The sequence below is a fragment of the Streptomyces sp. NPDC051109 genome (assembly GCF_044455885.1).
Lineage (GTDB): Bacteria > Actinomycetota > Actinomycetes > Streptomycetales > Streptomycetaceae > Streptomyces.
Genome location: NZ_JBITFF010000010.1, coordinates 170595 through 272155 on the forward strand (window position 1 = coordinate 170595; position 101561 = coordinate 272155).

Annotated in this window: 89 protein-coding genes, 1 tRNA gene, 4 pseudogenes and 1 riboswitch; of the genes and pseudogenes, 40 read left to right on the plus strand and 54 right to left on the minus strand. The window is 73.0% G+C overall.

The annotated features are described in order from the left end of the window. Positions 1-14 precede the first annotated feature (14 nt). Both ACIBAD_RS20340 and ACIBAD_RS20345 read left to right on the plus strand, forming a co-directional pair. Positions 15-515 (plus strand): NUDIX domain-containing protein, encoded by a 501-nt coding sequence (locus tag ACIBAD_RS20340; RefSeq protein WP_398907947.1) that lies wholly within the window; start codon positions 15-17, stop codon positions 513-515. A 35-nt stretch (positions 516-550) separates the two neighbouring features. Continuing rightward, entirely contained in the window at positions 551-979 is a 429-nt protein-coding gene (locus tag ACIBAD_RS20345; RefSeq protein ID WP_134069983.1) for a hypothetical protein, read from the plus strand. 1 nt (position 980) lies between these two features. On the opposite strand, the gene ACIBAD_RS20350 is transcribed toward ACIBAD_RS20345, so the two are convergent. From ACIBAD_RS20350 to ACIBAD_RS20400, 11 genes are all read right to left on the minus strand, one after another. Then, positions 981-1478, minus strand: a complete 498-nt coding sequence (locus ACIBAD_RS20350; RefSeq protein ID WP_134069981.1) for a methylated-DNA--[protein]-cysteine S-methyltransferase — start codon at positions 1476-1478, stop codon at positions 981-983. Between the two features lie 14 nt (positions 1479-1492). Beyond that, a complete protein-coding gene (locus ACIBAD_RS20355; protein WP_134069979.1) occupies positions 1493-2974 on the minus strand; it encodes an AlkA N-terminal domain-containing protein in 1482 nt (493 codons plus the stop codon). A 131-nt stretch (positions 2975-3105) separates the two neighbouring features. After that, a complete protein-coding gene (gene pssA, locus ACIBAD_RS20360) occupies positions 3106-3930 on the minus strand; it encodes a CDP-diacylglycerol--serine O-phosphatidyltransferase (RefSeq protein WP_134074301.1) in 825 nt (274 codons plus the stop codon). A 34-nt stretch (positions 3931-3964) separates the two neighbouring features. After that, the gene (locus tag ACIBAD_RS20365) at positions 3965-4621 is read right to left on the minus strand and encodes a phosphatidylserine decarboxylase (RefSeq protein ID WP_134069977.1); all 657 of its coding nucleotides are present in this window, start codon (positions 4619-4621) and stop codon (positions 3965-3967) included. 186 nt (positions 4622-4807) lie between these two features. Further along, positions 4808-6013, minus strand: coding sequence for an acyl-CoA dehydrogenase family protein (locus tag ACIBAD_RS20370; RefSeq protein WP_030868030.1), 1206 nt, complete (start codon positions 6011-6013; stop codon positions 4808-4810). A 2-nt stretch (positions 6014-6015) separates the two neighbouring features. Continuing rightward, the gene (locus tag ACIBAD_RS20375; protein WP_030155134.1) at positions 6016-6528 is read right to left on the minus strand and encodes a MaoC family dehydratase; all 513 of its coding nucleotides are present in this window, start codon (positions 6526-6528) and stop codon (positions 6016-6018) included. A 4-nt stretch (positions 6529-6532) separates the two neighbouring features. After that, positions 6533-7507 carry a CoA ester lyase gene (locus tag ACIBAD_RS20380; protein ID WP_134069973.1) on the minus strand — a complete coding sequence of 325 codons (975 nt, stop codon included), beginning with the start codon at positions 7505-7507 and terminating at the stop codon, positions 6533-6535. Then, positions 7504-9555 (minus strand): protein meaA, encoded by a 2052-nt coding sequence (locus ACIBAD_RS20385; protein WP_134069971.1) that lies wholly within the window; start codon positions 9553-9555, stop codon positions 7504-7506. Before ACIBAD_RS20385 ends, ACIBAD_RS20380 begins: the two co-directional genes overlap by 4 nt. Positions 9556-9603: 48 nt before the next feature. After that, on the minus strand, positions 9604-10941 hold the full coding sequence (ccrA, locus tag ACIBAD_RS20390; RefSeq protein WP_099888798.1) for a crotonyl-CoA carboxylase/reductase: 1338 nt from the start codon (positions 10939-10941) through the stop codon (positions 9604-9606). A 454-nt stretch (positions 10942-11395) separates the two neighbouring features. Then, on the minus strand, positions 11396-12220 hold the full coding sequence (locus ACIBAD_RS20395; protein WP_208328957.1) for a TetR family transcriptional regulator: 825 nt from the start codon (positions 12218-12220) through the stop codon (positions 11396-11398). A 187-nt stretch (positions 12221-12407) separates the two neighbouring features. Further along, a complete protein-coding gene (locus tag ACIBAD_RS20400; RefSeq protein WP_398907995.1) occupies positions 12408-14144 on the minus strand; it encodes a 3-hydroxyacyl-CoA dehydrogenase family protein in 1737 nt (578 codons plus the stop codon). A gap of 460 nt (positions 14145-14604) precedes the next feature. On the opposite strand from ACIBAD_RS20400, the gene ACIBAD_RS20405 reads away from it, so the two are divergent. Both ACIBAD_RS20405 and ACIBAD_RS20410 read left to right on the plus strand, forming a co-directional pair. Continuing rightward, positions 14605-15210, plus strand: coding sequence for an adenylosuccinate lyase (locus ACIBAD_RS20405; protein ID WP_398907948.1), 606 nt, complete (start codon positions 14605-14607; stop codon positions 15208-15210). Positions 15211-15241: 31 nt separating this feature from the next. After that, the gene (locus tag ACIBAD_RS20410; RefSeq protein WP_398907949.1) at positions 15242-15709 is read left to right on the plus strand and encodes a RidA family protein; all 468 of its coding nucleotides are present in this window, start codon (positions 15242-15244) and stop codon (positions 15707-15709) included. Here ACIBAD_RS20410 and ACIBAD_RS20415 read toward each other — a convergent pair. From ACIBAD_RS20415 to ACIBAD_RS20425, 3 genes are all read right to left on the minus strand, one after another. After that, on the minus strand, positions 15692-17074 hold the full coding sequence (locus ACIBAD_RS20415) for an acyltransferase family protein (RefSeq protein WP_398907951.1): 1383 nt from the start codon (positions 17072-17074) through the stop codon (positions 15692-15694). The two genes, ACIBAD_RS20410 and ACIBAD_RS20415, sit on opposite strands and share 18 nt — an antisense overlap. Before the next feature lie 103 nt (positions 17075-17177). Continuing rightward, the gene (locus tag ACIBAD_RS20420) at positions 17178-18770 is read right to left on the minus strand and encodes an alpha/beta hydrolase (RefSeq protein ID WP_398907952.1); all 1593 of its coding nucleotides are present in this window, start codon (positions 18768-18770) and stop codon (positions 17178-17180) included. Between the two features lie 112 nt (positions 18771-18882). Then, positions 18883-19923 (minus strand): Rv2578c family radical SAM protein, encoded by a 1041-nt coding sequence (locus ACIBAD_RS20425; protein ID WP_398907953.1) that lies wholly within the window; start codon positions 19921-19923, stop codon positions 18883-18885. Between the two features lie 333 nt (positions 19924-20256). Between ACIBAD_RS20425 and ACIBAD_RS20430 the strand changes: the two genes are divergently transcribed. The 4 genes from ACIBAD_RS20430 (at position 20257) to ACIBAD_RS20445 (ending at position 25138) form a co-directional block, all read left to right on the plus strand. Beyond that, the gene (locus ACIBAD_RS20430; protein WP_134069957.1) at positions 20257-20700 is read left to right on the plus strand and encodes an SRPBCC family protein; all 444 of its coding nucleotides are present in this window, start codon (positions 20257-20259) and stop codon (positions 20698-20700) included. Positions 20701-20936: 236 nt separating this feature from the next. Continuing rightward, positions 20937-21770 carry a M55 family metallopeptidase gene (locus ACIBAD_RS20435; RefSeq protein ID WP_134069955.1) on the plus strand — a complete coding sequence of 278 codons (834 nt, stop codon included), beginning with the start codon at positions 20937-20939 and terminating at the stop codon, positions 21768-21770. After that, on the plus strand, positions 21763-23112 hold the full coding sequence (locus tag ACIBAD_RS20440) for a M20/M25/M40 family metallo-hydrolase (RefSeq protein ID WP_398907954.1): 1350 nt from the start codon (positions 21763-21765) through the stop codon (positions 23110-23112). The genes ACIBAD_RS20435 and ACIBAD_RS20440 overlap by 8 nt, the downstream gene beginning before the upstream one ends. A gap of 13 nt (positions 23113-23125) precedes the next feature. Beyond that, complete coding sequence (locus tag ACIBAD_RS20445; RefSeq protein ID WP_398907955.1) at positions 23126-25138, plus strand: prolyl oligopeptidase family serine peptidase; 2013 nt, start codon at positions 23126-23128, stop codon at positions 25136-25138. Here ACIBAD_RS20445 and ACIBAD_RS20450 read toward each other — a convergent pair. Then, positions 25135-26448: a serine hydrolase domain-containing protein gene (locus ACIBAD_RS20450; RefSeq protein WP_398907956.1), complete on the minus strand. Its 1314-nt coding sequence runs from the start codon at positions 26446-26448 to the stop codon at positions 25135-25137. The two genes, ACIBAD_RS20445 and ACIBAD_RS20450, sit on opposite strands and share 4 nt — an antisense overlap. A gap of 29 nt (positions 26449-26477) precedes the next feature. Next, positions 26478-27338, minus strand: a complete 861-nt coding sequence (locus ACIBAD_RS20455) for a hypothetical protein (protein ID WP_398907957.1) — start codon at positions 27336-27338, stop codon at positions 26478-26480. A gap of 11 nt (positions 27339-27349) precedes the next feature. Here ACIBAD_RS20455 and ACIBAD_RS20460 point away from each other — a divergent pair, with 11 nt between their 5' ends. The 3 genes from ACIBAD_RS20460 (at position 27350) to ACIBAD_RS20470 (ending at position 30916) form a co-directional block, all read left to right on the plus strand. Then, positions 27350-27928, plus strand: a complete 579-nt coding sequence (locus ACIBAD_RS20460; protein ID WP_398907958.1) for a GNAT family N-acetyltransferase — start codon at positions 27350-27352, stop codon at positions 27926-27928. 4 nt (positions 27929-27932) lie between these two features. Further along, positions 27933-28832 carry an arginase family protein gene (locus ACIBAD_RS20465; protein ID WP_398907959.1) on the plus strand — a complete coding sequence of 300 codons (900 nt, stop codon included), beginning with the start codon at positions 27933-27935 and terminating at the stop codon, positions 28830-28832. Positions 28833-28921: 89 nt separating this feature from the next. Further along, positions 28922-30916 carry a DUF5107 domain-containing protein gene (locus ACIBAD_RS20470; RefSeq protein WP_398907960.1) on the plus strand — a complete coding sequence of 665 codons (1995 nt, stop codon included), beginning with the start codon at positions 28922-28924 and terminating at the stop codon, positions 30914-30916. Positions 30917-31070: 154 nt separating this feature from the next. On the opposite strand, the gene ACIBAD_RS20475 is transcribed toward ACIBAD_RS20470, so the two are convergent. Next, positions 31071-31898 (minus strand): methyltransferase domain-containing protein, encoded by an 828-nt coding sequence (locus tag ACIBAD_RS20475; RefSeq protein ID WP_134069939.1) that lies wholly within the window; start codon positions 31896-31898, stop codon positions 31071-31073. A 194-nt stretch (positions 31899-32092) separates the two neighbouring features. Between ACIBAD_RS20475 and ACIBAD_RS20480 the strand changes: the two genes are divergently transcribed. From ACIBAD_RS20480 to ACIBAD_RS20490, 3 genes are all read left to right on the plus strand, one after another. Then, positions 32093-32665, plus strand: coding sequence for a TIGR03086 family metal-binding protein (locus ACIBAD_RS20480; protein ID WP_398907961.1), 573 nt, complete (start codon positions 32093-32095; stop codon positions 32663-32665). A 123-nt stretch (positions 32666-32788) separates the two neighbouring features. Further along, positions 32789-34006 carry an aminotransferase class I/II-fold pyridoxal phosphate-dependent enzyme gene (locus tag ACIBAD_RS20485; RefSeq protein ID WP_398907962.1) on the plus strand — a complete coding sequence of 406 codons (1218 nt, stop codon included), beginning with the start codon at positions 32789-32791 and terminating at the stop codon, positions 34004-34006. 144 nt (positions 34007-34150) lie between these two features. Next, complete coding sequence (locus ACIBAD_RS20490) at positions 34151-35269, plus strand: MBL fold metallo-hydrolase (protein WP_134069933.1); 1119 nt, start codon at positions 34151-34153, stop codon at positions 35267-35269. A 31-nt stretch (positions 35270-35300) separates the two neighbouring features. On the opposite strand, the pseudogene ACIBAD_RS20495 reads toward ACIBAD_RS20490, so the two are convergent. Beyond that, a pseudogene (locus ACIBAD_RS20495) lies at positions 35301-35547 on the minus strand (chlorophyllase); the annotation flags it as partial. Between the two features lie 11 nt (positions 35548-35558). Between ACIBAD_RS20495 and ACIBAD_RS20500 the strand changes: the two are divergent. Beyond that, positions 35559-36149 carry a TetR/AcrR family transcriptional regulator gene (locus ACIBAD_RS20500; protein ID WP_398907964.1) on the plus strand — a complete coding sequence of 197 codons (591 nt, stop codon included), beginning with the start codon at positions 35559-35561 and terminating at the stop codon, positions 36147-36149. Between the two features lie 27 nt (positions 36150-36176). On the opposite strand, the gene ACIBAD_RS20505 is transcribed toward ACIBAD_RS20500, so the two are convergent. Further along, the gene (locus ACIBAD_RS20505; RefSeq protein WP_398907996.1) at positions 36177-36794 is read right to left on the minus strand and encodes a DedA family protein; all 618 of its coding nucleotides are present in this window, start codon (positions 36792-36794) and stop codon (positions 36177-36179) included. A gap of 29 nt (positions 36795-36823) precedes the next feature. Beyond that, complete coding sequence (locus ACIBAD_RS20510; protein WP_398907965.1) at positions 36824-37600, minus strand: MBL fold metallo-hydrolase; 777 nt, start codon at positions 37598-37600, stop codon at positions 36824-36826. A 212-nt stretch (positions 37601-37812) separates the two neighbouring features. Between ACIBAD_RS20510 and ACIBAD_RS20515 the strand changes: the two genes are divergently transcribed. From ACIBAD_RS20515 to ACIBAD_RS20530, 4 genes are all read left to right on the plus strand, one after another. After that, a complete protein-coding gene (locus tag ACIBAD_RS20515; protein WP_134069929.1) occupies positions 37813-38217 on the plus strand; it encodes a hypothetical protein in 405 nt (134 codons plus the stop codon). Between the two features lie 193 nt (positions 38218-38410). After that, the gene (locus ACIBAD_RS20520; RefSeq protein ID WP_398907966.1) at positions 38411-40552 is read left to right on the plus strand and encodes a phage holin family protein; all 2142 of its coding nucleotides are present in this window, start codon (positions 38411-38413) and stop codon (positions 40550-40552) included. A gap of 77 nt (positions 40553-40629) precedes the next feature. Then, positions 40630-42003: an amino acid permease gene (locus ACIBAD_RS20525; RefSeq protein ID WP_134069925.1), complete on the plus strand. Its 1374-nt coding sequence runs from the start codon at positions 40630-40632 to the stop codon at positions 42001-42003. 53 nt (positions 42004-42056) lie between these two features. Beyond that, positions 42057-42497, plus strand: a complete 441-nt coding sequence (locus ACIBAD_RS20530) for an SRPBCC family protein (RefSeq protein WP_134069923.1) — start codon at positions 42057-42059, stop codon at positions 42495-42497. A gap of 65 nt (positions 42498-42562) precedes the next feature. Here the strand turns inward: ACIBAD_RS20530 and ACIBAD_RS20535 are convergent, their stop codons facing one another. Next, a complete protein-coding gene (locus tag ACIBAD_RS20535; RefSeq protein ID WP_134069921.1) occupies positions 42563-44152 on the minus strand; it encodes an RNA polymerase sigma factor in 1590 nt (529 codons plus the stop codon). A 228-nt stretch (positions 44153-44380) separates the two neighbouring features. Continuing rightward, entirely contained in the window at positions 44381-45142 is a 762-nt protein-coding gene (locus ACIBAD_RS20540; protein ID WP_134069919.1) for a methyltransferase domain-containing protein, read from the minus strand. A gap of 108 nt (positions 45143-45250) precedes the next feature. Next, a riboswitch (ZMP/ZTP riboswitch) is annotated at positions 45251-45348 on the plus strand. 93 nt (positions 45349-45441) lie between these two features. Here ACIBAD_RS20540 and ACIBAD_RS20545 point away from each other — a divergent pair. Next, positions 45442-46287: a bifunctional 5,10-methylenetetrahydrofolate dehydrogenase/5,10-methenyltetrahydrofolate cyclohydrolase gene (locus ACIBAD_RS20545; RefSeq protein WP_053689711.1), complete on the plus strand. Its 846-nt coding sequence runs from the start codon at positions 45442-45444 to the stop codon at positions 46285-46287. A 217-nt stretch (positions 46288-46504) separates the two neighbouring features. Beyond that, positions 46505-47758 carry an NADH:flavin oxidoreductase/NADH oxidase family protein gene (locus tag ACIBAD_RS20550; protein WP_398907967.1) on the plus strand — a complete coding sequence of 418 codons (1254 nt, stop codon included), beginning with the start codon at positions 46505-46507 and terminating at the stop codon, positions 47756-47758. 90 nt (positions 47759-47848) lie between these two features. Here the strand turns inward: ACIBAD_RS20550 and ACIBAD_RS20555 are convergent, their stop codons facing one another. The 4 genes from ACIBAD_RS20555 to ACIBAD_RS20570 form a co-directional block, all read right to left on the minus strand. Beyond that, complete coding sequence (locus ACIBAD_RS20555; RefSeq protein WP_134069917.1) at positions 47849-49054, minus strand: MAB_1171c family putative transporter; 1206 nt, start codon at positions 49052-49054, stop codon at positions 47849-47851. After that, positions 49051-50493, minus strand: a complete 1443-nt coding sequence (locus ACIBAD_RS20560) for an FAD-dependent monooxygenase (protein ID WP_134069915.1) — start codon at positions 50491-50493, stop codon at positions 49051-49053. Before ACIBAD_RS20560 ends, ACIBAD_RS20555 begins: the two co-directional genes overlap by 4 nt. A gap of 108 nt (positions 50494-50601) precedes the next feature. Beyond that, a complete protein-coding gene (locus ACIBAD_RS20565) occupies positions 50602-51165 on the minus strand; it encodes a toxin-antitoxin system, toxin component (RefSeq protein WP_234318138.1) in 564 nt (187 codons plus the stop codon). Further along, positions 51162-52181, minus strand: a complete 1020-nt coding sequence (locus ACIBAD_RS20570) for a hypothetical protein (RefSeq protein WP_398907968.1) — start codon at positions 52179-52181, stop codon at positions 51162-51164. The genes ACIBAD_RS20565 and ACIBAD_RS20570 overlap by 4 nt, the downstream gene beginning before the upstream one ends. A 312-nt stretch (positions 52182-52493) precedes the next feature. Here ACIBAD_RS20570 and ACIBAD_RS20575 point away from each other — a divergent pair, with 312 nt between their 5' ends. Beyond that, positions 52494-52919, plus strand: coding sequence for a hypothetical protein (locus ACIBAD_RS20575; RefSeq protein WP_134069911.1), 426 nt, complete (start codon positions 52494-52496; stop codon positions 52917-52919). On the opposite strand, the gene ACIBAD_RS20580 is transcribed toward ACIBAD_RS20575, so the two are convergent. Both ACIBAD_RS20580 and ACIBAD_RS20585 read right to left on the minus strand, forming a co-directional pair. Next, positions 52905-53714 carry a helix-turn-helix domain-containing protein gene (locus ACIBAD_RS20580; RefSeq protein ID WP_398907969.1) on the minus strand — a complete coding sequence of 270 codons (810 nt, stop codon included), beginning with the start codon at positions 53712-53714 and terminating at the stop codon, positions 52905-52907. The genes ACIBAD_RS20575 and ACIBAD_RS20580 overlap by 15 nt on opposite strands. A 36-nt stretch (positions 53715-53750) precedes the next feature. After that, positions 53751-55562: an FAD-dependent oxidoreductase gene (locus ACIBAD_RS20585; RefSeq protein ID WP_398907970.1), complete on the minus strand. Its 1812-nt coding sequence runs from the start codon at positions 55560-55562 to the stop codon at positions 53751-53753. A 213-nt stretch (positions 55563-55775) separates the two neighbouring features. On the opposite strand from ACIBAD_RS20585, the gene ACIBAD_RS20590 reads away from it, so the two are divergent. After that, the gene (locus tag ACIBAD_RS20590; protein WP_053689636.1) at positions 55776-56081 is read left to right on the plus strand and encodes a 4a-hydroxytetrahydrobiopterin dehydratase; all 306 of its coding nucleotides are present in this window, start codon (positions 55776-55778) and stop codon (positions 56079-56081) included. A gap of 31 nt (positions 56082-56112) precedes the next feature. On the opposite strand, the gene ACIBAD_RS20595 is transcribed toward ACIBAD_RS20590, so the two are convergent. The 7 genes from ACIBAD_RS20595 to ACIBAD_RS20625 form a co-directional block, all read right to left on the minus strand. Next, positions 56113-56538, minus strand: coding sequence for an RICIN domain-containing protein (locus ACIBAD_RS20595; protein ID WP_134069907.1), 426 nt, complete (start codon positions 56536-56538; stop codon positions 56113-56115). Between the two features lie 7 nt (positions 56539-56545). Next, positions 56546-57394 (minus strand): aldo/keto reductase, encoded by an 849-nt coding sequence (locus tag ACIBAD_RS20600; RefSeq protein WP_134069904.1) that lies wholly within the window; start codon positions 57392-57394, stop codon positions 56546-56548. Positions 57395-57525: 131 nt separating this feature from the next. After that, on the minus strand, positions 57526-58302 hold the full coding sequence (locus tag ACIBAD_RS20605; protein WP_134069902.1) for an ATP-binding cassette domain-containing protein: 777 nt from the start codon (positions 58300-58302) through the stop codon (positions 57526-57528). Further along, entirely contained in the window at positions 58299-61118 is a 2820-nt protein-coding gene (locus ACIBAD_RS20610) for an ATP-binding cassette domain-containing protein (RefSeq protein ID WP_398907972.1), read from the minus strand. Before ACIBAD_RS20610 ends, ACIBAD_RS20605 begins: the two co-directional genes overlap by 4 nt. 10 nt (positions 61119-61128) lie before the next feature. Beyond that, entirely contained in the window at positions 61129-62391 is a 1263-nt protein-coding gene (locus ACIBAD_RS20615) for an ABC transporter substrate-binding protein (protein WP_208328956.1), read from the minus strand. 112 nt (positions 62392-62503) lie between these two features. Next, entirely contained in the window at positions 62504-64327 is a 1824-nt protein-coding gene (locus ACIBAD_RS20620; RefSeq protein ID WP_398907973.1) for an AMP-dependent synthetase/ligase, read from the minus strand. A gap of 224 nt (positions 64328-64551) precedes the next feature. Continuing rightward, on the minus strand, positions 64552-66234 hold the full coding sequence (locus tag ACIBAD_RS20625) for a serine/threonine-protein kinase (RefSeq protein WP_398907974.1): 1683 nt from the start codon (positions 66232-66234) through the stop codon (positions 64552-64554). Positions 66235-66760: 526 nt separating this feature from the next. Here ACIBAD_RS20625 and ACIBAD_RS20630 point away from each other — a divergent pair. After that, positions 66761-67771 carry a hypothetical protein gene (locus ACIBAD_RS20630; protein WP_134069893.1) on the plus strand — a complete coding sequence of 337 codons (1011 nt, stop codon included), beginning with the start codon at positions 66761-66763 and terminating at the stop codon, positions 67769-67771. 215 nt (positions 67772-67986) lie between these two features. Here the strand turns inward: ACIBAD_RS20630 and ACIBAD_RS20635 are convergent. Together ACIBAD_RS20635 and ACIBAD_RS20640 are read right to left on the minus strand one after the other, a co-directional pair. Next, a tRNA-Leu gene (locus ACIBAD_RS20635) sits at positions 67987-68074 on the minus strand. Between the two features lie 144 nt (positions 68075-68218). After that, positions 68219-68680 (minus strand): hypothetical protein, encoded by a 462-nt coding sequence (locus tag ACIBAD_RS20640; RefSeq protein ID WP_398907975.1) that lies wholly within the window; start codon positions 68678-68680, stop codon positions 68219-68221. A gap of 152 nt (positions 68681-68832) precedes the next feature. Here ACIBAD_RS20640 and ACIBAD_RS20645 point away from each other — a divergent pair, with 152 nt between their 5' ends. Next, positions 68833-69222, plus strand: coding sequence for a low temperature requirement protein A (locus tag ACIBAD_RS20645; protein ID WP_398907976.1), 390 nt, complete (start codon positions 68833-68835; stop codon positions 69220-69222). Then, a complete protein-coding gene (locus ACIBAD_RS20650) occupies positions 69158-69652 on the plus strand; it encodes a hypothetical protein (RefSeq protein ID WP_398907977.1) in 495 nt (164 codons plus the stop codon). The genes ACIBAD_RS20645 and ACIBAD_RS20650 overlap by 65 nt, the downstream gene beginning before the upstream one ends. Here ACIBAD_RS20650 and ACIBAD_RS20655 read toward each other — a convergent pair. Next, on the minus strand, positions 69636-70577 hold the full coding sequence (locus ACIBAD_RS20655) for a beta-ketoacyl-ACP synthase III (protein ID WP_134069885.1): 942 nt from the start codon (positions 70575-70577) through the stop codon (positions 69636-69638). The two genes, ACIBAD_RS20650 and ACIBAD_RS20655, sit on opposite strands and share 17 nt — an antisense overlap. A 217-nt stretch (positions 70578-70794) precedes the next feature. On the opposite strand from ACIBAD_RS20655, the gene fdhD reads away from it, so the two are divergent. Further along, positions 70795-71631 carry a formate dehydrogenase accessory sulfurtransferase FdhD gene (fdhD, locus tag ACIBAD_RS20660; RefSeq protein WP_398907997.1) on the plus strand — a complete coding sequence of 279 codons (837 nt, stop codon included), beginning with the start codon at positions 70795-70797 and terminating at the stop codon, positions 71629-71631. Positions 71632-71690: 59 nt separating this feature from the next. Here the strand turns inward: fdhD and ACIBAD_RS20665 are convergent, their stop codons facing one another. Further along, complete coding sequence (locus ACIBAD_RS20665; RefSeq protein WP_208328955.1) at positions 71691-72137, minus strand: (2Fe-2S) ferredoxin domain-containing protein; 447 nt, start codon at positions 72135-72137, stop codon at positions 71691-71693. Between the two features lie 9 nt (positions 72138-72146). Continuing rightward, positions 72147-73196, minus strand: a complete 1050-nt coding sequence (locus ACIBAD_RS20670; protein ID WP_134069883.1) for a bile acid:sodium symporter family protein — start codon at positions 73194-73196, stop codon at positions 72147-72149. Between the two features lie 137 nt (positions 73197-73333). On the opposite strand from ACIBAD_RS20670, the gene ACIBAD_RS20675 reads away from it, so the two are divergent. After that, positions 73334-74185, plus strand: coding sequence for a LysR substrate-binding domain-containing protein (locus tag ACIBAD_RS20675; RefSeq protein ID WP_134074295.1), 852 nt, complete (start codon positions 73334-73336; stop codon positions 74183-74185). 410 nt (positions 74186-74595) lie between these two features. Here ACIBAD_RS20675 and ACIBAD_RS20680 read toward each other — a convergent pair. Both ACIBAD_RS20680 and ACIBAD_RS20685 read right to left on the minus strand, forming a co-directional pair. Further along, a pseudogene (locus ACIBAD_RS20680) lies at positions 74596-75315 on the minus strand (IclR family transcriptional regulator C-terminal domain-containing protein); the annotation flags it as partial. A gap of 773 nt (positions 75316-76088) precedes the next feature. Then, the gene (locus ACIBAD_RS20685; RefSeq protein WP_398907978.1) at positions 76089-76727 is read right to left on the minus strand and encodes an RNA polymerase sigma factor; all 639 of its coding nucleotides are present in this window, start codon (positions 76725-76727) and stop codon (positions 76089-76091) included. A 542-nt stretch (positions 76728-77269) separates the two neighbouring features. Between ACIBAD_RS20685 and metG the strand changes: the two genes are divergently transcribed. From metG to ACIBAD_RS20700, 3 genes are all read left to right on the plus strand, one after another. Beyond that, complete coding sequence (gene metG / locus ACIBAD_RS20690) at positions 77270-78985, plus strand: methionine--tRNA ligase (RefSeq protein WP_398907979.1); 1716 nt, start codon at positions 77270-77272, stop codon at positions 78983-78985. 250 nt (positions 78986-79235) lie between these two features. Continuing rightward, a complete protein-coding gene (locus ACIBAD_RS20695) occupies positions 79236-79835 on the plus strand; it encodes a hypothetical protein (protein ID WP_398907980.1) in 600 nt (199 codons plus the stop codon). A gap of 70 nt (positions 79836-79905) precedes the next feature. After that, positions 79906-80688: a DUF4239 domain-containing protein gene (locus ACIBAD_RS20700; RefSeq protein WP_134069875.1), complete on the plus strand. Its 783-nt coding sequence runs from the start codon at positions 79906-79908 to the stop codon at positions 80686-80688. A gap of 40 nt (positions 80689-80728) precedes the next feature. On the opposite strand, the gene ACIBAD_RS20705 is transcribed toward ACIBAD_RS20700, so the two are convergent. From ACIBAD_RS20705 to ACIBAD_RS20715, 3 genes are all read right to left on the minus strand, one after another. Then, the gene (locus tag ACIBAD_RS20705; RefSeq protein WP_398907981.1) at positions 80729-81916 is read right to left on the minus strand and encodes an MAB_1171c family putative transporter; all 1188 of its coding nucleotides are present in this window, start codon (positions 81914-81916) and stop codon (positions 80729-80731) included. Continuing rightward, positions 81913-82470: a toxin-antitoxin system, toxin component gene (locus ACIBAD_RS20710; protein ID WP_119094920.1), complete on the minus strand. Its 558-nt coding sequence runs from the start codon at positions 82468-82470 to the stop codon at positions 81913-81915. Before ACIBAD_RS20710 ends, ACIBAD_RS20705 begins: the two co-directional genes overlap by 4 nt. Positions 82471-82537: 67 nt before the next feature. Further along, a complete protein-coding gene (locus ACIBAD_RS20715) occupies positions 82538-83203 on the minus strand; it encodes a helix-turn-helix transcriptional regulator (protein ID WP_030162198.1) in 666 nt (221 codons plus the stop codon). A gap of 336 nt (positions 83204-83539) precedes the next feature. Between ACIBAD_RS20715 and ACIBAD_RS20720 the strand changes: the two genes are divergently transcribed. The 3 genes from ACIBAD_RS20720 to ACIBAD_RS20730 all read left to right on the plus strand — a co-directional run bounded on the left by ACIBAD_RS20720 (position 83540) and on the right by ACIBAD_RS20730 (position 88017). After that, positions 83540-84412, plus strand: coding sequence for a helix-turn-helix domain-containing protein (locus ACIBAD_RS20720; RefSeq protein WP_134069871.1), 873 nt, complete (start codon positions 83540-83542; stop codon positions 84410-84412). A 105-nt stretch (positions 84413-84517) separates the two neighbouring features. Then, complete coding sequence (locus tag ACIBAD_RS20725) at positions 84518-85873, plus strand: 6-phospho-beta-glucosidase (protein ID WP_398907982.1); 1356 nt, start codon at positions 84518-84520, stop codon at positions 85871-85873. Positions 85874-85920: 47 nt separating this feature from the next. Continuing rightward, complete coding sequence (locus tag ACIBAD_RS20730) at positions 85921-88017, plus strand: MDR family MFS transporter (protein ID WP_398907983.1); 2097 nt, start codon at positions 85921-85923, stop codon at positions 88015-88017. Positions 88018-88030: 13 nt separating this feature from the next. Here the strand turns inward: ACIBAD_RS20730 and ACIBAD_RS20735 are convergent, their stop codons facing one another. From ACIBAD_RS20735 to ACIBAD_RS20745, 3 genes are all read right to left on the minus strand, one after another. Then, a complete protein-coding gene (locus ACIBAD_RS20735; RefSeq protein ID WP_398907984.1) occupies positions 88031-88291 on the minus strand; it encodes a hypothetical protein in 261 nt (86 codons plus the stop codon). Next, a complete protein-coding gene (locus tag ACIBAD_RS20740) occupies positions 88278-88550 on the minus strand; it encodes a DUF6400 family protein (protein ID WP_134069864.1) in 273 nt (90 codons plus the stop codon). Before ACIBAD_RS20740 ends, ACIBAD_RS20735 begins: the two co-directional genes overlap by 14 nt. A 93-nt stretch (positions 88551-88643) precedes the next feature. Further along, positions 88644-89129, minus strand: coding sequence for an NUDIX domain-containing protein (locus ACIBAD_RS20745; protein WP_134069862.1), 486 nt, complete (start codon positions 89127-89129; stop codon positions 88644-88646). A 65-nt stretch (positions 89130-89194) separates the two neighbouring features. Here ACIBAD_RS20745 and ACIBAD_RS20750 point away from each other — a divergent pair, with 65 nt between their 5' ends. Then, on the plus strand, positions 89195-90205 hold the full coding sequence (locus ACIBAD_RS20750) for an NAD(P)/FAD-dependent oxidoreductase (RefSeq protein WP_398907985.1): 1011 nt from the start codon (positions 89195-89197) through the stop codon (positions 90203-90205). Positions 90206-90309: 104 nt separating this feature from the next. Then, positions 90310-91737 (plus strand): NAD(P)/FAD-dependent oxidoreductase, encoded by a 1428-nt coding sequence (locus tag ACIBAD_RS20755; protein WP_398907986.1) that lies wholly within the window; start codon positions 90310-90312, stop codon positions 91735-91737. On the opposite strand, the gene ACIBAD_RS20760 is transcribed toward ACIBAD_RS20755, so the two are convergent. Further along, positions 91695-92768, minus strand: coding sequence for an ATP-dependent DNA ligase (locus ACIBAD_RS20760; protein ID WP_134069856.1), 1074 nt, complete (start codon positions 92766-92768; stop codon positions 91695-91697). The genes ACIBAD_RS20755 and ACIBAD_RS20760 overlap by 43 nt on opposite strands. Positions 92769-92843: 75 nt before the next feature. Between ACIBAD_RS20760 and ligD the strand changes: the two genes are divergently transcribed. The 3 genes from ligD (at position 92844) to ACIBAD_RS20775 (ending at position 95036) form a co-directional block, all read left to right on the plus strand. Continuing rightward, positions 92844-93863, plus strand: a complete 1020-nt coding sequence (ligD, locus tag ACIBAD_RS20765) for a non-homologous end-joining DNA ligase (protein WP_398907987.1) — start codon at positions 92844-92846, stop codon at positions 93861-93863. Positions 93864-93919: 56 nt separating this feature from the next. Then, positions 93920-94714 carry a VOC family protein gene (locus ACIBAD_RS20770; protein WP_398907988.1) on the plus strand — a complete coding sequence of 265 codons (795 nt, stop codon included), beginning with the start codon at positions 93920-93922 and terminating at the stop codon, positions 94712-94714. 76 nt (positions 94715-94790) lie between these two features. After that, positions 94791-95036 (plus strand): WhiB family transcriptional regulator, encoded by a 246-nt coding sequence (locus ACIBAD_RS20775; RefSeq protein WP_398907989.1) that lies wholly within the window; start codon positions 94791-94793, stop codon positions 95034-95036. Positions 95037-95135: 99 nt separating this feature from the next. On the opposite strand, the gene ACIBAD_RS20780 is transcribed toward ACIBAD_RS20775, so the two are convergent. The 5 genes and pseudogenes from ACIBAD_RS20780 to ACIBAD_RS20800 all read right to left on the minus strand — a co-directional run bounded on the left by ACIBAD_RS20780 (position 95136) and on the right by ACIBAD_RS20800 (position 99203). Further along, positions 95136-96107 carry an acyl-ACP desaturase gene (locus ACIBAD_RS20780; protein ID WP_134069850.1) on the minus strand — a complete coding sequence of 324 codons (972 nt, stop codon included), beginning with the start codon at positions 96105-96107 and terminating at the stop codon, positions 95136-95138. Positions 96108-96331: 224 nt separating this feature from the next. After that, positions 96332-96931, minus strand: a pseudogene (locus ACIBAD_RS20785) (ATP-binding cassette domain-containing protein); the annotation flags it as partial. A 441-nt stretch (positions 96932-97372) separates the two neighbouring features. Beyond that, positions 97373-97972 (minus strand): annotated as a pseudogene (locus tag ACIBAD_RS20790) (ATP-binding cassette domain-containing protein); the annotation flags it as partial. A 219-nt stretch (positions 97973-98191) separates the two neighbouring features. Further along, positions 98192-98608, minus strand: coding sequence for an SsgA family sporulation/cell division regulator (locus ACIBAD_RS20795; protein WP_398907990.1), 417 nt, complete (start codon positions 98606-98608; stop codon positions 98192-98194). A 178-nt stretch (positions 98609-98786) separates the two neighbouring features. After that, positions 98787-99203: a (4Fe-4S)-binding protein gene (locus ACIBAD_RS20800; RefSeq protein ID WP_398907991.1), complete on the minus strand. Its 417-nt coding sequence runs from the start codon at positions 99201-99203 to the stop codon at positions 98787-98789. Between the two features lie 74 nt (positions 99204-99277). Between ACIBAD_RS20800 and ACIBAD_RS20805 the strand changes: the two genes are divergently transcribed. Then, entirely contained in the window at positions 99278-100366 is a 1089-nt protein-coding gene (locus tag ACIBAD_RS20805; RefSeq protein WP_398907992.1) for a WD40/YVTN/BNR-like repeat-containing protein, read from the plus strand. Positions 100367-101561 lie beyond the last annotated feature (1195 nt).

Sequence of the window (101561 nt, forward strand, 5' to 3'; positions counted from 1 at the left end):
GGTAGGGTGGCGGCGTGACCACCACCGATGACTACGCCACCTACATCGCGAGCCTGCCCCGGGTGCTGGCCGGCGCCGCCGCGCTCTACCGGGACGCCGACGGGCGGGTGCTGCTCGTCGAGCCCAACTACCGCGAGGGCTGGGCCCTGCCGGGCGGCACCGTCGAATCGGACCTCGGCGAGTCCCCGCGGACGGCCGCCCGCCGCGAGAGCGCGGAGGAGATCGGCCTCGACCTGCCGCTCGGCCGGCTGCTCGCCGTCGACTGGACGCTGGGCGTGGGCCGTCCGCCGCTGGTCGCCTACCTCTACGACGGCGGCGTCCTCGACGCGGCGCAGCTCGCCTCGATCAAGCTCCAGGAGGCGGAACTGCTCTCCTGGCGGCTGGTCGAGCCCGCCGAACTCACCGCCTACCTCCCCGGATCGCTGGGCCGCCGCACCCAAGAGGCCTACCGGGTCCTGGAGTCCGGCGAGGGCGCCGCGGAGCTGGAGAACGGCAGCCGCCCGGTCTCCTCGTGACACCGGGCTTACTTCGAGCAGGACAGAATCATCTGATGATCACGATGTACGCCTGGCCCAGCACCGCCGACGGGCCCGACGCCCTGCCCATGGTCCACTTCACCACCGAGCAGCAGGAGGGCGGCGAGGTCACCCCCGAGGGGACGCCGGTGTGGCTGTTCGACACCGCGATACGCGAGGGCGGCTGGGCCTCGTTCACCGACTTCGAGGGCTGGTCCGCCCCCGCCGCCGGCTGGCAGGCCTTCTACCGCCGGGAGGACGACCTCCTCGCCGTCACCGGCCCGGGCGCCTGCGAGGGCTGGTACCAGGGCAACCTCGGCGCCGACGCGGACTGGGTGGCGGCGGCCACCGCCCAGCAGAGCGTGGTCCTGCTCGCCGCCCCCGTCCCGCACCCCTCCCTGTACGCCTACGCGGTGGAGGCCGGCGCCGCGTTCGCCCTGCTCGTCCCCCTCGCGCTGGTCTGATCTACAGCGTCGCCGCGCCGGCCTCGAAGGCCAGCAGCCGCACCTTCCGCTCCACGCCGCCGCCGTAGCCGGTCATGCTCCCCGAGGCACCGATCACCCGGTGGCACGGAACGATGATGCTGACCGGGTTCCTCCCGTTGGCCAGGCCCACCGCGCGCGAGGCGTTCGGCTTGCCGAGCTTGGCCGCGAGCTCCCCGTACGACCAGGTCTCCCCGTAGGGGATCCGTGCCAGCTGGTCCCACACGCTGCGCTGGAACGCGGTGCCCTCCAGTCGGACGGGCACGTCGAACTCGGTGAGCTCCCCGGCGAAGTACGCGGCCAGCTGCCGCACGATCTCGGGGAAGGGCTCCTCGGTCGCGGCGACCCGTTCCCCGAAGGACTCCTCGGCCGGCCGGTGCCGCTGCCCGGTCATGTACAGGCCGCTCAGGACGCCGTCCGAGGCGACCAGGGTGAGCGGGCCGTACGGGCTCTCGACGACGGTGTGCTGCTTGGTGCTCATGACGCAATGACTCCTCAGACGGGCAGGTGGTTGATGGGGTGGGCATCGGTGGCCCACAGGTACTGCACGGCGTACGCGCGCCAGGGACGCCAGCCGGCCGCCCGGGCGGTGAGCGCCGCGGGCGTGGACGGCAGCCCGAGCTCCCTCGCGGCCCGCCGGACCCCGAGGTCGGACGGCAGGAAGGCGTCGGGATCCCCCAGCGCCCGCATCGCGATCACCTCGGTGGTCCACGGGCCGAACCCGGGCAGCGCGTTCAGCCGCGCGCGGGCCGCGTCCCAGTCGCTGTCGACGCCGAGCGGCAGCGAGCCGTCGGCCAGGGCGCCGACGAGGGTGGTGAGGGTGGTGCGCCGGCTCGCCGGGAGGGCCAGGGACTCCGGGTCCAGGGCGGCCAGCGCCTGCGGCGAGGGGAACAGGTGGGTCAGCCCGCCCTCGGGGTCGGGGTCGGCCACCGCCTCCCCGTACGAGGTGACCAGCCGGGCGGCGTGCGTACGGGCAGCCGCCGTGGACACCTGCTGGCCGAGCACCGCCCGTACGGCGAACTCCGCCGCGTCGACCGTACGCGGCACCCGGCGCCCCGGGGCCTTGTCCACGAGCGGGGTCAGGAGCGGATCGGCGCGCAGCTGCGCGTCGACGGCCTCCGGGTCGGCGTCGAGGTCGAGCATCCAGCGGCAGCGGCTGATGGCGATGGTGAGGTCGCGCAGGTCGGTGAGGGCCAGTCGGCAGCCGATGTGGTCGGGCCCCGGGGTGAGCGCGACGACCCCGGTGCCGTACGGGAGCCGCAGCGTCCGGCGGTAGGCGCCGGCCCGCCACTCCTCGACGCCCGGCACGGCGGTCGCGGCGAGGTGGCCGAAGAGGTTGTCGGGGTTGAGCGGGGCCCGGTACGGCAGGCGCAGGCTGATCGTCCCGGGCACCTCGGGGACGTGCCGGTTCGCCTTCTCGGCCCGCAGGCGCAGCTCGCCGGGGGCGAGGGCGAAGACCTCGCGGACGGTCTCGTTGAAGGTCCGGATGGAGGAGAACCCGGCGGCGAAGGCGACGTCGCCCATCGGCAGCGCGGAGGTCTCGATCAGCAGCCGGGCCGTCTGGGCGCGCTGGGCCCGGGCGAGGGCGAGGGGCCCGGCGCCGAGCTCGGCGTTCAGCTGCCGCTCCACCTGGCGGGTGGAGTAACCCAGCCGCGCCGCCAGCCCCGGCACTCCCTCGCGGTCCACGACGCCGTCCTGGATGAGCCGCATGGCCCGGGCGACGGCGTCGGCGCGGGCGTTCCACTCGGGGGAGCCGGGGGAGGTGTCGGGCCGGCACCGCTTGCAGGCCCGGAACCCGGCCTGCTGGCAGGCGGCGGCGCTGGGCAGGAAGGTCATGTTCTCGACCTTGGGCGGCACCGCGGGGCAGCTGGGCCGGCAGTAGATGCCGGTGGTCCGCACGGCGGTGAAGAACCATCCGTCGAAGCGGGCGTCCTTCGACTGCACGGCCCTCACGCAGCGGTCGGTGTCGGTGTACATGGCTCCAGCATCCCGGCCCGGACCCCGCCGGGCTGGCGGTTTTCCGACATCAAGCGTAGCCGCCCCCGCATGCGGAAGCCCCCGGCGCCTGTCGGCGGCCGGGGGCCTCGTACGGACTGCAGCGCCCCGTGCTACGGGAGCTGCGACGCCGCTCGCGCCTCGCGGCGGTTGTGGCGGAAGGTGTTCGCGCGACGGGTCGTCGCGAACAGCGGGATGGTCGCCGCCAGAGCGATCTGCAGCGCGCAGCCCGCCTGGAGCAGCAGCTGGCCGCCCGGGGCGTCGAACGCCCAGGCCGCCAGCAGGCCCATGGCCCCGATGATCCAGCTCAGCATGGCCACCGCGAGGACACCCCGCGGCTTCGGGTACTCGACCCGGCTCACCATCAGCCAGGCCACCCCGATGATCGCCAGCAGCGTCGGGACGAACGGCAGCTCCAGCAGCACGATCGAGACGACCGTGAGCGCGCCGAAGGGGCTCGGCATGCCCTGGAACATGCCGTCCTTCATGGTCACGCAGCTGAATCTCGCGAGTCTGAGCACCACGGCCAGCAGCACCACGATCGCGGCCAGCGCGGACATCTTCTGCACCGCGTCGTCGGCGACCATGCCGTACACGAGCACGAAGTACGCGGGAGCCAGGCCGAAGCTGATCAGGTCGGACAGGTTGTCCAGCTCTGCGCCCATCGGCGAGCTGCGCAGCTTGCGGGCCACGATGCCGTCGAAGAGGTCGAAGACCGCCGCGAGCAGCATCAGTATCACCGCCGTCGCGGCGCTGTTGCGGGCCATGCCCGACTCGCCACTGCCGGTGAGGTGCGGGATGAGGATCCCGGTGGTGGTGAAGTACACCGCCATGAATCCGCACGTCGCGTTGCCGAGGGTGAGGGTGTCCGCTATCGACAGCCGCAGCGAGAGCGGCATGTCGTCCTCTGCGGAGTCCTCCTCGGCGGCCTCGGGCACCCAGCCGCCCGCCGGTGTGGTGGGAGTCTCAGGGTCAGTCACGGTCAATTCGGGTCACCCCCGCGGTGGTGGCCTGTCCGACCTCGACCGCGACCTCGACACCCTCGGGGAGGTAGATGTCGACGCGGGAGCCGAAGCGGATCAGACCGATGCGTTCGCCCTGCTCCACCTTGGTACCGGCCGGCAGGTACGGGACGATGCGGCGTGCGACGGCGCCGGCGATCTGCACCATCTCGATGTCGCCGAGCTCGGTGTCGAAGTGCCAGACAACGCGCTCGTTGTTCTCGCTCTCCTTGTTGAACGCCGGGACGAACCCGCCGGGGACGTGCTCCACGGACGTCACCGTGCCCGCGAGGGGCGCGCGGTTGACGTGGACGTTCAGCGGGCTCATGAAGATCGCGACCCGGGTCCGCCCGTCCTTCCACGGCATGATGCTCTGCACCACACCGTCGGCGGGCGAGATGACACGGCCCTGCGTGATCTCACGCTCGGGGTCGCGGAAGAACCACAGCATGCCCGCCGCGAGAGCGGTGGTGGGCACGGCCACCGCGGCCCAGCGGCCGGACTTGCGGGCCCGGGTGAGGCTGAGCGCAGCGGTGGCGACGGTCGGCAGGAGCCACGGCGATGCTCCGCGTGCGAGACGTCCGTTCAGGAAGCCGACGCGAGGTGCAGAGGTTTGGCTGTGGGGCATGGATGACCTTCGTAGCGGGTGATTGCCGCGCCGCAAACAGGGGGACGGGACGGCGGCTTTACTGGAATGCTATCGGTTGCACGCAACAACTGGGCAAGCCAGAAGCCGAGTCGATGGCCGCCAGCCAGTGACTGCCAGTGATTCTTTTGCGACGGACCCCTGGAGGATCCGCCGCAAAAGGGACTTTCAGCCCTGGAGTCGGTACTCCTCAAGCAGGCGTCGACCGATGATCATTTTCTGGATCTCGGCCGTACCTTCACCGATGAGCAGCATCGGCGCCTCGCGGTAGAGGCGCTCGATCTCGTACTCCTTGGAGAATCCGTAGCCGCCATGGATACGGAAGGCGTCCTCGACTACCTCCTTGCAGTACTCGGAGGCGAGGTACTTCGCCATCCCTGCCTCAAGGTCGTTTCGTTCCCCGGAGTCCTTTTTGCGTGCTGCGTTCACCATCATCGCATGGGCGGCCTCGACCTTGGTAGCCATCTCGGCCAGCTTGAACTGGATGGCCTGGTGCTCGGCGATCGCCTTGCCGAAAGTGTGACGTTGCTGGGCATAAGAGACACCCAGTTCGAATGCACGCTGAGCGACGCCGCAGCCACGCGCCGCCACGTTGACGCGGCCGACCTCGACCCCGTCCATCATTTGGTAAAACCCTCGGCCCGTCTGGCCTCCGAGGACCCGATTGGCCGGAATGCGCAGTCCGTCCATGATCAGCTCGGTGGTGTCGACGCCCTTGTAGCCCATCTTGTCGATCTTGCCCGGGATGGTCAGGCCCGGACGGACCTCACCGAAGCCCGGCTCCTTCTCGACGAGGAAGGTCGTCATCGACTTGTGCGGGGCCGTGCCCTCGGGGTGTCCTTCGTCACTGCGGACCAGGACGGCCACCAGGGTCGAGGAGCCGCCGTTCGTCAGCCACATCTTCTGGCCGTTCAGGACGTACTCGTCGCCGTCCTTCACCGCCTTGGACGTGATGGCCGACACATCGGAGCCCAGCCCCGGCTCGGACATCGAGAACGCGCCGCGCACCTCGCCCAGCGCCATGCGGGGCAGGAAGTGGTCCTTCTGCTCCTGGGTGCCGTGCTGCTTGAGCATGTACGCCACGATGAAGTGGGTGTTGATGATGCCCGAAACGGACATCCAGCCCCGCGCTATCTCCTCCACGCACAGCGCGTAGGTGAGCAGCGACTCACCCAGGCCGCCGTACTCCTCCGGAATCATCAGGCCGAAGAGGCCGAGCTCCTTGAGGCCGTCGACGATCTGCTGCGGGTACTCGTCACGGTGTTCGAGTTCGGTCGCGACCGGGATGATCTCCTTGTCGACGAACTCCCGGACGGTCTTGAGGATCTCCCGCTGGACGTCGGTCAGCCCGGCGGTCTGGGCGAGTCGGGCCATGGCTACTTCCCCTGTTCCTTCAGCTGCGGGCGGCCGGGCTGCTCGCCGCCGCGCTCCTTGATGTACGTCTCCGTCGGGACCATCACCTTGCGCCGGAAGACGCAGACGAGGGTGCCGTCCTGCTTGTAGCCCTTGGTCTCCACGTAGACGATCCCGCGGTCGTTCTTCGACTTCGACGGGGTCTTGTCGAGGACCGTGGTCTCGCCGTAGATGGTGTCGCCGTGGAAGGTCGGCGCCACGTGCCGCAGCGACTCGATCTCCAGGTTGGCGATGGCCTTCCCGGAGACGTCCGGCACGGACATGCCGAGCAGCAGCGAGTAGATGTAGTTGCCCACGACCACGTTCTTGCCGAAGTCGGTCGTGTTCTCGGCGTAATTGCTGTCCATGTGCAGAGGGTGGTGATTCATGGTCAGCAGACAGAAGAGGTGGTCGTCGTACTCCGTGACCGTCTTCCCCGGCCAGTGCTTGTAGACCGCGCCGACCTCGAACTCCTCGTACGTGCGTCCGAACTGCATGGCCCTACGCCTCCGGGATCTCGAACTTGGTGGTGCGCTGCATGCCGGCGGCGCGGCCCTTGCCCGCGATGACCAGGGCCATCTTGCGGCTGGCCTCGTCGATCATCTCGTCGCCGAGCATGGCCGAGCCCTTCTTGCCGCCGGCCTCGGAGGTGCACCAGTCGTACGCGTCGAGGATCAGCTCGGAGTGGTCGTAGTCCTCCTGGGAGGGGGAGAAGACCTCGTTGGCCGCGTCGACCTGGCCCGGGTGCAGGACCCACTTGCCGTCGAAGCCGAGGGCCGCGGCGCGCCCGGCGACCTCGCGGTACCCGTCCACGTTCTTGATCTGGAGGTAGGGGCCGTCGATCGCCTGCAGGTTGTTGGCCCGGGCGGCCATCAGGATCTTCATCAGGATGTAGTGGTAGGCGTCCGCCGGGTAGCCGGGCGGCTGCTCGCCCACGACCAGCGACTTCATGTTGATGGAGGCCATGAAGTCGGCCGGCCCGAAGATGATCGTCTCCACGCGCTGGGAGGCCTGCGCGATCGCGTTGACGTTGTTGAGGCCCTGCGCGTTCTCGATCTGCGCCTCGATGCCGATCTTGCCGACCTCGAAGCCCATCGTCTTCTCGATCTGCGTCAGCAGCAGGTCCAGCGCCACGACCTGCTGAGCGTCCTGGACCTTCGGCAGCATGATGCAGTCGAGGTTCTGGCCCGCGCCCTCCACCACCGTGATGACGTCGCGGTACGTCCAGTGCGTGGTCCAGTCGTTGACGCGCACCACCCGGGTCTTGCCGGTCCAGTCGCCGTTGTTCAGCGCGTCCACGATCGTGTGGCGGGCGCCTTCCTTGGCGAGCGGGGCGCAGGCGTCCTCCAGGTCGAGGAAGACCTGGTCGGCCGGCAGGCCCTGGGCCTTCTCCAGGAAGCGCGGGTTCGAGCCCGGCACCGCGAGGCAGGAGCGGCGCGGACGCAGCCGGTTCACGGGAGACGTGGGCGTGGTCATGCGGGGACCTCCAGAGGGTCGAGCTTGTTCGCTTTCCGGATCTCGTCGACGATACGGCCGATGATCTCCGTGATACCGAAGTCCTTGGGTGTGAAGACGGCGGCCACTCCGGCCGCCTTGAGGGCGATGGCATCGGCGTTCGGAATGATGCCGCCGAGGACCACGGGGATGTCACCCGCCCCCGCCGTACGGAGGCGTTCCAGCACGTCCGGCACGAGCGCGCTGTGCGAGCCGGACAGGATGGACAGTCCCACGCAGTGCACGTCCTCGGCCAGCGCCGCCGACGAGATCTCCTCGGGCGTCAGCCGGATGCCCTGGTAGACCACCTCGAACCCGGCGTCGCGGGCCCGTACGGCGATCTGCTCGGCGCCGTTGGAGTGCCCGTCCAGGCCGGGCTTGCCGACCAGCAGGCGCAGCCGGCCGGAGCCCAGGTCCTCGGCGGTCCGGGCGACCTTCTCGCGGACGAGGGCCATCGGCGTGCCCTCCTCGGCGGTGACCGCCACCGGGGCCGAGGAGACCCCGGTCGGGGCGCGGAACTCGCCGAACACCTCGCGCAGGGCGTTCGCCCACTCGCCGGTGGTGACACCCGCCCGGGCGCACTCCAGGGTGGCCTCCATCAGGTTCTCGGTCCCGGCGGCGGCCTCCTTGAGCCGGTCCAGGGCCTGCATCACCGTCGGGAAGACGAAGGGGTCGCCGTTCCCCTGCCGCTCCGAGGACTCCTGCCGCTCGGCCCGCCAGCGGACGATCCGCTCCACGGTCAGCGCCTCGGTGGCCGGGTCGACCGTCATGATGGCGCCGTCCAGGTCGGCCGTCAGCGGGTTCTCCTCGGTCTGCTCGAAGCAGTTGACGCCGACGATCTTGTCCTGGCCGGCCTCGATCCGGGCGCGCCGCTCGGCGTGCGAGGCGACCAGCTCGCCCTTCAGGTAACCGGACTCGACGGCGGCCATCGCGCCGCCCATCTCCTGGATCCGGTCGATCTCGGCCAGGCAGTCGGCGACCAGGGAGTCGACTTTGGCCTCGATGACGTGGGATCCGGCGAAGATGTCCTCGTACTCCAGCAGGTCGCTCTCGTGCGCCAGGACCTGCTGGATGCGCAGCGACCACTGCTGGTCCCAGGGCCGGGGCAGACCCAGCGCCTCGTTCCAGGCGGGCAGCTGCACGGCGCGGGCCCGGGCGTCCTTGGAGAGGGTGACCGCGAGCATCTCCAGCACGATGCGCTGGACGTTGTTCTCCGGCTGCGCTTCGGTCAGCCCGAGGGAGTTGACCTGGACGCCGTACCGGAAGCGGCGCTGCTTGGCGTTCTCGATGCCGTAGCGCTCGCGGGTGACCTGGTCCCAGATGCGGCCGAAGGCACGCATCTTGCACATCTCCTCGATGAAGCGGACGCCCGCGTTCACGAAGAACGAGATGCGGGCGACCACTTCGCCGAAACGATCCTCCGGGACCTGGCCCGAGTCGCGCACCGAGTCCAGCACGGCGATGGCCGTCGACATCGCGTACGAGATCTCCTGGACCGGGGTGGCCCCCGCCTCCTGGAGGTGGTACGAGCAGATGTTGATCGGGTTCCACTTCGGGATGTGGTTGACCGTGTACGCGATCATGTCCGTCGTCAGGCGGAGCGAGGGCCCGGGCGGGAAGACGTGCGTCCCGCGCGAGAGGTACTCCTTGACGATGTCGTTCTGGGTGGTGCCCTGGAGTTGGGCGATGTCCGCGCCCTGCTCCTCGGCGGCCACCTGGTAGAGCGCCAGCAGCCACATGGCGGTGGCGTTGATCGTCATCGAGGTGTTCATCTGCTCCAGGGGGATGTCCTGGAACAGCCGCCGCATGTCGCCCAGATGGGAGACCGGGACCCCGACCCGGCCCACCTCGCCGCGGGCGAGGATGTGGTCGGGGTCGTAGCCGGTCTGCGTCGGGAGGTCGAAAGCGACCGACAGGCCGGTCTGGCCCTTGGCGAGGTTGCGGCGGTACAGCTCGTTGGACGCCTCGGCCGTGGAATGGCCGGCGTACGTCCGCATGAGCCACGGACGGTCTTTCTGGCGCTCTGTCATCTCAGGCTGTCCCTTTGGCCCTTGAACGGTCTCGGACGGTCGGGCGGATCAGATGTCGCGGAAGCGGTTGATGGCTTCCAGGTGCGTCGCCCGCATCTCGTGGTCGCGCACGCCCAGGCCCTCCTCGGGGGCCAGCGCGAGGACGCCGACCTTGCCCTGGTGGAGGTTGCGGTGGACGTCGTAGGCCGCCTGGCCGGTCTCCTCCAGGGAGTAGACCTTCGACAGCGTGGGGTGGATCTTGCCCTTCGCGATGAGGCGGTTGGCTTCCCACGCCTCGCGGTAGTTGGCGAAGTGCGAGCCGATGATCCGCTTCAGCGACATCCACAGGTAGCGGTTGTCGTACTCGTGCATGTAGCCCGAGGTCGAGGCGCAGGTGGTGATGGTGCCGCCCTTGCGGGTGACGTAGACGCTCGCGCCGAAGGTCTCCCGGCCGGGGTGCTCGAAGACGATGTCGATGTCCTCGCCGCCGGTCAGCTCGCGGATGCGCTTGCCGAAGCGCTTCCACTCCTTCGGGTCCTGCGTGTGCTCGTCCTTCCAGAACTTGTAGCCCTCGGCGCTGCGGTCGATGATCGCGGTCGCGCCCATGGAGCGGCAGATGTCCGCCTTCTGCGGGCTGGAGACCACGCAGATCGGGTTGGCGCCGCCGGCCAGGGCGAACTGGGTGGCGTACGAGCCGAGTCCGCCGCTGGCGCCCCAGATCAGGACGTTGTCGCCCTGCTTCATGCCGGCGCCGTTGCGGGAGACGAGCTGGCGGTAGGCGGTGGAGTTGACCAGGCCGGGGGAGGCGGCCTCCTCCCAGCTCAGGTGGCCGGGCTTCGGCATCAGCTGGTTGGACTTGACCAGTGCGATCTCGGCGAGGCCGCCGAAGTTCGTCTCGAAGCCCCAGATGCGCTGCTCGGGGTCGAGCATCGTGTCGTTGTGGCCGTCGGAGGACTCCAGCTCGACCGAGAGGCAGTGCGCGACGACCTCGTCGCCCGGCTTCCAGGAGTTGACGCCGGGGCCGGTGCGCAGCACGACGCCCGCGAGGTCGGAGCCGATGACGTGGTACGGGAGGTCGTGGCGCTTGCTGAGGTCGCTCAGCTTGCCGTAACGCTCCAGGAAGCTGAAGGTCGACACCGGCTCGAAGATCGACGTCCAGACCGAGTTGTAGTTGACCGACGAGGCCATGACGGCCACCAGGGCCTCGCCCGGGCCGAGCTCCGGCACCGGGACCTGGTCGAGGTGCAGGGACTTGCGCGGGTCCTTCTCACGGGTGGTGAGCCCCGCGAACATCTCCGCCTCGTCCTTGTGCACGGTGATCGCGCGGTAGGAGTCGGGGAGCGGCAGGGCCGCGAAGTCGGCGGCCGTAGCGGCCTGCGACTGGATCGCGTCGAGGATGTCCTTCACGGTGTTGCCTCCGGCGAAGCGCTGATGAGGGTGCGCTGGGGGATCCGCGGGTGCGCGGTACGGGTGTGGTGGGGTTGGTGCTGTACTGCGGTGCCGTCGGTCCGGCGGGGGTCCCCCCGGCCGGAGGCCAAGGGGAGAGCTGTGGTGCTGGCGCGACGCCCGTGGTGGGGCGTGCGCGCGGCCTGGTGACGCAGGCATCCGGGGCGCGGTTCGTGCCGAGTGGGCGTGGACCGCGGGGACATCCGGACAGATTCAACGTATGGCACCCCGTGTCACTCAGCAAGGCACCGCGTGCCAAAACTTTCTCTCATTTGGCTATTGACCTGCGCGAATGAGCGATGATCGATCAGGGTTACCCGTGAGTAGGGGCAAGCCGGACAAACGGAAGCGGCCGCTCCCGGAACGGGAGCGGCCGCTGTGACGTGAATCGCTTACTGAGCGCCCAAGGGGGTGCCTACCGGTTCTTGAGTGCCTCTTCGATGGTCCGCATGACCTCGTCGAGCGGGGCGTCCGTACGGGCCACCGCCACCAGTACCTCGCCCTGCGTACGGACCTCCGCCGGCGCGGCCGGGGCCGGGGCGGGCGCGGTGCCCAGCGTGCGGCCCGCGCCGATGCCCGTGCCGAAGGTCTTCCGCACGATCGAGAAGGCGTGGTCCAGCTGCGCCTCCACGTCCCCCTGGCCGCCCGCCCGCAGCCAGCGCCGCAGCACGTGGTTGTGGGCCGTCACCACCGCCGAGGCCGCCACCTCCGCCAGCAGCGGGTCGTCATTGCCGTCGTGGTGGTCGGTCTCGTCGAAATGGGCCAGCAGATAGCGGGTGAACAGCCGCTCGTACCGGGCCACCGAGGCGATCTCCCGCTCCCGCAGCGCCGGCACCTCGCGGGTCAGCCGGTAGCGCTCCACCGACACCGCAGGCGACGCGGCGTACATCTTCATGACTTCCTTGATCCCGCGGCACACCGTGTCGAGCGGGTGCTCGTGCGCCGGGGCCACGTCCAGCACCGCCTCGGCCCTGGTCAGGGTGTCGTCGTGGTCCGGGAAGATCGCCTCTTCCTTGGACCGGAAGTGCCGGAAGAACGTCCTGCGCGCCACCCCCGCCGTCGCGGCGATCTCGTCGACCGTCGTCGCCTCGTACCCCTTGGTCGCGAACAGCTCCATGGCGGCGGCGGCGAGCTCGCGGCGCATCTTCAGACGCTGGGCGGCCGCCTTGGTGCCGGCCGCGCTCTCCGTGCTGTCGGAGGCCGTGGCGGCGCGGGACGAGGTCTTGGCGGGCTGGGACATAGAGCGAAAGTACTTCATTTGCGCGGGGGAGCGCGCCTGAGGGGGGTGGGGCGGAGGTGGATGCGGGGGAGGGCCGGCACTGGGCACACAGTGCTCGTCGGGAGGGTTCGCCTGCCGTGAGGGTGCGGCAGGCCCGAGCAACCCTCCCCACGCATCCGGCTCTGGGGGCACCTGGCCGGGGCGCTGCTTACCGGCGGGCGTACTCACGGAATCCGCGGCCGGTCTTGCGGCCCAGGCAGCCCGCCGCCACCAGGTGCTCCAGCAGCGGGGAGGGGGCCAGGCCGGGGTCGCGGAACTCCTTGTGGAGCACCTTCTCGATCGCCAGCGAAACGTCCAGGCCGACGACGTCGAGGAGCTCGAAGGGCCCCATCGGGTAGCCGCCGCCCAGCTTCATCGCCGCGTCGATGTCGTCGAGGCTCGCGTAGTGCTGCTCGACCATCTTCACGGCGTTGTTCAAGTACGGGAACAGCAGCGCGTTCACGATGAAGCCGGCCCGGTCCCCGCAGTCGACCGGGTGCTTGCGCACCTTGACGCAGATCTCGCGGACCGTGGCGTGCACGTCGTCGGAGGTCAGGACCGTCCGGACCACCTCGACCAGCTTCATCGCCGGAGCCGGGTTGAAGAAGTGCATGCCGATCACGTCCTGCGGACGCGAGGTCGCGCGGGCGATCGCGATCACCGGCAGGGAGGAGGTCGTGGTGGCCAGCACCGCACCCGGCCGGCAGACCTTGTCGAGGGCCGCGAACAGCTCCTGCTTGACCGCCAGGTCCTCGGCGACGGCCTCCACGGCCAGGTCCACGTCGGCGAAGGCGTCCAGGGAGCCGGCCGCGGTGATCCGGCCCAGCGTCTGCGCCGCGTTCTCCTCGGTCAGCTTGCCCTTGGACACCGCACGGCCCAAGGACTTGCCGATCGCGGCCTTCGCGGCGTCCGCCTTCTCCTGGCTGCGGGCGGCGAGCACCACCGCGAAGCCCGCCTGCGCGAAGACCTGCGCGATGCCGCTCGCCATGGTGCCGGAGCCGGCCACGCCGACCTTCGCGACCGGGCGGCCCTCGACGAGCCGGGCCCCGTCCAGCGGGGTCTGCGCGTCGCGGACGATCGTGGATCCGCCCGGCTCCCCGTACGTGTAGAAGCCGCGCCCGGACTTCTGCCCGGTCAGGCCGGCCTCGGCGAGGTGGCCCAGGATCGGGGCCGGGGCGTGCAGCCGGTCGCCGGAGGAGGCGTACATGGCCTCCAGGACGGTCCGGGCGGTGTCCACGCCGATCAGGTCGAGCAGGGCGAGCGGGCCCATGGGCAGACCGCAGCCGAGCCGCATCGCCGCGTCGATGTCCTCGCGGGAGGCGTACTTCGACTCGTACATCGCGGCGGCCTGGTTGAGGTACCCGAAGAGCAGGCCGTCCGCGACGAAGCCGGGGCGGTCGCCGACGGAGACGGGCTCCTTGCCGAGCTCGCGGGCCAGCAACGTGACCGCCTCGACGGCCGGCGGGGCGGTGAGGACGCTGGAGACCACCTCGACCAGCTTCATCGCCGGGGCCGGGTTGAAGAAGTGCAGGCCGAGGACGCGCTCGGGGCGCTGCGACTCGGCGGCGAGCCGGGTCACCGAGAGGGCGTTGGTGCCGGTGGCCAGGACCGTGTCGGGGCGGACGATCGCGTCGAGCTCGCGGAAGAGGCGCTGCTTGAGCTCGTAGCTCTCCGGGACGACCTCGATGACGAGGTCGGCGTCGGCCGCGGCGGTCAGCTCGGTGAAGGTGCGGAAGCGGGCGAGAACGCCCTCCCGCTCCTGCTCGGTGAGGCGCCCACGGGCCACGGAGCGGGCCGTGGCGGCCGCGAGGGCGGCGGTGGCCCGGCGGGTGGCGGCTTCGCTGATGTCGATGCCGATGACCTCGCGGCCGGCCTGGGCGAGGACCTCGGCGATGCCGGTGCCCATGGTGCCGAGGCCGACGACGGCGATGGTCTGGAAGGCGGACTGACCGGTCGACTGGCCGGCGGACTGACTGGACGTGGACGGAAGGTCCATCGCGGGACTCCAGTGGAAGAGGGTGACGACTGAGGGCGCCGCACGGCGCACGACGCGCGGCGGGAGATCCGGCCCGTGCGAGAGCGCGGGGCGGAGAACGGCGGACCCTGTCCCGGGGCCACGCCGTACACGAAGGGCAGCAGAGGTAGCTGATGCACATGAGTCGTGGAAGCTACCGAACCGACTGATACGGGGCGGCTGCGTCACCAGGCCGGCCTCGTACGTTGAAAGGAGCGTAACCCGCCGGTAACTGCCGCGCCAGAGCGCGGAGATGTGACCTGTACCGCCCAAATGTACCGATCATCGATCATCGATCAGTCATCTGCGGAAACCCGGCGTGGCGGCGGCCGCGCCGCCCTAGGGTGGCCGGGTGAACGACGTGCTGGAGCGCCTGCGAACGGAAGCCGGGCAGTCGGGGGAGTCCGGCGGGTCCGCGGAGTCCGGGGGGCCCGGGGGGTCCCCTCGCTACGAGGAACTGCTCGCGGCGGACCCCGACGCGCTGGCCGCCTCCCTGACCTCCGCGGGCCTGCCGCTGTGGGCCCGCGAACTGGCCGCGTACCGCCTCGGCCTGGCCGGCGACCGGCGCGCCTTCGAGCCCTTGGTGCTGCTCCTCAACCACCGGGACCCGCCGCGCTGCGCGGCCGCCGCCGAGGCGCTCGCCGCCCTGGGAGACCCGCGCACCGCCCGCGCGGCGGCGGCCCTGACCACCAACACCCTGCGCACGGCCTACGCCCTCCAGCCCGTACGGCTCCTCACGACCCTGCGCGCCCCCGAATCGGCGCCGGTCCTGATGGCCACGCTCGCCCGGCTGCTGTCCCCGCAGGAGCCCTATTGGCGGGTGGCCCTGGCCTGCGTCGAGGGCCTCGGCACCCTCGCCGACCCGCGCGCCCGCGAGGTCCTCACCCGGGCCCAGTCCCATCCCCGCCTCGCGGTGGCGGCGACGGCCGCCCTGCGCAAACTGCGCAGACCTCGCTGACCTCGCTGACCGCGCTGAGATGATCAGCCGCATGAGCGACCTCACGAGCAGGCCCGACGACCACCGCGACCACCCCCGCGACCACCACCACGTCACGCGCATATCCGCGCCGGAAGGCGTCCACCCCGGTACGGGCTACAGCCACGTCGCCTGGGGCACCGGGCGGTTCGTCGCGATCTCCGGCCAGTGCGCCTTCGACGAACAGGGCCGGGTCGTCGGCGCGGGCGACGCCGCCGCGCAGGCCCGCCAGGTGTTCGAGAACCTTCGGCGCTGCCTGGCCGCAGCCGGGGCGACCTTCGACGACGTGGTGAAGCTGACGTACTTCGTCACGGACATCGCCCACCTCCCGGCCGTCCGGGAGGCGCGCGACGCCGTCATCCCCGCCGACCGGCTGCCGGCGTCCTCGGCCGTCCAGGTCGCCGCCCTGGCCCGCCCCGAACTCCTGCTGGAGGTGGAGGCCTTCGCCGTCCTGCCGAGCGGGTCAGCCGCGGGACACTGAAGCCGCCTCGTCCGGCGCGCGGACGGCGGCGGCCGGGAGGCCCCCGCCCTCCGCACGCAGCGGCGGGCCCCCCTCGGGCGCGGCGGCGGGTCGGCGGCGGTCCGCCGCCTGCTGGACCCGCTTGCCCAGGCGCTGCGCCGGCAGCTCGACCAGGCGGTACGTCAAGTGGCTCGCAGCCATCAGCACCGTCAGGAAGATCGCTGTCCAGGCGATCTTCCCGAGCGTCGACTCGGGCATCGGCGGGACTCCCAGCGGCGGACCGATCGTGCGCAGCAGCGGGAAGTGCAGCAGGTACATCGAGAAGCTGATCGCGCCGAGCCAGGTCAGCGGCTTCGGGAAGCGCCGCCCCCGCAGCAGGAAGAAGAGGCCGAACAGGATCCAGGCCGCGAGGTACGAGAGCGACCAGGCCTTCCAGCCCGAGGTCCAGGTGCTCTCCTGGACCCCGTTCCGGTTGTAGAGCCATCCGACGAGCACGCCCGCGAGGACCACGGACCCACAGGTGAGCAGCGCCGGAACCCGGCGGACCGTGCCGTGCTGCGCCCGGTACACGACGGTGCCGGCGAACATCGTCGCGAAGATCATCAAAGTCTCGAAGGCGACGGCCCGGCTGTTGAGCGTGGCGAGGACCAGGCCGAGTCCGCCGAGCATCAGCGCCCCCGCCGCGGTCGCCTTCCGGTGGCCGCTGAGCACGCCCCAGAAGCCCACGAGGACGATCGGGGTGGCGATCAGCAGGAGCAGCCGGACCGAGCCGAGCTGCGTCAGCAGGATCTGGGGGGCCAGGGCGGTACCGATCGCCAGCGCGGCACCGGCGAAGCCGACGGCGATCGGGGCGCTGTGCCGGTGCAGGCCCCGGGTGAACAGGGCGGTGACGAAGAAGTAGAAGACCATCTCGTAGCAGAGCGTCCAGGTGACGTTCATGCCGTTGATGACGCCCAGCATGTCCTGGAGCATCAGGCCGTTCGCGACGAGCGAGGCGAGGTCGTCGCCGGTGCGCAGCAGCTTGACCGAACCGTCCCCGGCCGGGAGCATCAACATCGCGGCGACGAAGGCGACGATGACGGCCGGGTAGATCCGGAAGAGGCGGCCGATCCAGAAGCCCCGGACGTCACCCCGGCGCTCCAGTGAGGCCGGGATGATGTAACCGCTCACGATGAAGAAGAGCATGACCCCGAACACGCCGAGGTCGAAGTTCCGCCAGACCATCCCCCCGAAGGGCAGCATCCGCAGAACGTCGAAGTGGTGCAGGACCACGACGAGGGCGGCGATGCCGCGCAGTGCGTCCAGCCATCCGAGCCGGGCACCGGCGGCGGAGCGCGGGGCTGCGGCGGCCTTCCGCCGGGCGAGCGGGGATGTCAGCTTCTTCACCGCAGGGACCCTAGCCCATGTCCGCTCGTCCCGTCCCCGTTCACCGAGGTGTCAGGGACGAGACGGTCAAACCTGACGAACCAGTACATATAGCAGCGTCTGCCTACCCGCGGAAGCCCAGGAGGCCGTGGAGGGCCGTGCCGCCGGCGGTCGGAGGAACCGCGCGCGTGGACGTGGTCGGCTTAGGGGCCGGCTGGGCGGGGCAGGCGGCGTCCGAGGCCTGGCCCGCCCGCAGGTACGCCGCCACCTTCTCGTCCAGGCACTTGTTGCCGCTGAGCGCGACCCCGTGGTTGCCGCCGCCCTCCTCGACCACCAGCGCCGAGCCCTTCAGCTTCCCCTTCATGCTCAGCGCCCCCTCGAACGGGGTCGCCGCGTCCTCCGTCGCCTGGAGCAGCAGGGCCGGCGGCAGGGAGGCGTTGCTCACGTCGGGCGCCGCCAGCGGCTCCGTCTTCCAGAACGCGCACGGGGCGTTGTACCAGGCGTTGTTCCAGGTCATGAACGGTGCCTTCGCGTGGGTGCGCCACATGTCCGCACGCCACTGGTTCCAGTCCTTCGGCCAGGCCGAGTCGCGGCACTGGACCGCCGTGTACACGCTGTAGCTGTTGCCCGCGGACGGCTCCACCGCCCCGAACCGCTCGTACGCCGCCACCAGCGGCTTCGGGTCCTTCGCCACCTCGTACGCCGAGAAGGCCTCGGCGAGGACCGGCCAGTAGCCGTTGTAGTAGCCGCCCGGCATGTAGGTGTCCTCCAGCTCCGCCGGGCCCACCTTGCCGCCCGCGGGGTTCGCGTGCAGGGCGTCCCGCATCGCGTACCAGCGCTCCTCGACCCCCGCCGGGTCGGTGCCCAGCCCGTACTTCTCGTCGTACCGGGCCACCCAGGCCAGGAAGGACTTGTGGCGGGCGTCGAAGGCCCGGTCCTGCGCGAGGTTGTCCTCGTACCAGACCCCGCCCGGGTCGACCACGGAATCGAGGACCAGGCGGTGTACCCGGTCCGGGTGGAGCTTGGCGTACACCGCGCCCAGGTACGTCCCGTACGAGTAGCCGAAGTAGCTGAGCTTCGCCGCGCCCAGGGCCCCGCGCAGCACCTCCATGTCGCGGGCGGCCGAGACGGTGCCGATGTAGGGGAGCACGTCGGCGTGCTTGGTCTGGCAGGACTCGGCGAAGGACTTCACCCGGTCCAGGTTGGCCCGCTCGGTCTGCGCGTCGAGCGGTACGGAGTCCGGACGCACGGGGGTGAAGTGGCCGGGCCCGCAGTCCAGGGCGGGCTCGCTTTTGCCGACGCCCCGGGGATCGAAGCCGATCACGTCGTACTGGGCGGCCACGTCCTTCGGCAGCGCGGACGCGATGAACCCGGCCAGGGTCCGGCCACTGCCGCCGGGCCCGCCGGGGTTGACCAGGAGCGGCCCCTGCGAGGTGGCGGCGGTGTGCGGGACCCGGGTCAGGGCCAGGGAGATCTGCCGGCCGGCCGGGTGGTCGTGGTCGAGCGGGACCTTGAGGGAGGCGCACTGCAGCGTCGGATAGCGCGGGCTCGCACAGCCGGTCCAGCGCAGCGCCGCGGGCGCGGCGCCCGGCGCGGCGGCCGTCGGCGCGGCACCCGCCGGGCTCGTGACGACGGCGGCCACGCTCGCGGTGGCGACCGACAGCAGGACGGCGGCGCGCTTCGTCAGCGGACCGCGCTTCTTCGCAGGGTGCAGCATGGGGCCTCCCAGCCGAGGGTTCTGGGCGGAATCGTCCCGGAAACCACGCCGGGAAGGCGGGATTGGGCCGCTGATTGGCCCGATGTGATGAGCCTTCAGCGGCCGTACGAGGTCACAGGAGGCTGAGCTGGACCGGATCGGCGGCCGCGGGGCCGGTGGGACGTTCGGGGAGGGGGATCCTGCGGGCCGCGCCCCGCCGGGAGGGTCCGATGCCGAATTCGGCGGCGAGTTCGTGCACTTGCCGGGTGATCTGCCGCTGGTACCAGGTGGGTGCGTACGAGCCGCCCGCGTACATCCGCTCGTACCGTTCGACGAGGCGGGGGTGGTGGGCCCCCAGCCACGCCGTGAACCATTCGCGGGCGCCCGGCCGCAGATGGAGTACCAGGGGTGTCACGGAGGTCGCCCCGGACTCGGCGACGGCCCGGACGGTGGCCCGCAGCTGCTCGGGGGAGTCCCCGAGGAAGGGGATCACCGGAGCCATCAGCACCCCGCACTCGATCCCGGCCTCGGTGAGGGCCCGTACGGCTCCCAGCCGGGCGGCGGGGGACGGCGTACCCGGTTCGACGGTCCGCCACAGGGCGGCGTCGGTGAAGCCGACGGAGACGGAGATGCCGACGTCGGCGACCTCGGCGGCCTGGCGCAGGAGCGGGAGGTCGCGCAGGATCAGCGTCCCCTTGGTCAGGATGGAGAAGGGGTTGGCCCGGTCGCGCAGGGCCTCGATGATCCCGGGCATCAGCCGGTAGCGGCCCTCGGCGCGCTGGTAGCAGTCGACATTGGTGCCCATGGCGATGTGTGCGCCGCTCCACCGGCTCGAAGCGAGTTCGCGGCGCAGCAGCTCGGGGGCGTTGGTCTTGACGACGATCTGCGAGTCGAAGCCGATGCCGGTGTCGAGGTCGAGGTAGCTGTGGGTCTTGCGGGCGAAGCAGTACACGCAGGCGTGGCTGCACCCGCGGTAGGGGTTGACCGTCCACTCGAACGGCATGCGCGAGGCGCCGGGCACCCGGTTGAGGACCGAGCGGGCGCGGACCTCGTGGAAGGTGATCCCGCGGAACTCGGGGGTGTCGAAGGTCCGCGTGACGACGGAGGCGGCCCCGAAGAGCGCCCCCGCGCCATCGGGCGTCCCGGGCCCGTCCGTCAGATTGTCCCAGCGCATGAGCGCCTCCCTCGGTGTCTCGGCCCCGAGAATAGAACAAACGTTCCCATGATCGTGCGGCACGGCAATGCCCTTGATCACCACGGCGGTGCCGAGGCGGCTCCCGCCATGGGAAAACACGGATCGTGGTCCGTCTGCCGGGCACGGCGGGCAACCGGCTGGAGGAGGCGATAGCCGGGGCCGCGGCCCCGTTCGAGTCCCTGGACGGGCGGCGGTGCGAGAACGGCGAGAGCCCGTCCACGGGGCCGGCCGCCGCTGACCCGGATTTGGGTGCTTGCCCCGGAGGTGGTTGGCTTGCCGCGACGAGCGGACACAACTGCTGGAGGAACAGCTATGGCGCAGGTCGAGGCCACCACGGAGCGGATCATCGCGGCCGACGCGGAGACCGTGTTCGACGCGCTGGCGGACTACACCGGGACCCGGGGGAAGCTGCTGCCCGAGCACTTCAGCGAGTACGAGGTGCGCGAGGGCGGCGACGGCGAGGGCACCCTCGTCCACTGGAAGCTCCAGGCCACCAGCAAGCGCGTGCGCGACTGCCTGCTGGAGGTCACCGAGCCGACCGACGGCCAGCTCGTGGAGAAGGACCGCAACTCCACCATGGTCACCACGTGGATCGTCACCCCGGCCGGCGAGGGCAAGTCCAAGGCCGCGGTCACCACCGTCTGGAACGGCGCCGGCGGCATCGGCGGCTTCTTCGAGCGCACCTTCGCCCCCAAGGGCCTCGGCCGGATCTACGACACCCTGCTGGCCAACCTGGCCGCCGAAGTCGAGGGCTGAGCAAGGCGGTTGCCGTGCCGCGGCAGTGCCGCCGGCGCCGGGCGGCTCACCGGATCGGGTGGAATTCCCGGCCGATGTGAGCCCCCGGCCCGGGCGTGCCCCCGGGCCGGAGCGGGCCCGCGCGGCTAGGCTGGAACCCTGCGCGCACACAGCGTGGAGGCCTGCCCGGACGGCTCCGTCCGCGACGGCCGCCCTGCGACGACGCGCCGTGCGCAGCCGACCGCCCGGGGGGCCCGATGAAGATCCTCGTCTCCGCCGACATGGAAGGCGCCACGGGCGTCACCTGGCCCGCCGACGTCCTGCCCGGCACCCCCCAGTGGGAGCGCTGCCGCCCCATGTTCACCTCCGACGTGAACGCGGCCGTCCGCGGCTTCCTCGACGGCGGCGCCGACCAGGTCCTCGTCAACGAGGCGCACTGGACCATGCGGAACCTGCTGCTCGAACAGCTCGACGAGCGGGCCGAGATGCTCACCGGCCGCCACAAGTCCCTCTCCATGGTCGAGGGCGTCCAGCACGGCGACGTCGACGGCGTCGCGTTCGTCGGCTACCACACCGGCGCCGGCTCCGAGGGGGTCCTCGCCCACACCTACCTCGCCAACTCCATCACCGGCGTCTGGCTGAACGGGACCCGCGCGAGCGAGGGGCTGCTCAACGCGCACGTCGTCGCCGAGTACGGAGTGCCCGTCATCCTCGTCACAGGCGACGACCTGACCTGCGCCGATGCGGACGGCTACGCGCCGGACGCCCTGAAGGTCGCCGTCAAGGACCACGTCTCCCGCTACGCCGCGGTGTGCCGTACCCCGGCCCGTACCGCCGCCGACATCCGGGCCGCCGCCAAGGAGGCCGCGGCCCTCGCCGTACGCCGGGACCCCGTGCACGGCGGCCCGTACACCGTGGAGCTGGAGTTCGACGCCGCGCACCTGGCGATGGCCGCCACCGTCGTGCCGGGCGCCGAACGCTTCGGGGAGCGCAGGGTCGCGTACACCAGCGAGACGATGTACGAGGGGATCCGGACCTTCAAGGCGGTCACGACGGTCGTCTCGGCAGCCGTGGAGGAGCAGTATGGCTGACATGCCCGCAGTCACCCAGGAGTCCCCCGTCGACCAGGTCGCGCTCGACGAGGCCGTCGCGTTCACCTCCGGCCTGATCCGCATCGACACCACCAACCGGGGCGGCGGCGACTGCCGCGAGCGCCCCGCCGCCGAGTACGTCGCCGAGCGGCTGGCCGCGGCCGGTCCGGAGCCGGTCCTGCTGGAGCGCACGCCCGGCCGCACCAACGTGGTGGCCCGGATCGAGGGCACCGACCCCGGCGCCGAGGCCCTCCTCGTCCACGGCCACCTCGACGTGGTCCCCGCCGAGGCCGCCGACTGGAGGGTGGACCCCTTCTCCGGGGAGATCCGCGACGGGGTGGTCTGGGGCCGCGGCGCCGTCGACATGAAGAACATGGACGCGATGGTGCTGGCCGTCGCACGGGCCTGGGCGCGGGCCGGGGTCAAGCCGCGCCGGGACATCGTGATCGCCTACACCGCCGACGAGGAGGACAGCGCGGTCGACGGCTCGGGATTCCTCGCCGACCAGTACGCGCACCTCTTCGAGGGCTGTACGGAGGGCCTGAGCGAATCAGGCGCCTTCACCGTGCACAACGGCCCCGGCCAGGCCCTCTACCCGATCGCGGCCGGTGAACGCGGCACCGCCTGGCTGAAGTTGACCGCCCACGGCACGGCGGGCCACGGCTCCAAGCCCAACCGGGCCAATGCCGTCAGCCGACTCGCCGGCGCCGTGGCCCGGATCGGCGAGTACCGCTGGCCCGTCCGGCTCACCGGCACGGTCGCCGCCTGTATCACGCAACTCGCGGCACTCCAGGGCCTGTCGGTCGATCCCGGCGCCCGCGGCTTCGACCTCGACGCCGTCCTCGGCAAGCTCGGGCCGGCCGGCCTCCTCGTCGAGGCGACCGTGCGCAACAGCGCCAACCCGACCATGCTCAGCGCCGGTTACAAGCTCAACGTCATCCCGGGCACGGCCACCGCGTACGTGGACGGCCGGATGCTGCCCGGCACCGAGGCGGAGTTCATCGCCACCCTCGACGAACTCACCGGCCCCGAGGTCACCTGGGAGTTCCACCACCGGGAAGTGGCCCTCGAAGCCCCCGTGGACGGGCGGACGTTCGCGATCCTGCGCGAGTCCGTGGAGCGCTTCGACCCCGACGGGCACGTGGTGCCGTTCTGCATGGCGGGCGGCACCGACGCCAAGCAGTTCTCCCGGCTCGGGATCACCGGATACGGCTTCTCCCCGCTGAAGCTGCCGCCCGGATTCGACTACTGGTCCCTCTTCCACGGCGTGGACGAGCGGGTCCCCGTCGACGCCCTGCACTTCGGCGTACGCGTCCTCGACCACGCCCTGCGGACCCTGTGATGGTGAGCCGGTGATGGCGGTGCCGACCGGGCCCTACGGCAGCTGGCCCTCGCCCCTCGACGCGGCCGCCGCCGCCTCGCTCGACGGGCGTCCCGAGTACGTGGGTACCGTCGGCCCCGAGGTGTGGTGGACCGAGCCCCGCCCGGCCGAGGGCGGCCGCCGCACCCTGGTGCGCCGGCCCGCCGACGGCAGCCCCGAGGTCTCGGTGCTGCCGGCCCCGTGGAACGTCCGCAGCCGGGTCACCGAGTACGGTGGCCGGCCCTGGGCGGGCGCCGAACGGCCTTCGGGCGGGCCCCTGTTGGTGTTCGTCCACTTCGCCGACCAGCGGATGTACGCGTACGAGCCCGACGCGCCCGGCGGCCGCGCCCCGCGGCCCCTCACCCCCGTCTCCCCGGTCGGAGGCGGACTGCGCTGGGCGGATCCCGTCCTGCGCGACGGCGAGGTCTGGTGCGTGCTGGAGGAGTTCACCGGGCCGGCGCCGACCGACGTACGCCGGGTGCTGGCCGGCGTACCGCTGGACGGCTCGGCCGCCGAGGACCGGTCGCTCGTACGCGAACTCACCGACGACCGGCACCGGTTCACCACCGGACCCCGGCTCTCCCCCGACGGGCGGCAGGCGGCCTGGCTGGTGTGGGACCACCCCCGGATGCCGTGGGACGGCACCGAGGTACGGCTCGCCGAGGTCACGCCCGAGGGGGCGCTGGCCGGAGCCCGCACCGTACTCGGCGGCCCCGAGGAGTCCGTGGCCCAGGTGGAGTGGACCTCCGGCGGGGCCCTCCTCGCCGTGAGCGACCGCAGCGGCTGGTGGAACCCGTACCGGGTGGATCCGGCGACCGGCGAGGCCGTCAACCTGTGCCCGCGCGAAGAGGAGTTCGGCGGCCCCTTGTGGAAGCCCGGGCTGAGCTGGCTGGCCCCGCTCCCCGGAGGGCTCGTCGCCGTCCTGCACGGCCAGGGCTCCTCCGTGCTCGGCGTCCTCGACCCGGAGAGCGGCGACCTGGTGGACGCCGCCGGACCGTGGACGGCCTGGCAGCCGACGCTCGCCGCGTACGGCAACCGCGTCTACGGGGTCGCGGCCAGCCCGCGCAGCGCCTACGAGGTCGTCGAGCTCGACGTCGAGGACGGGCACGCGCGGGTGGTCGGCGCGGCCGGGGTGGACCCGGTGGACCCCTCCTACTACCCCGAACCGCAGAGCCGGACCTTCCTCGGCCCGGGCGGGCGGGAGATCCACGCCCACATCTACCCGCCGCACCACCCCGCGCGCCGGGCCCCCGCCGACGAACTGCCCCCGTACGTCGTGTGGGCGCACGGCGGCCCCACCGACCACGTGCCGCCCGTACTCGACCTGCACATCGCGTACTTCACCTCGCGCGGCATCGGCGTGGCCGAGGTGAACTACGGCGGCTCCAGCGGCTACGGGCGCGCCTACCGGGAGCGGTTGCGCGAGCAGTGGGGCGTCGTCGACGTGGAGGACTGCGCGGCCGTGGCCCGCGCCCTGGCCGCCGAGGGCACCGCGGACCGGGCCCGCCTCGCCATCCGCGGCGGCAGCGCGGGCGGCTGGACGGCGGCGGCCTCGCTGGCGGCCACCGACCTGTACGCCTGCGGGACGGTCATCTACCCCGTGCTGGACCTGCTGGGTTTCGCCGAGGAGACTCACGACCTGGAGTCCCACTACATCGACGGCCTGGCCGGGCCCCCGCAGACCCTGGCCGTACGGTGCCGCGAGCGCTCGCCGCTGGCCCGGGCCGGGCGGATCACCGCGCCCTTCGTCCTGCTGCAGGGCCTGGAGGACCCGGTCTGCCCGCCGGCCCAGGCGGAGCGGTTCCTGGCCGCGCTGCGGGGACGGCCCGTGCCGCACGCGTACGTCGCCTTCGAGGGCGAGGGCCACGGATTCCGGCGGGCGGAGACCATGGTCCGCGCGCTGGAGGCGGAACTCTCCCTGTACGCCCAGGTGTTCGGCATCGAGCGGACGGACGTCCCGCGCCTGGCCCTGGAGCCGAGTCCGGCCGCCGGCGCCGACACGGTTTAGCCGGTGGGCAGGTCGAGCCCGGTGTAGATCTGGTTGAGCACGGTGGGCAGCAGGGCCTGGGCGGTGGTGCGGCCGTCCGGGGACAGGGTCAGGTTCGTCCAGATGACGAGCGTGACGTCGTTGGCCGGGTCGTGGCCGATGAAGGAGTTGAAGCCCGGGAGTTCACCGCCGTGGTAGTACATCGCGGAGTGCGGGCCGAAGCGCTGGTAGGCGATGCCGTAGCCGTACTTCTGGCCGTCGGGCGCGGCCGGGTCCTCTGCCTGCGGGCTGCGGAGCCACTGCTGTTGGGACGCCGGGTCCAGAACCCGGCCCCTCACCAGGGAGCGGATCCAGGTGGCCAGGTCGTCGGCGGTGGAGACGGCCCCGCCGGCGGCGGTGGCGTAGGAGGGGTTCTGCCGGGTGTAGTCGAGGGGGCGGAGCTTGCCCGACCGCGCCGCCTCGCGCATCGCGGGGGAGTACGGGTCGTCGGCCAGGGCGTAGACCGAACCGCCGTACATGTAGCCGTGCGCGGAGGGCTCGGGCAGCGACCGGTCGCCGGCGGCCGGCAGAAGTGTCCCCCTCATCCCCAGCGGGATGAACAGCCGGTCCCGGAACTGCCGGGCCAGGGGCCGGCCGCCGGCCTTCTCGGCGACCAGGCCCAGCAGGGCGTAGTTGGTGTTGGAGTACTCGTAGGACGCGTCGGGCGCGAAGTTCGGCGGGTGCCGGAAGGCGATGGCCAGGACCTGCTGCGGGGTCCAGGCCTTCCCGGGGTCGGCGTCCAGCGCCGACGAGATTTCCGGTGCGTTGGTGTAGTTGTAGAGCCCGCTGCGCATCTTCAGCAGGTCGGCCAGGGTGATGTGCGCCCCGTTCGGCACTCCCGGGACGTAGGCGGACACCGGGTCGTTCAGCCGGAGCTTGCCGTCCCGGGCGAGGAGCAAGACCAGCGCTGCCGTCATGGTCTTGGTGTTGGACGCGATCCGGAAGTGGTCGTTCGTCCCGGGCGGTGCGGCCTTGCCCAGCTCCGACGTGCCGACGACGGCCCGGTATGTGCCCTGCGGGGTGCGCAGCAGCACCACCGCGCCCGGCACCATCAGCTTCTTCGCCGCGCGTTCGACGGTGGCCTGGAAGGCGGCCGGCTCGATCGGCTTCAGGGGAGGCGGGATACGGGTGGGGGCGGGGGCGGTCATCGTCGCCACGGGAGCGGGCGTGGGCGACGGGGCGGCGCGCGCCACGGCGACGGCCGCGCCGAGCGGAGTGCCGCCCCCCGCGATCAGGAGGGCGACGCAGGGGGCCAGCAAGACCGTACGCCGACGTGCGCGGGAGGTCCTCATGCACTCACCCCAACCCGATTTGGGCAGAATCACCCAATTTTAGCAGCGCGACCGGACGTCGGCCGCGCTGCGGACCCCTCCGCCGTGTGCAGCCAGACGCGGAGCGGGCCCAGCGGGGTGAAACCGTGGCGCAGGGCCGTGTCCAGGTCGTCACCGGACTCGTAGCCGACGACCGGGAGCCCGGGCCAGAGGCCCGCGACCGCCGCGAGGGCGCCCGCCCAGGCCTCGTCGCCGGGGGTGCCGTCCGCCGTGAAGACGTTGGAGAGGCCGACGACCGCGCCCGTACGGTTGGCGGCGGCCCCGGCGGCGATGCGCCCGTCGGCCGCCCGGCCGGCGAGGAAGGCGACCTCCGGGGTGAGCAGGCCGGGGTGGAACAGGCCGCTGCCCTCCCCGCCGCCCCACGCCGCCTCCCAGGCGGCCAGCTCCCCGACGTCGGAGACGCGGGCCCAGGCCAGGGCGGTGGAGGGCGCGGCCCGGGACGGCGCCGCAGGATCCGGCGCCGCAGGATCCGGCGCGGCAGGATCCGGCGCGGCAGGATCCGGCGCGGCAGGATCCGGCGCGCGCCACGGCCGGTGGATCCACTCTGCGTCGAACAGCACTTCGAACCCGGCCGGAGCCAGGTCCAGGGCGGCGAAGCTGTCCTTGACCGAGCAGCCGGGGGACGCGGTGTCCATCCCGGCCAGCAGTGCGTCCGCCGAGGCCTCCCGGGCCAGGGTCACGCCGTCGGGGTAGTACGGCGGCGTGCGGCGCGCGCTGGTCCACGCCTCGGCCGCGAAGGTGCCTCCGCCGCTGACCGCCGCGCACCACTCGGCGTTGTTGCGTACCGCCGCGCGCAGCAGTTCTTCGGTGTCCAGGTCGATGATCACCGGGCGAAGCCTGCCACAGCTCATAGCCTGGGCGGATGGCATTTCCCACGTACCTCCGCGAGGGGGAGCGCGTCGGGCTGCGGCCCTTCCGGCTCGCCGACGGCCCCGAGTTCACCACCCACGTCCAGGAGAGCCGCCACCTCCACCGCCCCTGGCTCGCCCCGCCGGCGACGATCGAGGAGTACGAGGAGTACGCGACCCCGCTCATCGAGGGCGCCGGCCGGGTGGGATTCCTGGTCTGCGAACGCGAAACCGGGGCCATCGCGGGCTTCGTCAACATCAACAACATCGTCTACGGCGCCTTCGACTGCGGAGCGCTCGGCTACGGCGCCTTCGCGCACGCCGCCGGACGGGGGCTGTTCCGGGAGGCCCTGGGCCTCGTCGTGACGCACGCCTTCACCCCCGGGGACGAAGGCGGTCTGGGGCTGCACCGGCTGGAGGCCAACGTCCAGCCGGGCAACGCGGCCTCCCTCGCGCTGGTCCGCGGGGCCGGATTCCGACGGGAGGGGTTCTCGCCGGACTTCCTCTTCGTCGACGGCGCCTGGCGCGACCACGAGCGCTGGGCGATCACGGCCGAAATGTCTGGTCCTGCGGCCGCGGATCGCACAGGATGAGGAGATGCGAAACCTGGTGCTCCTCGACGCCCCGTCCAACCTGGGCCTGCGCCCGCCCGCACCCGCCACCGTCCCCGGCGTCTACAAACTGGCGGGCGCCCTGCGCGAGCAGGGCCTGCTGAACCGGCTCGGCGCCCGTGAGGGCGGAGTGGTCGTGCCGCCGCGCTACGACCGTGGCGACTGGCGGGAGGGCGACGGGGTCTTCCACGCCGGCCCCCTCGCCGCCTACACCCTCGCCCTCGCCGACCGGATCGAAAGACACCTGCGCGCCGGGGAGTTCCCCGTCGTCCTCGGCGGTGACTGCTCGATCCAGCTCGGCGCCAGTCTCGCCATGCGCCGCGTCGGGCGGTACGGACTGGCCGCGATCGACGGCTCCGCCGACTTCCGCCACCCCGGCAACGAAGCCGTCAACGGCCCCGTCGGAGCGGCCGCCGGGGAGGAGCTCGCCCTCGCCACCGGCCGCGGCCAGGCCGACCTCGCCGACCTCGAAGGGCGCGGACCCTACCTCCGGGACGAGGACGTACGGCTCTTCGGACTGCGCGACGGCGACGGGGACCTGCCCGAGCTGCGCGCCGCGGGGATCTCCACGGCCACCGTCGGGGACATCCGGGCCCGCGGCGCCACCGCCGTGGCCCGCGCCGCGCTCGACGGCCTCCATCCGCCGGACACCGACGGGTTCTGGGTCCACCTCGACGCCGACGTGCTGGACCCCGAGGTGATGCCCGCCGTCGACAGCCCCGACCCCGGCGGCCTGCTCCCCGGCGAACTCGCCGGACTGCTCTCCGTCCTGCTGGGCTCCCCGCGCTGCGTCGGCCTCGACGTCACCGTCTACGACCCGGACCTCGACCCGCAGGGGCGGTCCGCGGCGCTGCTCGCGGACCTGGTCGCCGGTGCGTTCGCGTAGCGCTCCGGCCAGGGCTTTGCGCAATCCTGACCGGTGGTGATCCGCGGAACCCCTGTGCACCGGCCGTCCCGGCGTGTTCCATTTCCTGCATGGCCACCACCGTCCGCCGCGCCGTACTGAACCTGCCCGCAGCCCCGTTGGGCCCCGAGAACCCGCTGCCCGCACTGCGCGCGCCCGCCGACGCGCACACGCTGGACGAGCCCGCCCGGCCGCCGCTGGGAGGCACCCCCGGGCGCGAGGGGCTCCCGCGCGACATGGCCCGGCAGATCGGGTACGAGCCGCTGCGCTCGCTGCTGCCCGTACGACTGCGGGACGGCTACCAACGGCGCAGGCAGGAACGCGAGTTCGAAGTCCTCGTCATCGAGAACGCGCACCTGCGGGTCACCGTGCTGCCCGGACTCGGCGGCCGCGTCCACTCACTCGTGCACGTGCCCACCGGGCGTGAACTCCTCTACCGCAACCCGGTGTTCCAGCCCGCCAACTTCGCCCTCAACGGCGCCTGGTTCTCGGGCGGCATCGAGTGGAACATCGGCGCCACGGGCCACACCACCCTCTCCTGCGCCCCGCTGCACGCCGCGCTCGTACCGGCGCCCGACGGGGGCGTGATGGTGCGCCTCTGGGAGTGGGAGCGGCTGCGCGACCTCCCGTTCCAGGTGGACCTGTGGCTGCCGGAGGACTCCGAGTTCCTGTACGTCGGCGTCCGCGTCCGCAATCCGCACGAACGCGCCGTCCCCGTGTACTGGTGGTCCAACATCGCCGTCCCGGAGGACCCCGGCACACGGGTGCTCGCCCCCGCCGACGAGGCCTGGCACTTCGGGTACGAGCGCGCGCTGCGGCGGATCCCCGTGCCGCGCTGGGAGGACGAGGACCGTACGTACCCGCTGCGCAGCGAGTACCCGGCCGATTTCTTCTACGAGGTCCCGGACGGGGCCCGGCCGTGGATCGCCTCGCTGGACGCCGAGGGGCGCGGGCTCGTCCAGACCTCCACGGCCCGGCTGCGCGGGCGCAAACTGTTCGTCTGGGGCTCGGGGGAGGGGGGTCGGCGCTGGCAGGAGTGGCTGACCGAGCCCGGCACCGGAGGCTACGCCGAGATCCAGGCCGGCCTCGCCCGGACCCAGCTGGAGCACGTACGACTGGAGGCCGGGGCCGAGTTCAGCTGGCTGGAGGCGTACGGACCGCTGGCCGCGGACCCGGGGCCGGTGCACGGCCCCGACTGGGCGTCGGCCCGGTCCGCCGCGGAGACGGCCCTGGCGGCCGCCCTGCCCCCGGAACGGGTCGAGGAGGCGTACGGGGCGTGGCGCGGGTGCGCCGACACCGAACCCGGGGAGCGGCTGGCGGCGGGCTCGGGGTGGGGCGCGCTGGAGGTGCTGTGCGGCGGGCACAAGCTGCCCGGTACCCCCTTCGCGGAGTCGGAGCTCGGCGAGGCCCAGGCGCCCTGGCTGGAACTGTGGCGCACCGGAGTCTTCCCCGCCCCGCGGCGGGTGGCGCCGCCGGGGCCCAGCCTGGTCGCCCCGCACTGGCGGGACATGCTGGAGACGGCCCCGGCGGATCCGCTGACCGAGTACCACCTCGGCGTGGCCCAGTGGCACGCGGGCGATGTGGCGCAGGCGGTGCGCAGCTGGGAGCGCGGGCTGGCGCTGGCGCCCTCGCGGTGGCCGCTGCTGCGCTGCCTGGCGGTGGCGGACGCGCTGGCCGGCGACCAGGCGCGGGCGGCGCAGCGCTACGCCGAGGCCTTCGAGGACCTGGCCGAGGAGAGCCGGGGCGGCGAGCCGTGGACGGCCGCGGAGTCCGCGCTGGGGCGGGAGGCGATGACGGCGCTGCTGGCGGCCGGCCGTCTGCCGGCGGCGCGGGCGGTGTGGGACCGGCTGCGGCCGGCGCTCCGCGAGGAGGGCCGGTTCCGCCTGCTGGCCGCGCGCCTGCTGGCCGCGGAGGGCCACGTGGGTGCGGCCCGACGGGTGTTCGAGGACGGCTTCGAACTCCCGGACCTGCGCGAGGGCGACGAGGTCCTGTCGGAGGTCTGGTCCCGCATAACGCACCGGCCGCTCCCCGCGTCGTACAACTTCCGCATGCGCCCGCCGACCTAGGAGGTGACGGCAAAGTCCTGCCCGGCCCGGCGGACTGCCCGACCGGGCCGCCCTGGTACGGCTCATGCCCCGGGTACGGCTCATGCCCCGGCCCCGCCTCATGGCCGCGGCCCGGCCTCATGGCCCCGGCCCGGTCTGATGCCCCGGCCCGGTCTCAGGCCCGGGCCAGGATTTCGCCGTTCAGGACCGAGAACCAGGCGTCCGGGGACGCCGCCCAGCGGTGCCAGGCCTCGGCGATGGCGGTCAGGCCGGCCGGTGTGGCGTGCCCGGCGCCCGTCGCGAGGGACGCGTACGCCGAGGCCGTCGTGCGGTCCGCCCACAAGGAGGACCACCACGCGGCCTCCTCGGCGGTGGCGTAGCACCAGGCCGTCGCCGACGAGGCCACCTCCGTGAACCCCGCCGCCCTCGCCCAGGACAGCAGGCGGCGTCCGGCGTCCGGTTCGCCGCCGTTCGCGCGGGCCACCCGGCGGTACAGGTCCTGCCACGCGTCCAGGCCCGGTTCGGCCGGGTACCAGGTCATCGCCGCGTAGTCGGCGTCCCGGGCGGCCACGATCCCGCCCGGCCGGCACACCCGCCGCATCTCCCGCAGGGCCTGGACCGGGTCGCCGACGTGCTGGAGCACCTGGTGGGCGTGGACCACGTCGAAGGAGCCGTCCGGGAAGTCCAGCGCGTGCACGTCCGCGGTGGCGAACGTGACCGCGCCGGCCAGGCCGCGCTCCTGCACGTACTCCGCGGCCTGCTCCAGGACGTCCCGCGCCGCGTCGACCGCCGTGACCCGGCCGCCCGGCGCGACCAGTTCCGCCAGGTCGGCGGTGATGGTCCCCGGACCACAGCCCACGTCCAGGACCGACATCCCCGGCCGCAGCTCGCCGATCAGGTACGCCGCCGAGTTCGCGGCGGTGCGCCAGCGGTGCGAGCGCAGTACGGATTCGTGGTGCCCGTGCGTGTAGACGGCGGTTTCCTTCGTCTCCCCGGTGCCCATGAGCCGACTCCTCCTCGTCGTTGAAGCGTTGTGATCACCGTAGGGGATCAGTTCGATGGATGAGATATGCGTTTTGACATGTGGACACGAGCCTTGTGCGGCACGGCGGATCCGAGGGCCGGTGGCAGGGAGGGGGAGGCGCGAGGACAGTGGGCTCCAGAGATCCGGCCCGCTGGCAGAGGATGGTGAGAGCCATGCCGGACACGCTGCTCGAACAGCACGCCGGGGCCCTGCGGCTCTTCGGAGAGCGGGTGCGCGCCGTCCAGGAGGGCCAATGGGGAGCCCCGACCCCCTGCACGGAATGGAGCGTGCGCGACCTGGTCAACCACGTCACCGGCGAGCAGCTCTGGATCCCGCCGATGGTCACCGACGGGCGCACCATCGAGGAGATCGGCGACGCGTTCTCCGGCGACGTGCTCGGCCCGGACCCGGTCGGCGCCTGGGAGCGGGCGTCGAGCGCGGCGCACGCCGCGTTCACCGCGCCCGGGGCGCTGGACCGCACGGTCAGGCTCTCGTACGGGCCCGCGCTGGCCCGGGCGTACTGCGCGGAGCTCACCGCCGACTGCATCGTGCACGCCTGGGACCTCTCGCGGGGCATCGGCGCCGACGACCGGCTCCCGGACGGGCTGGTCGAGTTCGCCCTCAAGGAGGTCATGCCGTACGCCGACGGGCTCGCGGCCAGCGGCTTGTTCGCCGCGCCGCTGGACGTGCCCGCGGGCGCGAACGCCCAGACCCGGCTGCTGGCCCTGGTGGGCAGGCAGGGCTGAGCCCTCCGCCGCCCGCCGGGTGACGACAACAGGCGTACCCCTTCGAATCGCCGTATAAAGGGCATGGCCGATCGGGTCGGCGGTACGCGTACGGAACGGGGAAGGCAGGGCGAGGTGTCGGGGATGCAGCGCACGGCGGAGGGCCGCGGTCCGGTCCGCTACGGACCGCCCGCGCCCCAGCCCGGCCTGCCCGTGCTCCCCGAGCTCACCGCCGTCACCGCCGCGGCCGCCGAGCGGTCCGCCCCCGAACCCCCGGGCGGCGGGGAGCCCGTACGCGAGGCCGCCTGCCGGCACTGGGGGCGGCGCGGGCTGCCCACCGCGCCGGAGAACGTGGCCGCCGGGCCCGGCGCCCCGGCCCTGCTGCTGGCACTGCTCGGCGCGTACGGGGGCGACGTGATGCTGCCCCGGCCCTGTCCCGCATGGTGGACCCCCCAGGTCCGGCTGCTGGGGCGGCGGGCTTATCACGTGCCGACCCCGGCCGAGTGCGGCGGCATCCCGGACCCGTACGCCCTGCTGGAGACCGTACGGAGGGTGCGCGCCGAGGGCGGCGACCCGCGCGTGCTGCTGCTGTCGGTAGCCGACGACCCGACGGCGACCGTGCCCCCGCCCGAGATGCTGCGCGAGGCCTGCGAGGCCGCCGGGGACGCAGGGCTGTTCGTCGTCAGCGACGAGAGCTGGCGCGACACCGTCCACCGGCCGCACGACACCCTGGTCCTGAGCCCGGCCGAGATGCTGCCCGACCAGGCCGCCGTCCTCCTCGACCTGTCCGGAGCGCTGCTGCCCGCCGGGTGGCCGGCGGCCGTGGTCCGCTTCCCCGGCACCCCGCGCGGCACCTGGCTGCGGGCCCGCACCCTCGACATCCTCACCGCGACCGGGGCCATGGTCGCGGGGCCGGTCGCCGGGGCCGCGGCCTACGCGCTCGACGAACCCGACGCCGTCGCCGGGCGTGCCTACGCCGCGGCGGCGCTGCACGGGGTGGTCGCCGCCGCGGCCCACCGGGAGCTGCTTTCCGTCGGCGCGCTCGCCCGGCCGCCGCAGGCCGGGCGCCACCTGTACGCCGACCTGACCCCGCTGCGCGCCGGGCTGGCCCGGCAGGGGGTCCGCGACGCGATGGAGCTGGAGGACTACCTGGGCGGCCGGCTCGGCGCGCCCACCCCCGGCGGGCAGCGCTTCGCCGACGAGCTGGGCGCACTGCGGGTCCGGCTGTCGACGGGCCCGCTGCTCGGCGCCACCCCGGAGGAGCGGCTCGCCGCGCTCACCGCGCGCGACCCCCTCGGCCTCCCGCACGTACGGAGCTCCCTGGACCTCCTCGGATCGGTCCTGGCCGGACTGGGCTCCTGACCTCCCGGCTCCCGGGTTCCCAGCCCCCGGCCTCCCGGCTTGCCGGATCCCCCGCTTCCCGACTTCCCGACCGCCTGCCCCGCCCCGCCCCGCCCCTTCCGCCCGACGCGACGAGCCCGCTGTGCGGTGAACGGAGAGCTCTTGATGAGGGATCAGACGGAAACCCCCGCACCGCCGGGCCCCGCGCCCACCGCCCTCGCGGACGCGGCCCTGCCCGCTGACGTCCGCCCGGGCACCGGCCGGCGCCGAGCGGCGCCGCGGCCGTTGGGGGAGGTACGGAGCTGGCCGCGCTCCTTCGCCGATCGGCTGACCACGCCGCTGCCCGGGGTACGGGCCTTTGCCCGGCTCGCGCGCGAGGGCGCGTTCCGCCCCGGCCCCGACGGGCTGCGCGGCATCCCCGACCTGCCGTACGCCCCCGCCCCGCTGCCCGCGGCCGGCCCCGGGACGCTCTGCGCGACCTGGGCGGGCCACGCCAGCTGGGTACTGCGGATCGGCGGGCTGACCGTACTGACCGACCCCGTCTGGTCGCGGCGCATCCTGGGCACCCCGGCGCGGATGACCCCGGTCGGCGTGTGCTGGGAGGAACTGCCGCCGGTGGACGCGGTGGTGATCAGCCACAACCACTACGACCACCTCGACGCCCCCACCCTCAAGCGGCTGCCCCGGCACACCCCGCTCTTCGTCCCGGCCGGCCTGGCCCGCTGGTGCCGGCGCCGCGGCTTCACCCGGGTCACCGAGCTCGACTGGTGGGAGTGCGCGGAACTGGGCGGCGTACGGTTCGACTTCGTCCCGGCGCACCACTGGTCGAAGCGGTCGCTGCTCGACACGTGCCGCACGCTGTGGGGCGGATGGGTGCTGAGCGACCTGCGGTCCGCCGAGACGCCGAGGAAGGTGTACTTCGCGGGGGACAGCGGGTACGGGCACTGGTTCGGGGAGATCGGGCGGCGCCATCCGGGGATCGACCTGGCGCTGCTGCCGATCGGGGCGTACGCGCCGCGGTGGTGGCTCAGAGATGTCCACGCCGATCCGGAGGAGGCCGTCCGGGCCTGTCGGGACGTGGGGGCGAGGCGCATGGCGCCGATGCACTGGGGCACCTTCGTGCTGTCGGCGGAGCCGGTGACGGAGCCGCTGGAGCGGGTCCGGGCGGCATGGGCCCGGGCCGGGCTGTCCCGGGAGGACCTCTGGGACCTGCCGATCGGCGGCTCGCGCACGCTCCGACCCGGCGGGGCCGGCGCAACCGGGTCCGGTGCCACCGGGCGATGAGCGCCGTCGGCGAAGTCCGCGCGGGCGGGCGCTACTTGCTCTGCAGTCTGCCGAGCGCAGCCGGGTCGTTCTCCAGGGCGGTGGCCGCCGTCTGCCAGCCGGTGTCCCCGGGGGAGAGGGCGCTGCGCAGGAAGGCCGTGGTGAGCCGCTAAATCAGGGCGACGCGCGCGGGGCTCTCGTCGGTGGTCTCGGCGACCTCGTATCCGGGGAAGCCGCCGAGCGAGTGGCTCGGCCCCGAACAGGGTGAGCAGGCTCCTGGCGGCCGGGCTGCGGGTGAAGGAGCGCCGCGGTGGACGACAGCTGCCCGACCGCGAACGGGGCACCCGCGTCCAAGCGCACGGACGCCCTGCGCAACCAGCAGACCCTGCTGGACGCGGCGGCGGCGGTCTTCGTCACCTCGGGCGTCGAGGCGCCCGTACGGGACATCGCGGCCGAGGTCGGCGTCGGTTTGGGCACGGTCTACCGGCACTTCCCCACCCGGGCGGACCTCGTCATCGCCGTCTACCGCCACCAGGTCGAGGCCTGCGCCGAGGCCGGACCGGCCCTGCTGGCCGCCGGCCCGACCCCGCACACCGACCTCGGGCAACGGGTGCTGCTCTTCGTCGACTTCCTGGTCACCAAGCACGGGCTCGCGGCCGCGATGCAGGCGGACAACGCCGGCTTCGAGGCCCTGCACTCCTCCTTCCTCGACCGCCTCCTGCCGGTCTGCACCGAGCTCCCCGACGCCGCGGTCGCCGCGGGCGAGGTCCGTTCCGACCTCACCGCGTACCAACTCATGCGCGGCATCGGAAACCTCTGCATCGGCGCCGAGACCGATCCCCGCTACGACGCGCGCCGGCTGGTCGGGGTCCCCGTCGAGGGGCTGCGCCGACAGCCTTGACCCGGACGGCCGCGGGTACCGGGTACGTCACCGGCTCCGCAGCCGGCGCCACGCCGACGGCGCCCCGCTGATCAGCAGGGTCACGGCCACTGCCACCGCCACGCCCTTCCACGGCTCCGAGAACAGGGAGCCGCCCAGGATCCCGATCAGGCAGTACGTCGCCGCCCAGGCGAGGCAGGCCGGGGCGTCGCCGCGGGCGAAGCGGGGCAGCGGGAGCCGGGCCAGCAGGCAGGCCAGCATCACCGGGATCCGGCCCGCCGGGACCAGCCGGGAGACCACCAGGACCAGTACCCCGTGCTCGTCCAGCTTCCGCTGCGCCTGGGCCAGCCGCTCGGGCGTCGCCCGCCCCCGCAGCGCCTCCAGCCACCGCGAGCCGTTGCGCGACCGCACCCCGCGCTGCCCCAGCCAGTACAGGGCCAGGTCCCCGGCGAACGCGGCCACCGCCGCAACCCCGAACACCGGCAACACACCGAACGGCACCGACTGCTGATGGAACGCCACCACCGCCGCCGTGCTCACCAGCGCCCCCGTCGGGATCACCGGCACCAGAGCGCCCAGCGCCACCAGCAGGAACAGCGCCGGGTACCCCACCGCCTGCCGGGTCGTCTCCGGAGGCACCTGGCCGACCGCCGCCACCACCGCCACCCCGAGCCCGTGGTCGAGCCCGTGCCCCGTCACGGCAGCCGCACCCGCTCGCCGTGGCCGGGCACCCGTACCGTCACCTTCGGCGCCAGCTGCCGGGCCCGCCGCACGAACTCCTCGCCCGGCGAGTGGAATTCGTGCGGCCGTACCGCGTCCAGCCCCATCGGCCAGAACGTCCCGTAGTGCACCGGTACCGCAGCCGCCGGCGCCAGTTCGGCCAGCGCCCGCGCCGCCCCGCCCGGATCCAGATGCCCCGGCCCCAGGTACGGGCCCCAGCCGCCGACCGGCAGCAGGGCCACGTCCACCGGCCCGACCTCCTCGGCCATCGCCGCGAACAGCCCGGTGTCCCCGGCGAAGTACGTCCGCGCCGAGCCCTGGACCACGTACCCGAGCGCCGGCGCGAGACGCGGCCCGAACGGCAGCCGTCGCCCGTCGTGCCGGGCGCTGACCGCCCTGACCCGTACGCCCGCCCGTACGCCGACCTCGTCGCCCGCAACCACCTCCGTGACGGGCAGCCCGCGCGCCGCCGCGACCCGCGCGAGCCCCGGCACGGCCCGGCGCGCCCCGCGGGGCACCAGCAGGCGGGTCCCGGGCGCCAGCCGGGCCAGCGACGGCAGGTGCAGATGATCGGCGTGGAGGTGTGAGACCAGCACCACGTCCGCCTCGGCCGCCTCCGGCGGGGGCGGTGCCCCGCGCCGCCGCCGCAGATGCGCGAGCCGCCGGGCGAACAGCGGGTCCGTCAGCAGCCGCACCCCGGAGTCCTCGACCGTGCACGTGGCATGGCCCCACCAGGTGATCTCCACCGGCACCCGGCCTCCCCGTCGCTCGTGCGTCCCCCGGCCCTCCTGAGCCTAGGGGGTTCTTGTCGATCAGGCCGGATCAGGGAGCGGCGGCGCCCGCCGCCGCGAGCCCGGCGTGATCGGCGAGACACACCCCCAGAGCTTGCCCCGCCCGTACGCGTCGAACCGAAGCCTGCCGCCCCCTCCCTCCCGGGCGGCGGATCGGAGTAGGGTCGGGCGGCATGGATGAGCTGCGCGTGGCCGCTATCGCCAGCCTGGCCCCGCTCGAAGACCTGGACACCGACCCCTTCGCCGTCGACACCCGCAGCCAGCAGGCCATGTGCGCCCGCTGGGCGGCCGACCGGGGCTACGTCGTGACGAGGACGCTGCTCTTCTACGGGCTGCGTGCCGACCACTGCGGGCTCTGGTGCGACGTGGACGCAGGGCAGGTCGACCTGTTCGTCGCCCCCAACCGCCGGGTCCTGGCCCGCGCGCTGCGCTCCGTCGACGAGTTCGCCGCCGAGTGCGAGCGGCGCGGCGTACGGCTGGAGACCGCGGGGCTCGCCGAGCCGCAGTACACCTCCGCCATGAAGGCCGAGGTGCACCGCCGCCTGTCCATGCCGACCGCCGGCTACGACGGCACGTAGGGCGACGGGGGCACGCGGGCACGCAGGGCACGCAGGGCACGCGGCTCCGTCCCGAGCTCCCGGTCATCGCGGTTCGCACCTCCGTGCGCCACCCCCGCCACCCGGCCGCGTCCGCCGCCCTGTGCGACGCTGGGTGGTGCGGCCGGGACCGCGGGCGGGGCGCGGATCCGGGGGAGACACGAGGCGGTACGGCGTGTGGCGAGGACGGTGGCGGACCCTGGGCGGCGCCCTGGTGCGGGTGATCCTCGTCTGGGCGGTGTCCACCCTCACGATGCTCGCGCTGGCCGGCGTCCTCCCCGACTTCCGGCTCCAGTCCGGCGACGGGGACAGCGTCACCGAGATCGGGCTGACCGCCGCCTGGGGCGCCGGGGCCTTCGGCCTGCTGAGCGCGCTGGTGTGGCCGGTGCTGGTCCGGGCGCTGCTGCTGGTGCCCGCCCTGGTGCTCGGCCTGCTCGTCTTCTTCCTCAACGGTTCGCTGCTGCTGCTCGCCCTCAGCCTGATCCCGTCCGGGCGCGGCGAAGTCGCCCCGGAGACAGCCGTGGTGGTGGCCGCCGTCATGTCCGCCGTCGCCTCCGCGACCTCGACGGCGCTCGCCGTGCGCGACGACGAGGCGTACCGGCGCCGGCTCTACCGGCTCGCCGACCGGCGCCGCCGGCGTACCCGGCGCCGGGGCGCGTCCGGCGCCGGCCCGGCCGCCCCCGGCCTGCTCCTCCTCCAGCTCGACGGCGTCGGGTACGGGACGCTGCGCCGCGCGGCGGGCAGCGGCCTGATGCCCACGGTGGCCGCCCGGCTGGAAGGCAGCCACCGCATCGCGGCCTGGCGCACCGACTGGTCCAGCCAGACCGGCGCCAGCCAGCTCGGCATCCTGCACGGGTCCACCTTCGACGTGCCCGCCTTCCGCTGGTACGAGAAGGACACCGGCGAGGTGGTGGTCTGCAACCGGCCGACCAGCGCCGCCGAGCTCCAGCGCCGGGCCATCGCGCGCACCGGGGACGGCGGGCTGCTCACCCTCGACGGGGCGAGCCGGGGCAACCTGTTCAGCGGCGGCGCCGACCAACTGGCGCTCGTGCTGTCGGTCTCGGCGCGGCGGGGCAGGGCGAACCGTTCCCGCGCGGGCTACTTCGCGTACTTCTGCGACCCGGCCAACGCCGTCCGCACCGCGCTGTCCTTCGTCGCCGAGGTCGTCCGGGAGATCGGCCAGTCGTTGCGGGCCCGGCTGCGCGGGGACCGGCCGCGGGTGGCCCGCGGCGGGCTGTACCCGCTGATCCGCGCCTTCGCGACGGTCGTCGAGCGGGACGTCGTCGTGGCGGCGGTGATCGGCGACATGCTCGCGGGACGCGCCGCGATCTACGCGGACCTGGTCGCCTACGACGAGGTCGCCCACCACTCGGGGCCGCACGGCCGGGACACCGACCGGGTGCTGGCCCGGCTCGACCGGAGCCTCGCGCTGATCGCCCGCGTCGCCGAGCACGCGCCCCGGGAGTACCGCATCGTGCTGCTCTCGGACCACGGCCAGAGCCCGGGGGAGACCTTCCTGAGCCGGTACGGGCTCACCCTGAAGGACCTGGTCCGCGCGGGCTGCGGACTGCCGGTCTCCCGCCGGGCCGGCCGCACCCGCAGCGGGGCCGAAGCCCGCGCGGCGGTGCTCGCGGCCCTGCACCGGCCGGTGGAGGAGGGCGTGGAGGCCCACCCTGAGCGGGGTCCGGACCCGGTGGTGCTGGCCTCGGGCAACCTCGGGCTGATCTCCTTCCCGGACCTGCCGGGGCGGGCCTCGCGGGAGCGGATCGAGCGGGCGCACCCGGCCCTGCTGGAGACCCTGGCCGACCATCCGGGCATCGGGTTCCTGCTGGTGGACGGAGAGGTACTGGGCCCGGGCGGGAAGGCGGCCCGGCTCGACGAGCCCGGCGCGGCGGAGGAACTGCTGGCCCGGTTCGGACCGGGTGCGGCGCAGGCGGTCCGGCGGACCGACGCCTTCCCGCACGCGGCCGACGTCATGGTGAACTCGGCGTACGACCCGCTCACGGGCTCGGTGCACGCCTTCGAGGAGCAGATCGGCTCGCACGGCGGCCTGGGCGGGGAGCAGGGGCACCCGTTCCTGATGTGGCCGACGGAGCTGTCGGAGCCGGAGCCGGAGCTGGTGGGCGCGGAGGCGGTGCACGAGGTGCTGCGGCGCTGGCTGCGGGAGGCGGACGGGCCCCAGGTGCCGGTGGCCCCGCCGATGGGCGGGTCGGCGGCGGACCCCGCGGGCCGGCCGGTGGAGGAACCCCGGCCCCCGGGCGGAAATAGCGGAAGCCTTCCTTCCGCAGGGGTGCCCGCGCGGGACGAAATCCGCTGATTTTGCGACGCCCGCACGCTGGTCAACCATGTGTTGACCCTGCCCAGCATGTGAGACATCCCAGAGGCGCACCACCGATGACCAGCACCGCAACCCTGCCCGCCGAGGCCGCCGCACCCCCCGGGCAGGACCGCGACCCCCACGCCCGGCGCTTCGGCCTCCCGATCGCGACCTGCCTGGTCATGGGCAACATCATCGGCGGCGGGATCTTCCTGCTGCCCGCCTCGGTGGCGCCCTTCGGCACGATCAGCCTGGTCGCCTTCGGCGTGCTCACCGCCGGCGCGATCGCCCTCGCCCTGGTCTTCGGCCGGCTCGCGCAGCGGCTCCCCCAGACGGGTGGCCCGTACGTCTACGCCCGCGCCGCGTTCGGCGACTTCGCCGGGTTCCTCGCGGCCTGGAGCTACTGGATCACGGCCTGGGTCTCGAACGCGGCCCTCGCGGTGGCGGCCGTCGGCTACCTCACCGTCCTCTTCCCGGCCATCGGGGAGCACAAGGCGGCGATGTGCCTGGCCGCCCTCACCGTGCAGTGGCTCCCGGCGCTCGCCAACCTCGCCGGCACCCGCTACGTCGGCGCCGTCCAACTGGTCGCCACGGTACTGAAGTTCGTCCCGCTGCTGCTGGTCGCCGTCGGCGGGCTGTTCTTCTTCGACCCGGCGAACCTCGGTCCCTTCCAGGCCACCGGCCAGAGCCCCGTCGGCGCGGTCTCCGCCGCCGCGGCGATCCTGCTCTTCAGCTACCTCGGCGTGGAGTCGGCCGCCGTCAGCGCGGGCGAGGTCCGCGACCCCGCCCGCAACGTCGGCCGGGCCACGATCCTGGGCACCGCCGGCGCAGCCGCCGTCTACCTGCTGGGCACCCTCTCCGTCTTCGGCCTGGTCGCCCACGACAAGCTGGTCGCCTCCCAGGCCCCGTTCACCGACGCCGTCAACGCCATGTTCGGAGGCACCTGGGGCGGCACCCTCGTCGCCTGCGCGGCCGTGATCTCGATGCTCGGCGCCCTCAACGGCTGGACCCTGCTCAGCGCGCAGACCCCGTACGCCGCCGCCCGCGACGGGCTCTTCCCCAAGGTCTTCGAGACGAGGAAGCGGGGCGTCCCGGTGGCCGGCGTGCTCGTCACCGTCGCCCTGGCCTCCGGCCTGACGATCTACAACTACACGGCGGGCTCGGACGGGGTGTTCGAGGTCCTCGTCCTGGTGACCACCTTCACGGCGACCGTCCCGTACCTGCTCTCCACCGCCGCGCAGATCTACTTCCTGCTCTCCGGGCAGTCCGAGCGCGTCCACCGCGGCCTCCTGGTCCGCGACGGCATCCTCGCCGGCCTGGCCTTCGGCTTCTCGATGTGGCTGGTCGCCGGCTCCGGCTACGCGGCCGTCTACCAGGGCGTCCTGTTCCTCTTCGCCGGTGTCCTCGTCCACGCCGCGATGTCCGCCCGAAAGCACCGGGTCACCGCCTGACCTGCGCGGTAGTTTGGAACGAGAGGACAAGCAGGGGGCACTAAGGGGTCGCCATGTCCGCGATCAGAGAAAGCATCGACATCTCCCGCAGTCCCGAAGACGTCTTCGACTACGTGACGGACCCCACGCACCTGCCGGAGTGGCAGGACAGCGCCGTCTCCGCCCGCCCGCTCGACGGCAGACCCCTCCACGTCGGTTCGCAGGTCGTGATCACCCGGCGCATGGGCGGGCGGGAGTTCCCGATGGCCATGGAGGTCACGGAGCTCGACAAGCCGCGGAGCTGGCACATCCAAGGGATCCGCGGACCCGTCCGCGGAGACGTGCGCGGCACGATCGAGCCCCTCGACGGGGGAAAGCGCTCGCGCGTGACCCTCGACCTCGACTTCCAGGGGCACGGCATCGGCCGGGTGATCGCCCCGCTCGTGGTCAAGCCGTACGCCCGCAAGGAGATGCCGCGCAACGAGGAGAAGCTGAAGCACCTCCTGGAGAACTGAGGTGCTCCGGGTACGCGGCGCGCCCACACCGGGCGCGCCGCGTACCCACGGGCTGACCTCGCGTTTTAGTCGAGGTAGTCGCGCAGCACCTGCGAACGCGACGGGTGGCGCAGCTTCGACATGGTCTTGGACTCGATCTGGCGGATGCGCTCACGGGTGACCCCGTACACGCGGCCGATCTCGTCCAGGGTCTTCGGCTGGCCGTCGTTCAGGCCGTAGCGCATCGAGACGACGCCCGCCTCGCGCTCCGAGAGCGTGCCCAGGATCGACTGGAGCTGCTCCTGGAGGAACGTGAACGACACCGCGTCGGCCGGCACGACCGCCTCGGAGTCCTCGATGAGGTCACCGAACTCGCTGTCGCCCTCCTCACCCAGCGGGGTGTGCAGGGAGATCGGCTCGCGGCCGTACTTCTGGACCTCGATGACCTTCTCGGGGGTCATGTCGAGTTCCTTGCCCAGCTCCTCCGGAGTGGGCTCCCGGCCGAGGTCCTGGAGCATCTGGCGCTGGACGCGCGCCAGCTTGTTGATGATCTCGACCATGTGCACCGGGATGCGGATGGTGCGCGACTGGTCGGCCATGGCACGCGTGATCGCCTGCCGGATCCACCAGGTCGCGTACGTGGAGAACTTGAAGCCCTTGGTGTAGTCGAACTTCTCCACGGCGCGGATCAGACCGACGTTGCCCTCCTGGATCAGGTCCAGGAAGAGCATGCCGCGGCCCGTGTAGCGCTTGGCCAGCGAGACCACGAGGCGGAGGTTGGCCTCCAGCAGGTGGTTCTTGGCCCGGCGGCCGTCCTCGACGAGGATCTCCAGCTCGCGCTTGAACGCGGGCTTGTGGTCCTCCTCCTCTTCGAGCTTGTACTCGGAGAAGAGACCCGCCTCGATGCGCTTGGCGAGCTCGACCTCCTGCTCGGCGTTGAGCAGCGGCACCTTGCCGATCAGCTTCAGGTAGTCCTTGACGGGGTCGGCGGTGGCGCCGGCCACCATGACCGTCTGCGCCGGGGCATCGTCCTCGTCGTCGTCGGACAGGACGAAGCCCTGGGTGCCGCCGGCCTTCGGGGCCTCCTCCTCGACGTCGTCGACGAGGTCCTCGGCGGCCCAGTCCTCTCCCTCGGCGGCCGGGGTCTCGCCCTCGTCGGCGTCCTTGGCGCTGGTCTTCTTGGCCGCGGCGGCGGTCTTCTTCACCGCGGTCTTCTTCGCGGCGGTCTTCTTGACCGTCCGCTTCTTCGGCTCGGCGACGGCGTCGGCCGCCACCTCGTCCTCGGCCGCCGCGGCCGGCGAAGCGGATATCGCCGCCGCGGTGGCGGGGGCCGCGCTGGCCGAGGCCTTGCGCGCGCCGATGGGGCGCGGCGCGGCGGCCGCCTTCTTGGTCACGGTGCGGGCAGGCGCGGCGGCCGCCTTGCGGGGCTTCTTCGCGGCGGCCTTCGTGGCGGGGGCGGCGCTGACGTGCAGCGCGACGCCCTCCTCGTCCAGGACCTGGTTCAGGCTGCGCAGGACCCGCTTCCACTGGTCCACCGGGATGCGTCCGGCCTCGAAGGCCTGGCGCACGTCGTCACCGTTGATGTGACCCTGCTCGCGGCCGCGCTCGACGAGCGCGACGAGGGCCTCCGATTCGGCGATCTCCGGAGGGAACGTACGGGACGGGCTGAGCGACACAAGGAGCCTCTCGTTGCGAACAGATAGGGAGTGGGCGGGACATCATCGCGCGGACTCGGGAAACAGACCCGAGGGGGGTCTGTATTCCGGGGCCGCGCGAGGACACCTGTCGGTTCATCGCATGCCCGAGTCGATTCGTTACGCGCTGAATTGAGTGACCTGCGCCACGCTGTGGGCGCGCAACCGTTCGGCCGTGGATCCGTCCGCGCCCGCGCCGCCCTTTTCCCGTCAGCCCTTTTTGCGAGCCTCGATGAGGAAACGGGCGGTGTGCGCCACGAACGGGCCGTCACGCTCGATCCGTTCATGGAGCTCGCGCAAGCGGTCCCGGTACTGCCCGACCGTGAAGCCGGGCACCATCCAGATCACCTTCCTCAGAAAGTAGATCACGGCTCCGATGTCGTGGAACTCCGTACGCAGTCTCTCGGAGCGGAGATCCACCACTTCGAGGCCCGCCCCGGCGGCGTCGGCGGCCGCGTCGTCGGGGTGCCGGGAGCGGCGGACCTCCTCCGGCTGGGGGCCGAGGAAGTACTCGACGAGCTCGAAGACGCTCGCCGGCCCGACCTGCTGCGAGAGGTACGTACCCCCCGGGCGCAGGACCCGTGCGACCTCCTCCCACCAGATGGTCACCGGATGCCGGCTCGCGACCAGCTCGAAGGCCTCGTCGCCGAACGGCAGCGGCGGCTCGTCCGCGTCCGCGACCACGACCGCGCCCAGCGGGTGCAGCAGCCGGGTCGCCTTGTCGATGTTCGGCGGCCAGGACTCGGTGGCCGCCGTCAGCGGGGGCAGCGGCCCGGCCCCGGCGAGCACCTCTCCGCCGCCGGTCTGGATGTCGAGGGCGGAGCGGACCCGGGCGAGGCGCTCGGCGAGCAGCCGCTGGTAGCCCCAGGAGGGGCGCTGCTCGGTGGCCCGGCCGTCGAGCCAGGAGAAGTCCCAGCCGTCGACCGAAACGGACTCGGCTTCCGCGACCAGGTGATCGAAAGTGCGCGTCATGTCTCGATCGTCCCAGGCATGGCGCCGGTGATCCACCGGTTTGACCGGATCCCGTGCATGGACTCCGCCCGCGGGCCACCGCACCCGCGGGCGGGGTCCATTAGAGTGGAGGCGGGCCGTGACTGGCGTTCGGGTGGATCACCACCGGGGAGCGGCCCGGCGTACGACCGCACGTACGTCTCCTGCCGCGCGCCTGGGCGAACCGCGAACCCGCGATCCGCGATCCGCAGCGACGCTCAGGAGACCCCGTGACGACTGCCCAGACTGCCCCTGTCACTGCCGCCGGCCTCGCCCGGCAGATGGACGGCACCGCCCTCGCCCGCCGCATCTCGGAGCAGACCGCCGCCCTCGCGGCGAAGATCACCGAGCGCACCGGCACCGCTCCCTGCCTCGCGACCGTGCTGGTCGGCGAGGACCCGGCGTCCGTGACGTACGTGAAGATGAAGCAGAACCGCTGCGCCAAGGCCGGGATCACCTCCCGCCACGTGGAGCTCCCGGCCGAGACCACCACCGAGGAGCTCGTCGCCGCCCTCACCGCCCTCTCCGAGGACCCGGAGATCAGCGGCATCCTGCTCCAGCACCCGGTTCCGCACCACATCGACGAGCGCGCCGCATTCGAGGCCATCGCCCCGGGCAAGGACGTCGACGGCGTGACCATGCACTCCTTCGCCGCCATGGGCTTCGGGCTGCCGGGCTTCGTGTCCTGCACCCCGGGCGGCATCATGCGGCTCCTCGCCGAGTACGACGTGGACCTGACCGGCAAGCACGCCGTGGTCGTCGGGCGCAGCGCGATCCTGGGCAAGCCGGCCGGCATGCTGCTGCTGGAGCAGAACGCCACCGTCACCTACTGCCACTCCCGCACCGTGGACCTGCCGTCGATCGTCCGCCAGGCCGACGTGCTGGTCGCCGCCGTCGGCAAGGCCGAGTTCATCCGCGGCGAGGACATCAAGCCGGGCGCCGTGGTCCTGGACGCCGGCTACAACGAGGGCAACGTGGGCGACGTCCACTTCGAGTCGGCCGCCGCCCGCGCCTCGCTGATCACCCCGGTCCCCGGCGGCGTCGGCCCCATGACCATCGCGGTCCTGCTGGAGCAGACCGTCCGGGCGGCCGCCGCCCAGGCCGGGCTGGAGCTCGCGGACCTCTGACCGCCGTCGCACCCCGCGTGGGGACCCCGTACGGGAACGCTCCGTACGCGCACGCACCGTACGGGTGACGCCCCGGGCCCTCGGGCCCGGGGCGTTCCGCGTTCCGCGGTGTCCGGAATGCTGCGGCCGCAGCCTGCCCGGCGGCGGGGAGCGGGCGGTATCTTTTGCCCCGGGGCGCGCGATGACACGTGCAACACGTTTCCTGGGGAGACTGCTGATGGACCTGTTCACGCCACTGGAGCTGCCCAACGGCACCACCCTGCCGAATCGCCTGGCGAAGGCGGCCATGGAGGAGAGCCTCGCCGGGGCCGGCCAGCTGCCGGACGAGCGCATCGAGCGCCTCTACCGCCGCTGGGCGCGGGGCGGCGCCGGACTCCTGATCACCGGGAACGTGATGGTCGACCGCCGGGCGCTGACCGCGCCCGGCACCATCGTCCTCGACGCCCGCTCCCCGCTCGCCCCCTTCCGCCGCTGGGCCGAGGCCGCGTCCGGGGGCGGCGGCCGGGTCTGGATGCAGATCAACCACCCGGGCCGGCAGGTCGGCTCCGAGATGCCCGGCACGGCATGGGCGCCCTCCGACGTAGGGGTGAGCCTCGGCAAGCACACCAAGCGCTTCGCCCGCCCCACCGCGATGACCGAGGCCGACATCGAGGCCACCGTCGCCCGGTTCGCCGTCACGGCCCGGCGGGCCGAGGAGGCCGGCTTCGACGGGGTGCAGATCCACGCCGCCCACGGCTACCTGCTCAGCCAGTTCCTCTCCCCGCTGGTCAACCGGCGCACCGACCGCTGGGGCGGCAGCCTGGAGAACCGGGTCCGGCTGCTCACCGAGGTCGTCCGGGCGGTCCGCGCGCAGGTCGGCCCCGGCTTCGCGGTCGGCGTCAAGCTCAACACCGCCGACTTCCAGCGCGGCGGCTTCGACACCGAGGACGCGGCGCAGGTCCTCACGGCCCTCGGCGGCCTAGGCGTCGACCTCGTCGAACTGTCCGGCGGCAGCGTCGAGAGCCCCGCGACCCTGGGCCGTACCGCCGATCTGCGCACCCTGGAGCGGGAGGCCTACTTCCTGTCCTTCGCCGAGCAGTTCCTGGACGCGGCCACGATGCCGCTGATGCTGACCGGCGGTATAGGCCGGCAGGAGACCGCGAGGAAGGTCCTGGCACGCGGGGTGTCCGTCGTCGGGCTCGCCTCGGCGCTGGCGTTCCGGCCCGACCTGCCCGCCCGCTGGCGCGCCGGGGAGGACGTGAGGGTGCTCGTGGATCGGCTGCGGTGGAAGGACCGGGACCTGGCCGGCGCCGCGCTGCTGGCCTTCGTACGCTTCCAGCTGCACCGGCTGGCGCGCGGGCTGGAGCCGCGCCCGGAGGCCTCCCCGCGGGCCACGTTCGCCCTCGACCAGCTCCAGCACTGGCGCCGGGTGCGGGCGTACGGGGCCTGGCTCGCCCGCAATCCCGAGCCCGAGGACGTCCTGGTCGGCTGAGTCCGGCCGGTGAGTCCGGCCGGCGCCCCCACCGGGTGCTGCGCTGCCCGCGCTGCCCGCACCGGCCTCCCGGTCAGGCCGCCCGGGGGTTCAGAGCGCGGCCGGGTCCGGGTCCCGCCGTACGGCCGCCACGATGGGGGAGGTGCGGAACTCCCGCGCCAGTGCGGTCAGCGGCCGGGAGTCCAGCCGGTAGGGCTCGGGCAGCCCCTGGTCGGCCGCGGCCGCCCGGTCGGCGGCTTCCGCGGCTTCGGCGGCCGCGGCCGCCTCCCGGCGCCGGCAGGCCGCGGCGAGCATGGCCGCATCGGCCACGACCGAGGCCTTCGACTCGCACATGCCCTGGCCGAGGGCGGCCTCGTACGCGGCGCCCCGTACGGCCGGGTCGAACCAGCAGGCCAGGGCCAGGATGCCGTCGTCGATCACCGATTCGCGGTGGATCAGCCGGATGCCGATCGGCGACCACCAGGTCAGCGGCACCGTCGTCACACTGGACGCGGCGAAGCCCCGCAGCGCCTTCCACAGCGGGTGGAGCCGCCGGTACCGGCTGAAGTCCCGCCAGGCCGCCGAGCCGCCGACCAGCGGGACGATGAACCCCGAGCCCACCATCAGCGCGGCGGCGGAGGCGAACGGCGGGGCGACGTAGGTGGACAGGCCGTCCCAGTCGCGGCCCGCCCAGCGGGCGCCCACCGCCGCCCACTTCGTGACCAGGTATCCCAGGTCCAGCACCCCGCCGAGCACGATCAGGGCCAGTCCGGTGCGCAGCGGGCGCAGCGAGGGGCGCACGCGCAGCAGCCACTTCCAGCACAGCAGGGTCAGCGTCGAACTGCCGACGGTGTGCGCGAGCAGGTAGCAGACGATCATCTCGCGCAGCCAGGGCGTGTTGGCGTAGTACGTGTCCAGGTCGCGCAGGCGCTCCACGGGCGCGTCGCCGATCGTGAACAGGACGACGATGAGCAGCGTGACGGCGCTGAACACGGCCACCGTCAGCCGGGTGGCCCGGCGTACGACGGCGGGAGGGCCGCCGCCCCACTGCAGGACCAGGACGATGCACGAGCCCGAGAACGCGGTCAGCGCGCTGTACACCAGCGGGGCCGAGAAGTTGACGATCCCGGTGAGCCGGTTGACCGCGGAGATCGTCGGCGGCGCCGCCAGGAACATGACGAGGCAGCCGACGACGAGCAGGGTGCACACGGCCCGCATGAGCGGCTGGTCCCAGCCCCGGCGCAGGGTCGGCGCCTTGATCAGCAGCGCCAGGATCATCACCGACCCGGGAACGTAGAGGATGAGACCGTCGTTCATCGCGCCTGACCGACGGGGCCCACGGGATCGACCGGTCCGGCGCCCTGGTCGAGCCCCGCGACGGCCCGCTCCGCCGCGGTCAGCGGCGGCGCCTTCAGCGCGCCCCGGTCCGAGGCGCGCAGCACCCGCCAGACCACCGACGGGCGCAGCCAGTACGCGGGCGTGCTGCTCATGGTGATGACCTGGAGGAACGCGGCGGTCAGCGCCTCCCGCGTGGTGGCCCCGGTCATCAGCCGGTTGACGTACGCGTTGAGCAGCCCGACACCGGCCCGCGGCTTCATGCCGGTGGCCCCCGGGTACAGGATGTCCTGCGAGGTGGCGAGCTCCCAGGCGGTGGACACCTGCGGGACGAGGGCGCGCTGCGCCTCGCGGCCGAAAGAGGGATGGGCGAGGCCCTGCGTGCGCAGCAGGGTCCGTACGGCCAGCAGTCCCTGCGCGGCGACGGTCATGCCCTGCCCGTACAGCGGGTTGAAGGTGGCGACGGAGTCGCCGACGGCGAAGAAGCCGTCGGGCAGGTCCGCCTTCTCGAAGTAGACCCGGCGGTTGGCGGTGCCCTGGGTCACGGCTATGTCGGTCAGGGGCTTCCTGCCGTCGAGGAGCTCGCCGACGATCGGATCGCGCAGGCCCTTGGCGAACGGGATGAACCGGTCGGGGTCGCCGGTGGGCTGGCCCCCGCGGGTGCCGGAGAGGGTGGCCTGCCACTGGCCGTTCTCGATGGGGACGATCGTCGCGGTCTGGCCGGGGACGTACACCCGCGGATCGGACTGCACGTTGACGATGGGGAAGCCCATCTCGTGGGCCCCTGCGGGTGCTTCGAATATCCGGGTCGCGTACACCAGGCCGGAGTCGACCTGGGCCTGTCTGATCCCGCCGACCCCCAGCTCCTGGAGCCAGGCCCGGGCCCGGGAGCCGCGCCCGCTCGCGTCGACCACGAGGTCGGCGGCCAGCAGCCGGTTCTGCTCGCCGGGGGTGTCGACGCGGACGCCGGTGACCCGGGCCGCCGTGCCCTCCAGGGCCCGTACGCGGCTCTGCTGGAGCGTGGTGACACCGCGCAGGCCGGTCACCCGGGCGCGGACCACCGCGTCGAGGAGGTCGCGGCTGCACGAGATGTTGAACTGCTTCTCCCCGCAGCGCGGGATCCAGCCCTGGGCGGTCATGGTGACCAGATCGGTGGGCAGGCTGCGGCGGATCGCTCCGGCCGCCGTCCACGCGTCGGTGATGCCCGGGAGTATCTTCTCGATGGCGCGCGCCCCGCCCGACCACATGACGTGGACGTGGCGGGCCTGCGGGAGTCCGCGCCGCGGCGCCGGGCTGTCGGGCAGCGTGTCGGCGTCGATGATCGTGACCGTCGCGTGCTCGGCGAGCACGGCCGCCGCGAGCAGGCCGGCCATGCTGCCGCCGATGACGACGGCGTGGCGGGGCGGGGAGGACTGGGTCATCGTGGTGCTCTCTGTCGGGGCCGTGCGGGGGCAGCGGCGCGCGTGAGGTGCGTCGGGAGGGGGAGGCGCGTCACCGGGGCGTCATCGGTACGCCGCGGGGGCGTGCACTCAACGGCCCCAGCCGAGCGAGGTCTTGATGCGCTCGATCGCCTCGGGGAACCGCTCCTCGCGGGGCCCCGGCAGGTACGCCTTGAGGACTTGGCCGAGGTACAGGCCGAAGGTCTCGGCCCGGATCTCCGCCGGATCCTCCCGGTCGGCGCGAGCGGCCGCCTGCCGGACCACGCTGCCCAGTCCGGTCTCCGAGTGGAGCAGCTCCGCGAGGTCGCCCCGGTCTCCGGTGAGACGGGCCGCCACGGCCATGCCCGGGCCGTGGCTGTCGCAGGTGCCTTCCTCCAGGTGCCATAACTCGTGGCAGGCGATCACGAGTTGGTGCTCGGGGCGGGTGCGCTCCTCGATGACGAGCAGGTCGCGCTCTTCCATCTCCAGCCACAGCCCGCTGGCCGTGTCGGGCGGGAACCCGGCGAACCGGAACTCCACCGGCCGGCCGCCGCGCCTGCGGCCGTACGCGGCGCACAGGCTCCCGATGATCTCGGCGGCATCGGCCGGCCGCGCCAGGCGCGCTTCCGCCAGCAGATCTCCGCCGAGTTTCCGCATGGTCCGTGTCGTCCTCATGGCGCTTCCCCCTCGGCAGCCTTCCGGTCGTCCGGCACCGCCGTGCGGCCCGGGCTCTCGTGCGTCAGCTGTCCCTCGCGTGCCAGCAGGTCGTCGAGGTGGTCGGCCAGCGACTTCCAGCCCGCCGGGGAGAGCCGCCCGGCGCGCGTGACGATGCTCCGTACATCGTGCGCCCGCAGGACGGCCAGCATCGGGTTTTCCGTGCTGCGCTCGGCGGTTTCCAGCTCGTGCTCGATCCCGGCGAGGGCCGTGGCGAGCGCCTCGGTGTCGTCGGCCAGCAGGAAGCCGCCGTCGACCCCGTAGAAGCGCTGGATCCCGGCGGCCGCCGCGAGGTTGGGCAGGCCCTCGCCGCGCGCGAGGCGGGTGAGCGACTGCCCCGACGCGTGGAAGGAGTGGGCGATGGCGGCGAGGGAGTGGGCCTGGCCGTCCGCGCGCAGCCGGGTGCGCCGCAGGTGCTCGAACCGCCGGCGGACCTGCTCCTTCAGCGACAGCCGGGGCGGTCTGCCGTCGAGGGTGAGCCGGATGTCCTGCGGGTCCATGCCCGTCAGGTACGAGAGGTGTCCGAGGTCCGCCGCGGCGTCGGGGCCCGCGGTGGCGAGGGCGTGCTCCACCGCGCACTGGCTGTCCGCGAGGAGGAAGCCGGCGTAGACCCCGAAGAACCGCTGGACGCCCGCCGCGTGGCCCAGCCGCGGCAGTCCGGTGCCCGCGTTGAGGGGGCCGAGGGAGGCGCCGGGTGCCTGGAAGTCCTCCGCGATGGCGGCCAGCGACCACTCCCGGCCGTGCTTGTCGCGGCGGGTGGCCCGCAGCCGCAGGAAGCGCTGGTGCACCCGCAGGCACAGGGGTACTTCGGGTGCGGTCCCGGCCACGACCTGCGGAATGAGCGCGGGTTCGACCCCGCACAGCCGGCTCAGCCGCTCCGGGCACAGCACCTCGGCCGGGTCCCGGCCGCTCCGCTCGGCCAACGCCGCGACGCGGGCCCAGGTGGAGGCCAGGTCGGGTCGGTCGGCGGCTGGCACCGTGAGGTTCTCCGTATGTCGAGAGGACGTTCGAGGGCTTCGGCTGGGTGCAGCGTAGCCCTCCGCCCCTCGCCGAAACAGGAGAATCCCAACGTTTCTTGCGATGTGAGTCAAAGAAGGTTGGCACGCCGCGCGCGCCGCCACACCCACCGGAACCGGCATGACCTCGGAGGTAATCGACCGCGGCGGAGGCAGGCCGCACAGTGGGATCAGCGGGTTCCGGGGCCGCGCACTCGGCCCCGGAACCCGGCTCCCGAACTCCCGCGCATCCCGACTCCCCTGAAACCCGACTCCGACGGAGGATGATCCGCCATGTCCGCGACCCTGCTCGGCAGCATCGCCCGCACCACCGTCCCGCAGACCGCGCTGCGCCGGTTCCTCGCCCTCGACAGCGTGGTCACCACCGGGAACGGCCTCGCGTACGCCGCCTTCTGCGCCCCGCTCGGCCGGCTGCTCGGCGTCGGGCAGGGCGCCCTGCTCGAACTCGGCCTGTTCCTGACCCTCTACGGGGCCGGCGTCGGCTGGCTGGCCTCCCGCCGCCGGCCGCCGGTCCCCGCGGTGAAGTTCGTCATCGAGGCCAACTGGGCCTGGGCCGCCCTCAGCCTCGTATCGCTCTTCCTCTGGGACGCCCCCACCACCGCCGGCCTGGTGTGGATCCCGGCGCAGGCCCTCGTGGTCGGCGCCTTCGCCCTCGTCCAGCAGTTGGCGCTGCGGGCGGGGGCCTCAGGGCCCCAGTGAGCGCAGGTACTTCGCCGTCGCCGGGTCGGCCGGGAGCAGCGTCTCGATGGCGAGCTCGGCGACGGTCACGTCCATCGGCGTGTTGAACGTCGCGATCGAGGACACGAACGACAGCAGCTGTCCGTCGTGCTCGATCAGCAGCGGCAGCGCGATGTACGCGGCGCCCTCGCCGGGCCCGGTCCCGGGCCCGGCCCCGGCGAGCTGCGCCCCGGTGTCCACCGGATACCCGGACACCTCCTCGTGCAGCGCGCGCAGCGGCGCCGAGCGGGACAGCGCGATCTGCCGCTCCATCTGGGCCAGCAGGTGCCCGCGCCACTCCCCGAGGTTGCGGATCCGCGGGGCCAGGCCCTGCGGGTGCAGGGTGATCCGCATGGCGTTCAGCGGCGGGACCAGCAGGTGTTCGGGCAGCCCGTCGAGCAGCATCGCGATGCCGCGGTTGGCTGCGACGACGTCGTACACGGCGTCCACGATCAGCGCCGGATACGGCTCGTAGCCGGTCAGCAGCCGCTCCAGGCCCTCGCGCAGCGTCCCCATCGACGGGTCGTCCAGCGGGGTCTGCGCGTAGTGCGGGGCGTAACCCGCCGCGAGCAGCAGCGCGTTGCGCTCGCGGACCGGAACGTCCAGGTGGTCCGCGAGCCGCAGGACCATCTCCTTGCTCGGCCGGGACCGGCCGGTCTCGATGAAGCTGATGTGCCGGGACGAGGAGTCGGCGCGGCCCGCCAGCTCCAGCTGGCTGATGCCGCGCCGCTCCCGCCAGGTGCGCAGCAGGGCTCCGAGGGACGGGGTCGAGGTCATGCGCACGACGTTAGCCGAGCGGAGGTACGCGGCGGCTCAGCCCAGGTCGAAGACGTTGCGCAGGCCGAGCCGGTACCGCCACAGGTCCTGGCGCTTGAAGGACTCCACCTCAGGGGCCCGGTACATCGGCAGGACCGCGCACCGCGGCGCCGTCGAACCGTCCCGCTCCAGCAGGGCGTTGACGGCGGCCCGGGCCGAGGCGTTGGCGCCCTCCATCGTCGCGAGGTCGATGTCGACGGCCACGTAGTCCCCGCTGAGGAAGAAGTTGGGGATGCGGGTGTCCGCGCTCGGCCGGTTGTGGAAGGTGCCGGTGGGGTGGATCAGCAGCTGGTCCTGGTTGGTCGGGTTCGGGGTGCCCAGCCCGTCCACCCCCGGGTCCAGGAACCAGGAGTGCAGGGTGCGGTCCGTCAGCAGTGTCTTCCCGGTGTCGTTGAGGGAGGCCTTCAGCTGCGCCCACACCTCGCGCGCCACCTCGTCGCGGGTGCACTGCTTGGCCGTTTTCCCGTACAGGATGCCCGGCTTGTCCCAGTCCGAGATGTCCACCGACAGGCAGTCCACCGCCGTCCCGTCCCCGTAGTCGGCCGGGAAGTCGCGGGCCGGCCAGTGCTCGGCCTGCTGGATCGCCGTCAGCGACCAGGGCGAGTCGATGCAGTTGAGGTGTCCGTGGACGAGGGGTGCGCGCTCGGTGAGGTAGAACTGGATTCCGGTCATCCAGTCGGTCTCCAGCCGGTCGCAGCGGCCCAGCATCGGGTCCGCGGCCCGCAGTCCGGCGCTCCAGGTGCGCCGGGCGTGCTCGACCGGCAGCGCGCTGACGTAATGGTCGGCGGTGACGGTCTGCCGGGCCCCGGCCGGGTCCAGGACGGCGACCCCGCTCACCCGGCCGTTCCCGTACTGCACCTCCTGCACCGTCCAGCCGATTTCGAACTCCACTCCGAGGGTGCGCAGATGAGCTTCCCAGGGGTCGATCCAGGCCTCGTTCGTCGGCAGGTTGAGGATCCGGTCCGGCGGGCCGTCCGCACCGCGGCCGAGGGCGTTGAAGACGAAGGCCTCGCCCAGGGTGCCGACGGTGCGGGTGGAGGCCTCCTCGGCCTTGGTCGCGACGATGTTGCGGGTGATGCCGACGGCGAGGATGCGCTGGTACTCGTTCGACATCTGCGCGGCCCGCACGAACTCCCACCAGGGGGTGTTCTCCCAGACCTGCTCGCGGCGCTCGTCGCAGCTGGTGAGGAAGACCAGCACGCGGTCGACGAAGTACGCGGTCTCGTGCGGCGGCAGCCGGACCAGCGACTGGAGGATGCCGGTCAGGGCGCGGCGGATCTCGTCGGGCGTCAGCGCGGCGGCGGAGTGGCCGGGCCAGGGGATGGGGGCGCGCAGGTCTTCGCGGCCGGCGGCCCGGGCGAACATCATCTCGGGCGGGGCGACGAGGTTGTCCCACACGCCGTTGGCGTTGCCGGGGAACGGGATGCGCCGCATGGTGTCGGGCAGGTTGTGGTAGATGCCCGGGATGAAGCGGAAGCCGTGCTCGGCGGGCAGCGGCCGGCGGCCGCCGCGGGCGCTGCCGGGGACGTCCATGCTGCGGGCCTTGCCGCCGAGCGCGCGGCGCTCGTACACGGTGACGGCGTAGCCGCGCTCGGTGAGTTCGTGTGCGGCGGTGAGTCCGGCGACCCCGCCGCCGAGGACCGCGACCCGGCGGCCGGGGGTTCCCGGGGACCCGGTCAAGGCCTGCGCGGAGGTGGTCTGGGCCCGGGCGGGGGCGGCCAGGGCCCCGGTGGCTGCCAGCGCCCCCGCGGTGGCCGCCGCCCCCGCGCCCGCGATGAACGTACGTCTCGAACTGCCCGTGCGCGCCATGGGGAAGCCCTCCGTCCGGGACGTGTTCGTCCAGCTGTGCGTTACCGGTGGTAACAGTCACGTCCGGCGCAGGAGCATAGGGGTGGCGCCCCCGACCCGGAAGGCGCGGAAGTACCCGCACGCACTATGGCGCGAAACCTTCCCCCCGGCGCGCGCTGTGGGAACCTTGACTCCACGTCAGAAGTCGGGTCCGAACGGTGAGGGAGCATGCCGATGGCAGACGAGCCGCTTTCGCAGAAGGAGATCGAGGACCGGTTGCGGGAACTCCCCGGCTGGGCCTTCGAGGACGACCGGATCATCCGCACGTACCGGGTGGGCACCCACTTCGCGGCGAGCGCCCTCGTCGCCCACATCGCCTCGGTGCAGGACGAGTTGAACCACCACTCCGACCTCACCCTCGGCTACAACACGGTCCGGGTGTCCGTGAACACGCACAGCGCGGGCGACGCCGTCACCGGCGCCGACTTCGCACTCGCCGAACGCGTCGAGGCCCTCGCCCCCGCCCACGGCGCGAGCTGACACGTACGCGCGGGCGCGGCCCGCCACCTCCTCAGACGGGGTCCAGCCGCCACCACTGGGCGGGCGAGTCCGTGTCCTCGCACTGGCGGGCCCGGCCCTGCTCGTCCGCCTCCAGCGGCAGGCCGCTGATGCAGGCGATCAGGGACACCACCCCGGGATCGTCGAGGTGCTCCTCGACGATCCACTCCTGCGCCCCGAACGCGTTCGCCCGCCACACCTGGACCCGGGTGCCGCTCTCCGTCGACGCGTTCGCGACGTCCAGCCGCTTGTCGTTGTGCACGCTGACGATGTGCACGATCCCGCCGCCGCTGTGGACCGGCGAGATCCGCCACTGCCGGGCAGCCGGCGGCGCGGGCGGGCCGTCCGGCCCCACCCCCACCCTGCTGCTGCCCTCCAGCTGCAGCAGCAGGCCGCTGGCGACGTTCCGGATCCGGTAGACCCCGTCGGGCGGGCTCATCCGCGGCTCAGACGTCGAAGACGGCCGGGTCCGGCCCGATCCGCCCGGCCGAGGGACCCCGGCCCAGCGCGTCCAGCGCGGCGAGATCGTCGGCGTCCAGCTCGAAGCCGAACACGTCCAGGTTCTCCCGGATCCGGGACGGGGTCACCGACTTCGGGATCACGACGTTCCCGAGCTGCAGGTGCCAGCGCAGCACCACCTGGGCGGGGGAGCGCCCGTGCCGGGCGGCGGTCTCGACCACGGCCGGGAGCGCCAGCAGCTCCTTGCCCTGGCCGAGCGGGGACCAGGCCTCGGTGGCGATGCCGAGCTCCGAGTGCAGGGCGCGCAGCTCGGCCTGCGGGAAGAGCGGGTGCAGCTCGATCTGGTTCACGGCCGGGACCAGCGCGCTCTCGGCGCCGAGCCGCTCCAGGTCGGCGGGACGGAAGTTGGACACGCCGACGGAGCGGGAGCGGCCGCTCTCCGCGATCTCCTCGAACGTCTTCCAGATGGTGAGGAAGTCGTCGCGCATCGGGCGCGGCCAGTGGATCAGGTACAGGTCGAGGTGGTCGAGGCCCAGCTTGGCGAGGGAGTCGTCGAGCGCGCGCAGCACGTCGTCGCGCCGCCAGGTCCGGGAGCGGTCGTTCCACAGCTTGGTGGTGACGAACAGCTCCTCGCGCGGCACTCCGGAGGCGGCGATCGCCCGGCCGGTGCCCGACTCGTTGCGGTAGGCGGCCGCCGTGTCGATGCTCCGGTACCCCGCCTCCAGCGCGGCCCCGACCGCCTGCGCGGCCTCGGAGTCCGGGACCTGGAAGACGCCGTACCCGAGCTGGGGCATGAGCGTGCCGTTGTTGAGCCGGATGGCGGGGACGTCGTTCACGTCTGGCTGTTCCCTCGGTTCGACGGGCTGGGGCGTGCGGGTGTCCGCGCGTGGGGGCGTACGAGGGCGACAACCGGCCGCCCCGGCGAGGGTATTCCGGCCGACGCGGCGCACACCGACCGGACACACCGTCACGACGCCCCCAGATAGGCCTCCCGGACCAGCGGATCGGCCCGGACCCCGGCGGGCGAGCCCTCGGCGAGGACGGTGCCGAGGTCCAGGACCACCACCCGGGTACAGAGCTCCATGACGAACGCCACGTCGTGCTCCACCAGCAGCACCGCGCAGCCCTCCTCCTCGGCCAGCCGGCGGACGACCCCCGCGAGCTGCTCCCGCTCGGGCGCCGACAGCCCGGACGCCGGCTCGTCCAGCAGCAGCACGCGCGGCGGATCGGCCACCGCGCGGGCCAGCTCCACCATGCGGGCCTGACCGACCGGCAGCCCGCCCGCGTACGCCGCCCCCAGCGCGCCGATCCCGCAGGACGCCAGCACCCGCTCGCCGCGCTCGCGCCGTTCCCGCTCCCGACGGCGCCGCGCCGGCGCTCCGAGGAGGTCGGCGGCGAGCCCGCCCCCGCCGCCGCGCCACTCCTGCGCGACCAGCAGGTTCTCGGCCACGCTGAGCTGCCCGAACAACTGCTGCCGCTGGAACGTCCGGCGCATCCCGTGCCGGGCCCGCCAGACCGGGGAGCGGCGGGTGATGTCCGCCCCGTCGAGCAGCATCCGCCCCCGGTCGGGGCGCCGGATCCCGGACAGGACGTCGAACAGGGTGGTCTTGCCGGCCCCGTTTGGACCGATCAGCCCGCACACCTCCCCGGCCCGGACCCCGAGGTCCACCCCGGCCAGCGCCTTCACGCCGCCGAACCGGACGCTGATGCCGGTGCCCTCCAGTACGTACGGCGCCGCCGTCATGTGGCCCTCCCCAGGTAGGCCGCGGTGAGCCGGTCGGCCTCCACCTCGGCGCGCGGCCCGCACCAGGTGACCCGGCCCCGGGAGAGGTAGGCGACGGTGTCGGCGACCCCGAGGATCCCGGCGGCCTTCTCCTCGACCAGCAGCAGCGCGGTCCCGGCGTCCCGGAGCTCGGTGAGCAGCGCGTACACCTCCTCCACCACCCTCGGGGCCAGCCCCATCGACGGCTCGTCGGCGATCAGCACCTCGGGCGGCCGCTGCAGCAGCGGAGCGAGGGCCAGCATCTGCTGCTCGCCGCCGGACAGGGCCCCGGCGGCCACCCCGCGCCGCTCGGCGAGCCGGGGGAAGCGCTCGTAGACGCAGGCCCGCGCGTCCGCCTCGCGCAGGTACAGCGCGAGGTTCTCCTCGACGGTCAGCGCCGGGAAGATCCCGCGCCCCTCGGGGGCCAGCAGCACCCCGCGACGGGCCCGCCGCACGGGCCCGTCGCGGGTCGCGTCGCGCCCCCGTACGAGGACCGCTCCGCCCTCGGCGGGCAGCAGGCCGGCGGCCACCCGGCAGGCGGTGCTCTTCCCGGCCCCGTTCGGCCCGAGCACGACGAGGATCTCCCCCTTGCGGACGGCGAGATCGACCCCGTGCAGTACGAGCCCGCCGTCGTACCCGGCGGTGACGCCGCGCAACTCCAGGGCGGAGCCCGGCCCGCCCGGCGTCCGGGGCCCGGGGGTACGGGCGCGGAGCTCCCGCACGGGTTCCGGGCGCGGCCCGGTTTCGGGAAGGGGCGGGGCGGGGGAGAGCCCCGCAGACCCGGACCCGGACCCGGACCCGGACCCGGACCCGGACCCCGCCCCCGGTCCCGCCCCCGCCCCCGGCCCGGCAGGCCCCGTACTCCCGCCGGAGGCCCCGGCCCGCCGTCTCGCCCACCGCACCGGGAGCGCGGCGCAATACCCGTCCGGATCGTTGGCCAAGGCCAACCCCGCCAGCCCGAACAGGATCACCGGCAGGTGCGCGGACTCCGTCACGTAGTCCGCCAGGACCCGCGGGGCCACCACGAAGACCACCCCCGCCACCACCGCGTACTGCGGCCGCCGGACCCCCGCCGCCACCACCACCGCCAGCCACACCAGCCCCGTCATGGCCGTGAAATCCGTCGCCGTGATCCGGGTGTTGTACGAAGCGACCAGCACGCCCCCGAACCCCGCCAGCCCCGCCGACACCGTGAACAGCAGCAGCTTCGTCCGCAGGACGGAAACCCCCGAGGCCGTCGCCGCCGCCGGCGCCGACCGCACGGCCAGCATCGCCCGCCCCGAGGGCGAGTTCCGCAGCGTGCTCAGCCCGGCCCCGCACACCGCGACCACCACCAGCAGCGCCACCCCCAGCGCCCGGTCGTCGCCGAGGTCCACCGGCCCGAACACCGGCCGCGGGACGGGCCACCCCGAGTCCCCGTTCCGCAGCCACCGCATCTGGAACAGCACCTGGTCCGCGAGGAACGCCAGCGCCAGCGTCGCCAGGGCCAGCGTCCGCCCGCCCAGCCGCAGCGCCGGCAGCGCGACCAGCGCCCCGAGCGCCGCCGCCACGCACGTGCCCACCGCCAGGGCCGCCACGAACGGCCAGCCCCGGCTCATCAGGAGCCCCGCCACCAGCGCGGCCCCGGTCACGAACGTGCCCTGCGCGAGCGAGACCATCGCCCCGAGCCCGGTCACCACGGTGAAGGACATGAACACCAGCCCGAGGGCCAGCCCTTGTGCGAGCAGCCCGCTCCAGAACGGCGTGGTGACGGTGTAGAAGGCCACGCCCAACGCCCCGGCGGCCACCGCCCACGCCCCCCACCGGCGCCCCCACGAGGCACCCGCCAGATGGTCCGCGGGTGCCGCGTCCGGGCCGCCCGCGTCCCCCGCCGCGGTCCCCGCCGTCCGCCCCCGCCTGGCCAGCACCAGCAGGCCCCCGAACAGGATCAGGAACGGGACCGCCGTACGGAACCCGGTGATCCCCTCGGCGAACGAGGCGTACCCGGCCACCAGGTTCTGCAGCACCCCCAGCCCCAGCCCGCCCGCGAACGCGAGCGGCACGGACGCGAACCGCCCGATCACCGCCGCCGTGGCCGAGACGAACAGGAACAGGGTGAAGTCGTGCGCCGACAGGCCCAGCAGCGGCGTCGCCAGCACCCCGGCCAGCCCCGCCAGCGCGGACGAGATCATCCAGGCCACCGAAGACAGCCGGTCGGCGCTGATCCCGCGCAGCTCGGTCAGCGAGCGGTTGTCGACGGCCGCCCGCAGCTGCAGCCCCAGCCGCGTGTGCCGCATCAGCACCCACAGGCCCACCGCCACCACCGCCGTCACCACCCACGTGATCAGCTGGTCGGAGTCGACGCCCACCCCGTCGAGCAGCTGCCAGCTCCGGGCAGGGCTCGGCCCCACCCCCGGCAGCCCGAACTGGTTCTCCGCCGGCTTCACCGGCGCGCCCGCGTCCCCCAGCAGCTCAACGGCCCACAGCCCGGCCGCCGGCAGGGCCACCAGCAGTCCGATCGTGGCCACGATCTGCGCCGTCTCGCCGACCCGCGCGAGCCGCCGGAACATCAGCCGGTCCAGTCCCCATCCGAGCCCGGGGGCCAGTACGCACACGACCAGCAGGGCCGCCCAGGGCGCAGGCCGGCCCAGCCCGGAGTGGATCTCGTAGAAGGCCAGCGCGCACAAGTAGGCGGTGGCCCCGTGCGCGAAGTTGAACAGTCCGGACGCCGAGTACGACAGCACCAGCCCGGTGGCCAGCAGCGCGTACAGGGCGCCGGAGACCAGGCCGCTCAGCACGAAGACGAGCAGATCTCCCATACCGGCGGCCCTACTTGAAGGGGATCGGCGGGCGGCACGAGAAGGGTACGGAGACCTCGTACGCCCCGCCGCGCAGCTGGACGAGCGCCCCGCAGCCGAAGCTGTCCTTCTGCCCCTTGGGCTCCGAGCGGTCGCCGACGAGCGTGCCGGTGTCGGAGAAGCCCTGCGCGGCGGCCTGGAAGGACTCGACGGTCAGCTCCTTGCCCGCCTTCTGCGCGATGGAGACGAACAGGTCGGCCGACATGTACCCGGTCAACATGTGCATGCTCAAGGGGACTTCCCGCCCGCCCGAGGCCGCCTTGACGTCGGCCTTGAACTGCGCCATCTGCGGGTCCGCCGACTCGAACGGCTGGAACTGCAGCAGGACGTGCACCCCGTCGAGGGCCTGCTTGGTCGCGTCCTTGGCGAGCAGCCCGGGGTCGTAGTCGGTCGGGTCGGAGAGCAGTCCCTGGTAGCCGCTGCGCTTGAGTGCGGTGAACAGGCCGATGTTGTTCGGGGTCTGCATGACCGAGACGACGGCGTCGGGGGCCCTGCCGCCGTTGCTCTCCAGGATCTCCTTCACGTACGCCGACCAGTCGCTGGGCACCGCCGTGGCGGGTACGGAGGCCTTGGCGTAGGCGACTTCGAACCCGGCAGCGGCGAAGCCCTGCTGGAAGGTGCGGATGCCGAACTTCCCGGCGTCGCTGTCGTTCGCGATGACCGCGACGGACTTGCCCTGCGCGCCGCCGAGGAGCTGACCGATGCCCTCGGGCCACGTCTGGTTGAGGGTGCCGCCGGGCGAGGGGACCAGGCAGCCGTTGAACCCGTAGATGTACTTGGGCCCGCAGAAGGAGGGCAGGGTGCCCCAGCCGAAGGTGGGGACCTTCTCCTGTTCCAGGAAGTCGGCGCCGGAGAAGGTGACCGAGCTCATCGGGGCGACCGCGAAGACCTTGTCCTGCTGGACGAGTTTGCGGGCGGCGGCCATGTTCTTGCCGGGGTCCTGCCCGTCGTCCTCCGCGCCCAGGTAGTCGATCTTGCGGCCGTTGATCCCGCCCTCGGCGTTGGCCCTCAGGTAGCGGGCCTTCGCGCCGAGGTCGGTGTCCTTCTTGCTGTATCCGCTGGCGGAGGTCATGGAGACGATCCCGCCGACCTTGATCGAGCCGGCGCTCACGCCGCGGGAGTTGCCGGCCGCCCCGGGCTTGCCGGGGGAGGAGCCGCTGGAGGCGGAGTTGCAGGCGGAGACGAGCGCGAGCGCCGCCGCCGCGGCGGCCAGGGTGCGGATCGGTCGCAGCACGGGTGGGACCCCCTCCGGTCGGAATCCCCGCATTCTGTGCGTGACCTGACGACTCGTCAATATCGCTGACGAGAAGAAATGACGGATCGTCAGTTGACGGGGGGAGGGTGCGTCAAGGCTGGTAGAGGGCCGCCACCTCCTGCGCGTACGCCTTCTCGATCGCCCGCCGCTTCAGCTTCAACGAGGGCGTCAGCAGGCCCCGTTCCTCCGTGAACTGCTCCGCCAGCACCCGGAACGTGCGGATCGCCTCGGCCTGCGAGACCAGCGTGTTCGCGGCCACCACCGCCCGCCGCACCTCCGCCGTCAGATCCGGGTCGTGGACCAGCTGCGCCGCCGGCAGCTGCGGGCGCCCGCGCATCGAAAGCCAGTGCGCGATCCCCTCCATGTCCAGCGTGAGCAGGGCCGCCACGTACGGCCGGTCGTTGCCGACCAGGACGCACTGCGCGACCAGCGGATGCGAACGCACCCGCTCCTCCAGGGCGGTCGGGGAGACGCTCTTGCCGTTGGACGTCACCAGGATCTCCTTCTTGCGCCCGGTGATCGTGAGGTAACCGTCCTCGTCGAGGCGCCCCAGGTCCCCGGTCGCCAGCCAGCCGTCCCGCAGCACCGCCTCCGTGGAGCGCGGGTCGTTCAGGTACCCGGCGAACACGTGGCTCCCGTGCAGCCACACCTCCCCGTCCTCGGCGATGTGCACCGTACTGCCCGGGATCGGCCGGCCCACCGTGCCGTACTTCGTCGCGCCCGGCGGGTTCGCGGTGGCCGCCGCGCAGGACTCGGTCAGGCCGTAGCCCTCGAAGACCGTGATCCCGGCCCCGTCGAAGAACAGCCCGAGGCGGCGCGACATCGCGGACCCGCCCGACATGGCGTGCCGTACCCGGCCGCCCATCGCCTCGCGCACCTTCCCGTACACCAGCTTTTCGAAGAGCTGGTGTTCCATGCGCAGCCCCGCCGAGGGGCCCGGCCCGGTCCCGAACGCCTTCTGCTCGCGCGCCTCCGCGTACCGTACGGCCGTCTCGACCGCCCGGTCGAAGGGGCCCGTACGCCCTTCCGCCTCCGCCTTGCGGCGGGCCGCCGCGAAGACCTTCTCGAAGACGTACGGGACCCCCAGCACGAACGTCGGCCGGAACGCGGCGAGGTCCGGCAGCAACTCGGCCGCCGCCAGTACCGGCTGGTGCCCCAGCTTCACCCGCGCCCGGACGGCCGCCACCTCCACCATCCGCCCGAAGACGTGGGCGAGCGGCAGGAACAGCAGGGTGGAGGGCTGCTCCCCGGGCCCCGCCTGGAAGACGGACTCCCAGCGCGCCACCATCGTGTCGGCCTCGTACATGAAGTTGCTGTGCGTGAGCACGCAGCCCTTGGGGCGCCCGGTGGTCCCCGAGGTGTAGATGACGGTGGCGACGGCGTCGGGGGTGACCGCGGCGCGATGCCGGTGCACCAGGTCCTCAGCGACCCCGCGGCCGTCCGCGACGAGCGCGTCGACCGCACCGGCGTCGAGCTGCCACAGCCGCCGCAGGTGCGGCAGCTGCTCGATGACGGACCCGACGGTCATGGCCTGGTCCTCGTCCTCGACGACGCAGGCGGTGCAGTCGGAATCCTGGAGGATCCAGTGCACCTGCTCGACGGACGAGGTCGGGTAGACGGGTACGGGCTGGGCGCCGATCGCCCACAGGGCGAAGTCGAACAGGGTCCACTCGTACCTGGTCCGGGACATGACGGCGACCCGCTCCCCGAACCGGACCCCCTGGGCCAGCAGTCCCTTCGCCAGCGCGAGCACCTCGGCGGCGAGCTCCCCCGAGCTCACGTCCTGCCAGACCCCGTCGACCTTGCGCCCGAGCACCACCCGGCCGGGATCCTCCTGGGCATGGCGGAACACGGCGTCGGCGAGCCCGCCGACGGGCGCCGCAACAACGACTGGTGGGACGGTGATCTCGCGCATGCCCCGCTCCTCTCCGCGCAGCGCGGCGACGCTACCCCACACCTCACCAGGGTTGATCACCGAGCGAAGACCTCCACAAGACCTCCCCAGGGAGGTGTGCAGGCCCGGGAATAGGGAAACTCCCCGCAACGCCACCCCGGAAACACCGAACGCCGCCCCGATCCCGTGCCGTACGGGACGCGGGGCCCCGCGCCCGGGGGCGCGGGGCGGTTCGGGGTCTCTCCCTAACCTCCCGGAACGAAGGAGTCCAGTGCCGCGTCGAAGTGGCTGCGCGCCTCCGGGAGGCGCCCGACGGGCGCGGACACCCAGACGTCGTACATGCGCCCGTTCTCCTCCCAGCAGACGTCGAAGGTGTGCCGGGCGCCTTCGGCAGCGGTGAAGCCGTTCCAGGTGAACTCCCAGAGGGCGGCGGGCAGTCCGTTGTGCGTGGTGGGTACGACCGTGCCGTCGCGGTAGCCCGGGTTGGTGGTCGGGCCGCTCGCGTGCGAGAGCCGCATGACGGTGACCGGCCCCTCGGAGGCCGCGGGGCTCGTCTTGACGCCGATCCGGAAGGCCCCGTCCGGGGACACGTAGAAGACCCGCTGGTCGTCGGTGCTGCGCTGGAAGCCGTTCGGTACGGCGAGGCTGAAGCCCTCGGCGTCGGACACCGTCCGGTACCCGGCGGGCGCGGGCCTGGGCACGGGAGCTGACGCCGTACGGGCCGGCTTCGCGTCGGCGGCGGCTGAAGCGGGGGCGGGGGCGGGGGAGGACGAGGCCCGGCCGGAGGCGGACGCGGTGGCGGGTGCCGCCCCCCGGGCGCCGTCCGCCGACCGCTCGCCGAACTGCGAGGTGAGGGCCACGGCCCCGGCGACCGCGACGGCGAACAGCGCGGCGATCAGCCCCGCCCGGAGAGCGGGCCGGGTCCGCCGCGACGCCGGTGCGGACGGCTGTACGACGTGCTCGGTAGGCGAGTAGCCGACCACGGCGTCCGGTCCGTCCGGTCCGTCCGCGCCGGACGCGGCCCCGGTCGCCGAGGCGGCCTCCGCACCCGGGCCGGGCGCCCGGTCGGCCGCGGCGGGGACCGCTCCGGTGCGCAGGTAGGCCGACAGCAGCCGCTCGGCCTCCGCCGCCTCCATCCGCCGCTGCGGAAGGCGCTCCAGCAGACCGCGGATGACCGGGGCCAGCGGCCCGGCCTGCGCCGGCGGCCGGATCTCGGCGGACACGACGGCATGCAGGACCCCGCCGAGCGAATCGCGGTGGAACGGCGACTTCCCGGTCAGGGCCGTGCAGAGCAGGACCCCGAGCGACCACAGGTCGGATTCGGGTCCCGCGGCCGCTCCCTGCATCCGCTCGGGCGAGGTGTACTCGGGCGAACCGACGAACGCGCCGGTCTCGCTGATGGTGGTGGACCCGGCGAGCCGGGCGATGCCGAAGTCGGTGAGCACGACCCGCCCGGTGCCCGCCTCCAGGAGCACGTTGGCCGGCTTGACGTCCCGGTGGAGCACCCCGCGGGCGTGCGCCGCGCGCAGGGCTCCGAGCAGGTCGAGACCCATCCTCGCGGTCTCGACGGGACCCAGCGGCCCGTCGCCGGCGAGCCGGTCGGCCAGCGAGCCGCCCTCGACGAGTTCCATGACGATGTGGGGCCGTCCGTCGTGCTCCACCACGTCGTGCACCACCACCACGTGCGAATGCCTGACCTGCGCGACGGTCCGGGCCTCCCGCAGGGCGCCCTTGCTCTCCGTGCCTCCGTCGACATGGAGCTCCTTGACGGCGACGAGCCGCCCGAGGAGCTCGTCGGAGGCCTGCCAGACGGTACCCATGCCGCCGCGGCCCAACCGCCTCTCCAGGCGGTACCGTCCGGCGATCACGATGCTGCTGTCCGGCCCGTCGTGCGACACGTTGTTTCCCCTCCGACCCCGTGCGCCCATGATGCCGCACCACCGGATCGGTCCCGCCGTACAAGCCCCGCGAACGAGACGCCCTCCGGCGTCACCGACGCCAGAACCTCGGACCCTCCGGCTGCCCGCCCCGACCCTGCAGCCACCCCGGCACCGGCAGCAGCGGCCGGACCCGGGCCCACTCGCCTTCCGACATGTCCGTCCGGGCACCGGCCACGATCACCCGAATGAGACTCCCGTTCGATCGACAGGCTCCTCGGTCGGCGCGACAACGGCTTCTTACCTGGCCGGGCACCGCACCGTGATCCTCCGGCCGGACTGACGCTCACGATCCGGCCTCCCCCGGGTGAGGGAGGCGGATGATCCATGGGGTGGACGTGATCGGCGCGGGTGACGGGGAGTCTTGGAGCGTCGGCAATCGGGCTATACGGAGGTCATGGTGGCTCTTCCCGCGAACTCGGAGGTAGGCGGCGTTCCTAGGACACCGACCGCAAGCCAGGGGCGGATTTGGCGGCGGTGGCCCGTGTGGGCGCCCGTGGCCGCCGCATTGTGGGGTGTGTTGTACGCCGCTGTCGAGGTCACGTGGGCGTCAGCGGGCACCACCGTGCCATGGAAGGAGCACGCCTCGTACGCGCCGGCAGTCCAGCTTCTCCTGGCGGCCCTCGCCCTCCTGGCCGGCGGGGCCTGCCTGGCCAGTACCCGGACACTTGCCAGGCCCGGCCGGGCTGCGGTGGCGACGGCGTTGATCGTGACGCTCCCGGTGTTCGTCGTGGGAACGAATGGACTGCCGATCTACTTCGTGACGCTGGTGACGCTCTCGGGGATCGAGAGCGCCACCGGTCTGGCCCAGGTGCTGCTGAACACGGCCGGCGCCGTACTTCTGCTCCTCGTCGGCCTCTCGTACCGCCGACGGCTGCGCGGCGACTGTCCGCGATGCGGGCGGCCGCACGCCGGCCCCAGCGACGGCCCGTTCGTCCACCCGACCGTCTCCCTCGCCCCGAAGCGGACCCGCAGGGTGGTCTACCTGCTCATGTGCGGAGTCCTACCGTGGGCAGGAGTCAAGACCATTTGGACGCTGGGCGGCGACGCACTCGGCGTCTCGGCCGGCGCCTGGCAGCGGACAACGAGCCTCGGCGCGTCGGGACCGTCGAAGGCGGCCGCTTCAGTGGGGATCGACGTGACGGTACTGGCCGCGATGGTCGGGGGCTTCCTACTGCTGGGGCTGCTGCACGCGTGGGGGCAGGTGTTCCCCCACTGGACACTGATCCTGTCCGGACGACGGGTCCCGCGTCTGCTGCCATTGACCCCGGCCTGGCTGACTGGCATCCCCCTGGCAATGTACGGAGCCGTCCTCATCGTCATGGCCCCGCTCATGGCCGTCGGCGTGCTGCCTGAGATCAAGCCGTCCGCGCCGTTCACCACCAGTTCGGGGGTCACCTGGATGGTCGAGTTCGGCGGCCTGGCATTCGCAGGCCTGGGCATCGGCCTCGTCGTGGCCGCTCGCTCCTATGCCGCCCGCACCCACCCCGTCTGTGCCGTCGCCACGGCGACGAACCGGTCCGATTAGCCGGGTACCCACCGCGATCACCCGGACGAGACCCCCGTGCGATCGACAAGCTCCTTGATCGGTACGACAACGACTTCTAAGGGGAGGGGAACGGCCGACCTCGGTCGGCCGTCAGGCGAACCTGTCATCACTGGTCTGACCTGGGGATTCGCTGGGCCGCTGGTCGTGCCGCAGCCCGGAAACGCAAAGGAACCCCACCGGAGTGGGGTTCCTGCTGGTGTCCGAGGGGGGACTTGAACCCCCACGCCCGATAAAGGGCACTAGCACCTCAAGCTAGCGCGTCTGCCATTCCGCCACCCGGACTAGGTGGTCGGCCCCGGTTTCCCGCGGCGACAAGGACAACAATAGCAAAGGATCGGCGTGCCTCCGACCAGGTATTCGGGCCGGGCCGCTCGCTGACCTGCACGCATGTCCCCGGCGGGTCGGCGAGACCCCGCGTCTCGCCGGTCAGCGGGCCGGTTCGGCGCGCTCGGCCCGCAGCCAGTCGTCGTTGTGCTGCCACGCGTAGAGGGTGGTGCCGTCCATGTACGCGTAGTAGAGCCCGCAGCGCGCAGTGGCCTTCGACCGGGCGTCCCGCGGGAACCAGTCCTCCTTCAGCGGGACCTCCTGCGCCTTCGGCCGCGGCTCGGCCGTGCACCCCGCCGGGAGCCGGTCGTCCGGCAGGGTCGCCTTCAGGAGGCGGTCGCCCCCCGTCGTCCGCATCGCGTACCGCACCGACTCCGCCTCGTCCGCCAGCCAGCGCGGGACCGAGGCCCGGGCCGACTTCGCCTCGGCTCCCGTCGCGTACGCGTTCGTCTCCTGGTGGCGGTCCCCGTACCAGTCCGCCGCGGCCGGGAGGGCGACGACGACCGCGAGCCCCACGGCCGAGACGACTGCGGCGGTGGTCAGGATGACGGACCTGCGGATCATGGGGCTTTCGCTTCCCTCGGCGGCTGGCTGACGGCGTTCCCCCCATCCTCCGCCCGCGCCGGGGAGCGGCGCGTCCTTCCACCGGGCGGGATCCGCGTACTCCTCAGGTCGGACGACCCCGACGGACACCCGGATGCTGGTATGAGTCGCGCATGGAAGCCCAGCACCGTGTCAGCACGTTGGAGCTCTTCTTCGACCTGGTCTTCGTCTTCACCATCACCCAGTTGACGGTGCTGCTCGCGGACGACGTCAGCTTCCGCGGCGCCGGCCAGGTACTGGTGATCTTCACCGTGCTGTTCTGGATGTACGGGGGCTACGCGCACCTGACCAACCAGGTGCCGCCCGGCCGGACCGTGCGCCGGCTGCTGCTGATCCCGGCCATGGGGGCGTTCCTGGTGTGCGCCCTGGCGGTGCCCACGGCCTTCGGCGCGGGCGGGGCGGCCTTCGGGCCGGCTCGCGCTGCTGATCCGGTTCGTCGTGCCGCAGCTGGTGCAGCGGGCCGCGGCGAGCGGGGAGCCGGCGCCGGCCGGGTCCGCCGATGACGTCACCACCGTCGGCGAGCAGCTCGGCGGGATGAGCGCCGAGCACCTCGTGGAGCGGCGCGGACTGCTGCTGATCATCGTCTTCGGCGAGTCCGTGATCGCGATCGGCATCGGGGCCGGCCCGCTGCCGCGGACCATCGGGCACCTGGGCGAGCAGGTGGCCACCGGCCCGGCGCTCGTCCTCGCCGGCGGGGTCGCCGTCTACCTGGCCGGGGACCTGGCCTTCCGGTCTGTGCTCGGGATCGGCCCGGCCCGCTTCCGGGCGGCGGCGACGGTCCTCGTACTGGCCACGGTCCCGCTCGGCGCGACCACCGCCGGGCTCTGGCAGCTGCTCGCGCTGGTCGTCGTGCTCCTGTGCGCACTGGGGGCCGAGACCCGCTGGGCCCCGACCGCCGCGGTCCGCCCGACACCCCCTAGGGGCAGCGGATGACCTGGCCCGCGTACGAGAGGTTGCCGCCGAAGCCGAAGAGGAGGACCGGGGCGCCGGTCGGGATCTCGCCGCGCTGGACCAGCTTCGAGAGCGCCATCGGGATGCTCGCGGCCGAGGTGTTGCCGGAGTCCACGACATCGCGGGCGACGACCGCGTTCACGGCGCCGATCTTCGCGGCGAGCGGCTCGATGATCCGCAGGTTCGCCTGGTGCAGGACGACGGCGGCCAGCTCCTCGGGGGTGATCCCCGCCTTCTCGCACACCTTGCGCGCGAGCGCCGGGAGCTGGCTGGTGGTCCAGCGGTAGACGGACTGCCCCTCCTGGGCGAAGACCGGCGGGGAGCCCTCGATGCGGACCGCGTGGCCCATCTCCGGGACCGAACCCCACAGGACCGGGCCGATGCCGGGATCATCGCAGGCCTCGACCACGGCCGCGCCGGCGCCGTCGCCGGTCAGCACGCACGTGGTCCGGTCGGTCCAGTCGGTGATCTCGGTCATCTTGTCGGCGCCGATGACCAGGGCGCGGGTGGCCGAGCCGGCCCGGATCGCGTGGTCGGCGGTGGCCAGCGCGTGGGTGAATCCCGAGCAGACGACGTTGAGGTCCATGACGGCCGGGCTGCCGCCCATGCCCAGCTTGGCCGCGACGCGGGCGGCCATGTTGGGCGAGCGGTCGATCGCGGTGGAGGTGGCCACCAGGACGAGGTCGATGTCGTCGGGGGTCAGTCCGGCGCCGGCGAGGGCCTTGCCCGCGGCGTGGAAGGCCAGCTCGTCCACCGGTTCGTCGGGGCCCGCCATGTGCCGGGTCTTGATGCCGACCCGGGAGCGGATCCACTCGTCGTTGGTGTCGACCATCGCCGCGAGGTCCTCGTTGGTGATCACTTTCGCGGGCTGGTAGTGCCCTAGCGCCACCACGCGTGAACCGGTCATAGGCGGGGTCCCCCTTATAAGGAAGTCAGGATCACCCAGCTTGACCTGCTACTGGTGGGTACAGGTGCACGTGACCCAACAGGATTACCGCCCCTTAATTTGGAGATTCCGGAGGATCTTCCTGCCGGGAGCGGTCTGCGACGGCGATCCGCGAGAATGGGCTCGTCAGCTGCACGACGGAGTGCGCGACGAGGAGAGAACGGGCGGGCTGATCACCATGGGACGGGTCACCGAGCGCCGTCGTGTCATCCGGGTACGCAACGGGGCCGCCGGGGTCCGCCCCGACACGCTGGTCGCCGAGGAGCCGCTGGAGATACGGCTGAACGGCAAGCCGCTGGCCATCACGATGCGCACCCCCGGCGACGATTTCGCGCTGGCCGTGGGCTTCCTGGTGAGCGAGGGCGTACTCGGCTCCGCATCGGACGTACGGGCCGTGACCTACTGCGAGGGCGCCACGGAGGACGGCTCCAACACGTACAACGTGGTCAACGTGCAGCTGGCGCCCGGGGTGGCGCTGCCCGACATCACGCTCGAACGGAACGTCTACACCACCTCCTCCTGCGGCCTGTGCGGAAAGGCCAGCCTGGACGCGGTGCGCACGGCGACCCGCTTCCCGCTCCGGCGGAGCGCGGCCGACGACACCGTACGGATTCCCGCGCAGCTCCTCGGCGAGCTGCCGGACCGGCTGCGCGCGGCGCAGAAGGTGTTCGACCGCACCGGGGGGCTGCATGCGGCCGGGCTGTTCTCGCCGGAGGGCCGGCTGCTGGACGTGCGGGAGGACGTCGGCCGGCACAACGCCGTGGACAAGATCATCGGCCGGGCGTTCCAGGCCGGACGCCTCCCGCTGGACGGCGCGGTCCTGCTGGTGTCGGGCCGGGCCTCGTTCGAGCTCGCACAGAAGGCGGTGATGGCGGGCATACCGGTCCTGGCCGCCGTTTCGGCCCCGTCCTCGCTGGCCGTGGACCTGGCCCTGGAGTCGGGCCTGACGCTGGTCGGCTTCCTGCGCGGGCCGAACATGAACATCTACGCGGGCGAGGAGCGGATCACGCTGTAGCGGTCCGCCGGTCCGCCGGTCTGCCGGTCTGCCGGTCTGCCGGTCCGCCGGTCCCGCGGTCAGCGGCCCCGGCGGGCGGCGCGGCCGCGACCCTTGGCGGCCGGTTTCGCCTTGGCCTCGGGCTTCGGCGGGTCGATGCGGTGGAGGTCCAGGGTCGCCGGGATCGGCGTGACGCCCGGACCACCCGATTCCGCCCACGCGATGACCTCGTCGGTCGCGGTGTCGTCCAGCGCCCAGCCGAACCAGGCCGCGCGGGCGCCCCGGCGGCGCGCCTCGGTGGTGGGCTGGACCACGATCACATTGGCCTGGGCGCACGGCCCGAGGCAGTCGCTCGTACGGACGGCCAGCCGGCCCCCCGACGCCGCGGCGGCCTCGCGCAGCCGGGCCAACTGGCCGGCGTGGTCCGAGCCGGGGTTCTTGCGGGGGTCCCCGCAGCAGCAGCCGCGGCAGACCACCAGGGTGCAGGGGCGTTCGGCGTGGGCGGCGAGCGGGCGTATCCAGGTCACCGCCGCACGCTACCGGGCCTGCGGCGCGGGGTGTTGGGCCTTGGAGGAGACCTCCACCACATGTCCTGCGGGCAGTTCGGCCGCAGCGGGCTCGGCGTCCCGGGCGCGGCGGCGCGCCAGCACCGCACACACCATCAGCTGCATCTGGTGGAACAGCATCAGCGGCAGCACCGCGAGGCTCGCCTGGGCCCCGAACAGCACGCTGGCCATGGGCAGGCCGGCCGCGAGGCTCTTCTTCGACCCCGCGAACTGGATCGCGATCCGGTCCGCCCGGTCGAACCCGAGCCGCTTCGCCCCGTACCAGCTCACCAGCAGCATGACGGCGAGCAGTACGGCCTCCACGGCCATCAGCGCGCCCAGGCGTGCGGCACTGACCCGGTGCCAGACCCCGGCGGCCACGCCCGCGCCGAAAGCGCAGTACACGACGAGCAGGATCGAGCCGCGGTCGACGTGGGCGAGGACCTTTTTCCTCCGGACCAGGAAACCGCCGACCCAGGGGCGCAGGGCCTGGCCCAGCAGGAAGGGCAGCAGGAGCTGAAGGACGATCTTGAGGAGGGAGTCGGGGGAGAACCCGCCCCCGCTGCCGCCGAGCAGGCCGGCGGCGAGGAGCGGGGTCAGGACGATGCCGGCCAGGCTGGAGAAGGAGCCCGCGCAGATCGCGGCGGGCACGTTGCCGCGGGCGATCGAGGTGAAGGCGATCGAGGACTGGATCGTCGAGGGGACCAGGCAGAGGAAGAGCAGACCGCTGTAGAGCGGGGGCGTCAGGACGGTGGGGACCAGGCCCCGCGCGGCCAGGCCGAGCACCGGGAAGAGTACGAACGTACAGGCCAGCACGGTGAGGTGGAGCCGCCAGTGGCGCAGGCCGTCGAGGGCCTCGCGGGTGGAGAGCCGGGCGCCGTAGAGGAAGAAGAGCAGGGCCACGGCCCCCGTGGCGGCGCCCGCGGCGACCGAGGCGGCGGGGCCGCGGGCGGGCAGCAGGACGGCGAGGCCGACCGTGCCGAGGAGGGCCAGGATCCACGGGTCCAGGGGCAGCCGGGAGGGTATGTGCGGGCGGCGCATGTACGGGGCTCTCCGGTCGGTGGCTCGTGGGGGCCCCTTCATCGTGGGGGGTGGGGCGGTGATCGGGAAACCTGCACTCCACACTGACTGTCATCGCGCTTCGTGATGACGGTGGCAGCATGGGCGTCATGGGAGCCATGTACGACCCGGTCCAGCTGCGCACCTTCCTCACGGTGGCCCAGACGCTCAGCTTCACGCAGGCCGCTGGCCGGCTGAGGGTCCGGCAGTCCACGGTCAGCCAGCACGTACGGCGGCTGGAGGAGGCGACGGGGCGTCCGCTCTTCCTGCGGGACACGCACAGCGTGGAGCTCACGGAGGACGGCGAGGCGCTGCTCGGCTTCGCCCGCACCATTCTGGAGGCGCACGAGCGGGCGGCGGCCTATTTCACCGGGACGCGGCTGCGGGGGAGGCTGCGGTTCGGGGCGTCGGAGGACTTCGTGCTGACCCGGCTGCCGGAGATCCTGGAGGGCTTCAGGCACGAGCACCCCGAGGTGGACCTGGAGCTGTCGGTCGAGCTGTCCGGGACCCTGCACGAACGGCTCGACGAGGGGCGGCTCGATCTCGTCCTGGCGAAGCGGCGCGGTCCGGGGGACGAACGGGGCCGGCTGGTGTGGCGTGACCGGATGGTGTGGATCGGGGCGGAGGGGCTGCGAGTGGACCCGGACCGGCCCGTCCCGCTGATCGTCTTCCCGCCGCCGGGGATCACCCGGGCCCGGGCGCTGGAGGTGCTGGAGCGGGACGGGCGGGGCTGGCGGATCGCCTGCACGAGCGGCAGCCTGAGCGGGCTGGTCGCGGCGGCCCGGGCCGGGCTGGGGGTGATGGCCCACACCCGCGGTCTCGTCCCGCCGGGGCTGGTGCGGGTTTCGGGGCTGCCGGACCTCGGATCGGTGGAGTTCGCGCTGCTGAGGGGCGGGCGGAGCTCGCCGGCCGCGGAGGCACTGGCCTCCGCGATCCTCTCGGGCGCGGACCGCCTGACCCGCCCCGCCTGACCCGTCCCGCCTGACCGGCGGGCCTGACCCGCCCGGCCTGACCGGCGGGCCTCAGCGGCCCGGCTTGACCCGCACGGCCCCGGTCAGGTGCTCAGGACCACCAGCCCCTCGGCCGTGCGCAGAGCGCCCCGGGTGAGCGGGGCGAAAGTGATCGGTAGGGACAGGCGGAGCGGGTCGGAATCCGGCAGGGGGTCGAAGAAGTACGCCGCCTCCGATGCGGTGTCGCTCACCAGGTGGGGGTCGGCGGGCGAAGCCGTGGAGCGGGTCAGCGGGGTGCGGAACAGCATGCGCAGGTGGCGAAGGGTTTCCGGGGTGATCCCGGACGGGCTCGGCGCGGGTGCGGTGGTCGCGGCGTCGGGCGCGTCGGGGTCGTCCGGGGCGGCCGGGGAGTCCGGCGGGATGGCCCCCGACAGCAGCAGCGCCAGGAGTACGGGGACGGCCTTGCGGCGCAGGGCCTCCGTCGCCTCGTGCAGCCGGTGGGCGTGCGTCGCGGGCAGCGACAGCGCGAGGCTCCCGGCGGAGCCCCCGGTCGCGATCGGGACCGCCGAGCACACCACGCCGGGGGAGTACTCGCGCAGGTCGAACACCGGGGCCCCCGGAGCCAACGCGTCGAGGGCGGTGAACAGGACCCGGCTGTCGGTGATCGTCTGCGGGGTGAGCCGGGCCGGCCGGTACCGGGCGACGTGGTCGCGGCGCCGGTCGGCGTCGAGCTGGGTCAGCAGGCACTTGCCGACCGCGCTGGCGTGCGCGGCGGCCTTGAAGTCCACCCACTCCTGCACCGGCGGAGCCCCCGGACCGTCCGCCATCTGAGTGATCCTGACCTCCCCCTCGGCGTACCGGCTCAGGTACACCGCCGCGCCCGCGCTGTCCCGGGCCAGGGCCAGCGTGCGCTGGAGCTGGCCCGCGAGCCCCCCGGATCCGGCCGCGGCGAGCCGGTCGAGGGCGGGCCCGCGCGCGAAGACGCCGGCGCCCGGCCGGTACGCGTACTCCTCCTCGCACAGCATGGCCAGCAGCGGCCGCAGCTCCGCCTCGGCCAGGCCGGACTCCCGCCGCAGCTGGGCGGCCCGTACCCCCAGCGGATGCCTTTCGAGGACCCGTACGACGGCCAGCGCACGCCGAGCCTGCGCCATGGCCTCGCCCGTACCCGGGGCGGAACGGACCGGCCCGGACACCGGCGCCACGTGCCGGCGCGGCGCGGGCCGCTCCGGCTCCGCCGCCGGGGGAGTCGGCCGGAACGCGGCCAGCACCGAAGGCAGTCCGGGCCTGGGCAGCGGCACCGGGCCCAGATCGGGATCGTCGAGCTGGTCGACGTACCGCAACACGGTGGCCTGCGCGCACAGCCGGACCTCGCGCAGATCCCGCCGGCCGTTCGGCCGGTAGCCGCGCCGGCCCAGTTCGCGCGCCCAGAACCGGGCGTCGTGGTGCTCGCCGCGCCGGGAGTGGTCGAGGAAGAGGCAGTACGCGGCGGACGCGGTCCGCGCCCGCCCGGAGCCGGCGGCGAACTGCCACCAGAAGCGGGCGCCCTCGCGCAGTCCGGCCAGGTGCAGCAGGCAGCCGAAGACCGCGGCCCCGGCCAGATCGGTGTGCCCGCTCTCGGTGAAGGCCGTGAGCTGGGCCTCCGCCTTCGGGCCGCACACGGCGGCCAGGCAGACGGCCTTGAGGTCGCGCCGGGCCCGTTCGGAGTCGAGCGGGCAGTCCCGCGCGGGATCGCTCCACCCGTACGCGGCCCTGCGGCGCGGGGGCGCCGCCGCGGCCCGCCCCCGGGAGGCGCGCAGCAGCCGGGCCTCGGCCGCGCCCAGATCGTAGTGCGGGTAGCGGTCGCGGACGCCGGCCCGGGTCAGGAACTCGGCCAGGGAGCGGCGGCCGGCCTCGCCGCCGCGCTCCTCCCTGCCTTCGCGGCGCCTCATGACTCGGGTGATTCGGCTGGGCGGGCGCACCCCGCAGGGCCGGCCGGTTCGGCGGAGGCGTCGAGCATGCGCGCGAGCCGGCGGTGGGCCTGGCCGAGCTGCGAGCGGACGGTGGCCTCGTCGACGCCCATCACGGACGCGGCCTCCCCGGGGGTGCACTGGAGCCCGTAGCGCAGCAGCACGGCGTCGCGCTGGCGCTCGGCGAGCCGGGAGACGGCGGAGTAGAAGCGGATGGTGTCGGCGAGCACCTCGCACTGCTCGTCGGCCCGGGCCTCCTTGAGGGCGGCCTCGAAGGCGCTGATGTCCATCGGTTCGGGAGCGGTCGGTTCGGGCGGCCAGGCGCCGCGTCCTCCACGCCGCTGCTGCCGGTCGACCAGCCGTTGCTTGAGGATGGTCCAGGCGTAGGCGTCGAGCCGGTCCATGTGGAGCATGCGTAACCACTCGTTCATGATCGAGTCGAAGGTCGCGTCCACCGCGTCCTCGGCAGCCGCGTCGGAACCCAGCTGCAGGTACGCGAAACGCATGTACGAGGGCCGCCGGTTGGCGTGGAAGGCCCAGTACGACAGGCGTGCCGTCGGGTCCCACTGGCTCATGGGCGTCGGCCGCCGCCGTCGGCTGGGCAGTGGCAGTCCCACGGCCCCACCGGACTCCTCTGGTCCGCCATCGCTCACCGTTCCACCTCACCTCGTCCCCTGTGCGCGGACAGCCTGGCAGTGCGGGCGCACCCGGGGAGCGCAGAAGAGAGACGTCGAGAGATTACGTTCGGTGGTGATCAGCCGATGACCGACTTCGACCACGCGCGCGCCCAGTCCGTGCGTACGCATATGCCGGGCCGCGCCGGGCCGGCCGTGCGACGGCGCACGCCCGGCGAAGGGGCGGTCACGCCCCGGGTGACCGCCCGGGTGACCGCCCGGGTGACCTGCCGGGACGGCGGCCGCGGCGGACCCCGCCGCCCGAACCGCGGACACCGGTCCTCGGTGATCCGGTCCGGCTGTAGCATGGGCCCATTGCGAGGGCCGTGACGCAGAGGTCACCACCCTCGCTTTTGCGTTACACCCCACCAGCGTCCACCCCACGAAAATGCGGCACGTGGCCTTTCGGCGGTTCGATACGATGAACCGCATCACAATCCGTCACGTCACGTTGTCACCGCATATATGAAATGGAGCATCCGAGGATGGCTCGACACCTGATCACCAGCGCGCTTCCCTACATCAACGGGATCAAGCACCTGGGCAACATGGTCGGGTCGATGCTTCCGGCGGATGTGTACTCCCGGTACCTCCGCCAGCGCGGCCACGACGTCCTCTACATCTGTGCCACCGACGAGCACGGCACCCCCGCCGAGCTCGCCGCGAAGGAGGCCGGCCTCTCGGTCGCCGAGTTCTGCGCGCAGGCCCACGACGCCCAGAAGGCGATCTACGACGGCTTCGAGCTGTCGTTCGACCACTTCGGCCGCAGCTCCTCGGCGCAGAACCGGGAGATCACCCAGCACTTCGCGCGGCAGCTCCAGGCGAACGGGTTCATCGAGGAGCGTGCCATCCGGCAGGTGTACTCGCCGGTCGACGGCCGCTTCCTGCCGGACCGCTACGTCGAGGGCACCTGTCCGCACTGCGGCTACGACAAGGCCCGCGGCGACCAGTGCGAGAACTGCACCCGCGTGCTGGACCCCACGGACCTCATCGAGCCCCGCTCGGCGATCTCCGGCTCCACCGAGCTGGAGGTCCGCGAGACCAAGCACCTCTTCCTCCTGCAGTCCAAGCTGCAGCACGAGGTCGAGGCCTGGGTCGCGGAGCACGAGGAGGAGTGGCCGCAGCTGGCTTCCTCCATCGCCCGCAAGTGGCTGAACGAGGGCCTGCACGACCGCGCCATCACCCGCGACCTGGACTGGGGCGTGCCGGTACCGGCCGACACCTGGCCCGAACTGGCCGCCGACGGCAAGGTCTTCTACGTCTGGTTCGACGCGCCGATCGAGTACATCGCCTCCACCAAGGAGTGGGCGGACGCCGACCCGGCGAACCGCGACCACAAGGCGTGGTGGTACGAGGCCGAGGACGTGCGCTACACGCAGTTCATGGCCAAGGACAACGTCCCGTTCCACACGGTGATGTTCCCGGCCACCCAGATCGGAACCCGCGAGCCGTGGAAGAAGGTCGACTACGTCAAGGCCTTCAACTGGCTGACGTACTACGGCGGCAAGTTCTCCACCTCGCAGAAGCGCGGCGTCTTCACCGACCAGGCGCTGGAGACCCTCCCGGCCGACTTCTGGCGCTACTTCCTCATCGCCAACGCCCCCGAGTCCGACGACTCGTCCTTCACGTGGGAGCACTTCACCGCCACGGTCAACAAGGACCTCGGCGGCACCCTCGGCAACTTCGTCAACCGCGTGCTGACCTTCTCCCGCAAGAAGTTCGGCGACGAGGTCCCGGCGGGCAGCCCGGCCGGTGAGGTCGAGGCCAAGCTGGGCGAGCAGATCGCCGAGCTGCTGGCCGAGTACGAGGGCCACATGGACTCGCTCCAGTACCGCAAGGCCGCGGCGGCGCTGCGGGCCCTGTGGTCCGCCGGCAACGCGTACCTCGACGAGAAGGCCCCCTGGCTGGAGGTCAAGACCGACCTGGACGGCGCGGCGCTCACGCTGCGCACCGCGATGAACCTGATCCACCTCTACTCGGTGGTCTCGGAGCCGTTCATCCCGGCCTCGGCGCGCACCATGCGCTCCTCGTTCGCGCTGGCCGACGACACGGCGACGTGGATCTCCCCCGAGCAGGCCAAGTCGCTGGACGCGGTCCCGGCGGGTACGCCGTTCACCGTGCCGCCCGTGCTCTTCGCGCGGATCGCCGAGGAGGACCTGGAGTCCTACCGCGAGCGCTTCGGCGGCACCGAAACCGCCTGACCCTCCCTGCCCGGGCCAAGGGGCGCGACCTTCCGAGGCCGCGCCCCTTCGGCGTCTCCAGGCACCGGGTTCCGGCGCCGGGTCCCGGCACAGGGTTCCGCGTGCCGCCGAGCGCTGCCGGGGCGTGGTCTCGGCGCTCCCGATGGCCTGAAGTCGTCCCTCCGCCGAAGATCTTGACGCGTCTGCGGCGTATCGAACCGCCGTTGTGATCGTTTCTTCTGCCGAAACCCTCACAACGGGAGGACGCGCGGTGACGGCTTGGCAGTACCTCGCCGGGGCAGGCATGGTGGCGGCGCTGTGCCCGCTGTACGGCCATGTGGCGGTCGCGGACGACGGCGCCGGACCCGCCCCCCTCCGCGGCCACGGAGCCCGGCTCGACGTCTGCGTGCCGAGCGGGCGGCCGCGGCCGCCCACCGCCGTACCTCCCGCGGCGACGCCCCCGGCCGCCGTGCCGCCCGCGGTCCGGCCTCCGGTACGGGTGCTCGTGCCCGGCGCCGGGCGCCCGACCGTGCACCACCCGGGGCGTGGCCCCTCGCCGGCTGCCGCGGCCCCCGGGGCGGAGCCGCCCGGGCCGACGCCGGAGGCCGGGGCCGGGGAGCCGCAGCCCGCGCCACCCGTGCCGGATCCCGAGGCCGTTGCCGAGCCGGCGCCCGCCGAAGCGCCCGCCCCGCCCCGGGCCGCAGCCGCGGCGGCGCCCGCCGGCGCCTTCCACGTGCGCCCGTACCACTCGACCGCCCTGGAGCGGCGCGGCCCGGGCGGCATGTCCACCGTGATGCTCATGGTCGTCGTCACCACCCCGGCCGTGCTGGCCGCCGCCGCGCTGCGGCCGCGCTCCAAGAGCCGTCGCTGAGTCCGGTCCCGCACCGGCCCGCCGACCCACCGATGCACCGACCCACCGATCCACCAACGGGAGAACCCTCGTGTCCGAATGGCTGGTCCTGGCCGTCGCCATGGCGCTCGTCTGCGCCCTCGTCCTCGCCTGCACCGCGCTCCGGCACCGCCGGGTCGCGGAGGACGAGGACACCAGCGAAACCCCCGACGTCATCGAGTACATGACGATGATGGTGGGCGTGGTCTACGCGATCGTGCTCGGCCTGGCCATCGCCGGCGTCTGGGAGGCGCGCGGCGCCGCCGAGGACAGCGTGCGCCGCGAGGCGCAGTCGCTGTACGAGGTCACCCAGCGCGCCGACGTCTACCCGACCCCCGTCCGCGACCGGATCCGCGGCGAGGTCGACGCGTACGTCTCCCACACCGTCGCCGTGGACTGGCCGCTGCTCACCTCCGGCCAGGGCGCCTCCTCCCAGGGCGCCGAACTGCTCGGCAAGCTGCGCACCGACGTGACCCACCAGAGCCCGGCGAACGAGCTCCAGGCGCAGGCCTACCAGCCGCTGCTCGACCACATCGCCGCCGCCGACGACGCCCGGCACTCGCGCATGCAGGCCGACGAGTCCACCCTGCCGAGCGTGGTGTGGTTCGGGCTGCTGGTCGGCGGAGTGGTCACGGTGGGGCTGATCTTCACCCTGCAGATCCGCAGGTCGGGGCGGGAGCTGCTGCTGGCGGGGCTGTTCAGCGCACTGATCGTGTTCCTGCTGTTCATGGTGTGGAGCTTCGACGCACCCTACGGCCGGGACGGAATCGATTCCGCGGGCCCGTTCCAGGACCTGTTCCCGAAGGTGGCGCTGGCCGCCACTGCCCAGCGCTGACCTCCTGAGGCGGTCGGCGGGGCGCGGGCGGGCCGCAGGTTCAGGCCGGTCCGCGCCCCGACAGCGCCACCTGCCGCCGTACGGCCGCCACCACGGGCGAATGCCGCAGCGCGTGCGAGATCCGTACGAGGTCGCGCGGCCCCCCGAGGGTGTCGAGGACGCTCTCGTCGCTCGCCCCGATGACCGCACCCTCGGGATCCGCCGAGCGGGCCTGGACGGCGGCCGCGACCATCGCCGCGTCGGCGACCGCGCGCGCCGTCTCCTCCTGCGCCCCCTCCGCCAGGGCCCGCGCGTACGCGTCCTCGCGGCGGCCGGGGTCGAAGTACGGCCCGAGGTGCAGGAATCCGTCGTGGATGTCCGACTCGCGCTGGATCACCCGCAGTTCCGCCGGGGCCCACCAGGACATCTGGACGCAGGGCGTGCCGCTCGGAGCGCCGATCTGCACCTCGTGCCAGAGCGCGCCCAGGCGCCGGTACGTCGTCCAGGTCTGCCAGCTGTCGGACAGGCGCTGGCACAGCAGGGGCAGGACGAAGCCGATCGCGCTGATGAGGGCACCGACGGAGGCGAGCGGCGGGGCGATGTAGGTGCTCAGGTCGTCGAGGTCGTGGCCGGCCCAGCGGGCGACGACCGCGGAGATCTTGGTGGCGTCGTAGCTGAGGTTGAAGACGTAGCCCGAGACGATGATCATCAGGCCGATCCGCAGCCAGCCGTGCACCTGGAGGGACCAGCGCCAGCACATGGCCACCATCACGACGGCCGCCACCAGGTGCGCCGTCAGGTAGAGGGCGATCATCTGCTGGATGTACGGCGTGTTGGCGTAGTACGTGTCGAAGTCGCGCAGCCGCTCGACCGGGGCGTCGCCGAGCGAGAAGAGCACCACCAGTACCACGACGACCCCGCCGTAGCCGGTCATCCAGCGGCGCGAGATGCGCAGGGTCTCCTCGGGGGGCCCGCCGCGCCAGTTCACGATCAGCACCAGGCAGGCGGCGCTGAAGAGGGTGATCAGGCAGTAGACGAGCGGGGCGGAGAAGTTGGTGATGCCGGTCCACCCGTTGACCGCTTCGATGGTGGGCGGGGCGGCGAAGGTGAACACCGACCCGGCCAGGACCAGCAGGGCGCAGACCGACCGCAGGAGCGGGTCGCGCCAGTTGTGCCGTAGTGCCGGCAGCTTGAAGGCGAGTGAGACCGCCAGGGCGGCTGCCGGTATGTAGTAGTCCTGGCCGTTCAACGGTCGTTCCTGTGCCCCCGGTATCCGAGCGAGGCCTCGATGCGGCCCGCCAACTGATCACGCTGTGCGGGCGCCCGATGGCTCGCGGACCCGGCGAGCCAGGTCCGGCACCGGCTGCCCAGCAGTAAACCGAACGTCTCCGCCTCGGTCTCCTCCGAGACGTCGGCGCGCGTGCGCGCGGCGACGCTCCGGACGGTCTCGCCGAGATCGGCCCCGTCGGACAGCAGCCTGGCGGCGACGGCGGCTCCGTCGACGTGGTGGCTGCAGTGGCCGGCCTTCATGTGCCACAGCTCGTGGCCCAGGATGACCAGCTGGTGGTCGGGTGCGGTGCGTTCCTCGATGACCACCAGATCGCGGTCCGCCATGTCGAGCCACAGGCCGCTGGCCGTCCCCGGCGGGAACGAGGCCATCCGGAAGTCCACCCGGCGGCCGCGGTGTCTGCTCATGCCCTCGCAGAGGGCGGCGTAGAGGTCCACGGGTTCCACGGGCGCGGTCAGCCGGAGTCCGGCCACCAGTTCGCCGCACAACCGGCGCTGCTCTCTGCCTATGCTCACCGTTCTCCCCGTCGGCGCGGATCCGGATCAGGACTCAAGGATCAGACCCAGACTCTCGACCGGGTCATCATTCATTCGGTTTGACGCTTTCGAGAAGCATGTCCAGCCACTCGGTCACCTTGTCCCGGTGTTTGTCGCTGGGCAGTTGGGCCGCGCGCCAGGCGATGCCGCGGACACCGTGGTTCTGCAGGAGTCTTGCCAGCGGATCGCCGGTCGAAGCAGCCGGGGCGGGTACGGTTTCGCGCGTGCGGCCCGCGTAGTCCTGGAGCAGCTGCTGTTCGGTCCGCTGGAGGGCGTCGGTGAGGGCCTCGGCGTCGTGCGCGGTGAGGAAGCCGGCGTGGACGCCGAAGAAGCGCTGGATCGCGTCGCAGTGCTCCATGGTGGGCCGGCGGTCGCCGTTGATCAGGGCGCCCGCCTGCTGGCGCGACATGCCGGCGCCGTCCGCGATCTCCTGCTGCGTGTAGCGGCGTCCGTTCGGCTTCAGCCGGGTACGCCGGAGCAGGTCGAGGCGCTGGAGGAAGCGGGTCTGCAGGCAGGGCTCGACGGCGGGCCGGCCGTCGAGCAGGGATCTGACCACGTCGGCGGGCACGCCGGAGGCCTCGGAGAGGCGGCGCAGGTCGAAGACCTTGTTCAGGTCGTGGCCCATCTTGCCCGCGAGTTCGGCGACGCGCGTGACGGTGGCTGCCAGGGGCGCGTTGGCCACTGCGACGGGAGCCGGGAAGCCGTCTGTCACCAGTGGTTCTCCTAGATCGCGGCGGGGTCGGTACGGGCACATGGTCGGCTTTTGGAATCTAGCCGAGGAGCCGCCGCAGGGCCAGAACTTGCCACAGCTGTGGCGGGAATGAGCTGTCAAGAGGCTGGAATTGCCACGATAGTTGACACTCGAATGAAGTCGGTAGCAGGATCGCCAGAGGAAATTGAAGATCCAGACCGTGAAGAGGGGGAGCTCTCGGTGCCACATCTCGCAGCGGTGGGCCCGTCCGATGGGCTTGCCCGAGTCGGTGAGGAGCGCCTTGCGGGCGAAGAGTCCGCACGCGGCGCAGTGCGGTCGGAGCGACGCAAGGAGATTTTGCGCCAGCGGCGCGAGGAACTGGGCCTGAGCCAGGAGGACCTCGCCGCCCGACTGCGCATCAGCGTCCGCGCCTACGGCAACTGGGAACGCGGCCTGGTCAAGGAATGGACCGACCGCAAACTGCTCGCCCTGGCCGAGGCCTTGGAGATGAGCGAACGGCAGTGCTTCTGGCTCTTCCGCGTCATGGTCGACCGGGACCCGCCGCCGACCTGGCGGGCGGCCGAGGAGAGCCGGCTGCCCCAGGACCCCGCCCAGCGCGACTACCTGTGCGACTACGCGGCGCTCATGGAGGCGGTGCCGTACCCGAGCTTCCTGGTGGACCACCGCTGGGACGTGGCGCTCACCAACTCGGCGTTCGACAAGCTCTTCCAGTCGGTGCGCCCGCATCCGACGGCCCTGCCGGACGACAACTTCCTGCGCTTCGTGCTGTTCCACCCGGACGCCGCGGCCGTGCTGGAGGACCACGAACCGGCCTGGTGCGTACCGCTGCTGGCCCAGTTCGCCGGCGCGCTCGCCGCGGCCCCGGAGGACGAGGGCCTGAGCAGCATCCGCCAGGAGGTGGCCCGCGATCCGTTCATGGAGGCGGCCTACCGCTACGGGGTGCCGCACTGGCTGAGCACCCACGGGGCGGATGCCGCCGAGCGCGACGGGGCCGTGCGCACAGTCCGCCACTGGGACCCGCGCTGGGGGCACGTGCGCTGCCGGATGGTGGCCGAATCCAGCCGGATGCTCGACGGGATGGGCCTCACCCGGATCACCATGATCCTGTCGGCTCCGCAGGGTGCCGCGACTGATCCGGTCCGGGGCGGCGCGACCGCCCCGCTCCACCAGGGGCCCCGGCTGCGCGCCGTGCCCTCGCTGGACGACTAGCCTCCGCGGGGGACACTGGAGGCCTCCAGCAGGGTCGATCACGTGTCGCGGATCGGATGCCACGGATCGTGGCACCGATCGTGGCACGGCGAAGGGCGGTAGGGCGTGCGGCTGACCATCCTCGGCGGGGGCGGATTCCGGGTTCCGCTCGTCTACGGGGCACTCCTCGGCGACCACGCCGAGGGCCGGGTGTCCCAGGTGACGCTGTACGACGAAGACCCCGCCCGGCTCCGCGCCATGGCCCGGGTGCTCGCGGACCAGGCGGCCGCCTCCGGGGCGCCCGACGCCCCGGCCGTCACCGCCACCGGGGACCTCGACGAGGCCCTGCGAGGGGCCGACTTCGTCTTCTCCGCCATCCGCGTCGGCGGCCTCGAAGGGCGCGCCGCCGATGAGCGGGTCGCGCTGGCCGAGGGCGTACTGGGCCAGGAGACCGTCGGCGCGGGTGGGATCGCGTACGGCCTGCGGACGGTGCCGGTCGCCCGGGAGATCGCCCGCAGGGTGGCCCGTATCGCCCCCGAGGCCTGGGTCATCAACTTCACCAACCCGGCCGGGCTGGTCACCGAGGCCATGGCGGAGGCGCTCGGCGATCGGGTGATCGGGATCTGCGATTCCCCGGTGGGGCTGGGCCGGCGCCTGGCCCGGCTGCTCGGCGCCCGCCCCGAGGAGGCCTGGATCGACTACGTCGGCCTCAACCACCTGGGCTGGGTCCGCGGGCTGCGCATCGGCGGCCGCGACGAACTGCCGCGGCTGCTGGCCGACACCGAGGCGCTGGAGTCCTTCGAGGAGGGCCGGCTGTTCGGGGCCGAGTGGCTGCGCTCGCTCGGCGCGGTCCCGAACGAGTACCTGCACTACTACTACTTCAACCGTGACACCGTGCGGGCGTACACGGAGGCCAAGCAGACCCGCGGGGCGTTCCTGCGCGACCAGCAGCGCGGGTTCTACGCCGAGGCCGGCCGGGCCGGCCAGGCGGCAGGAGCGGCGCTGGCCGCCTGGGACCGGACCCGGGCCGAGCGGGAGGCCACGTACATGGCCGAGAACCGCGAGGCGGCGGGCCTGGGCGAGCGCGACGAGAGCGATCTGGAGTCCGGCGGGTACGAGAAGGTGGCACTCGCGCTGATGAGGGCCATCGCGCGGGACGAGCGGGCCACGCTGATCCTCAACGTGCCGGGCCGAGGCGTGCTGTCCGTGCTCGACGCGCAGGCGGTCATCGAGGTGCCGTGCCTGGTCGACGCGAACGGCGCGCACCCGGTGGCCGTGGACCCGCTGCCGCTGCACGCGGTGGGCCTGGTGACCTCCGTCAAGGCGGTCGAGCGGGAGGTGCTCGCGGCCGCCGGGAGCGGCTCCCGGGCGGACGCCGTCAAGGCCTTCGCGCTGCACCCGCTGGTGGACTCGGTCGGAGTGGCCCGGCGGCTGCTGGACGCGTACGCGGCCGAGCACCCGGGCCTGGCCTACCTGCGCTGATCCCGCGCCGGCCGGGCCGCGGGGACCGCCCGTACGGCCCAGTGCGCATGCGGCGGGGCAGGGGCGCTGTGAGAGTGCGAGATGTGACCACTGCCCCCGCCGAAGCCGCGGCGCCTCCCGTGCCCGACCGGCGGCGGCGCAACATCATCTTCGGCACGATCATGCTGGGGGTGCTGCTCGCGGCCCTGGACCAGACGATCGTCGGCACCGCGCTGCCCACGATCGTGGCGGATCTCGGCGGCGGGCAGCACATGTCGTGGGTGGTGACCTCGTACCTGCTCGCGGAGACCGTCGCGACGGTGCTCGTGGGCAAGTTCGGTGACCTCTTCGGCCGGAAACTGATCTTCCAGATCTCGGCGGTCGTCTTCATCACCGGCTCGTTCCTGTGCGGCCTGGCGGGCAACATGTCCCTGCTCATCCTGTGGCGGGGCGTCCAGGGCATCGGCGCCGGCGGCCTCATGGTCACCTCCATGGCCCTGATCGCCGACGTGGTCCCGCTGCGCGAACGCGGCAAGTACCAGGGCGCGATCGGTGCCGTCTTCGGGGTCGCGACCGTCATCGGACCGCTGCTCGGCGGACTGTTCACCGACCACCTCAGCTGGCGCTGGGCGTTCTACGTGAACGTGCCGATCGCGATCCTGGTGGTGGTCGCGGCGGCCCGCACGATCCCCTCGGTCCGCGCCGCCGGGGGGACCCGCATCGACTACCTGGGCATCGCCCTGGTCGCGGTGGGCGCCAGCGCCCTGATCCTGGCCACCAGTTGGGGCGGCAACGAGTACGCCTGGGGCTCCGCGGCGATCATCGGGCTGTTCGTGCTCGGCGCGCTGGCCCTGGCCCTGTTCTGCCTGGTCGAGACCCGGGCGGCGGAGCCGATGCTCCCGATGCGGCTCTTCGGGAACCCGGTCTTCACGGTCTGCTCGGTGCTCAGCTTCGTGGTCGGCTTCGCCATGCTCGGCGCGATGACCTTCCTGCCGACGTACCTGCAGTTCGTGGACGGGGATTCGGCCACGGTCTCGGGCGTACGGACCCTGCCGCTGGTGATCGGCCTGCTGATCGCGTCCGTCTTCAGCGGGAACGTGACCGGCAAGACCGGGCGGTACCGGATCTTCCCCATCGCCGGCTGCCTGGTGATGGGAGCCGGCCTGTACCTGCTGTCGCGGATGGGCCCGGGGACCGGCGCCTGGCTGGAATCGCTGTACATGTTCGTGCTCGGCGCCGGGATCGGCCTGTGCATGCAGGTCCTGACGATCGCCGTGCAGAACACCGTGGACTACGCCGACCTCGGCACCGCCACATCTGGTGTCACGTTCTTCCGTACGCTCGGCAGCGCTTTCGGCACCGCCGTGTTCGGGACCATCTACGCCAACACCCTCGCCCCCGAACTGGAGAAGGCCGTCGCGCAGGCCGCGCGGGCCACCGGGGCCGATCCGGCGCAGCTGGCGGAGGCGGCCCAGAGCCCCCAGGGGGTGCACGGGCTCGACGCGGCGGCGGCCGCCCCCGTCATCGAGGCGTATGCGCAGGCGCTGCACACGGTGTTCCTGTGGACCGTGCCGGTGGCCGGGTTCGGCTTCGTCGTCGCACTCTTCCTCAAGCAGGTCCGGCTGCGCGACAGCGCCCGCGCGGCGTCGACGGACATGGGCGACGGCTTCGCCTCACCCGTCACGGCCTCCGGCGATTCGGCCAAACTGCTGGAGCTGGCGGTCGGCAAACTCGTACGCAACATGGGGCCGGAGACGGCGCGGACGATCGTGAACGGCTCGGACACCCGGCTGGACATCGCGGGTGCCTGGGCGGTGATGCAAGTGGAGATCATGACCCGTACGGTCGGCCACGCGAGCCTCGGGCTCATCGCCTCGCGCCGCGCCCTGCCGCCGGAGGTCCTGCTGCCGGTCTTCGACCGGATGGACCAGGAGGGGTACCTGACACGTGAGGGCGCCTTCTTCACGCTCACGCCGGCGGGGCAGCGGGAGGCGGCGACCCTCTCGAAGGCGTGGGGGGACTGGCTCGGAGACCAACTGGAGAAGGACCGGGGCCGCCCGCGGAGCGAGGAACTCCGGGCAGCGGCCGACGCGATCGCGAAGCGGCTGCTCGTGGAGGACCTGAGCGAGGGCTACTTCGCGCAGAAGGCCCCGGTGGGGGTGTGACCCGCGACCGCGGTCAGAGGCCGGCCGACCGGCCGCCGGGGATGCGGCTCCACAGGGAGCGCGTGGCGCCGAAGCCGCTCTCGTGCACCCAGACGTGGGTGCAGGACGGGCACTGCAGGTGCAGCAGGCTGCCGGTGTTGGTGAGCAGGTAGCGCCAGTGCGCGGAGCACGTGCGCTGCTGCTCGCACGGCTCACACCCGCGGGCGTCGTCGCAGCTCGGGCAGGCCACCCAGGCGCGTCGCCCGGGGTCCGCCTGCGGGTCAAGCGGCAGCATGGCCGTCCCCGCGCGGGGCGAGCACGCCGGCGGCGACCAGGCCGTCGTAGATGCGCTGCTGCTCGGCGTCGAGGCCGGAGTACAGCAGGTCGTACGCCGCCTCCTCACCGCGCAGTACCTCGATCGGGTCCCAGTCGGGGCCGAGGGCGGCCATGACCTGGGCCCGCCGGAGGACCTCCTGCGCGGTGAGGTCGACGGTGAAGTCGACCGGCTCGGGGGTGCCCGGTTCGGTGGGGGGCGTGGGGTGGTGTGGGGCCATGCTTCAGAACTTAGGTATGCCTTCCTTTCCGTGGCAAGAGGGGGTGGGAGATGTCACAGCGGGCCGGCGGCCCGCCGACGCCCGCCCGCGGCCCTACGCGGCCGGGTAGTCGTACGAGGGGACGGGAGGCAGGGTCGGCGCGAGCTCGGGGCGCCAGGCGCGCAGGACCGTCACCGAGGGCGCGTAGAGGGCCTCCGGGATGCCGTCCGGGGCGAACCACTGCCAGCGCAGTATCTTGTGCGGCTCGGTGACCTTGGGGGTGCCCCGGGCGGCGCCGGTGACGGCGCCCGCGGTCAGGCGGGTCGTCCCCGCCTCGGGGGAGAGCTGGACGATCAGGATCCGGATGTCCCCGGGGGCCGCCCGCAGATCCGTCTCCTCGGCCAGTTCGCGGGCGGCGGCCTGCTCGAAGCTCTCCCCGGGGTCGACCTTCCCGCCGGGCAGCTCCCAGCGGCCGTCGTGCGCCTGGCCGAGGAGCACGCGCCCGGCGGCGTCGGTCACGACGAGGCCGACACCGACGACGGCGTTGGGCCGGGGGACGGCCCGTGCCGGGCGTTCGGGCTGGTCGTTCGCTGTGGTCATCGTTCCATTTGCCGGTTCGGCAACAGCGTTTGTCAAGCGGGTGGGCGGCCCGCACCCTCGGCGGTATGGACAACGCAAGGCACAACACGCTGGCGGGCTCCTTCGACGTGGTGGTCGTGGGCGGCGGGACCGCCGGGCTCGCCGGGGCGCTGACCCTGGCCCGGGCCCGCCGTTCCCTGCTGGTGCTCGACTCCGACAGCCCCCGCAACGCCCCCGCCGCCCATCTGCACGGCTACCTGGGCCGGGACGGGGCGAGTCCGGCGGAGCTGCTGGCCGTGGGACGGGCCGAGGTCACCGGGTACGGGGGCGAGATCCGCTCCGGGGCGGCCGGTACCGCGCTCGCCGCCGACCGGCTGCCCGGCGGAGGCTTCCTCGTCCGGTGCGCCGACGGGTCGGCGGTCCGGGCCGGCCGGCTGCTGATCGCCACGGGGCTGGTGGACGAGCTGCCGGAGCTGCCCGGGCTGCGGCAGCGCTGGGGCCGGGACGTGCTGCACTGCCCGTACTGCCACGGCTGGGAGGTCCGCGACGAGCCGGTGGCGGTGTTGGCCACCGGCCCTATCGCCGTGCAGCAGGCGCAGACGTGGCGGAACTGGACCGACCGCGTGACCTTGCTGACCCACACCTGGCGGCTCGCCGCCGAGGACCGGGAGCTGCTGTCCGCTCTCGGTGTCGCGGTGGCGGAGGGTGAGGTCACCGCCCTCGACATCGCCGGCGACCGGCTGGCCGGGGTGTCCCTGGCCGGTGGCGCGGCCGTGGCGTGCACGGCGCTCGTGGTGGCCCCTGGGTTCACCGCCCGCGCCGGGGTGGCGGCCAGCCTCGGGCTGCCCGTCGCCACCGTGGAGCGGGCCGGGGCGGCGATCGGCACCTGCCTGGAGGCCGATCCGGTGAGCGGGGCCACCGCGCTGCGCGGGGTCTGGGCCGCCGGGAACGTGGCCGGCCCCATGGAGCAGCTGGCCGGCGCGGCCGCGGCCGGGGTCCGCGCGGCCGTGGCGATCAACACCGACCTGATCGAGGAGGAGGGCCGGCGGGCCCTCGAAGCCCACCGCGCAGCCGACCGGAGCGCGGGAGGGGAGTAGCCCGTCGGACAGGTGTACGGGTTTCGGCCAGGGCGGGTCCGTGCAGGCTCTGAGCGGTCTGATCTTCGTACCGTTCATCGGCTCAGAGGCTCGGGGGGCGCGCAATGGCACACGTGCTGGTCATCGGCGGAGGTGTCGGAGGGCTGGCGACCGCGCTGCTCGCGGCCCGGTACGGACACACCGCCGAACTGTTCGAGCGCGATACGCGCGCACCCGGTGCCGCCCTCGACCGGGACTTCTTCGGCTGGCACCGCCCCGGCGTCCCGCAGGCCGCGCAGCCGCACGCCCTGCTCGGCGCGGCCCGTACCGTCCTGCGGCAGGAACTGCCCGACGTCCACGCGGAGATGCTGCGGCTCGGCGCCCGCGAGCGGAACGAGCTGGACTGGTTCGACGTACGCCCGCCGGAGCGGCCCGGCGACGAGGACCTGGTGATGCTCCAGGCCCGGCGCATCGTGCTGGAGAGCGCTCTGGCCACCGCGCTGCGCGCGGAGCCGGGGGCCGTCATGCACCACGGGGAGCCGGTGACCGGCCTGCTGGCCGAGCCGAGGGGCTCCGCCGTACGGGTGCGGGGCGTGACCACGCAGGCCGGTGCGTACGCGGGGGACCTCGTCGTGGACGCGGGCGGGCGGCGCGGCGGCGTCGAGCGGCTGCTGCCCGCGGCGGGCTGCCGGCCGGCGGTCGTGGAACGGCACCGCACGGGACTGGCGTACTTCTGCCGCTGGTACCGGCTGCCCGAGGGGATGGAGGAGGGGCCGCGCCGGCCCTGGGCGGTGACCGGCGGCGCCTTCGCCGGGTGCGCCGTCTTCCCGGCCGACAACCGGGTGTTCGCCGTGACCCTGTTCGTCCACACGCGGGACACCACCCGCTCCGCGCTGCGCGATCCCTGCGTGTTCGAGGCCGCCGCGCGGGCCTTTCCGCCCGGTGCGGCCTGGCTGGAGCTGGGCGCCGAGCCGCTGTCGGGCGTACTGGCCACGGCGAGCCTGGACAACCGGTGGAGCGCGCTGGTCGACGAGCGGGGGCCGGTGGCGACCGGACTGGTGCCGATCGGGGACGCGATCGCGCACACCAACCCGACGCTGGGACAGGGCACCTCGCTGGCGCTGTGGGCCGCGTGCCGGGTGGCCCGTACGGCGCACCAGGACGCGGGATCGGTGCGGTTCGCCGCCGCGTACCACGCGTGGGCCCTGCGGACCCTGAAGCCGTGGTTCGACTTCCAGGTGGTGGCCGACGCGGCCATCGGCGAGCGGTTCGCGACGCGGGCCGGGCGGCGGACCGAGTCGGCGCGCGCGGTGGCCGCGCTGTTCGAGTGCGCACTGGACGACCCCGAGGTGATGCGGGCCCGGGCGCGGGTGCGGCACCTGGCCGCGCTGCCGGAGCGGGCGTACGCGGACCCGGAGGTCCGGGCCCGGGTGGCGCGCTGGCTGGCGGCCCGGCCCGGGTACGCGCCGCACGTGGCGGGACCGGACCGGGAGGAATGGGAGAGGCTGGTCTACGACCCTGCGGTCGGGCCGAGGACATCGGCGAGGTCGTAGCCGACGACCTCTTCGAGCTGGGCGTACGTACAGCTCCGCGGTTCGCGGTCGGGCCGCCAGCGGCGGAACCGGGCCGTGTGCCGGAAGCGGTCGCCCTCCATGTGGTCGTACGCGACCTCGCAGACGCGCTCGGGGCGCAGCGGTACCCAGGAGAGGTCCTTCTTGCCGGTCCAGCGGCTCTGCGCGCCGGGCAGCCGGGCGCTCTCGTGCGCGGACTCCTCGGCCCAGGCGGCCCAGGGGTGCCCGGTGGTGTCGTCCATCCGCAGCGGCGCGAGCTCGTCCACCAGCTCGGCGCGGCGCTTCATCGGGAAGGCGGCGCAGACCCCCACGTGCTGGAGGGCGCCGTGGGCGTCGTGCAGGCCCAGGAGCAGCGATCCGACGATCGGACCGCTCTTGTGGAAACGGAATCCCGCGATGACGACGTCGGCCGTACGCTCGTGCTTGATCTTGAACATGAGACGGGCATCGGGCCGGTAGGGGAGATCGAGCGGTTTGGCGACCACCCCGTCGAGCCCGGCGCCCTCGAACCGCTCGAACCACTCCTGCGCGAGCGCGGGGTCGGTGGTGGCGGGCGCGAGGTGGACGGGGGGCCGGGCAGTGGACAGGGCGTCGGTGAGGGCGTTGCGGCGGTCGGCGAGCGGGGTGTCGAGGAGCCCCTCGTCGCCGAGCGCGAGCAGATCGAAGGCGACGAAGCTGGCGGGGGTCGTCCGCGCCAGCATGTCGACACGGGACTGCGCGGGATGGATCCGCTCGGTCAGCCGGTCGAAGTCCAGCCGCCCGCCGTGGACGATGACGATCTCGCCGTCCACCACGCAGCGGGCCGGCAGGTTGTCCTTCAGCGCGGTCACCAGCTCGGGAAAGTACCGGGTCAGGGTCTTGCCGGTGCGGCTGCCGATCTCCAGCTCGTCGCCGTCGCGGTGCACGATGGCCCGGAAGCCGTCCCATTTGGCCTCGTACTGCATGCCCGGCGGGATCTTGGCCACCGACTTGGCGAGCATCGGCTTCACGGGCGGCATCACGGGCAGATCCATGTCTTAGATTCTGCGGTGGTACGTCCCCGCCCGCCCGGTATGCGCACCGGGCGGGGGCCGCCTACCGTGGCGCACATGGGTGCATCCGGGAATGCCATCGAGCTGGACGCGGGCGGGCGGAAGGTGCGCCTGTCCAGCCCGGACAAGGTCTACTTCCCCGAGCGGGGCCTGACGAAGCTGGACGTGGCGCGGTACTACCTCTCGGTGGCCGAGGGGATCACGCGCGCCCTGCGCAACCGGCCCACCACCTTGGAGCGCTACCCCGAAGGAGTGGAAGGCGAGTCCTTCTTCCAGAAGCGCGCCCCGAAGAACCTGCCCGACTGGATCCCGACCGCCCACATCGAGTTCCCCAGCGGGCGGACGGCCGACGAGATCTGCCCGACCGAGCCGGCCGCCGTGCTGTGGGCCGCCAATCTGGGCTGCCTCACCTTCCACCCCTGGCCGGTGCGGCGCGAGGACACCGACCGGCCCGACGAACTGCGCATCGACCTGGACCCGCAGCCGGGCACCGACTACCACCATGCGGTGATCTGCGCCCACGAACTGCGCGACGTACTGGAGGACCTGGGCCTGCGCGGCTGGCCCAAGACCTCCGGCGGGCGAGGCCTGCACGTCTTCGTCCCGATCGAGCCGCGCTGGACCTTCACCGAGGTCCGGCGCTGCGCGATCGCGATCGGCCGCGAGCTGGAACAGCGGATGCCCGGCAAGGTCACCACGGCATGGTGGAAGGAGGAGCGCGGCGAGCGGATCTTCGTGGACTACAACCAGACCGCCCGCGACCGCACGATCGCCTCCGCGTACTCCGTACGACCGCGCCCGCACGCCCCCGTCTCGGCCCCGCTGCGCTGGGACGAGGTCGACTCGGCCGAGCCCCGCGACTTCGACATCACCACGATGCCGGCGCGCTACGCCGAACTCGGCGACGTGCACGCGGACATGGACGACCACGCCTTCACCCTGGACGCGGCCCTGGAACTGGCCGAGCGCCACGAACACGACCACGGCCTGGGCGACATGCCCTACCCGCCGGACTATCCGAAGATGCCGGGCGAACCGAAGCGCGTCCAGCCGAGCCGGGCGAAGAACGAGGACTGAGCGCCCTGTCAGCGGCGGATGCCGTGCTCGCAGGGAGGACGGAAGGAGTACGGGTCATGCTCACCACGGACTACAAGGACGGCTCGCCGAACTGGGTCGACCTCGGCACGCCAGACCTCGACGGCGCCGCCGGGTTCTACACGGGACTGTTCGGCTGGGACTACCGGCCGGGCGGAGAGGAAGCCGGCGGATACGCGATGTTCCAGCTCGACGGCAAGACGGTGGCCGGCGGCATGGCCGTCGCGCCGCAGGAGGTCCGGTCGGCCTGGACGCTGTACTTCCAGAGCTCCGACGCGGACGCCACGGCGGCCGCCGTGGTGAAGGCGGGCGGCACGGTGGCGGTCGAGCCCAGGGACGTCATGGGCCTCGGCCGGATGGCGATCTTCGCCGACCCGGCGGGGGTCACGTTCTCGGTCTGGCAGCCGGGCAGGATCGAAGGCCTCGGCGCGGTGACCGACATCGGCACCCTGTGCTGGGCCGAGCTGTACACGCCCGACGTGCCGGCGGCCGCGGCCTTCTACGGCTCGGTGTTCGGGTGGGAGATCAGCGAGATGCCCTTCGAGGGCGGCTCGTACACCGTGGTCAAGGCGGCGGGCACGTCCGACGAGGCCGCCTTCGGCGGCCTGGTCCCGATCGGCACCGACCCGGTGGAGGACGCCGAACGCCCCTATTGGACCCCGTACTTCGAGGTCGCCGACTGCGATGTGACGGCGGCCAGGGCGGAGGAGTCGGGCGGCAAGGTCCGGCTGTCGCCGGTGTTCATGGAGGGCGTCGGCCGCTTCGCCAAGCTGGCGGACCCCTACGGCGCGCGGTTCGCGGTGATCGCCAGCGCTCCGGCGGCCGGGTCGTGAGCCGCGCGGCCGGGAGCGAAGCGGTGTTGATCAGGCGTTGATCGGACGTCCATCGGCGCCGATGAGTATCTCCGGCATGTCGATGAACACCGCCACCACCACCGCAGCACCCGCCTGGTACGACCTCGCCCTCTGCGCCCAGACGGGCCCGGGCTTCTTCTTCCCGGAGCCCGGCTCGCCCCTGCGGGACGCGAAGCGGCTGTGCGGGGCGTGCGAGGGCCGCGCGGCATGCCTGGAGTACGCCCTGGCCAACGACGAGCGGTTCGGCGTCTGGGGCGGCCTCTCGGAGTCGGAGCGCCTCGCCCTGCGACCGCGCGGCTGACCGGGCCCGCCGCCGCCGGTCGACCCGACCACCCCGGAAAACGCGAAACCCTGGCAGGGCGGGGGCCATGCCAGGGTTTCGAGGCGTCGTACGGAGCGGTCAGGCCTTGCGGGCCGCGATGCGCGCCGCACGGGCGGCCAGGCGCTCGTCGAACTTGCGGGCCTCGGAGTCCAGGCCGTTCATGAAGAGCCCGAGCTCCTCCTGGGCCTTCCGGCCCTCCGGGCCGAGACCGTCGATGTCCATGATCTTCAGGAAGCGGATCACCGGGCTCAGTACGTCGTCGTGGTGGATCCGCAGGTTGTACACCCCGCCGATCGCCATCTGCGCGGCCATCCGCTCGAAGCCGGGCATGCCGTGTCCGGGCATCCGGAAGTTGACCACGACGTCCCGCACGGCCTGCATCGTCAGGTCCGGGGCGAGCTCGAAGGCCGCGCCCAGCAGGTTGCGGTAGAAGACCATGTGCAGGTTCTCGTCCTGCGCGATGCGGGCCAGCATCCGGTCGCAGACCGGGTCACCGGACTGGTGGCCGGTGTTGCGGTGCGAGATGCGGGTCGCGAGCTCCTGGAAGGCCACGTACGCCACCGAGTGCAGCATCGAATGCCGGTTGTCGGACTCGAAGCCCTCCGACATGTGCTGCATGCGGAACGCTTCCAGCTTGTCCGGGTCCACGGCGCGCGAGGCCAGCAGGTAGTCGCGCATCACGATGCCGTGGCGGCCCTCCTCGGCCGTCCAGCGGTGCACCCAGGTGCCCCAGGCGCCGTTGCGGCCGAAGAGCGTGGCGATCTCGTGGTGGTAGCTGGGGAGGTTGTCCTCGGTCAGCAGGTTCACGACCAGCGCGATCTTGCCGATGTCGGTGACCTTGGACTGCTCCGGGTCCCAGGCCTCGCCGTCCTCGAAGAAGCCCGGGAAGTTCCGGCCGTCGCTCCACGGGACGTACTCGTGGGGCATCCAGTCCTTGGTGACCTTCAGGTGGCGGTTGAGTTCCTTCTCGACCACCTCTTCCAGCGCGTACAGCAGCTTGGCGTCGGTCCACGCCTCCGAGCTGCCGAGGTGGGGAGAGGTGATTGTCACGGGTGCTCCTGAGGACAAAGCGAAATACCTACGGTTCCGTAGCCTACGAATCCGTAGGTTAAGCGGAGCGTGAGGACCAGCCAAGCCCCAGGCGTTCATATGACCGGTTACATCCCGTTATCTGCGCAGTTTGAGCGCGCGCGAAAAGGGCCCGGCAGAGCGAAAGTCGCCCCGGCAGGTGGCCCGCGACACCCGCCTTGACGGCGGGCGTCGCGGTTGCGGACTCACTCGTCCCAGAGCGTCTCGCGCACCTCCTCGGCCGTGGTCGGCCTCAGCTCGCCGTCGAGCAGCAGCCAGCGGGTGATCCCGATCGACTCCAGGAACGGCACGTCGTGGCTGGCCACCAGCAGCGCGCCCTCGTACGACCCCAGCGCGTCCGTGAGCTGCCGCACGCTCGCCAGGTCCAGGTTGTTCGTCGGCTCGTCCAGCATCAGCAGCTGCGGAGCCGGCTCCGCCAGCAGCAGCGCCGCCAGCGCCGCCCGGAACCGCTCGCCGCCCGACAGGGTGCCGGCCGGCCGGTCCGCCCGGGCGCCCCGGAACAGGAAGTGCGCGAGCCGCGCCCGGATCAGGTTGTTCGAGGCCTGCGGGGCGAACCGGGCCACGTTCTCCACCACCGACCGGCTCTCGTCGAGCACGTCCAGCCGCTGCGGCAGGAACCGCATCGGCACGTGCGTGGTCACCTCACCCGCCTCCGGGGCGAGCGTCCCCGCGATCGTGCGCAGCAGGGTCGTCTTGCCCGCGCCGTTGCGGCCCACCAGCGCGATCCGCTCCGGACCGCGCAGCTCCCACTCGCCCGCGGCCCGGGCCCCGTGCGCCAGGTGCACCTCGCTCAGGGTCAGGACCCGGCGCCCTGGCGGGACCTGGGTGGCCGGCAGCTCGATCCGGATCTCGTCGTCGTCCCGGACCGCCTCCGCCGCCTGGTCCAGCCGCTCCTTCGCCTGCGCCAGCTTCTCGGTGTGCAGGATGCGGTGCTTGCCGGCCGACTCCTGCGCCGCGCGCTTGCGGGCGCCCATGACGATCTTCGGCTCGCGCTTCGAGTCGTACATCTTCTGGCCGTACCGCTTGCGCCGCGCCAACTTGAGGTGGGCTTCGGACAGTTCCCGCTTCTGCCGCTGTACGTCGGCCTCCGCGGCGCGGACCATCCGCTCGGCCGCGTCCTGCTCGGCGGCGAGCTGCTCCTCGTACGCCGTGAAGTTCCCCCCGTACCAGCGGACTTCGCCGTCGTGCAGGTCGGCGATCTGGTCGACCCGCTCCAGCAGCTCCCGGTCGTGGCTGACCAGGAGCAGCACTCCGGACCAGGACTCGACCGCCGCGTACAGGCGGCGCCGGGCCCGCAGGTCCAGGTTGTTCGTCGGCTCGTCCAGCAGCAGGACGTCGGGGCGGGCGAGCAGCAGCGCGGCCAGGCGCAGCAACACGCACTCGCCGCCCGACAGTTCACCGACCGTGCGGTCCAGGCCGATCCGGGCGAGTCCGAGCTGGTCGAGGGCGGCCACGGCCCGCTCCTCGACGTCCCAGTCGTCGCCGACCGCGGCGAAGTTCGCCTCCGTGGCCTCGCCCGCCTCGATGGCGTGCAGGGCGGTGCGGATGGTGCGGATGCCGAGCGCCTCGTCCACGCGCAGGCCGGTGTCGAGGGTGACGCCCTGCGGGAGGTACCCGATGGTGCCGGCCACGGACAACTGGCCGTCGGACGGGGTCAGTTCACCGGCTACGAGTTTCAGCAGGGTGGACTTCCCGCAGCCGTTGAGCCCGATGAGGCCGGTACGGCCGGGGCCGACGGCCAGCTGGAAGTCGTCGAAGACGGGAGTGCCGTCGGGCCAGTCGAAGGACAGGGCGGAGCAGGTGATGAATGCAGGGGTATGGCTCATGGAGGCCTCCAGGTTGCGTGAGTGGTGCGTGCAACGCGGGGAGACAGCCGACGGTGGGATCCGGTGGGGATCGGTGGGATCGGTGGGATCGGTCGGTGTCTCGGACCTCAGAAGAGCAATGTCCTGCTCCGTTTCGACGGCAGTGGGGCGTCGATGAAGCTACGGGCGGCCGGAGCCGCCCGCAAACGAATAAACGGCGGGAGGGGGCGGGGCCGGGTCTCAGCGCGGGTCGCGCATCAGCTCGGCCAGGCTGTGGTCCATGTCGAGGTACAGGTGCTCCAGCCCCGGCGGCACGATCGCCGCGGCCCGCTCCAGGAACCGGTGCAGCTCGGCCGTCAGCATCAGCACGATCGCCACGCCCTCGGGTGCGTGGAACTCGATCGTGGTCCGGCCGATGTCGTACGGCCGCACCCGCACGTCGCCGCACCCCGTCGGGCGGTCCAGCCCCGATTCGAGCAGCTCGCGGGCGAACGTCCACGAAACCTCGACGCCTTCCAGGGTGGCGGGAGCGGGGAAGGCCATGCGCACGGCGAAGGGATCGGCACGGTCGTAGCAGAGCGTGACGGGTACGGTCTCGACCTTCGGGGCGGTGGCGACCAGACGGGCCTGCACGGCCTGCTCGATAACAGTGATCAAGGCTCGCTCCCTTGCGGCGGATCTGCTGCCGGGCGTGGGGTGAAGCCCGGCAACCGGATAGACGCCGGAATCGGCAAATCCGTGCATGCGAACTGACGTGAGCTGTGTCACCGATTGGCTGGAACGCGTCTGTTCGATCGCGCACAGTAATCGGACGGGGGGTGCGGGTGAAGGGGCCTCAGTCGCTCCCGCACGTCCCGGAGTGGTCGCAGAACGGCTGGTTCCCGCTCACTCCACAGGCGCAAAGCATCGCCCTGGTCTCCCGTCGGATCTTCCCCTCCGGGGTCGTCACGCGCAGATCGCCCCGCATCACGAGCTGGCCGGCGGGCGACCGCACGACCGTGGTCGGCCGGTCCGGCTCCTCGGCCGGCCCCTCGTCGGCGAGCCGGTACTGGAGCGCACCCGAGGGGCACCGGCGGATCACCTCGGCGACCCGCTCCGGCTCCGCGCCGTCCGGCTGTACCCACGGACGCTTGGCCGAGTCGAACACCTCGGGGAGGCCGCGCACGCATTCGGCGGCGTGCAGGCACCGCCCGGTGTCGTAGGTGACGGAGATGCGCTTGCCGTCGTAGGCCTTGGGTTCCTTGGATGGCATGGCCTCAGCGTAGGAACGCGACGGCACCGACGCACCCTGGACGCAGAATCCGGTGTGCATTAGCTTCCGGCGCCATGAGACTTCTTGGAGTTGGCATGTGCGCGGCGGCTCTGGCGGTGGGCCTGCTCGCCGCCCCGGCACACGCGGAGGACTTGGGCGGCGCGCAGGGGTTACGGCAGGGACGCGCGGGCTGGGCGCTGAAGGACACCGGCAAGGACGCCCGGTTCCGCGGGCTGGCGGCGGTCAGCCGCTCCACGGCCTGGGTGGCCGGCTCCAAGGGCACGGTGCTGCGGACGGTGGACGGCGGCCGCAGCTGGCGTGACGTCTCACCGCCGGGCGCGGTCGCCGAGGGCCTGGAACTGCGCGACATCGAGGCCTTCGACGCGCGACGCGCGGTGGCCCTGTCCATCGGGGAGGGCGAGGCGTCGCGGGTGCTGCGCACCGAGGACGGCGGCGCCACCTGGACCGAGGCCTTCCGCAACCCCGACCCGCGGGCCTTCTACGACTGCCTCACCTTCTTCGACTCCCGCCACGGGCTGGCCATGAGCGACCCGGTGGACGGCAAGTTCCGGATCCTGTCGACGGACGACGGCGGCCGCAACTGGGCGGTCCTGCCGAGTACGGGCATGCCGGACGCCCTGCCCGGCGAGGCGGGCTTCGCGGCCAGCGGCCAGTGCCTGGTGACCGCGGGGTCCCGCGACGTCTGGCTGGCCACGGGCGGCGCCGCGGTCGCCCGGATCCTGCATTCGCAGGACCGCGGCCGCACCTGGAGGGTCGCCGAGTCGGGCATCCCCGCGGGCGACCCGGCCAGGGGCGTCTTCGCCCTGGCCTTCCGCGACCGTACGACGGGCCTCGCGGTCGGCGGCGACTACCGCACCGGCGAGGCCTCGCCGCAGGCGGCCGCGGTATCGGCGGACGCGGGCCGCACCTGGCGCCCGGCTTCGACCCCGCCCCCCGCCTACCGCTCGGGCGCCGCCTGGCTCCCGCACCTGCGCACCGCGGCCCTGGCGGTGGGCCCGACGGGCACGGACGTGACGACGGACGGGGGCAGGACGTGGCGCCCCCTGACCCCGGGCTCGTTCGACACGGTCGACTGCGCGGCCGACGGCGGCTGCTGGGCAGCGGGCGAGAAGGGGCGCGTGGGGAGGCTGGAGGGGGCTTGAGGGGGGTTGAGGGGGGCTGCGTACGGGCTGACCGTTTGATCGGGCTGACCGGGGCTGATCGGGGCTTCGGGGGTCGGGACTCTTCGGTGCGGGGTCGGTGGTGTGTCCGGGGTTTCCCGGCAGTCCACTGTCCTTCCGTGTCGGTCCGGGCCGTCAAGGGCGCTCCCTGCGGTCGCGTCGCTTCGCGATGGCCTTCGGCCACCCTTGGCTGCCCGGCCCGCCCCGGAATGCCATAAGACTGCCGGGAAGCCCCGAAGGAACGGTCAGGGGGACAGTTGCGCATTCAGCTCCCTCAGGGATGCCGCTCTCCCGTTCCCGTTCAGCCGCACCCAGCCCCATCAGGACCGATCAGCGATCGGGGGCGCTGGGGCGCGCCCGATCGCTACGCGCTCCGCACGGTTTGGCGTCCGGCGACCGCCTGTGGCCGGACATAAGCCGCCCACGACCGGCACAGAGACCCCTCGACCTGCGACAGCAGACCATTTGCCCCTTTTTGGACGTCAATCGAGACCCATCAAGGCCCTTGGCGGAGTGGAAGGTTGAGAAATCCAGCACCAGGCTCCCTCTCACCCCCTTTCCGCCCCCAAGAGCCCCAACAAGCCCCAACAGGCCCCACAGGGAGTCCAAATAGTCCGCAGACAGCCCGCAGACAGTCCGCAGGCGCCCGAGGGTTCGCCATGGATGTCGTCTGGCGTCCTCCACGGCCCGCAGACGCCCGAGGGCTCGCCCACGGACGTCGTCTGGCGCCCGCCACCGGCCTGCAGACGCCCGAGGGGCCGCCCATGGACGTCGTTGGCGCCCTCCACCAGCCCGCAGATGCCCGAGGGTTCGCCATGGATGTCGTCTGGCGTCCTCCACGGCCCGCAGGCGCCCGAGGGCTCGCCCACGGATGTCGTCTGGCGCCCGCCACCGGCCTGCGGACGCCCGAGGGGCCGCCCGTGGACGTCGTTGGCGCCCTCCACCAGCCCGCAGATGCCCGAGGGTTCGCCCATGGATGTCGTCTGGCGTCCTCCACGGCCCGCAGGCGCCCGAGGGCTCGCCCACGGACGTCGTCTCACACCCTTCACGGCCTGCAGACGCCCGAGGGTTCGCCCATGGACGTCGTCCGACAGCCCCCACGGCCTGCAGACGCTGGCAGGCCGCTGACCTGCTGCGCGTGGGCGGCCTATGTCCAGCCCCAGGCGGTCGCCGGACG

Bases quoted from the DNA above. Each gene is read 5' to 3' on its own strand.
- ACIBAD_RS20345 (WP_134069983.1), top strand. From the start codon at position 551: ATGATCACGATGTACGCCTGGCCCAGCACCGCCGACGGGCCCGACGCC.
- ACIBAD_RS20350 (WP_134069981.1), bottom strand. From the start codon at position 1,478: ATGAGCACCAAGCAGCACACCGTCGTCGAGAGCCCGTACGGCCCGCTC.
- ACIBAD_RS20355 (WP_134069979.1), bottom strand. From the start codon at position 2,974: ATGTACACCGACACCGACCGCTGCGTGAGGGCCGTGCAGTCGAAGGAC.
- ACIBAD_RS20365 (WP_134069977.1), bottom strand. From the start codon at position 4,621: ATGCCCCACAGCCAAACCTCTGCACCTCGCGTCGGCTTCCTGAACGGA.
- ACIBAD_RS20370 (WP_030868030.1), bottom strand. From the start codon at position 6,013: ATGGCCCGACTCGCCCAGACCGCCGGGCTGACCGACGTCCAGCGGGAG.
- ACIBAD_RS20375 (WP_030155134.1), bottom strand. From the start codon at position 6,528: ATGCAGTTCGGACGCACGTACGAGGAGTTCGAGGTCGGCGCGGTCTAC.
- ACIBAD_RS20380 (WP_134069973.1), bottom strand. From the start codon at position 7,507: ATGACCACGCCCACGTCTCCCGTGAACCGGCTGCGTCCGCGCCGCTCC.
- ACIBAD_RS20385 (WP_134069971.1), bottom strand. From the start codon at position 9,555: ATGACAGAGCGCCAGAAAGACCGTCCGTGGCTCATGCGGACGTACGCC.
- ACIBAD_RS20395 (WP_208328957.1), bottom strand. From the start codon at position 12,220: ATGTCCCAGCCCGCCAAGACCTCGTCCCGCGCCGCCACGGCCTCCGAC.
- ACIBAD_RS20400 (WP_398907995.1), bottom strand. From the start codon at position 14,144: ATGGGCACCGGCATCGCCGAGGTCCTCGCCCAGGCCGGCCGCGAGGTC.
- ACIBAD_RS20410 (WP_398907949.1), top strand. From the start codon at position 15,242: ATGAGCGACCTCACGAGCAGGCCCGACGACCACCGCGACCACCCCCGC.
- ACIBAD_RS20420 (WP_398907952.1), bottom strand. From the start codon at position 18,770: ATGCTGCACCCTGCGAAGAAGCGCGGTCCGCTGACGAAGCGCGCCGCC.
- ACIBAD_RS20425 (WP_398907953.1), bottom strand. From the start codon at position 19,923: ATGCGCTGGGACAATCTGACGGACGGGCCCGGGACGCCCGATGGCGCG.
- ACIBAD_RS20430 (WP_134069957.1), top strand. From the start codon at position 20,257: ATGGCGCAGGTCGAGGCCACCACGGAGCGGATCATCGCGGCCGACGCG.
- ACIBAD_RS20435 (WP_134069955.1), top strand. From the start codon at position 20,937: ATGAAGATCCTCGTCTCCGCCGACATGGAAGGCGCCACGGGCGTCACC.
- ACIBAD_RS20440 (WP_398907954.1), top strand. From the start codon at position 21,763: ATGGCTGACATGCCCGCAGTCACCCAGGAGTCCCCCGTCGACCAGGTC.
- ACIBAD_RS20445 (WP_398907955.1), top strand. From the start codon at position 23,126: ATGGCGGTGCCGACCGGGCCCTACGGCAGCTGGCCCTCGCCCCTCGAC.
- ACIBAD_RS20450 (WP_398907956.1), bottom strand. From the start codon at position 26,448: ATGAGGACCTCCCGCGCACGTCGGCGTACGGTCTTGCTGGCCCCCTGC.
- ACIBAD_RS20455 (WP_398907957.1), bottom strand. From the start codon at position 27,338: ATGAGCTGTGGCAGGCTTCGCCCGGTGATCATCGACCTGGACACCGAA.
- ACIBAD_RS20460 (WP_398907958.1), top strand. From the start codon at position 27,350: ATGGCATTTCCCACGTACCTCCGCGAGGGGGAGCGCGTCGGGCTGCGG.
- ACIBAD_RS20465 (WP_398907959.1), top strand. From the start codon at position 27,933: ATGCGAAACCTGGTGCTCCTCGACGCCCCGTCCAACCTGGGCCTGCGC.
- ACIBAD_RS20470 (WP_398907960.1), top strand. From the start codon at position 28,922: ATGGCCACCACCGTCCGCCGCGCCGTACTGAACCTGCCCGCAGCCCCG.
- ACIBAD_RS20475 (WP_134069939.1), bottom strand. From the start codon at position 31,898: ATGGGCACCGGGGAGACGAAGGAAACCGCCGTCTACACGCACGGGCAC.
- ACIBAD_RS20480 (WP_398907961.1), top strand. From the start codon at position 32,093: ATGCCGGACACGCTGCTCGAACAGCACGCCGGGGCCCTGCGGCTCTTC.
- ACIBAD_RS20485 (WP_398907962.1), top strand. From the start codon at position 32,789: ATGCAGCGCACGGCGGAGGGCCGCGGTCCGGTCCGCTACGGACCGCCC.
- ACIBAD_RS20490 (WP_134069933.1), top strand. From the start codon at position 34,151: ATGAGGGATCAGACGGAAACCCCCGCACCGCCGGGCCCCGCGCCCACC.
- ACIBAD_RS20515 (WP_134069929.1), top strand. From the start codon at position 37,813: ATGGATGAGCTGCGCGTGGCCGCTATCGCCAGCCTGGCCCCGCTCGAA.
- ACIBAD_RS20525 (WP_134069925.1), top strand. From the start codon at position 40,630: ATGACCAGCACCGCAACCCTGCCCGCCGAGGCCGCCGCACCCCCCGGG.
- ACIBAD_RS20530 (WP_134069923.1), top strand. From the start codon at position 42,057: ATGTCCGCGATCAGAGAAAGCATCGACATCTCCCGCAGTCCCGAAGAC.
- ACIBAD_RS20540 (WP_134069919.1), bottom strand. From the start codon at position 45,142: ATGACGCGCACTTTCGATCACCTGGTCGCGGAAGCCGAGTCCGTTTCG.
- ACIBAD_RS20545 (WP_053689711.1), top strand. From the start codon at position 45,442: ATGGACGGCACCGCCCTCGCCCGCCGCATCTCGGAGCAGACCGCCGCC.
- ACIBAD_RS20550 (WP_398907967.1), top strand. From the start codon at position 46,505: ATGGACCTGTTCACGCCACTGGAGCTGCCCAACGGCACCACCCTGCCG.
- ACIBAD_RS20555 (WP_134069917.1), bottom strand. From the start codon at position 49,054: ATGAACGACGGTCTCATCCTCTACGTTCCCGGGTCGGTGATGATCCTG.
- ACIBAD_RS20560 (WP_134069915.1), bottom strand. From the start codon at position 50,493: ATGACCCAGTCCTCCCCGCCCCGCCACGCCGTCGTCATCGGCGGCAGC.
- ACIBAD_RS20565 (WP_234318138.1), bottom strand. From the start codon at position 51,165: ATGAGGACGACACGGACCATGCGGAAACTCGGCGGAGATCTGCTGGCG.
- ACIBAD_RS20575 (WP_134069911.1), top strand. From the start codon at position 52,494: ATGTCCGCGACCCTGCTCGGCAGCATCGCCCGCACCACCGTCCCGCAG.
- ACIBAD_RS20580 (WP_398907969.1), bottom strand. From the start codon at position 53,714: ATGACCTCGACCCCGTCCCTCGGAGCCCTGCTGCGCACCTGGCGGGAG.
- ACIBAD_RS20585 (WP_398907970.1), bottom strand. From the start codon at position 55,562: ATGGCGCGCACGGGCAGTTCGAGACGTACGTTCATCGCGGGCGCGGGG.
- ACIBAD_RS20590 (WP_053689636.1), top strand. From the start codon at position 55,776: ATGGCAGACGAGCCGCTTTCGCAGAAGGAGATCGAGGACCGGTTGCGG.
- ACIBAD_RS20595 (WP_134069907.1), bottom strand. From the start codon at position 56,538: ATGAGCCCGCCCGACGGGGTCTACCGGATCCGGAACGTCGCCAGCGGC.
- ACIBAD_RS20605 (WP_134069902.1), bottom strand. From the start codon at position 58,302: ATGACGGCGGCGCCGTACGTACTGGAGGGCACCGGCATCAGCGTCCGG.
- ACIBAD_RS20610 (WP_398907972.1), bottom strand. From the start codon at position 61,118: ATGGGAGATCTGCTCGTCTTCGTGCTGAGCGGCCTGGTCTCCGGCGCC.
- ACIBAD_RS20620 (WP_398907973.1), bottom strand. From the start codon at position 64,327: ATGCGCGAGATCACCGTCCCACCAGTCGTTGTTGCGGCGCCCGTCGGC.
- ACIBAD_RS20625 (WP_398907974.1), bottom strand. From the start codon at position 66,234: ATGGGCGCACGGGGTCGGAGGGGAAACAACGTGTCGCACGACGGGCCG.
- ACIBAD_RS20640 (WP_398907975.1), bottom strand. From the start codon at position 68,680: ATGATCCGCAGGTCCGTCATCCTGACCACCGCCGCAGTCGTCTCGGCC.
- ACIBAD_RS20645 (WP_398907976.1), top strand. From the start codon at position 68,833: ATGGAAGCCCAGCACCGTGTCAGCACGTTGGAGCTCTTCTTCGACCTG.
- ACIBAD_RS20655 (WP_134069885.1), bottom strand. From the start codon at position 70,577: ATGACCGGTTCACGCGTGGTGGCGCTAGGGCACTACCAGCCCGCGAAA.
- fdhD (WP_398907997.1), top strand. From the start codon at position 70,795: ATGGGACGGGTCACCGAGCGCCGTCGTGTCATCCGGGTACGCAACGGG.
- ACIBAD_RS20670 (WP_134069883.1), bottom strand. From the start codon at position 73,196: ATGCGCCGCCCGCACATACCCTCCCGGCTGCCCCTGGACCCGTGGATC.
- ACIBAD_RS20675 (WP_134074295.1), top strand. From the start codon at position 73,334: ATGTACGACCCGGTCCAGCTGCGCACCTTCCTCACGGTGGCCCAGACG.
- metG (WP_398907979.1), top strand. From the start codon at position 77,270: ATGGCTCGACACCTGATCACCAGCGCGCTTCCCTACATCAACGGGATC.
- ACIBAD_RS20730 (WP_398907983.1), top strand. From the start codon at position 85,921: ATGCGGCGGGGCAGGGGCGCTGTGAGAGTGCGAGATGTGACCACTGCC.
- ACIBAD_RS20735 (WP_398907984.1), bottom strand. From the start codon at position 88,291: ATGCTGCCGCTTGACCCGCAGGCGGACCCCGGGCGACGCGCCTGGGTG.
- ACIBAD_RS20740 (WP_134069864.1), bottom strand. From the start codon at position 88,550: ATGGCCCCACACCACCCCACGCCCCCCACCGAACCGGGCACCCCCGAG.
- ACIBAD_RS20745 (WP_134069862.1), bottom strand. From the start codon at position 89,129: ATGACCACAGCGAACGACCAGCCCGAACGCCCGGCACGGGCCGTCCCC.
- ACIBAD_RS20750 (WP_398907985.1), top strand. From the start codon at position 89,195: ATGGACAACGCAAGGCACAACACGCTGGCGGGCTCCTTCGACGTGGTG.
- ACIBAD_RS20755 (WP_398907986.1), top strand. From the start codon at position 90,310: ATGGCACACGTGCTGGTCATCGGCGGAGGTGTCGGAGGGCTGGCGACC.
- ACIBAD_RS20760 (WP_134069856.1), bottom strand. From the start codon at position 92,768: ATGGATCTGCCCGTGATGCCGCCCGTGAAGCCGATGCTCGCCAAGTCG.
- ligD (WP_398907987.1), top strand. From the start codon at position 92,844: ATGGGTGCATCCGGGAATGCCATCGAGCTGGACGCGGGCGGGCGGAAG.
- ACIBAD_RS20770 (WP_398907988.1), top strand. From the start codon at position 93,920: ATGCTCACCACGGACTACAAGGACGGCTCGCCGAACTGGGTCGACCTC.
- ACIBAD_RS20775 (WP_398907989.1), top strand. From the start codon at position 94,791: ATGTCGATGAACACCGCCACCACCACCGCAGCACCCGCCTGGTACGAC.
- ACIBAD_RS20800 (WP_398907991.1), bottom strand. From the start codon at position 99,203: ATGCCATCCAAGGAACCCAAGGCCTACGACGGCAAGCGCATCTCCGTC.
- ACIBAD_RS20805 (WP_398907992.1), top strand. From the start codon at position 99,278: ATGAGACTTCTTGGAGTTGGCATGTGCGCGGCGGCTCTGGCGGTGGGC.